This window comes from Enterobacter sp. R-25 (genome assembly GCF_049913205.1).
GTDB classification, from domain to species: Bacteria; Pseudomonadota; Gammaproteobacteria; order Enterobacterales; family Enterobacteriaceae; genus Enterobacter; species Enterobacter ludwigii.
In genome coordinates this window covers 458036-573378 of sequence record NZ_CP183982.1, presented here as the reverse complement: position 1 = coordinate 573378, position 115343 = coordinate 458036, and the positions used below count along the sequence as shown (strand labels likewise).

The 115343-nt window shown below is 54.4% G+C and carries 105 protein-coding genes, 1 tRNA gene and 3 pseudogenes (2 of these 109 running past the window's edge); 45 read left to right on the top strand and 64 right to left on the bottom strand.

The annotated features are described in order from the left end of the window. Positions 1–139, top strand: the end of a protein-coding gene (locus ACN9MQ_RS02720) for a YfaZ family outer membrane protein (protein ID WP_014168475.1). The gene continues 407 nt to the left of window position 1, outside the view; the window shows 139 of its 546 coding nt (coding positions 408–546); the start codon falls outside the window, past its left edge; the stop codon is at positions 137–139. Then, a complete protein-coding gene (locus tag ACN9MQ_RS02715) occupies positions 139–459 on the top strand; it encodes a hypothetical protein (RefSeq protein ID WP_020885318.1) in 321 nt (106 codons plus the stop codon). The genes ACN9MQ_RS02720 and ACN9MQ_RS02715 overlap by 1 nt, the downstream gene beginning before the upstream one ends. A 44-nt stretch (positions 460–503) precedes the next feature. Here the strand turns inward: ACN9MQ_RS02715 and ACN9MQ_RS02710 are convergent, their stop codons facing one another. After that, entirely contained in the window at positions 504–1874 is a 1371-nt protein-coding gene (locus tag ACN9MQ_RS02710) for an NAD-dependent succinate-semialdehyde dehydrogenase (RefSeq protein WP_252070083.1), read from the bottom strand. Positions 1875–2028: 154 nt separating this feature from the next. On the opposite strand from ACN9MQ_RS02710, the gene ACN9MQ_RS02705 reads away from it, so the two are divergent. Genes ACN9MQ_RS02705 through ACN9MQ_RS02695 form a run of 3 tightly spaced genes read left to right on the top strand, consistent with a single transcriptional unit; the run spans position 2029 to position 4749 of the window. Then, positions 2029–2781 carry an AraC family transcriptional regulator gene (locus ACN9MQ_RS02705; protein WP_044857852.1) on the top strand — a complete coding sequence of 251 codons (753 nt, stop codon included), beginning with the start codon at positions 2029–2031 and terminating at the stop codon, positions 2779–2781. Positions 2782–2820: 39 nt separating this feature from the next. Further along, the gene (locus ACN9MQ_RS02700) at positions 2821–3474 is read left to right on the top strand and encodes a LysE family translocator (RefSeq protein WP_086533214.1); all 654 of its coding nucleotides are present in this window, start codon (positions 2821–2823) and stop codon (positions 3472–3474) included. Between the two features lie 3 nt (positions 3475–3477). Then, positions 3478–4749 (top strand): DUF445 domain-containing protein, encoded by a 1272-nt coding sequence (locus ACN9MQ_RS02695; protein WP_113656616.1) that lies wholly within the window; start codon positions 3478–3480, stop codon positions 4747–4749. Here the strand turns inward: ACN9MQ_RS02695 and ACN9MQ_RS02690 are convergent. From ACN9MQ_RS02690 to ACN9MQ_RS02660, 7 genes are all read right to left on the bottom strand, one after another. After that, positions 4746–5822 carry a DUF2955 domain-containing protein gene (locus ACN9MQ_RS02690; RefSeq protein WP_138613221.1) on the bottom strand — a complete coding sequence of 359 codons (1077 nt, stop codon included), beginning with the start codon at positions 5820–5822 and terminating at the stop codon, positions 4746–4748. The genes ACN9MQ_RS02695 and ACN9MQ_RS02690 overlap by 4 nt on opposite strands. Next, positions 5812–6879 (bottom strand): HlyD family secretion protein, encoded by a 1068-nt coding sequence (locus tag ACN9MQ_RS02685; protein WP_426021263.1) that lies wholly within the window; start codon positions 6877–6879, stop codon positions 5812–5814. Before ACN9MQ_RS02685 ends, ACN9MQ_RS02690 begins: the two co-directional genes overlap by 11 nt. Beyond that, the gene (locus ACN9MQ_RS02680; protein ID WP_025205651.1) at positions 6876–7346 is read right to left on the bottom strand and encodes a MarR family winged helix-turn-helix transcriptional regulator; all 471 of its coding nucleotides are present in this window, start codon (positions 7344–7346) and stop codon (positions 6876–6878) included. The genes ACN9MQ_RS02685 and ACN9MQ_RS02680 overlap by 4 nt, the downstream gene beginning before the upstream one ends. A gap of 135 nt (positions 7347–7481) precedes the next feature. Beyond that, entirely contained in the window at positions 7482–8177 is a 696-nt protein-coding gene (locus tag ACN9MQ_RS02675) for an ArsR/SmtB family transcription factor (RefSeq protein ID WP_138613217.1), read from the bottom strand. Next, a complete protein-coding gene (locus ACN9MQ_RS02670) occupies positions 8170–8547 on the bottom strand; it encodes an amino acid-binding protein (RefSeq protein ID WP_410395221.1) in 378 nt (125 codons plus the stop codon). Before ACN9MQ_RS02670 ends, ACN9MQ_RS02675 begins: the two co-directional genes overlap by 8 nt. Next, entirely contained in the window at positions 8540–8863 is a 324-nt protein-coding gene (locus tag ACN9MQ_RS02665) for an antibiotic biosynthesis monooxygenase family protein (protein ID WP_014168463.1), read from the bottom strand. The genes ACN9MQ_RS02670 and ACN9MQ_RS02665 overlap by 8 nt, the downstream gene beginning before the upstream one ends. Before the next feature lie 108 nt (positions 8864–8971). Then, complete coding sequence (locus ACN9MQ_RS02660; RefSeq protein WP_214580766.1) at positions 8972–10387, bottom strand: aldehyde dehydrogenase family protein; 1416 nt, start codon at positions 10385–10387, stop codon at positions 8972–8974. Between the two features lie 100 nt (positions 10388–10487). On the opposite strand from ACN9MQ_RS02660, the gene ACN9MQ_RS02655 reads away from it, so the two are divergent. After that, positions 10488–11390, top strand: a complete 903-nt coding sequence (locus ACN9MQ_RS02655) for a LysR family transcriptional regulator (RefSeq protein WP_068795246.1) — start codon at positions 10488–10490, stop codon at positions 11388–11390. On the opposite strand, the gene ACN9MQ_RS02650 is transcribed toward ACN9MQ_RS02655, so the two are convergent. Then, a complete protein-coding gene (locus ACN9MQ_RS02650) occupies positions 11377–11856 on the bottom strand; it encodes a carboxymuconolactone decarboxylase family protein (protein ID WP_020885328.1) in 480 nt (159 codons plus the stop codon). The two genes, ACN9MQ_RS02655 and ACN9MQ_RS02650, sit on opposite strands and share 14 nt — an antisense overlap. A gap of 102 nt (positions 11857–11958) precedes the next feature. On the opposite strand from ACN9MQ_RS02650, the gene ACN9MQ_RS02645 reads away from it, so the two are divergent. Continuing rightward, complete coding sequence (locus ACN9MQ_RS02645) at positions 11959–13347, top strand: PLP-dependent aminotransferase family protein (protein WP_014168459.1); 1389 nt, start codon at positions 11959–11961, stop codon at positions 13345–13347. Positions 13348–13428: 81 nt separating this feature from the next. Beyond that, positions 13429–13683 (top strand): DUF4282 domain-containing protein, encoded by a 255-nt coding sequence (locus ACN9MQ_RS02640; RefSeq protein ID WP_020885330.1) that lies wholly within the window; start codon positions 13429–13431, stop codon positions 13681–13683. Between the two features lie 59 nt (positions 13684–13742). Here the strand turns inward: ACN9MQ_RS02640 and ACN9MQ_RS02635 are convergent, their stop codons facing one another. Beyond that, positions 13743–13904 carry a DUF1127 domain-containing protein gene (locus tag ACN9MQ_RS02635; protein ID WP_014168457.1) on the bottom strand — a complete coding sequence of 54 codons (162 nt, stop codon included), beginning with the start codon at positions 13902–13904 and terminating at the stop codon, positions 13743–13745. A 176-nt stretch (positions 13905–14080) separates the two neighbouring features. Here ACN9MQ_RS02635 and ACN9MQ_RS02630 point away from each other — a divergent pair, with 176 nt between their 5' ends. Further along, a complete protein-coding gene (locus ACN9MQ_RS02630) occupies positions 14081–15496 on the top strand; it encodes a PLP-dependent aminotransferase family protein (RefSeq protein ID WP_250369361.1) in 1416 nt (471 codons plus the stop codon). Between the two features lie 66 nt (positions 15497–15562). Here ACN9MQ_RS02630 and foxA read toward each other — a convergent pair whose 3' ends face one another. The 3 genes from foxA to ACN9MQ_RS02615 form a co-directional block, all read right to left on the bottom strand. Continuing rightward, positions 15563–17671 carry a ferrioxamine B receptor FoxA gene (foxA, locus tag ACN9MQ_RS02625; RefSeq protein ID WP_426021264.1) on the bottom strand — a complete coding sequence of 703 codons (2109 nt, stop codon included), beginning with the start codon at positions 17669–17671 and terminating at the stop codon, positions 15563–15565. A 121-nt stretch (positions 17672–17792) separates the two neighbouring features. After that, entirely contained in the window at positions 17793–18746 is a 954-nt protein-coding gene (locus ACN9MQ_RS02620; RefSeq protein ID WP_324285191.1) for an AraC family transcriptional regulator, read from the bottom strand. 138 nt (positions 18747–18884) lie between these two features. Continuing rightward, complete coding sequence (locus tag ACN9MQ_RS02615; protein ID WP_020885334.1) at positions 18885–19118, bottom strand: DUF2171 domain-containing protein; 234 nt, start codon at positions 19116–19118, stop codon at positions 18885–18887. A gap of 229 nt (positions 19119–19347) precedes the next feature. On the opposite strand from ACN9MQ_RS02615, the gene ACN9MQ_RS02610 reads away from it, so the two are divergent. Next, the gene (locus tag ACN9MQ_RS02610) at positions 19348–19542 is read left to right on the top strand and encodes a DUF2767 family protein (RefSeq protein WP_020885335.1); all 195 of its coding nucleotides are present in this window, start codon (positions 19348–19350) and stop codon (positions 19540–19542) included. Between the two features lie 38 nt (positions 19543–19580). On the opposite strand, the gene ACN9MQ_RS02605 is transcribed toward ACN9MQ_RS02610, so the two are convergent. From ACN9MQ_RS02605 to ACN9MQ_RS02595, 3 genes are all read right to left on the bottom strand, one after another. After that, positions 19581–20702, bottom strand: coding sequence for a cupin domain-containing protein (locus ACN9MQ_RS02605; RefSeq protein ID WP_040018535.1), 1122 nt, complete (start codon positions 20700–20702; stop codon positions 19581–19583). Between the two features lie 115 nt (positions 20703–20817). Continuing rightward, positions 20818–21420, bottom strand: coding sequence for an ATP-dependent Clp protease proteolytic subunit (locus ACN9MQ_RS02600; RefSeq protein WP_014168451.1), 603 nt, complete (start codon positions 21418–21420; stop codon positions 20818–20820). Positions 21421–21483: 63 nt separating this feature from the next. After that, positions 21484–22254 carry a DeoR/GlpR family DNA-binding transcription regulator gene (locus ACN9MQ_RS02595; protein WP_333062427.1) on the bottom strand — a complete coding sequence of 257 codons (771 nt, stop codon included), beginning with the start codon at positions 22252–22254 and terminating at the stop codon, positions 21484–21486. A 93-nt stretch (positions 22255–22347) separates the two neighbouring features. Between ACN9MQ_RS02595 and ACN9MQ_RS02590 the strand changes: the two genes are divergently transcribed. Further along, on the top strand, positions 22348–22734 hold the full coding sequence (locus ACN9MQ_RS02590) for a VOC family protein (RefSeq protein WP_426021239.1): 387 nt from the start codon (positions 22348–22350) through the stop codon (positions 22732–22734). A 33-nt stretch (positions 22735–22767) separates the two neighbouring features. On the opposite strand, the gene ACN9MQ_RS02585 is transcribed toward ACN9MQ_RS02590, so the two are convergent. Next, positions 22768–24162 (bottom strand): MFS transporter, encoded by a 1395-nt coding sequence (locus ACN9MQ_RS02585; protein WP_020885339.1) that lies wholly within the window; start codon positions 24160–24162, stop codon positions 22768–22770. A gap of 45 nt (positions 24163–24207) precedes the next feature. Continuing rightward, positions 24208–25296 carry a cellulase family glycosylhydrolase gene (locus ACN9MQ_RS02580; RefSeq protein ID WP_279256629.1) on the bottom strand — a complete coding sequence of 363 codons (1089 nt, stop codon included), beginning with the start codon at positions 25294–25296 and terminating at the stop codon, positions 24208–24210. Positions 25297–25481: 185 nt separating this feature from the next. On the opposite strand from ACN9MQ_RS02580, the gene ACN9MQ_RS02575 reads away from it, so the two are divergent. Next, positions 25482–26489, top strand: coding sequence for a LacI family DNA-binding transcriptional regulator (locus ACN9MQ_RS02575; protein WP_050737545.1), 1008 nt, complete (start codon positions 25482–25484; stop codon positions 26487–26489). Here the strand turns inward: ACN9MQ_RS02575 and ACN9MQ_RS02570 are convergent. Next, a complete protein-coding gene (locus ACN9MQ_RS02570) occupies positions 26475–26900 on the bottom strand; it encodes a fosfomycin resistance glutathione transferase FosA2 (RefSeq protein WP_025205684.1) in 426 nt (141 codons plus the stop codon). The two genes, ACN9MQ_RS02575 and ACN9MQ_RS02570, sit on opposite strands and share 15 nt — an antisense overlap. 199 nt (positions 26901–27099) lie before the next feature. Between ACN9MQ_RS02570 and trpS the strand changes: the two genes are divergently transcribed. Continuing rightward, positions 27100–28101 carry a tryptophan--tRNA ligase gene (gene trpS / locus ACN9MQ_RS02565; protein WP_086463000.1) on the top strand — a complete coding sequence of 334 codons (1002 nt, stop codon included), beginning with the start codon at positions 27100–27102 and terminating at the stop codon, positions 28099–28101. 210 nt (positions 28102–28311) lie between these two features. Here trpS and ACN9MQ_RS02560 read toward each other — a convergent pair whose 3' ends face one another. From ACN9MQ_RS02560 to ACN9MQ_RS02535, 6 genes are all read right to left on the bottom strand, one after another. Continuing rightward, entirely contained in the window at positions 28312–29262 is a 951-nt protein-coding gene (locus ACN9MQ_RS02560; RefSeq protein WP_113656626.1) for an aminoimidazole riboside kinase, read from the bottom strand. Between the two features lie 108 nt (positions 29263–29370). Then, positions 29371–30384: an OmpG porin family protein gene (locus ACN9MQ_RS02555; RefSeq protein WP_020885345.1), complete on the bottom strand. Its 1014-nt coding sequence runs from the start codon at positions 30382–30384 to the stop codon at positions 29371–29373. A gap of 12 nt (positions 30385–30396) precedes the next feature. Then, positions 30397–31890 (bottom strand): glycoside hydrolase family 32 protein, encoded by a 1494-nt coding sequence (locus tag ACN9MQ_RS02550; protein ID WP_047366562.1) that lies wholly within the window; start codon positions 31888–31890, stop codon positions 30397–30399. Between the two features lie 14 nt (positions 31891–31904). Further along, the gene (locus ACN9MQ_RS02545) at positions 31905–33170 is read right to left on the bottom strand and encodes an OmpG porin family protein (protein WP_032679549.1); all 1266 of its coding nucleotides are present in this window, start codon (positions 33168–33170) and stop codon (positions 31905–31907) included. A 92-nt stretch (positions 33171–33262) separates the two neighbouring features. Further along, on the bottom strand, positions 33263–34696 hold the full coding sequence (locus ACN9MQ_RS02540) for a glycoside hydrolase family 32 protein (protein ID WP_426021240.1): 1434 nt from the start codon (positions 34694–34696) through the stop codon (positions 33263–33265). Positions 34697–34715: 19 nt separating this feature from the next. Beyond that, the gene (locus ACN9MQ_RS02535; protein WP_426021241.1) at positions 34716–35954 is read right to left on the bottom strand and encodes an MFS transporter; all 1239 of its coding nucleotides are present in this window, start codon (positions 35952–35954) and stop codon (positions 34716–34718) included. A gap of 241 nt (positions 35955–36195) precedes the next feature. Here ACN9MQ_RS02535 and ACN9MQ_RS02530 point away from each other — a divergent pair, with 241 nt between their 5' ends. The 4 genes from ACN9MQ_RS02530 (at position 36196) to ACN9MQ_RS02515 (ending at position 39117) form a co-directional block, all read left to right on the top strand. Continuing rightward, positions 36196–37191, top strand: a complete 996-nt coding sequence (locus ACN9MQ_RS02530; RefSeq protein WP_044859407.1) for a LacI family DNA-binding transcriptional regulator — start codon at positions 36196–36198, stop codon at positions 37189–37191. Positions 37192–37241: 50 nt separating this feature from the next. Beyond that, positions 37242–37814 carry a DUF1349 domain-containing protein gene (locus tag ACN9MQ_RS02525; RefSeq protein ID WP_020885350.1) on the top strand — a complete coding sequence of 191 codons (573 nt, stop codon included), beginning with the start codon at positions 37242–37244 and terminating at the stop codon, positions 37812–37814. A 288-nt stretch (positions 37815–38102) separates the two neighbouring features. Beyond that, positions 38103–38360, top strand: a complete 258-nt coding sequence (locus tag ACN9MQ_RS02520) for a YjhX family toxin (protein ID WP_014168433.1) — start codon at positions 38103–38105, stop codon at positions 38358–38360. 10 nt (positions 38361–38370) lie between these two features. Further along, positions 38371–39117 carry an SAM-dependent methyltransferase gene (locus tag ACN9MQ_RS02515; RefSeq protein ID WP_020885351.1) on the top strand — a complete coding sequence of 249 codons (747 nt, stop codon included), beginning with the start codon at positions 38371–38373 and terminating at the stop codon, positions 39115–39117. 95 nt (positions 39118–39212) lie between these two features. Here the strand turns inward: ACN9MQ_RS02515 and ACN9MQ_RS02510 are convergent, their stop codons facing one another. Together ACN9MQ_RS02510 and ACN9MQ_RS02505 are read right to left on the bottom strand one after the other, a co-directional pair. After that, complete coding sequence (locus ACN9MQ_RS02510) at positions 39213–39665, bottom strand: SymE family type I addiction module toxin (protein WP_020885352.1); 453 nt, start codon at positions 39663–39665, stop codon at positions 39213–39215. A 523-nt stretch (positions 39666–40188) separates the two neighbouring features. Further along, positions 40189–41001 carry a hypothetical protein gene (locus ACN9MQ_RS02505; protein ID WP_426021243.1) on the bottom strand — a complete coding sequence of 271 codons (813 nt, stop codon included), beginning with the start codon at positions 40999–41001 and terminating at the stop codon, positions 40189–40191. 253 nt (positions 41002–41254) lie between these two features. On the opposite strand from ACN9MQ_RS02505, the gene ACN9MQ_RS02500 reads away from it, so the two are divergent. After that, the gene (locus tag ACN9MQ_RS02500) at positions 41255–42160 is read left to right on the top strand and encodes a phosphorothioated DNA-binding restriction endonuclease (RefSeq protein ID WP_320189630.1); all 906 of its coding nucleotides are present in this window, start codon (positions 41255–41257) and stop codon (positions 42158–42160) included. A 101-nt stretch (positions 42161–42261) separates the two neighbouring features. On the opposite strand, the pseudogene ACN9MQ_RS02495 reads toward ACN9MQ_RS02500, so the two are convergent. The 8 genes and pseudogenes from ACN9MQ_RS02495 to ACN9MQ_RS02460 all read right to left on the bottom strand — a co-directional run. Then, positions 42262–42375 (bottom strand): annotated as a pseudogene (locus ACN9MQ_RS02495) (FosA family fosfomycin resistance glutathione transferase); the annotation flags it as partial. Between the two features lie 173 nt (positions 42376–42548). Further along, positions 42549–43310 carry a DISARM system phospholipase D-like protein DrmC gene (drmC, locus tag ACN9MQ_RS02490; RefSeq protein WP_012737314.1) on the bottom strand — a complete coding sequence of 254 codons (762 nt, stop codon included), beginning with the start codon at positions 43308–43310 and terminating at the stop codon, positions 42549–42551. Beyond that, positions 43303–45174, bottom strand: coding sequence for a DrmB family protein (drmB, locus tag ACN9MQ_RS02485; RefSeq protein WP_426262676.1), 1872 nt, complete (start codon positions 45172–45174; stop codon positions 43303–43305). Before drmB ends, drmC begins: the two co-directional genes overlap by 8 nt. A gap of 2 nt (positions 45175–45176) precedes the next feature. Then, complete coding sequence (gene drmA, locus ACN9MQ_RS02480; protein ID WP_320189628.1) at positions 45177–49175, bottom strand: DISARM system helicase DrmA; 3999 nt, start codon at positions 49173–49175, stop codon at positions 45177–45179. A 50-nt stretch (positions 49176–49225) separates the two neighbouring features. Further along, complete coding sequence (locus tag ACN9MQ_RS02475) at positions 49226–53257, bottom strand: Eco57I restriction-modification methylase domain-containing protein (RefSeq protein WP_117095460.1); 4032 nt, start codon at positions 53255–53257, stop codon at positions 49226–49228. Continuing rightward, complete coding sequence (drmD, locus tag ACN9MQ_RS02470) at positions 53254–56394, bottom strand: DISARM system SNF2-like helicase DrmD (RefSeq protein WP_117095459.1); 3141 nt, start codon at positions 56392–56394, stop codon at positions 53254–53256. Before drmD ends, ACN9MQ_RS02475 begins: the two co-directional genes overlap by 4 nt. 47 nt (positions 56395–56441) lie before the next feature. Further along, positions 56442–57494 carry a DNA cytosine methyltransferase gene (locus tag ACN9MQ_RS02465; protein WP_117095458.1) on the bottom strand — a complete coding sequence of 351 codons (1053 nt, stop codon included), beginning with the start codon at positions 57492–57494 and terminating at the stop codon, positions 56442–56444. A 459-nt stretch (positions 57495–57953) separates the two neighbouring features. Beyond that, positions 57954–58733 carry an HNH endonuclease gene (locus ACN9MQ_RS02460; RefSeq protein ID WP_320189627.1) on the bottom strand — a complete coding sequence of 260 codons (780 nt, stop codon included), beginning with the start codon at positions 58731–58733 and terminating at the stop codon, positions 57954–57956. 160 nt (positions 58734–58893) lie between these two features. On the opposite strand from ACN9MQ_RS02460, the gene ACN9MQ_RS02455 reads away from it, so the two are divergent. From ACN9MQ_RS02455 to ACN9MQ_RS02445, 3 genes and pseudogenes are all read left to right on the top strand, one after another. Then, positions 58894–59784, top strand: coding sequence for a hypothetical protein (locus tag ACN9MQ_RS02455; protein WP_320189626.1), 891 nt, complete (start codon positions 58894–58896; stop codon positions 59782–59784). Between the two features lie 138 nt (positions 59785–59922). Then, complete coding sequence (locus ACN9MQ_RS02450) at positions 59923–60117, top strand: helix-turn-helix transcriptional regulator (RefSeq protein WP_001561320.1); 195 nt, start codon at positions 59923–59925, stop codon at positions 60115–60117. Beyond that, positions 60074–60910: pseudogene (locus ACN9MQ_RS02445) on the top strand (ParB family protein); the annotation flags it as partial. The gene ACN9MQ_RS02450 and the pseudogene ACN9MQ_RS02445, both read left to right, overlap by 44 nt. A gap of 87 nt (positions 60911–60997) precedes the next feature. Here ACN9MQ_RS02445 and ACN9MQ_RS02440 read toward each other — a convergent pair. From ACN9MQ_RS02440 to rraB, 5 genes are all read right to left on the bottom strand, one after another. Continuing rightward, positions 60998–61492 carry a tyrosine-type recombinase/integrase gene (locus tag ACN9MQ_RS02440; protein ID WP_407027316.1) on the bottom strand — a complete coding sequence of 165 codons (495 nt, stop codon included), beginning with the start codon at positions 61490–61492 and terminating at the stop codon, positions 60998–61000. Between the two features lie 223 nt (positions 61493–61715). Further along, a tRNA-Leu gene (locus ACN9MQ_RS02435) sits at positions 61716–61800 on the bottom strand. A 104-nt stretch (positions 61801–61904) separates the two neighbouring features. Then, positions 61905–62633, bottom strand: coding sequence for a hypothetical protein (locus ACN9MQ_RS02430; RefSeq protein WP_020885380.1), 729 nt, complete (start codon positions 62631–62633; stop codon positions 61905–61907). A 30-nt stretch (positions 62634–62663) separates the two neighbouring features. Beyond that, positions 62664–63422 carry a tRNA isopentenyl-2-thiomethyl-A-37 hydroxylase MiaE gene (gene miaE, locus ACN9MQ_RS02425; protein WP_032681832.1) on the bottom strand — a complete coding sequence of 253 codons (759 nt, stop codon included), beginning with the start codon at positions 63420–63422 and terminating at the stop codon, positions 62664–62666. A gap of 46 nt (positions 63423–63468) precedes the next feature. Beyond that, positions 63469–63894: a ribonuclease E inhibitor RraB gene (gene rraB, locus ACN9MQ_RS02420; RefSeq protein ID WP_014168417.1), complete on the bottom strand. Its 426-nt coding sequence runs from the start codon at positions 63892–63894 to the stop codon at positions 63469–63471. Between the two features lie 120 nt (positions 63895–64014). Between rraB and argL the strand changes: the two genes are divergently transcribed. From argL to xynR, 3 genes are all read left to right on the top strand, one after another. Beyond that, positions 64015–64089, top strand: a complete 75-nt coding sequence (gene argL / locus ACN9MQ_RS02415; RefSeq protein WP_223399268.1) for a putative translational regulatory protein ArgL — start codon at positions 64015–64017, stop codon at positions 64087–64089. After that, positions 64059–65063, top strand: coding sequence for an ornithine carbamoyltransferase (gene argF, locus ACN9MQ_RS02410; protein WP_251884410.1), 1005 nt, complete (start codon positions 64059–64061; stop codon positions 65061–65063). Before argL ends, argF (ACN9MQ_RS02410) begins: the two co-directional genes overlap by 31 nt. Positions 65064–65198: 135 nt before the next feature. Beyond that, positions 65199–65957, top strand: a complete 759-nt coding sequence (gene xynR / locus ACN9MQ_RS02405; protein WP_426021244.1) for a DNA-binding transcriptional repressor XynR — start codon at positions 65199–65201, stop codon at positions 65955–65957. Positions 65958–65961: 4 nt separating this feature from the next. Here xynR and ACN9MQ_RS02400 read toward each other — a convergent pair whose 3' ends face one another. From ACN9MQ_RS02400 to ACN9MQ_RS02380, 5 genes are all read right to left on the bottom strand, one after another. After that, on the bottom strand, positions 65962–67581 hold the full coding sequence (locus tag ACN9MQ_RS02400; protein ID WP_138613179.1) for a glycoside hydrolase family 43 protein: 1620 nt from the start codon (positions 67579–67581) through the stop codon (positions 65962–65964). An 11-nt stretch (positions 67582–67592) separates the two neighbouring features. Then, entirely contained in the window at positions 67593–68975 is a 1383-nt protein-coding gene (locus ACN9MQ_RS02395) for an MFS transporter (protein ID WP_251884412.1), read from the bottom strand. A 335-nt stretch (positions 68976–69310) separates the two neighbouring features. Further along, a complete protein-coding gene (gene yagF / locus ACN9MQ_RS02390) occupies positions 69311–71278 on the bottom strand; it encodes a xylonate dehydratase YagF (RefSeq protein ID WP_251884413.1) in 1968 nt (655 codons plus the stop codon). 14 nt (positions 71279–71292) lie between these two features. Beyond that, positions 71293–72201, bottom strand: coding sequence for a 2-keto-3-deoxygluconate aldolase (yagE, locus tag ACN9MQ_RS02385; protein ID WP_047743230.1), 909 nt, complete (start codon positions 72199–72201; stop codon positions 71293–71295). 218 nt (positions 72202–72419) lie between these two features. Next, positions 72420–72872: a YhcH/YjgK/YiaL family protein gene (locus ACN9MQ_RS02380; RefSeq protein ID WP_251884414.1), complete on the bottom strand. Its 453-nt coding sequence runs from the start codon at positions 72870–72872 to the stop codon at positions 72420–72422. A 675-nt stretch (positions 72873–73547) separates the two neighbouring features. Here ACN9MQ_RS02380 and arcA point away from each other — a divergent pair. The 5 genes from arcA (at position 73548) to ACN9MQ_RS02355 (ending at position 78795) form a co-directional block, all read left to right on the top strand. Next, complete coding sequence (gene arcA, locus ACN9MQ_RS02375) at positions 73548–74768, top strand: arginine deiminase (protein WP_020885388.1); 1221 nt, start codon at positions 73548–73550, stop codon at positions 74766–74768. A gap of 10 nt (positions 74769–74778) precedes the next feature. Next, positions 74779–75690 (top strand): carbamate kinase, encoded by a 912-nt coding sequence (arcC, locus tag ACN9MQ_RS02370; protein ID WP_040018496.1) that lies wholly within the window; start codon positions 74779–74781, stop codon positions 75688–75690. Between the two features lie 90 nt (positions 75691–75780). Beyond that, positions 75781–76785 carry an ornithine carbamoyltransferase gene (argF, locus tag ACN9MQ_RS02365; protein ID WP_047356909.1) on the top strand — a complete coding sequence of 335 codons (1005 nt, stop codon included), beginning with the start codon at positions 75781–75783 and terminating at the stop codon, positions 76783–76785. Between the two features lie 46 nt (positions 76786–76831). Beyond that, positions 76832–78235: a YfcC family protein gene (locus ACN9MQ_RS02360; RefSeq protein WP_426021245.1), complete on the top strand. Its 1404-nt coding sequence runs from the start codon at positions 76832–76834 to the stop codon at positions 78233–78235. A gap of 80 nt (positions 78236–78315) precedes the next feature. Then, positions 78316–78795: an arginine repressor gene (locus tag ACN9MQ_RS02355; protein ID WP_025205741.1), complete on the top strand. Its 480-nt coding sequence runs from the start codon at positions 78316–78318 to the stop codon at positions 78793–78795. 3 nt (positions 78796–78798) lie between these two features. On the opposite strand, the pseudogene ACN9MQ_RS02350 reads toward ACN9MQ_RS02355, so the two are convergent. Beyond that, a pseudogene (locus ACN9MQ_RS02350) lies at positions 78799–78916 on the bottom strand (hypothetical protein). On the opposite strand from ACN9MQ_RS02350, the gene ACN9MQ_RS02345 reads away from it, so the two are divergent. The 4 genes from ACN9MQ_RS02345 (at position 78896) to ridA (ending at position 80902) form a co-directional block, all read left to right on the top strand. After that, positions 78896–79000, top strand: a complete 105-nt coding sequence (locus tag ACN9MQ_RS02345; RefSeq protein ID WP_168769597.1) for a pyrBI operon leader peptide — start codon at positions 78896–78898, stop codon at positions 78998–79000. The pseudogene ACN9MQ_RS02350 and the gene ACN9MQ_RS02345 overlap by 21 nt on opposite strands. 34 nt (positions 79001–79034) lie before the next feature. Then, on the top strand, positions 79035–79967 hold the full coding sequence (gene pyrB / locus ACN9MQ_RS02340; protein ID WP_014168402.1) for an aspartate carbamoyltransferase: 933 nt from the start codon (positions 79035–79037) through the stop codon (positions 79965–79967). 12 nt (positions 79968–79979) lie between these two features. Next, on the top strand, positions 79980–80441 hold the full coding sequence (gene pyrI / locus ACN9MQ_RS02335; protein ID WP_025205744.1) for an aspartate carbamoyltransferase regulatory subunit: 462 nt from the start codon (positions 79980–79982) through the stop codon (positions 80439–80441). A 74-nt stretch (positions 80442–80515) separates the two neighbouring features. Beyond that, positions 80516–80902: a 2-iminobutanoate/2-iminopropanoate deaminase gene (ridA, locus tag ACN9MQ_RS02330; protein ID WP_014168399.1), complete on the top strand. Its 387-nt coding sequence runs from the start codon at positions 80516–80518 to the stop codon at positions 80900–80902. 66 nt (positions 80903–80968) lie between these two features. Here ridA and ACN9MQ_RS02325 read toward each other — a convergent pair whose 3' ends face one another. Together ACN9MQ_RS02325 and mgtA are read right to left on the bottom strand one after the other, a co-directional pair. Then, the gene (locus ACN9MQ_RS02325; protein ID WP_426021246.1) at positions 80969–83353 is read right to left on the bottom strand and encodes a beta-N-acetylhexosaminidase; all 2385 of its coding nucleotides are present in this window, start codon (positions 83351–83353) and stop codon (positions 80969–80971) included. Positions 83354–83503: 150 nt separating this feature from the next. Continuing rightward, complete coding sequence (gene mgtA, locus ACN9MQ_RS02320) at positions 83504–86212, bottom strand: magnesium-translocating P-type ATPase (protein ID WP_214580781.1); 2709 nt, start codon at positions 86210–86212, stop codon at positions 83504–83506. A gap of 393 nt (positions 86213–86605) precedes the next feature. On the opposite strand from mgtA, the gene treR reads away from it, so the two are divergent. From treR to ACN9MQ_RS02300, 4 genes are all read left to right on the top strand, one after another. After that, positions 86606–87553 carry a trehalose operon repressor TreR gene (gene treR / locus ACN9MQ_RS02315; protein WP_014168396.1) on the top strand — a complete coding sequence of 316 codons (948 nt, stop codon included), beginning with the start codon at positions 86606–86608 and terminating at the stop codon, positions 87551–87553. A 128-nt stretch (positions 87554–87681) separates the two neighbouring features. After that, a complete protein-coding gene (gene treB / locus ACN9MQ_RS02310; RefSeq protein WP_025205752.1) occupies positions 87682–89100 on the top strand; it encodes a PTS trehalose transporter subunit IIBC in 1419 nt (472 codons plus the stop codon). A gap of 51 nt (positions 89101–89151) precedes the next feature. Then, positions 89152–90807, top strand: coding sequence for an alpha,alpha-phosphotrehalase (gene treC, locus ACN9MQ_RS02305; protein WP_426021247.1), 1656 nt, complete (start codon positions 89152–89154; stop codon positions 90805–90807). A gap of 134 nt (positions 90808–90941) precedes the next feature. Beyond that, entirely contained in the window at positions 90942–91688 is a 747-nt protein-coding gene (locus ACN9MQ_RS02300) for an oligogalacturonate-specific porin KdgM family protein (protein WP_025205757.1), read from the top strand. A gap of 8 nt (positions 91689–91696) precedes the next feature. Here ACN9MQ_RS02300 and ACN9MQ_RS02295 read toward each other — a convergent pair whose 3' ends face one another. After that, on the bottom strand, positions 91697–92356 hold the full coding sequence (locus tag ACN9MQ_RS02295; RefSeq protein ID WP_219372634.1) for a MurR/RpiR family transcriptional regulator: 660 nt from the start codon (positions 92354–92356) through the stop codon (positions 91697–91699). 179 nt (positions 92357–92535) lie between these two features. On the opposite strand from ACN9MQ_RS02295, the gene ACN9MQ_RS02290 reads away from it, so the two are divergent. The 5 genes from ACN9MQ_RS02290 to nrdG all read left to right on the top strand — a co-directional run bounded on the left by ACN9MQ_RS02290 (position 92536) and on the right by nrdG (position 100224). Beyond that, positions 92536–93933 carry a fructose-specific PTS transporter subunit EIIC gene (locus ACN9MQ_RS02290; RefSeq protein ID WP_324285161.1) on the top strand — a complete coding sequence of 466 codons (1398 nt, stop codon included), beginning with the start codon at positions 92536–92538 and terminating at the stop codon, positions 93931–93933. A 10-nt stretch (positions 93934–93943) separates the two neighbouring features. Beyond that, positions 93944–96541 (top strand): alpha-mannosidase, encoded by a 2598-nt coding sequence (locus ACN9MQ_RS02285; RefSeq protein WP_426021248.1) that lies wholly within the window; start codon positions 93944–93946, stop codon positions 96539–96541. 1 nt (position 96542) lies between these two features. After that, positions 96543–97115 (top strand): PTS sugar transporter subunit IIA, encoded by a 573-nt coding sequence (locus ACN9MQ_RS02280; RefSeq protein ID WP_025205763.1) that lies wholly within the window; start codon positions 96543–96545, stop codon positions 97113–97115. Positions 97116–97482: 367 nt separating this feature from the next. Continuing rightward, complete coding sequence (nrdD, locus tag ACN9MQ_RS02275; protein ID WP_020885401.1) at positions 97483–99621, top strand: anaerobic ribonucleoside-triphosphate reductase; 2139 nt, start codon at positions 97483–97485, stop codon at positions 99619–99621. Between the two features lie 138 nt (positions 99622–99759). Then, complete coding sequence (gene nrdG, locus ACN9MQ_RS02270) at positions 99760–100224, top strand: anaerobic ribonucleoside-triphosphate reductase-activating protein (protein WP_040018491.1); 465 nt, start codon at positions 99760–99762, stop codon at positions 100222–100224. A 3-nt stretch (positions 100225–100227) separates the two neighbouring features. Here nrdG and ACN9MQ_RS02265 read toward each other — a convergent pair whose 3' ends face one another. The 14 genes from ACN9MQ_RS02265 to pmbA form a co-directional block, all read right to left on the bottom strand. Continuing rightward, on the bottom strand, positions 100228–100512 hold the full coding sequence (locus ACN9MQ_RS02265) for a type II toxin-antitoxin system RelE family toxin (protein ID WP_426021249.1): 285 nt from the start codon (positions 100510–100512) through the stop codon (positions 100228–100230). After that, positions 100502–100744 (bottom strand): type II toxin-antitoxin system RelB/DinJ family antitoxin, encoded by a 243-nt coding sequence (locus ACN9MQ_RS02260; protein WP_020885404.1) that lies wholly within the window; start codon positions 100742–100744, stop codon positions 100502–100504. The genes ACN9MQ_RS02265 and ACN9MQ_RS02260 overlap by 11 nt, the downstream gene beginning before the upstream one ends. Positions 100745–100821: 77 nt before the next feature. Next, positions 100822–102732: a BglG family transcription antiterminator gene (locus tag ACN9MQ_RS02255; protein ID WP_014168384.1), complete on the bottom strand. Its 1911-nt coding sequence runs from the start codon at positions 102730–102732 to the stop codon at positions 100822–100824. Between the two features lie 19 nt (positions 102733–102751). Further along, the gene (locus tag ACN9MQ_RS02250) at positions 102752–103888 is read right to left on the bottom strand and encodes a lactonase family protein (RefSeq protein WP_047366506.1); all 1137 of its coding nucleotides are present in this window, start codon (positions 103886–103888) and stop codon (positions 102752–102754) included. Positions 103889–103975: 87 nt separating this feature from the next. Further along, a complete protein-coding gene (gene dagF / locus ACN9MQ_RS02245; protein WP_059306432.1) occupies positions 103976–104716 on the bottom strand; it encodes a 2-dehydro-3-deoxy-phosphogluconate aldolase in 741 nt (246 codons plus the stop codon). Beyond that, positions 104713–105831 carry a DgaE family pyridoxal phosphate-dependent ammonia lyase gene (locus ACN9MQ_RS02240; protein ID WP_049023696.1) on the bottom strand — a complete coding sequence of 373 codons (1119 nt, stop codon included), beginning with the start codon at positions 105829–105831 and terminating at the stop codon, positions 104713–104715. The genes dagF and ACN9MQ_RS02240 overlap by 4 nt, the downstream gene beginning before the upstream one ends. Further along, the gene (locus ACN9MQ_RS02235) at positions 105815–106948 is read right to left on the bottom strand and encodes an amidohydrolase/deacetylase family metallohydrolase (protein ID WP_086533172.1); all 1134 of its coding nucleotides are present in this window, start codon (positions 106946–106948) and stop codon (positions 105815–105817) included. Before ACN9MQ_RS02235 ends, ACN9MQ_RS02240 begins: the two co-directional genes overlap by 17 nt. A gap of 42 nt (positions 106949–106990) precedes the next feature. After that, positions 106991–107632 carry a DUF4310 family protein gene (locus tag ACN9MQ_RS02230; RefSeq protein WP_014882285.1) on the bottom strand — a complete coding sequence of 214 codons (642 nt, stop codon included), beginning with the start codon at positions 107630–107632 and terminating at the stop codon, positions 106991–106993. Positions 107633–107645: 13 nt separating this feature from the next. Then, complete coding sequence (locus tag ACN9MQ_RS02225; protein ID WP_014168378.1) at positions 107646–108422, bottom strand: DUF4311 domain-containing protein; 777 nt, start codon at positions 108420–108422, stop codon at positions 107646–107648. Positions 108423–108444: 22 nt separating this feature from the next. Then, positions 108445–108744, bottom strand: a complete 300-nt coding sequence (locus tag ACN9MQ_RS02220) for a DUF4312 family protein (RefSeq protein WP_006810338.1) — start codon at positions 108742–108744, stop codon at positions 108445–108447. 2 nt (positions 108745–108746) lie between these two features. Further along, a complete protein-coding gene (locus tag ACN9MQ_RS02215) occupies positions 108747–109109 on the bottom strand; it encodes an SFCGS family glycine-rich protein (RefSeq protein WP_003830384.1) in 363 nt (120 codons plus the stop codon). A gap of 10 nt (positions 109110–109119) precedes the next feature. Next, positions 109120–109458 carry a glycine dehydrogenase gene (locus tag ACN9MQ_RS02210; protein ID WP_014168376.1) on the bottom strand — a complete coding sequence of 113 codons (339 nt, stop codon included), beginning with the start codon at positions 109456–109458 and terminating at the stop codon, positions 109120–109122. A gap of 318 nt (positions 109459–109776) precedes the next feature. Then, a complete protein-coding gene (gene cybC / locus ACN9MQ_RS02205; RefSeq protein ID WP_014168375.1) occupies positions 109777–110163 on the bottom strand; it encodes a cytochrome b562 in 387 nt (128 codons plus the stop codon). A gap of 41 nt (positions 110164–110204) precedes the next feature. Next, positions 110205–111557 (bottom strand): metalloprotease PmbA, encoded by a 1353-nt coding sequence (gene pmbA / locus ACN9MQ_RS02200; protein WP_020882904.1) that lies wholly within the window; start codon positions 111555–111557, stop codon positions 110205–110207. A 95-nt stretch (positions 111558–111652) separates the two neighbouring features. On the opposite strand from pmbA, the gene yjgA reads away from it, so the two are divergent. Next, the gene (gene yjgA, locus ACN9MQ_RS02195) at positions 111653–112204 is read left to right on the top strand and encodes a ribosome biogenesis factor YjgA (protein ID WP_014168373.1); all 552 of its coding nucleotides are present in this window, start codon (positions 111653–111655) and stop codon (positions 112202–112204) included. A 92-nt stretch (positions 112205–112296) separates the two neighbouring features. On the opposite strand, the gene mpl is transcribed toward yjgA, so the two are convergent. Further along, on the bottom strand, positions 112297–113673 hold the full coding sequence (mpl, locus tag ACN9MQ_RS02190; protein WP_025205787.1) for a UDP-N-acetylmuramate:L-alanyl-gamma-D-glutamyl-meso-diaminopimelate ligase: 1377 nt from the start codon (positions 113671–113673) through the stop codon (positions 112297–112299). 197 nt (positions 113674–113870) lie between these two features. Here mpl and fbp point away from each other — a divergent pair, with 197 nt between their 5' ends. Both fbp and ACN9MQ_RS02180 read left to right on the top strand, forming a co-directional pair. Then, entirely contained in the window at positions 113871–114869 is a 999-nt protein-coding gene (gene fbp, locus ACN9MQ_RS02185) for a class 1 fructose-bisphosphatase (RefSeq protein ID WP_020882906.1), read from the top strand. 148 nt (positions 114870–115017) lie between these two features. Next, positions 115018–115343: the 5' portion of a helix-turn-helix domain-containing protein gene (locus tag ACN9MQ_RS02180; RefSeq protein WP_025205788.1), read on the top strand. Its footprint extends 31 nt past the window's final position; the window shows 326 of its 357 coding nt (coding positions 1–326); the start codon lies at positions 115018–115020; its stop codon lies beyond the right edge, outside the window.

Sequence of the window (115343 nt, the reverse complement as noted above, 5' to 3'; positions counted from 1 at the left end):
CGGCGGTGTGAGCTGGACGCCAATCACGCCTGTGACGCTGAAAGTGGGTTATCGTCACGTAAGCGTTGACGGCAAAGACGGTCGTCCTGGCCACACGCTGATCGACGGCGCATATGTAGGCGGTGGAGTCACCTTCTGATGAAACACCGCATTACCGCGCTTTGCGTTCTGAGCATCACGCTTCTGCTCACCGGTTGCGTCCAGTATAAATGGGTGAAACCGGGAGTCAGTGACGCTGAGATGAATAAAAAGCTCACGGAATGCGAAGCACAGGCCCTGATTGATCTGCCCCCGGACAATGTTGTGACCGGTTCGAGCTCGGAAAAAATGGACAAATCGAAAAAGAAAAAGGATATTTCCACGAGCTACACGGTTGAAGACGCGAATGAATATCGCCGGGATACCTTAGTCGACAGCTGCATGTTCAAAAGCGGCTGGGACAAGATTGAAGTGCAATAACCCCAAAAAAAACCTGCCGAATGGCAGGTTTTTTATTCGCGGAGTTACTTACGCACCACCACCAGCTTCTGGTTCACAAACTCTTTGATCCCCAGGTCCGACAGTTCGCGTCCGTAACCGGATCGCTTCACGCCGCCAAACGGCAGCTCTGGCGCGGTATCGGTGAGCCAGTTGATATACACCATCCCGGTCTCAATACGCGACGCCATTTTCTTCGCCCGCTCGATATCCTTGCTGAACACCGCGCCGCCCAGACCATAGTGGGAATCGTTCGCCAGTGCGACCGCTTCGTCATCATTTTTCACCACATAGATCTGCGCCACCGGGCCGAAGAACTCCTCAAAGTAGGCCGGGTTGTCGCGCGAGATATGCGTCAGGATCGTCGGCTCAAAGAAGCACCCGTCACGCTGCACCGGTTTGCCACCGTAATGCAGTGTCGCGCCGTTTTTCACCGCCTCGTTGACCTGTCTGGTCAACGTGTCCAGCGCATCCTGAGAGGATAGCGGCCCCAGGGTGGTGCTCTCGTCCAGCGGATCGCCAATCTTCACCTGCTTAAATGCCTCGGTGAATTTCGCGAGGAAGGCATCCGCAATCTTCTCATGCACGATGAAACGCTTCGCCGCCGTACAGACCTGGCCGGCGTTATTGAGTCGGGCATTCACGCCCGTCTTCACGGCCTTCTCCAGATCGGCATCATCCAGCACCACAAAGACGTCATTACCGCCCAGCTCCAGGGTCGATTTTTTGATGTGCTTCGCCGCCTGCGCCGCGACCACGCTACCCGCTTTTTCGGAACCGGTCAGCGCGGCACCCTGTACACGATCGTCGGCGATGATGTTCGCCACCTGATCCGACGAAATAAACAGGTTGGTCCATGCCCCTTCCGGTGCACCGGCCTCACGCACCAGATGTGCAAACGTCTCTGCACAGTGCGGCACGATGCTGGCGTGTTTGGCGATCACCGGGTTACCGGCCGCCAGGTTCGGGGCGAGGACACGCATCAGCTGGTAATAAGGGAAGTTCCACGGCTCAACGGCCATCAGCACGCCAATAGGGTGGTGCTCGACCCACGCTTCCCCGAGTTCGGAGTCGTACTTCACCGGGGCGAGGAACCGTTGGGCATTATCCGCGTAGTAGCGGGCGATTTGCGCGCACAGTTTCACTTCACCGCGACTCTGCTCAATGAGCTTACCCATCTCCTTGCTGGCAATTTTGGCCAGATCCTCCGTACGTTCGTCGATGAGGTCCGCAAGTTTACGCAGTACCGGCAGGCGCTGGTTAATGTCGCCTTTTGCCCAGTCCGAATGGTAAAGCGCATCGGCCGCCTTCAGCGCCGCTTCAACATCCGCGTCGGTATGGGAGGGATATTCTTTGATGAGCTGGTTTGTGGCAGGATTTACTGTCTGGTAAGCCATGTCGAATCTCCTTGTTTTACCGCTTAGGGTATTAAGGGTAGACAATATGACTGGCGATGGACGTAAAGTTGGGTATATCCGGAAGGTTCTTAGCGTGGTACTGCAACATGTCGCGCGGGCATGGTATAAAAAACGTTCCTGACAGGAGTTCCCCATGACCGAGACCCGACACATCCGCCAGACCTTTCATCGCGCCTGCGGCCACGAGCTGCGCAGCACGTGGCAGAGCACCCAGGCGTATAAACGTCATTGTCACCCACAGCTCTCTATTGGCGCGATCCTGGAAGGCCAGACGTGCTGCACAGTCCATGACAGGGAGTATATCCTGACCCCTGGCGACATCATCGTCATCCCGGCGCATGCTCCCCACAGCTGCAACCCGGTGGCGGGACAGCCACGCAGCTACCACATGCTGTATATCGACACTGACCTTTCGCTGGCACTGCAGATCATTCGCGACCAAGCGCTGTTTAATCATTATCTTGACGTGGTTGAGAACATGACCGCGGCCTCCCTGAACGCACTGCTTTGCGCCCTTCCTCCCTCTACAGGCCGTACAGATAAGCCCCATTCACTGAGTCAGCAGGTGCAAGAGGCGTTTCTGTCGAACCTCACCGCTCCGCCTTCCCTTGACGACCTTGCCCGGCGATTTTCACTGCGCAAAGAGACGTTAATCCGCACCTTTAAACAGGACACCGGCCTGACGCCAGGACGCTTTCTCAGCATCTCTCGCGTGGAATACGCCAAAGCGCGACTGCGTGCGGGGGATGATCTCGCCGATGTCGGTTACCAGAGCGGGTTTGCCGACCAGAGCCATTTCCATAAAACCTTCGTCAGCTACACGGCCGCCACGCCTCGCCAGTACGCGACGGGCCGATCAATATCAGACAATAATCAGGATACGTAACGCCGTAAGGTGATCTCCGTTTTTGCTCTGGAGGTCACGATGGAACTGTTCTTCCCTTCCGCTTTTCTCGCCCTGGCGCTGGCGCATTTTGTAGCCCTGTTAAGCCCCGGTCCGGATTTCTTTTTGCTGGTCGGTTACGCCGCACGCTACCGGCTGCGCGGCAGTGCCGGGTTGTGCCTCGGTATCGCCGCGGGTAACGCGCTCTATATTGTGCTGGTGATTATCGGCTGGAGCGCCCTGCGCACGTTTTCGTGGCTGTTCACCCTTATCGAATTATCCGGCGCGCTCTACCTGCTCTGGATTGGATCGCGGCTGGCGCGCAGCCGCCCACAGACGCTTGCGCTCAATGAGACTCATCAGCGGTGCCCCTCATTGCGTAAGCAAATCCTGCTGGGGCTCGGTTCGGCACTGTTAAACCCGAAGAATGCGCTTTTTTATCTGGCGCTCATGACGGCGCTGTTAGGGCCGGATGTCACGCTGCTTCAGCAGTCAACCTGCGGTGTCTGGATGGTAATGGTGGTGCTGGTCTGGGATTTAGCACTGGTGTCGCTGATGGGCTTGCCCGTGGTTCAGCGGACGCTCAGCCGTGCACTCTGGCTGATTGAGCGAACCGCTGGCGTGGTGCTGATGGCGTTTGGTGGGTGGGTCGTGTGGCGTTTTTTGCATTTTCTTCCCGCCTCCCTCTATTCTTAAGCCATGGAAAAAATAGCTGAACTTAAACGCGCCAAGCTGCTGGCGCTGTCGCTGCTGCTGATTGCCGCCGCGGCGTTTATCACCACCCTGTTCCTGCCGCAAACCTTCTGGGTGCGCGGCGTAAAGGCCATTGCCGAGGCGGCAATGGTCGGCGCACTGGCGGACTGGTTTGCCGTCGTCGCGCTGTTTCGCCGGGTGCCTATCCCGTTTATCTCACGCCATACGGCGATCATTCCGCGCAACAAAGACCGCATTGGCGACAATCTGGGTCAGTTCGTGCAGGAAAAGTTTCTCGATACCCAGTCGCTGGTGGCATTGATCCGCCGCTATGAACCGGCACAGATGATTGGCACCTGGTTCAGCCAGCCCGACAACGCCCGGCGCGTCGGGCTGCATCTGATTCAGGTAATGAGCGGTTTTCTTGAACTGACCGACGACGGACGCATTCAGCGGCTGCTCAAACGGGCGGTGCACAAGGCCATCGACAAGGTCGACTTCACCGAAACCAGCGCGGTGATGCTGGAGAGCATGACCCGTAACAATCGCCATCAGGTGCTGCTGGACGCCATCATCAACCGCCTGATCTCGCTTATCCAGCGTGACAGCACGCGGGACTTTATCGCCGACCAGATTGTGCACTGGCTGAAGACCGAGCATCCGCGCAAGGCCATGGTGCTGCCTACCGAGTGGCTCGGCGATCAGAGTGCGGAGATGGTGTCGAATGCGGTGAATACGCTGCTGGATGATATCAGCCACGACCGCACGCACCAGATCCGCCAGGCGTTTGACCGCGCCACGCTGAAGTTTATCGACAACCTGAAAAACGATCCGGAAATGGCCGCCAAAGCCGATAACATCAAGCACTATCTGAAGAACGACGAGGCGTTTAACCGTTATCTGGGCGAGATGTGGGCCGACCTGCGTCAGTGGCTGAAAGCGGATATGCAAAGCGAGGACTCGCGCGTCAGGCAGCGCATCGCCAACGCCGGACTGTGGTTTGGTGAAACGCTGTCGAACGATGCCAGCCTGCAGGCATCGCTGAACGAGCATCTGGAGCAGGCGGCGCACCGCGTAGCACCGGATTTTGCCGCGTTCCTCACGCGGCATATCAGCGACACGGTCAAGAGCTGGGATGCCAAAGATATGTCGCGCCAGATTGAGCTTAACATCGGCAAAGACCTGCAGTTCATCCGTGTGAACGGCACGCTGGTGGGCGGGACCATTGGCCTGATCCTGTTTTTACTCTCGCAATTGCCTGCCGTGCTCGCGCATTAATTCGCCTCAGGCGGCGCGATCACATAGCGCGTAGGGGCAAAGCGATTGAGGATCAAATGCACCAGGAAGACCATTGTCAGGGTCGCCACCAGCGCAAAGGTCACCGAGGTAATGCGATAGAGATCGCTGAACACCAGGTCGCTGTCCGGGTGCATGTTCTGCCCGAACATAATGCCGATGGTGGTGATGCTGGAAAACCCGACCCCGGCGCCGACCTTCTCCATCACGTGCAGCCGCGCGCCAAATGCCAGCCCAAGGCCGATAAGCGGCATCATCAGCAGCATATGGCTGCTGTGATCGTAAAGGATAAGCTGGACGACCAGAATGTAGAGGCAGCCCAGCACCACGCCGACCACGCGCCAGAGGGAACTCATCACCGCGCCGCGATAGTGCATGGGAAACAGAATCAATACCCCGGCCATCAGCGCGGACAGTGAGTCGCTCAGGTCGCTTATCTGGAAGATGACGAAAATCAGGGTGGCAACGGTCCCGGAAAGCAGCGACTCGTGGCGCACACGGGCGTCATCTTTTTCAATCAGCGGCGGCGGCTTGCGCGGCTCCACGTCCGGCAGCAGGTAATTCATCAGCGCGCTCAGGCACACCGCCATAACGCTCGCTTCGATATTGGAGAACAGCAACGTATGCCAGTCGGTGGTGGGATAGCTCATAAAGTTGAGCATCACGCTCTGGCAGACCACGCCCATCGAACCAAACAGAAACAGCGGTCCCTTACTCATAAAGCGAAAACGCATGACGTACAGGGCGAACACGACTACCGTCATGATGACCGGCCATTGTGACAGATAGCCGATGATAATGACCATTTCAACGCAGTTAAGCGAGGCGCTAAAGATAAATTGCTTCGCCACGTGGCGGTTAAAGACCGGTACCAGCGACAGCAGCATGATGGGGTAGACCACGAAAAACACGCCGTAGTGAGTGTTGTAAAAACTCGAAATGCTCAGCGCAATCATGCCGGCAAAGACGATGCGCAGGGTCTGGCGAAAGTCGTTTGCCGTATAGACGATGTTGCCGTGCGGGGTAAACACCCGCGCCAGAGTGTTAATAGACATAGTGCAGCAGGCTCACCAGGTGGATCTGCATCCCGGAGAAGAAGCGCGCAAACGGCCCTTCACTGTTATAGAGCTGCACGGTGGCACGCGCACCGGTCGGAAGTTGCTTCGGCAGCGCCTCGTCCAGCGCCACGTGGATTCGCATACGCTGGGCATCACGAACCCACCGGTTGGAGGTTTCTGGCTCGGACAGCTCACCGTTCACCGCTTCCTGTCCGGCGAGGATCCCCGCATCGCTGCTGGTCACATGCGCACGGAAGACGCGTCCCGGGAAGGCGTCAAACACCACGGCGGCATCGGTTCCCTGATGGGTATGGCGCAGGCTCTTCTCGCGGAAGTCGGCCACGATATCGGCCTGATTATTCACCAGCGCCAGCGCGGCCGAGCCGGAGGAGGCGTAATAGCCGGGGCTGAGCTGGAGGTTACTGACCGTGCCGTCCGCCTGAGCGTAAACCTTCGTCCAGCCAAGATTCAGTTCCGCTTCATCCAGCGCGTTGCGGTATTTTTGCAGGGTGACGTTGCGGTGTTCTTCCCGCTCACCGCGCTGAATGCGCAGGTTACGGATGTTCGCCTGCAGCGAACTGACGGACTGCTCGCTGCTCTGCCAGGTGGTCCGGACTTTATCCAGATCCGCCTGCGACACGTTCTGCAGCGTGCTGAGTTTCTGATAACGATCGTAGGTCACCTTGTCGTTACGCGCGGTCAGCACGGCGGTTTTCAGGCTGGCCTGTGCGGCCGCGATCTGCGCATCCAGCTGTTCGTTAGAGAGACGCGCCTGCTCCAGCGCGATTTGCGCTGCTTCCACTTTATTGCGAAACGGCGTGTCATCCAGCTCAAACAGCAGGTCGCCTCGCTTCACCTGGCTATTGTTGTGTACATGGACAGCCGCCACGTAGCCGGAGACGTGCGGAGAAACCGGTGTCACCACGCGCATGACGGTGGAGTCCGGCGTCAGCGGGATCCAGATGTCCGCGACGACAAAGTAGACAAACATCAGCAGGAAAGAGGCAATACTTACCCTTACCCAGCGGGCAAACTTTTGTTCAGGAGTCATTATTTTTCGGTCTTGTTATCTTCTTCGCGGATTTTCCGCAAATTGCAGGCGATTTGATTCAATGTGGCGCTGAAAATATCGAGATGTTCCGGCGCGATGTTTTGCGATACGCGCGCCTGAAATGTCTCGATCACCCGGGAGAGCGTCCTGAGTACGGCGTTCCCCTCCGGCGTCAGCGTAAGTAGCCGGATACGCTTGTCATAAGGCGATACGGTGCGTAACAGGTAACCCTGTTTTTCCAGCTGTGTCAGCGTGCGCATCAGCGGCGGCAGTTCAATACCCTGCACCTCCGCCAGTTCACTCACCGAGACGTTATCCCCAAGCTGTTGAAGCTGCATCATCACCGTCCAGCTCGACTGAGTTAACCCGGTCTCGAGAATGGCGTCGTCAATCACGGCGCGCCACTGACGCACGATCATGGCCATCCGCATCCCCATCGGTCTGCGGCTAAACAGTTCTTCTTCACGCATGGGATATCCTCTCGTAACACGCGGTCAAGATAATAGTTACCAGGATAAGTATCAAGAAACGAGAGACAAAAGAGCAGGAATTGCGAAAGACGAATGCCCTCTCCCGGTGGGAAAGGGCATCAGACCGCCGAGACTTTAGCGGCTAAAACGTTTTTTAATCGCAACGTTTCCCGACGCGGTGACCACCACGTCCCGATATCCCGCCACCCGCTGGATCCAGCCGTTGCTGTCCAGGTACGCGAGGAGCGCCGCGCCCGCCTCGCCCCCAAGATGAAACCGCCGCTCGCTCCAGTCAAGACAGGCACAGCAGGCCTTACGGCGCGGATTGGCGCTTAATGAAATACCGAGCGTCAGGAACTGTTCGCGTCCATACACGGTCAGGGCCGACCCGTCCGTCTCCAGCCAGCCCTGCGCCTGCATAAAATCATAGATTTGAACGGCCACCGTCCCTGCCAGATGGTCGTAACAGGTGCGGGCTTCACGCAGGGCTTTCGGGGCGGTGGTTTCCGGCGGGGTGATGCGGCTCCACGACAGCCCCATCATCTGCTCGACCAGTTCCGCCACGTCGTGTCCTGCCAGGCGGTAATAGCGATGCCGCCCCTGTGACAGACAGGTAATCAGCTTTCCGTCCAGCAGACGGGTCAGGTGCCCGCTGGCAGTGGAGGGGGCGATATCCGCCGCCGCGCTCAGCTCGGTGGCGGTCCACGCCCGGCCATCCATCAGCGCACAGAGCATTTTCACACGCGACGGATCCGCCATGGCGGCGGCCACTGCCGCCATAGCCTGTTCCAGCAGCGCGCTGTTGTCAGGGGGTAAACGGGTCTTAAGCATTGACTGCCCATGGTCTGGTGATCTCTGCCGCCAGCTTATCATTATCCGTCAGCAGAATGAGGTGATTCGCATGGTCGCTGTACTGGATCAGTACAGACACACCGTGAGCCGCTAACGCCGCGGCAATCTCGCCCAGCTCACCGGGGCGCGCCTGCTGCAGTTTTCTGATCAGCGGTTTACGGACTGACCGGACGTTAAACCCGCCCTCAAGCAGCACGCGACGGGCTTTTTCGCCCTCTTCCACCAGGAAATGGGCTTCGGTACCAAACACGCCGCCGCCCTCCAGCCCCACACCATTACACCCCAACAGCTGGCCAAATCGCGCCAGTTCCCCTGGCGTAGCGTCGAAAATCACATGGACGTCATACATCCGCATGCCCTCCGGTTTCTGAGGCGTATTCCCGCACCACCTGCGCCACCCGAATGCGGTAGTAGGTAAAGATGGCCTCCCGCCCCTCCCTCTGCGCCGCCTGATGAAAGACGTTCTGCTTCCAGCGGCGGACCGCTTCTTCGTCCCGCCACCAGGAGAGGGAGAGAATTTTGCCGTCGGTGGTCAGGCTCTGGAAACGCTCGATATCAATAAACCCGTCGATATCCGCCAGCAAGGGTTTGAGTTCGGCTGCGAGCTGCAGGTAACGCGCCTGGTGGGCAGGCGCGGCCTGGGCTTCGAAAAGGACTGCAATCATGGTTGTCTCTCCGTTGTGAGGGTGCGGAGAGCATGCAGGAAAGAAAATGCGGATGCTTCGGTGAAGGGCGAAGTATTGTCGCCCTCTTCCCGGGAGGGCGACAAACGGTTATCCCAGAATCGACTTCGGCTCCATAAACGCGCGGATCCCCCACTCGCCCATCTCACGCCCCACGCCGGAGTGCCTGAACCCGCCAAACGGCGCTTTAGGCTCATGGGCCAGCGTGTTCACCAGCACGCGGCCCGCGACAATCTGCTGCGCCACGCGACGCGCACGTTCGACATCCCTGCCCAGCACCATCGCACTCAGGCCATACTCGGTGTCGTTGGCAATGGCGACGGCTTCGGCCTCGTCCTGATAAGGGATCACACACAGTACCGGGCCGAAGATCTCTTCCCGGGCAATCGCCATCTGATTTGTGACGTCAGCAAACAGCGTCGGGCGTACAAACCAGCCGTCCTGCGTGCCTTCCGGACGCCCTTCGCCCCCCACCAGCAGGTTTGCCCCCTCGTCGAGACCTTTACGGATATAGCCCTGCACCCGCAGCCACTGTTTTTCACTGACCATCGGGCCAATTTCTGTCGCGTTATCCCGCGGATCGCCGGATTTCACGGCCGCGACGGCCTGCGCCAGCGCAGTTTCGATTTCCGCCTTACGCGACTGCGGAACCAGAATGCGTGTTCCGGCCACGCACGCCTGCCCGCTGTTCATAAACCCGGCCTGCACCACCAGCGGGATAGCCTGCGCCAAATCGACATCATCAAGCAGGATCGTCGGCGATTTACCGCCTAACTCCAGCGTCACCCGCTTAACACTCTGCGCCGCGTTGCGCAGTATCGCTTTGCCGGTAACGGTCGAACCGGTAAACGAAATTTTCGCCACGTCCGGATGGCGGCTGATGGTCTCACCGACCGTATCACCCCGTCCGGTGACAATGTTAAACACGCCCGGCGGTAACCCGGCATCGCGCAGCGCCTCGGTGACAATGCGGGTTTGCAGCGCGCTCATCTCGCTCGGTTTAATCACCGCCGTGCAGCCCGCCGCGAGCGCAGCCGCCAGTTTGCCGCAGATAAACCCCGCGTCGCTGTTCCACGGGGTAATAAGCCCGGCGACACCAAGCGGCGTCATCTGCACCGTTGCCGCCCCCGCCGTGGTCACAAACTCAAAGGCTTCCAGCGCCTCGATGGCCTGGGCAATGACATCTGCCGGGTAGCGGGCCATCCACGCCGAGCGCGAGGCTGGCGCGCCGTACTCTTCAATCACCGCGTCCAGCAGCGCGTCATGACGGGCGGCAACGGCGGCATGCATGCGTTTCAGCGCGGCAATGCGTTCCTGTCGGGGGGTTTGCGACCATGCCGGAAATGCCGCTTTCGCGGCCGCGATGGCATGCTCAGCGTCTACCTCATCGGCCAGGCGAACCTGGCCAATCACCCGCGCCGTCGCCGGATTGTATAAATCAAAACGTTCAGTGCCGTGCGGGGTAACAAATTCGCCGTTGATAAAGATCTGTTCGATGTTGTGCATATAAACCTCCTCAGGCTGTATGGACACAGTCTGGCACGGCTTCTCCGTTGCGATAATCCACGCTATGCTGCAAGGGTTGTTTCGATTTTCAGGATAATCTATGCATCGTTCGGGTCTGACAGAGCTGGAAGTGGTCATGGCGGTGGTGCGGCGCGGCAGTTTTCGCGGTGCGGCACAGGAGCTGGGCATGTCCGCCACGGCGGTAAGTAACGCTATCGCCGGGCTGGAGAGCCGCCTGGAGACGCGCCTGTTTAACCGCACGACCCGCAGCGTGGCGCTTACCGACGCCGGGCAGCGCTATGTGGCGCGTATCGGCCCGGCCCTGCAGGCGATACGCCAGGCCAGCGAAGAGATCCACAGTGATACCGGCGAACCTGCCGGCACCCTGCGCTTAAACGTACCGAACCATATCGGTGCGCTCTTTTTGGATCAATTGCTGATCGACTTTATGATCCGCTACCCGAAAATGCGCGTCGAGACGCTAAGCGAAGCACGAATGATCGACATCGTCGCAGAAGGTTACGACGCTGGGATCCGTCTTGAAGAATCCGTGCCGCAGGACATGATCGCCGTGCCGCTGACCGGTGAGATCCGCCAGCTTGTCACCGCCACGCCGGATTACTTTGCCCGCCACGGCACGCCGCACACGCCGGAGGATCTGCTCTTACATCAGGGGATCGGTATGCGCATGGCGCACGGTGGGATCTACCGCTGGGAGCTGGCGCGTCGCGGGGAACAGTACGCCCTGGCGGTACCGCCGCGCTTTGCCACGTCCGATCTTTTCGCCTCGATCCGGGCCGTGAAGGCGGGATTAGGGATAGGGTTTTTACCGGAACTGTATATCCGGGAAGAGCTTGAAAGCGGGGAACTGGTGAGCGTGTTAAACGACTGGACGCAGCCGTTTGCCGGGCTGCGCTTGTACTATCCGGGGCATCGCCACGTCCCGCCAGGGTTACGGGCGCTGGTGGCGATGATCCGTGAGCGCGGGGTTATTCGAGGTTAGCTTTATTCAGCCCGTAAGCCGCGTCCAGCGAGCCCGGCTCCATGCGGGACGTGATCCCCAGACGGTTCCAGGCGTTGATCGCCACAATGGCAAAGTTCAGCTCTGAAATCTCCACGTCCGAGAAGTGCTCCGCCACGCTGCGGTAGAGCGCATCGCTCACGCCATGCACGCTAATTTGCGTCAGCGCTTCGGCGAAGGCCAGCGCCGCTTTCTCACGGGCGCTGAACAGCGGGGACTCGCGCCATGCCGCCAGATGGTACAGGCGCAGCTCGCGTTCTCCGGCGATTTTGGCCTCTTTCGAGTGCATATCCAGGCAGAAGGTACAGCCGTTCAGCTGTGAGACACGAATGTCGATCAGGTGCTTCAGCGCCGGGTCGAGAGAGGTTTTCGCCACTTCCATGCTCAGGTTGGACAGCGCGTTGGCGAGGGCAGGTGTGATCTTATGGTGGTTTACGCGGGTGCTCATTGTCTTTCCTCTTTTTTGTGCGGCATATGTCATGCGATGAGGACAATCTACGCGGATAATGACATAGTAAAAAGATACAAAAACCGTCAAATGAGGTAGGACATGAAACCGGGCTATCACGCTATTTATACCCGCTATCGCGACAACATCACGCGTGGCGTGCTAAAGCCTGGCGACAAAGTCCCCGCCATTCGCGTGCTGGCGGAAGAGCTGAAGGTGGCGCGCAAAACCGTTGAAACCGCTTACGCCATCCTGACGGGCGAAGGATATCTGGTAAGCCAGGGGGCACGCGGCACGCGGGTCAATCCGGACCTGTTACTGCCCGCGCAGCACGCCCCTGCGGAGCAGACCACCGGCACGCTTCCAGCCTCGCTGATCGGCCAGCGCGAACGGGCAGGTTTTCTGCGCCCCGGCATTCCCTCCCTCGACAGCTTTCCCTATAAAAAATGGCTGCTGCTTTCAGGCCAGGCGACGCGCGCCATGCGCCAGGAAGAGATGCTGAATCCGCCCGTGCTGGGCTGGTATCCGCTGCGCCAGGCGATTGCCAGCTACCTTAATATTTCACGCGGGCTCGCCTGCACCGCCGAGCAGGTGCTGATCACCAGCGGCTACAGCGGTAGCCTGCGCCTGATCCTCGATACGCTGGCCAGCCGCAGCGACAAGGTGGTGTTTGAAGATCCGGGCTACTTTATGGGCCAGCAGTTGCTCAAGCGGATCGTGCCGCGCCTGCACACCGTGCCGGTCGATCGCGCCGGGATCGATACGGAATACCTGCTGCGCCACCATCGCGATGCCCGCTTCGCCATTGTCACCCCGTCGCACCAGAGCCCGCTGGCGGTCACCCTCTCTCTGCCGCGTAAACAACAGCTTCTCGACTGGGCGAGTCAGAACGAGGCCTGGATTATTGAGGATGACTACGACGGGGAATTTCACTACACCCGCAAGGTGCTGCCGTCGCTAAAAAGCCTCGACCGGCACGACCGGGTCATTTTTATGGGCACCTTCAGCAAAACCATTATGCCGTCGCTGCGCATGGGCTACGTGGTGATGCCCGCCAGTACCCTCGGGGCCTTTACCGACTGCGCGGACATCGTCACCAGCGGCCAGCCGGTGCTGACGCAAAAGATCCTCACCGCCTTTCTCAACGAAGGCCATTTTTTCCGACATCTTAAGAAGATGCGGGCCCTGTATCAGACCCGGCGGGAGTGGATGATTAAGGCTTTACAGGAGGTGTATGGCGACCTGTTTTTCACCGAGCAAAACGACGGTGGGATGCACATCGTGGCATTCCTTTCGAAAGGGAGTTGTGACCGGGAAATCGCGCACTGCTGGCAAGCGCAGCAGCTGCAGGTTAACGCGCTCTCGGAGTGGTATCGCGGCTCCGGCAAGCGTTACGGACTGGTGATGGGCTATAACAACGTGCGCACGTATCAGGAGGCGGTGGCACTACTTGAAAGGCCAAAACAAGAAACGCTGGAATTACTACTCTGAAATCAGATAGCTATCCACGCCATAAAAGAACGTGATAAAGATACAATCTTGAGCCTTTTTTATATTTCTAAGGAAAAGAAAATGAAAGCCATTCTGGGATTTGACTACTTATTAACGCCACGCGTGCTGGTCTTCTTCTACTGGATCGTCATGCTGGTGATTTTGATTGCCGGCGTGTATTCCATGTTTACCGATCATCTGATCACCGGATTTATCGGGATGATTTTCAGCCTGATCGGCTGTCGCGTGACGTTCGAACTGATCATGGTTGCGTTTAAGAATAACGAATATCTGCGCCGCATCGCTGAAAACACCGCGGTGAAATCAGTCGAATAATCTCTCCGTTGCGCCGGGTAGGGGTTTCTCCTTACCCGGCCAGCGCCGACCCTGCCCGCTTACACATCATAGCGCGACAACCCGACATCCTTGAGCTGCTCGTCACTCATCTTGCTCAGGATGCGACGAGTGCGGTGAATACGGTACCAGTTGCGTAGCGTTTTGCCGATCCAGACAAAAACAATAAACGGACGTTTTGAACGGTTCTCGTAAAATTCCATGATGCTCTCCTCACTGTGCCAGTAGCGTTATCATCGTGGAATTCAGGGCGTACAATACAGATTCAAAAACATCTTTTGTTTAACATACAGATCCGCTAAAACTGTATCTGCATGCCGTTTTTTGCGGCAATCTGTACTGGTTTTACAATCTGTATGGTGAAAACAAAGGATACAGCATGACGCGCTACCAACATCTCGCCAACCTTCTGGCGGAACGCATTCAACAAGGGCTGTATCGCAGCGGTGAACGTCTGCCGTCGGTGCGCGCGCTGAGCCAGGAGCATGGCGTTAGCATCAGCACCATACAGCAGGCCTACCAGATCCTCGAAAATCTGCAGCTGATCACGCCTCAGCCACGCTCCGGCTATTTTGTCTCGCAACGTAAGGCCATGCCGCCCGTACCGGCAATGACGCGTCCGGTGCAGCGTCCGGTAGACGTCACCCAGTGGGATGAAGTGATGATGCTGCTGGATGCCCGTGCCGACAAAGAGATGATCTCCTTTGGCGGCGGCTCGCCGGACGTCAATCAACCGAGCCTGAAACCGCTGTGGCGCGAAATGAGCCGCATCGCGCAGCACAACCCGGGCGAGATGCTGAGCTATGACGTGCTCGACGGTCGGCTCGAGCTGCGCGAGCAGATCGCACGGCTGATGCTGGACGGCGGCTCTACCGTGGCCGCGAATGAGATTGTCATCACCAATGGCTGCCACGGCGCGCTGTCGATTGCCCTGCTCTCGATATGCAAACCGGGCGATATTGTGGCCGTGGAATCCCCGTCGTTTCACGGCACCATGCAGATGCTGCGCGGGTTCAACATCAAAGCCATCGAAATTCCCACCGATCCCGAAACCGGCATCAGCATTGAAGCGTTAGAGCTGGCGCTGGAGCAGTGGCCCATTAAAGCGGTGATCCTGGTGCCCAACTGCAATAACCCGCTGGGTTTTATCATGCCGGAAGCGCGGAAGAAGCAGGTGCTGGCTCTTGCCCAGCGGCACGATATCGTGATCGTGGAGGATGATATTTACGGCGAGCTGGCGGCGGAATACCCGCGCCCGCGCACCATTCACTCCATGGACATTGATGGCCGCGTGCTCCTGTGCAGCTCGTTTACCAAGACCGTGGCCCCGGGCCTGCGCGTCGGCTGGATTGTGCCGGGACGCTATTACGACCGGGTGATGCACATGAAATACGCCGCAGGCGGCTTTAACGTGCCGGGAACGCAGATGGCGGTGGCGGCGTTTATTCGCGACGGCCATTATCATCGTCACGTTCGCCGCATGCGCCAGATTTATCAGCAGAATATGGAAACCTATACCTGCTGGGTGCGGCAGTATTTCCCGGCGGAGATCTGCGTGACGCGCCCGCAGGGCAGTTTTTTGCTGTGGGTGGAGTTACCGGAAAACGTCGACATGGTGTGCGTCAGCAAGCAGCTGTGCCGACTGAAGATCCAGGCGGCAGCCGGGTCGCTGTTCTCTGCGTCCGGCAAGTACCGCAACTGCCTGCGGATCAACGTTGCGTTACCGCCAACGGAGAAGCATCGCGAGGCGCTGAAGAAGATGGGTGAGGCAATTATGATTGCGATGGAGGAGTAGTGCGGCCTGATGCCCTCCTCCACCAGGCCGGGCAAGGCGTCACCGCCGCCCGGCACTGTCACTGACTTAAAACGTCCATGAAACGCTGCCAACGATACTGCGTTCCGCGCCGAAATAGCAGTAGGAGAGCGAGTTACACGCCGCCACATAGCGTTTATCGGTCAGATTATTGACGTTCAGCTGCGCGCTCATGCCCGTGAGCCCCACCTTCGACAGGTCATACCCCACCACCATATCCACCAGCGTATACGACGGCAGCGTATGGGTGTTCTGGCGATCGCTGGTAATGCCGTTAACGTAACGAACGCCGGAGCCGACGGTCAGGCCGTCCAGCGGGCCCGTTTTCACGTCGTAGCTGAGCCAGGCACTGGCCATATTCCGCGGCGCATAGACGGCGCGCTTGCCCTCCTCTTCCGGGCTACTCTTCTTGTAGCGAATGTCGGTATAGGTGTACGCCGCCTGCATGCGCAGGCTGTCGGTCAGTTGACCCACCGCTTCCAGCTCAACGCCCTCGGACTCGATTTCACCGATGGAACGGTACGGATCGGTCGGCTCCTCTTTGGTGGCGATATTCTTCTGGTTGATGCGGAACACCGAGGCGCTGAACTGGCTGTTCATCCCCTCGGGTTCATACTTCACGCCCGCTTCCCACTGCTTGCCTTTCATCGGGTCCAGAATGTTGCCCTGCTCATCGGCGAAACTGGTCGGCGTAAAGGCCGTGGAGTAGCTGACGTACGGCGCGACACCGTTATCAAACAGATACAGCAACGCCGCGCGGCTGCTGACGTTGTTCTTATCCAGGTCGCTGCGGGTATGGTTAACGTTATCAACGTTCGACACGCTTACCTGGTCATAGCGCCCGCCCAGCGTCAGGCGCCAGCGGTCAATGGACATCTGATCCTGCAGATAGTACCCGGTCTGGCGCAGCTTATGTTTTTCCTTGCTGTACTGGGTGATGTAATCCGGTTTCGCACCGTAAACCGGGTGGAACGCGTCAATGGGCGGGAAACCGCCGTAGTAGCCGGTCACGTTATTGGTTCGGTCCTGATAATCCAGGCCGATGAGCACGCGGTGGTTAACTGCCCCGGTATCGAAACTGCCGTCGACCTGGTTATCCAGCGTGATGGCATTCATCTTCTCGTCAGAACCGGAATAGCCGCGGTTGAGCTCGGTATCGTTCAGCCAGCCCGCGGCATATACCTGATTCAGCTCCACTTTGGTGTGCAGATAGCGCAGCTTCTGGCGCACCGTCCAGCCGCTGTCGAACATGTGCTCAATGTTGTAGCCCACCATGTTTTCCCGACGATCGTACTTGTCGTAATCATCCTCACCTTCAAAGAAGGTGTTGGTGATTTTCTTACCGTTATGCGGCACCACGGTGCCGTCATAAGGCAGGCCGGAGTGGCTCCCTCCTTCCGGATCGCGGTGCAGATAGGCCATCAGATCCAGACGCGTGTTATCAGTGATGCGCCAGGTCAGGCTCGGCATCAGCGCGTAGCGCGCTTCCTTCAGCGGATCAAACTGGGAATCGGCATAGCGGGTCATCCCGCTGAGGCGCACCGCCACGCGGTCGTTATTATCGACCGGACCGGTAACGTCGAACATCGCCCCGCGCTGGTTATTGTTCCCGGCAAATAGCTTAATCTCCCCGCCCGGATCGAACGACGGCTTGCGGGAGGTCAGCGCCACGATACCGCCCGGCGATGAACGGCCGTACAGCACGGAGGCCGGGCCACGCACCACCTCGATATTGTCGAGGAACCAGGGATCCACCACCAGCGAGCTGTGAGAGTTGGTGTCTCCCATCATCTTCAGGCCGTCGAGGTAGACGTTATCCAGACTGCCGTCGGAGAAACCGCGCAGCACCATGTAGTCGAAGCGGTTTGACGCGCCAATCTGGTTGCTGTAAACCCCCGGCGTGTAACTCACCGCCTGGCGCACGCTGGTCGCGCCCTGCTCTTCAAACTGCTCGCGGGTAACGATTGAGACCGACTGCGGAGTCTCTATATCCGGCGTTTCAAGCTTGGTGGCAGCAGATTGCATCTGCGATGTGACCACAACGGTGTCCGTTTGTTGGGCATCCTGCGCCAGTAAAGGAAAAGCGACGCTACCGGTAACCCATCCCACCAGCAGTGCCAGACGTGACTTAGCAAACATAACCCTCTCCAAAGGTATTTCTTATTGTTAATAAGAATTATTACCTTTTTGAGAGGGCAAACAGCTATGCGCGCCGCCAGGATACGTATGCGCGGTGCTAAACCGCACGGGTTGCGTTCGCGCGAAGAGAGAAAGTAGGTTAGCGGCGTTTGCGCACGTCGCCCGGTGCAATACCGTAATGGCGACGAAACGCGGTAGCGAAATTGGTGGCGTGCTGATAGCCACACATCCACGCCGCCTGCTGCACGCTATAGCCTTCAAGCAGATAGCGACGCGCCAGCGCGAGCCGACATTCGCGCAGGTAATCGAAAAGGGTGCAGCCGTAGCGTTGACGAAACTTGCTGCGCAGGCTGCTCGGGCTCATGGCGGCGAGGGCGGCCAGCTGCGCAAGAGTATGATCCTGCTCCGGAGACTGTTCCAGCCTGCTGCGCACGCGTTCAAGACGCGCATGCTCAGGCCGGCACGGGAAGGATTGCTGGCGCTGCGCCAAACCCTGGCCCAGAAGCTGATACATTAGCCCTTCCAGCAACAGCTGACGGGATAACGCGCTTAGACCCTGCTGCTGAGCATGCTGGATCCCCGCAAGGACAAACTCAGGAACGTGCCAGACCAGAGTGGGCGCATTCAGGCTTTGCCATTCCTGGAGCAGCGACTCAAGCAGGGTCTCGCGCCTGGCATCGTGTGGGAACAGACCAAACGAGAGCGTTTTCAGCATGCTGTCGGCATCGTGACGCGCGCACATTATCTGCTCTTCACTCAGGCGGGAGCTGAAGGCCATGCCGGATCGTACGACATATTCAACGCCATTGAGCGCGATCGTGACGCCCCCTTCCAGCACCACCAGCATATAGAGTGGGCTGCTATGGCGAGAGGTGGTTTCGTAAGGTTGTAAAACGCGAACGTTGGAGTGGGTCAGTGAAATGCCGGATGAAAGCGTCATCTCTTCCACATTCCCCTGCAGCACGGCGCGGTTGTTGACCTGCGCATCTTTTAACTGCGGGAACCGGTAGTCGATGCCGTAGCGCTCACCGAATATCTGAAAATCCTCAACAAAAAACAGGCGTTTCGCTGATCTATTTTCACGCTGGAGCATATGACGGTGCCTGCATCGGGGAAAGGACAAACGAAACAGTACCATTCATTGGTGGTGGCAGCAATCACTGGGCATAAAACGTATTACGCTCCGGTCTGAGCCGGAGCGAAGAAATATATTTCAGTTAAAGAGATATATTTATGCTTGCTGCCACTCAGCAAAAACCTCTTTATGGTTTTTGGTCAGGACAACTTTATTATCATCCACTTTGTCCACCCAACCGAGCGGTATAAAGTGGTGCTTCCCACCGGATTCCGGATCGCTTTTCGCAAGCTTTATACGCTCGCCATCCAGATGGTCCACAACACCGACGTGTGTTCCGCAGCTGGCGACAACCTGAGCGTGATCCATAATTGCGTTTTTATCTACCATAATAATTCTCCCGTTTTGGTTATTTGGCCGTTGCACGGAATTAACTGTAGCGCATAAATTTGGCTTACGGGCGCTTATTAGCATTTTGAAACATCATTGACACAACAGGATATTATGACTACCACGAGGCATAGCGAAGCATAATGAAAAAATAAGAATAAGATGAATTATTCTCGACGTTTATTTTTTATTTCATAATTACATTATCGCAACCAACGAGGAGGCATTAATGACGATTCGTAATATTCGTAATAATCGTACAGAAATTTCACTGGCTCTTGGTGAAGCGGTTTTAGACATTGTGCAAAAAGGCCACGAGCTGTCGCGTGAAAATCTGGCGCAGGCGATGAAAACAAAAGCAGAGAAGGAGCGCGACGATGAGCGGCTCCTGAATTACTGGAAAGCCTGTAATATGCTGGTCTGAATGAGGCGGCGTTTAGCCTGGCTAAACGCCGCCAGCCGTTACTCGTCGAAGAACCAGTAGCCCTGGTTAATCAGTCCGGTCAGTTCGTCAATAAACGCCGGATTATTCAGCGCCTCGCCCAGCTCAGCCTGGCCGAGTTCCGTGTAGCGACACAGCACGTCCGCAGCCTTCGCATCTACCGTTTCCAGCAGTTCGCTGTTGATGAAGACGCTGCCGTTGATATTCAACACGCGCAGACCGCTCAGGCGAGACAGCGTTTCGCCACCCTGCAATGCATCACGTACTTCTTCTGCCGTGTACGGCGGTTCCGCGGTGGCAATATCCAGCTCATGGCGCGGCGTCGAGACAAAGCTACCGAACCATTTCGTGAAATCATCAGGCTTGCTGATCATGTCGATCATCATCTGGCGAATACGATCCAGCTCGTACTGTTCCACGCGTCCAGGGTGTTCACGGCAGGTCAGATCCGGATCGCTGTAGTGCTCGCCGCCCAGATCGTTTTCCAGCGCGTAGTCGGCAAAGCTGCTGATCAGATCGCGGCCGTTCGGCCCGCGGAAACCGACGGAGTAGTTGAGCGCCGTTTCGTGGGTAAAGCCGTCGTGCGGGAAGCCTGGTGGAATGTAGAGGATATCGCCCGGGGCCAGATCTTCGTCGATGATCGGCTCAAACGGATCAACGTGCAGCAGTGCCGGATGCGGGCAGAACTGGCGCATTGGCAGTTTGTCACCCACGCGCCAGCGGCGGCTTCCCATCCCCTGAATGATAAACACATCATACTGATCAATATGCGGGCCCACGCCGCCGCCAGGGACAGAGAAGGAGATCATCAGGTCATCCAGACGCCAGTCTGGCAAGACGCGGAACGGGCGCACCAGCTCCGCGGCAGGCATGTGCCAGTGGTTTACCGCCTGCGCCAGCAGCGACCAGCCGGTTTCGCCCAGGCCATCGAAGTGCTCAAACGGCCCATTGCTGGCCTGCCATTTACCGTTGGAATGGCTGACCAGACGGCTATCGACTTCAGGCTCCATCGCCAGCCCTGCCAGTTCGTCCGGGGTAATCGGGTCGACAAAATCAGGGAAGGCATTTTTCAGCACTACGGGTTGTTTCTGCCAGTATTTTTCAAGAAATTCCGGCCAGTTCAGGTTCAGTTGATACGCCATGGGTAGCACCAGTGAGAGGGTAAACAGGCGCGATTATAGGGGAGACGGTCCAGGGGGAACTTGTCATGGGTCAAACGAGAGGAGAAGGCCGGCGCAAACGTCCGGCCCTGAGGGATCAATCCAGCTTCAGATCGTCATAATGCGTAATCAGTTTACCCACAATGCCGTAGTCCAGCGCTTCTGCCGGAGACATCCAGAAGTTGCGGTCGGTGTCTTTTTTCACTTTTTCCAGCGGCTGGCCGGTGGCGTCAGCAATCAGCTTGTTCACGCGATCCAGCATGCGGATGATCTCGCGTGCTTCAATCTCAATATCCGTCGCCTGACCACGCACGCCACCCAGCGGCTGGTGGATCATAAAGCGGGTGTTTGGCAGAGAGTAACGATGCTCTTTTTTCGCCGCCAGGAAGATGGTGATCCCGGCGCTCGCCACCCAGCCGGTACCGATGATGTGTACGTCCGGACGGATGAACTTGATGAAGTCATGGATGGTATCACCCGCTTCCACGTGGCCACCCTGGCTGTTGATGTACAGCTTGATCGGATCGTTGCTCACGCTTTGCAGCAGGATCAGCTGGGTAATGACTTTTTGCGCCAGTTCCTGGTTGATCTCACCGGAGATAACAATCGAGCGGGACTCGAGCAGTTTTTGCTGCAGCGCGCCCGCGCCGTTTGACCCTTCCGCTTTATCCTTATCGCCTTCTTTCAGTGTGTAGTGCATTGTTATGTCCTCAGCATTTAGCGCTCAAAACCAGAGTGTAGCCTGTTTTACCGGTCAAAGTCCTCAGGCGCACACAATGCGAACATCCTGCGCCGCAAACGCGTCGATAACGTCCTGTTTAATATTCGCGTCCACCACCAGCACATCAATGTCCCGGCTCTTTGCCACGACAAAGCGCGCCACGCCGGGAAGCTTGTCAGCAGTCAACGCCACGATGGTCTGGTTGCTCTGGGCGATCACCGCTTTTTTGAACGCACAGTCGGCAAAATCAAAGCCGGTCAGCCCCATCTCAGGATCCATCGCACAGCCACCGATAAAGGCCTGATCAAAGATAATCCCCTCAAGCTGGCTTGCAGCCGTGGCACCCACCGTCGCGCCGGACGCCCGCTGGAGCTGCCCGCCAGTGATGATCACCTCACACAGCGGATGTTGCAGCAGCGCGGTCGCGATGGCCGGGGAGTTGGTCACCACCGTCACGCTGAGTTCGGCAGGAAGGGCTTTCGCCAGCGCCAGGTTGGTGGTGCCCGTATCCATAAAGATACAGCCACCTGCTTTGATCAGCGTTGCCGCTTTCTGCGCGATTGTGGCTTTTTGTGCACTGTTTTCCTGCTCGCGGCGGCTAAATATCCCCGCATCCGGCAGCTGAAGTACCGCGCCACCGTAGACCTTTTTACAGAAGCCCTCTTTGCTAAGCTCATGTAAATCACGGCGAATGGAGTGCTCGGAGACCTTCATTTGTGTCGCCAGTTCGGTGCACACCACCCTTCCGCTCTCCTGAAGGATCTGACGGATCAGCGCTTGTCGTTGCTCCGGAAAAGCAGCATAATCGAGCATTATAAGTCCTTTAAAATAACAAAACCGAGCATCAAAGCGCATAATGTTGCACTGCGCGTGCTCTGTCAATCAGCACTCACCGCGAGGATAACAATGAACATTGCCCATGTTGCACTCTGGACCCGACACCTTGATGCACAGGTACAGTTCTGGGAAACGGTTTTTGGCGGACGCCGTAATGAACGCTACCTCAGCAAAAATCGCCCGGGCTTTGCGTCACATTTTATTACCCTGGATGGCGGGCCAACCCTTGAACTGATGACGGTTCCGGACCTGCCCGACGCCCCGGCTCATCCGGAGTTTATTGGCTGGGCGCATATCGCCATTCACGTCGGCAGCCAGGTTGAAGTGGACCGTATGGCGGCGCAGGCGCAGTCAAACGGCACCCTGCTCAGCGCCCCCCGCATGACCGGGGATGGGTTTTATGAAGCGGTGATTGCGGACCCGGATGGCAACCGGATTGAGCTCACAGGAGAGTAAAAGACATAACGCCTGCTATGCAGGCGTTAATGTTTAATTCACCGTGGCCGGGCGTGCCAGATTTTCCTCGCCCTCACGTTGCTGCGCTTTCTCGTGCTGACGCTCCGCCAGCAACCGGCAAATCTCCGCATGCTTCTCCTCGGTAAAGGTAAAGCGCGACATAAACCCAAGCCGGATCAGCGAGCCGATGGCCGGCAGCAGACAGATACCAAAGAACAACCCCGACAGCACGCCGTCACTCTGGGTTTGCGCCTGCGGGACATAGCCGATCATCGTCAGAAACACGCCGATTAACCCGCCACCGACCGCCACCGACATCTTGCCGGTAAAGGTCTGTCCGGAGAAGGTGATCGCCGCACAGCGCTTGTGGGTGTGGTACTCCGCATACTCGATGGTGTCGGCAATCATCGACGAGGTGAGAATGTTGGACATCATCACGAACAGCGTACTCAGGCCAAGCAGGATAAACAGCATCGCCGTCTGCTGATAGCCCACAAACCACATCACCACGCGTACCGCGACATCCAGTCCGCAGAGGATCATAAACAGCTTCCGCTTCTGCATTCTGCGCGTCAGCATCGGGGCGACGAGACACACCACCGCCGCCATAATCCCCATCACACCGATCGCCATCTGCAGGCTGCCGTCACCCATATTGTTGATAAAGAAGTAGATGTAGAGGCCGCCGGCCACGTTATGGAACACGCAGAAGAAGAACGACAGCAGAACGATAAACAGCGGCTTGTTCTGGCGCAGGTTATGAAAAGTGTCACGTATCGTCACCTTTTCCGGACTCGGCGGCACACGCTCCTTAATCTGCATAAAGCCGTTGAGCATCAGCGGCAGGCCGACCAGCATCATCACCAGCGCCGCCATAAAATAGCCTTTATCGTTGCTGTACTGGGCGAAGAACGCCGCCAGTTTCGGAAAGAAAATGTTGGCGCAGGCGATCCCGGCGTTAACCCCCAGCATGGCCGCCGTCACCGCGCGGGTGCGCTGCCCGGAGTCGTTAGTCATCACCGACGACATCGACCAGAACGGGATATCAGAGATGGCGTACAGCGTTCCCCACAGAATGTACGTCACCCCGGCGTAGAGAATTTTGGTGGTCATGTCCGCTTCGATTTTATAGAACGACAGCAGCGTGACGCCGGTAATGAGTAACGGGGCGATCAGCAAAAAGTGGCGAAACTTGCCGAACCGGGTGTTAATGGTGTCCATTATGCTGGCAAATAGCGGGTCGTGAACCGCATCCCACGCGCGGGCAATCAGGAAGATGGTACTCGCCGCCAGCGCCGAAATCCCCAGCACGTCGGTGTAAAAATAGTTAATAAACGAACCCACTAAACCAAAGCTAAAACACTGACCTAATCCATAACCAAAATAAGACCACAACTCGCGAGACGGTATTTTCATTGTCATTGCCATAGTGCGTACCTGGTTGCCCGGCGGCAGACCGCCGGGTCGATATTATTAGCCCTGCGCTTTCGGGGCGATCTTACGGAGCTTCTTCATTAAGGCCATTTCACTGCGCGAGAACGGGATACCGTTCTCCTCAAAAACGTCGTGGAACCAGAGGCGGCAGTAGTCCGTAGACTCCTTCATCACCACCGGCCACGGCAGCCACGTCTGGGTTTTACCGCGCACCAGCCCCCACTGATACGGCGCGACCTTCGCCGTGTACATCAACGGGAGCTGCTCCTCGAGGGTGCTGCCCACGTGGCGGGCCAGCCATTCGGTGCAGAAGATTGGCCGCCCAAGCGCCTGCAGCTGCTGGATAATCGCGGTCATGCGTCCGGTGTTGGTGTAAGCGTGGAAGCTCACCACGTCGGATAGCGCCAGCGCGGTTTGATCCAGCGGATGCTGATAAAACGTCTCGCCCTCCTCTTCCGCCGGCAGACGCCACGCGCAGACGGTGAGCGGCTGAGTGGGATCCTCTTCACGCACCCACCGGAACGCCAGCTTCATCAGCTCATGCGCGCAGGTCTCCAGCTTCGCGTCGTATTGCACCTCCTGCGTACCGGTCGCAAAAATGCCGCGGTTGCCCGGCTCGTTATACAGATCCCACAGCAGTACGCGCTCATCGTGGCGGAACTGGCGGATAACGTCGCGGATATAGCGCTCAATCTGCGGCCAGCAGTCGGGATCGCAGACTTTATCGCGCCCCGGGCTCGCTGCCGCCTGGCTGTTGTGCTTGCCCGGTACCGGCGGCTTTTGCGGCCCCAGATACGGTTCATCGCCGGAGAAACCGCAATCGTCCATCAGGGTCAGCATGGTGCTGAACCCGTGGCTGTCGGCCATCGCCAGAAACGCGTCGATGCGCGCCATCAGGCCGTCGCGGTCGTGTTCCCAGACAATAAACGGCAGGTTGATGCGCAGGGTGTTGTAGCCCGCCTCCGCCGCCCAGCCCAGTTCGCGGTCAATGGTATCGGCATCGAAGGTCTCTTCCTGCCAGATATCGGTCCAGTTCACCGCCGTCGACGGTAAATAGTTAAACCCACACAGCCAGCCTTTTTGTTCATACCACGCCTGTGCCTGCTCCCTGCTCCACTGCTCTTTCATTACGCGTCCTCTTACTGATAATATTTAGCTAATAAATATTAGTTGCGGGATAAATGCGCAATTCATGACGCTCCGAAAAGCGACAGCCTTCACAAAGTTCATGCAGGCGCGAATAAGAAACGTGATCGACGGCGCGTAAGCGAACAGTTAGGGTATGATGCGGTGTCGCGAGAGGGAGAGGACGGATGAAGCGAAAAACAAAAGTCACGATGAACGATATTGCGCGGGCGGCGGGGGTGTCGCAGGCGACGGTATCGCTGGTGCTCAACCAGTCCCGTAACATCAAGCTCAGCGACGAGACCCGCCAGCGGGTGATCGGCGTGGCGACCGAGCTCGGCTATGACCGCCTGCCTGCCATTCACGCCCCGCGTAACCAGGAGGAAATCGCCCTGCTGGTCAGTTCCCTGCAAAGCTTTGATCCCTTTATCGATGCCATCAGCCAGGCGCGGGAAGCCGCATGGCGCAACGAAGCGCTGCTGACGGTGTACGACTACGGTGATGACGTAGAGCTGGCGCTGAACATTATCCGCCAGCTGGAGAAGCGCAACTGCGTGGGGATTATCCTCGCCTCCCCCGTTACCACGCTTGTCGACATGACCGCTTTTCAGGACTGCACCCGCATTCCACTGGTGCTGCTCAATCAGCGCGATCCCGGCTCGCCGCTGCTGCCGTCGTTTATTCCGGACGACTACGCCAACGCCTTCCAGGTGACCAAACACCTGATCGCCTGCGGTGCAACGCGTATCGCCCACATCACCGGCGAGAGCTGGATGGAGGCCTCCCGCCAGCGGCTGGCCGGCTATCAGGCCGCCTTACAGCAGGCCGGTTTAGCCTGTGACGAGAGTCTGGTGCGCCAGACCAACTGGCAGTTCAGCGAATCCTTTACCGCCACCACCTCTCTGCTGGCGCTGGACAAACGCCCGGACGCCATCTTCTGCGCCAGCGACTGGCTGGCGATCGGCTGCTATCAGGCGCTGGCGGTAAACGGCGTGCGCATCCCGCAGGATATGCTGCTGGCGGGCTACGACGACCAGAAGATCTCCGAGCAACTCACCCCACCGCTGACCAGTATCCAGCTCCCCTACAGCGAACTGGGACGGCTGGCGGTGGAATACCTGTGCAATCAGGAAGATGCCGCCACCCACGTGACGCTGGCGGGCAGGCTGAAGGTACGGACATCAAGCCTCGTCTGAGGTGAAGACCATTCCGGCATAGGGTTTCTCCCGGCACGCCGCCAGCCGCGCGGCGAGGCTGCCCACGTGCAGCTCCAGCTTGTGCCCGTCCGGGTCGAGAAAATAGAACGATGCCCCCTCACTTTTGTTCTGCTTCCAGACGGTAACGCCTGCCTGCTCCAGCTTGTGCGAGAACGGCTCAAAATCTTCCGCCGCAACGGTAAACGCGTAATGGGTATAGTCGCTCTCCTGCGGCGGCACGTAACCGCGCGCCTCGTCATAGGACAGGCAGACCCACAGATCGCCGCAGGTAAGATAGGCCCCGGTATTCCAGCGGGCGTGCAGCGTCAGCCCCAGCAACTCGTGCCAGAAGGTAACGCTTTTTTGCAGGTCGCTGACCGCGAGGGTCAGATGGTTGAGTGATTGCAGCATGACGTGCCCTTTTGTTTTTTGCGCCAGACGTGGTACGGTAACTTCATGAACATAAACCACGCCGTGCTCACCGTAAACCGCTGGTGGCTGCCTTCTTAAAGGCGGCACGGAGTAGTTTTCCCCATTTTCAGATAGCCGCCGAAAGGCGGCTTTCACATTTCTAAGACCCCTTTCGGCAATTGCACATTAAGGAGTCTTTATGAACGTTCAAACCATCCTCACCGGCGACCGCCCAACCGGCCCGCTGCACCTGGGTCATTTCGTCGGTTCGCTGCGCCAGCGCGTGGCGCTACAGCAGACGCATAACCAGTATGTCTTGATTGCCGACCTGCAGGGGCTGACCGACAACGGCAGCAACCCACAAAAAATTCGCGACAACATCCCTGAAGTGCTCGCCGACTACCTCGCCGCCGGCATCGACCCGAACCTGACGACACTCTGCCTGCAGTCCGCCCTGCCCGCTCTCGCCGAGCTGACAATGTTGTATATGAATATCGTCACCGTCGCCCGCGTCGAGCGTAACCCGACGGTGAAAAACGAGATTGCGCAGAAAGGCTTTGCCCGCTCGCTGCCGGTCGGTTTTATGGCCTACCCCATCAGCCAGGCGGCGGACATCACTGCGTTCAAAGCCGAGTGCGTCCCCGTCGGCGACGACCAACTGCCGATGATTGAGCAGACCAATGAGATTGTGCACAAGATGAACAGCCTCTTGCCTGCCCCGGTGCTGCGCCACTGCAAAGCGATGCTCAGCGACACCGGCCGCCTGCCCGGCATCGACGGCAGCGCCAAGATGTCAAAATCACTGGGCAACACCCTGCACCTTTCCGCCAGTGAAGAGACGATTCACCGTGCGGTCAGCGCCATGTACACCGACCCGAACCACCTGAAGGTGAGCGACCCGGGGCAGATTGAGGGAAACGTGGTGTTTACCTACCTCGACGCGTTTCATCCGGACAAAGCGAAAGTGGCAGCGATGAAGGCGCATTATCAGGCGGGCGGACTGGGTGACCGGGCATGCAAGAACGAGCTGGAGGCGTGCCTGCAGGAGCTGATTGCACCGATGCGGGAACGGAGGGCGATGTACATGCAGGATAAAGGGGAGCTGATGGCGATGCTGAAGCGCGGCACGGAACGGGCGCAGGCGGTGACGCAGGGAACGCTGAGGGAAGTGAAGGTTGGGCTGGGGGTGCCGGTGTTTTGAACTCGCGATTACAGTCGTCTTCTCCTCAGTCGACGCCTGCATCTGTGGCCTTCACAACCAGAACCACCGCACTCTCGCAGCAGTGGCGGCGGTAGTGAGTCTGGAGGGATGGCGTCAGGGGATATCTCTACCGATGCGGCTAGCCGCCCTGCTCAATGGTCTGGACGGCGCTGATATCCAGGATGTGAACAAAACATGTTCTCACCCTGTTTAGCCCTTTTTCACCTCGTAATCCGGTAGCGAGAATCGAGTGATAAAGTTATTAAGTGCGTTGGTATCAGGTAACGCGGTCAGCGCCCCTTTGCGCGTTGTCGCGAGGGCACCGCAGGCGCTGGCCTGAGCAATGGACTGGTGGAGTTGTTCAACATTCTGCGGCATCCCGCGATGTGCAATCCAGGCCAGCAACCCTGCGACAAACGCGTCGCCAGCCCCGGTTGTATCAATACTGTTGACGGTATAACCGTCGAAATGAATAACGCTGTCGCGCCACAGCACCATGGCACCTTGCTCACCGTAGGTCACGACTTTAAGTTGCGCGGGCAGAGCATTGAGAGCATTAAGCGCATGGGAAAAATCGTGAGAGCCTGTCATCCAGTGCCATTCTTCTTCCGAGAGTTTAAGAATGTCGGCCTGGGCGGCGAAATGACGCACCGTCTCGAGCATTTCATGCTTATCGGGCCACATTTGCTCCCGTAAATTCACGTCGAAACTCAGTAATCCCCCACGCTGTTTTACATGGCTGATGGCGGTGACGAGCGTATGACGACACGTTTCGGCGACCAGGGCCAGAGAGCAGAAGTGCAGAATATCGTCGCTAAAGTCGGGCAGCGCATCGGGTGTTAAAAATTGATCCGCGGAAGGGTTGGTTAAAAAGGTAAATCCACGCTCGCCAGCGCGGCCCAGAGAGACCAATACCGTGCTGGTTCTGTGCTGATTATCCAACTGCAGACTTTCGGTTGAAACGCCTGCGTCAGACAGCGTTTTCTTCAGAAAATAACCAAAGTCATCCTCACCGACCCGGCCAATAAAACCACTCTGGCAGCCCAGACGCGCAGCGCCAATTGCCACATTGAACGGGGCACCTCCTGCGCAGGCCTGATATTGCATGTCTGAAAGCGGTAGAAGATCCACCACTGCATCGCCAAGAGTCCAGATATTCATGACATTTCCTCAATAATAATTAACTTTTTAAATGCGACCTGCGGGAAGGTCAGTTTTTTAATAGCGCTTAAGCATGAACAGGTACCATGGATTATCCAGGCATACGGGTTAAAAGTTATAATCCAGCATCAGCTTATATTCGGTGGTAACAGCCTCACCGTGGGTCACCCAGCTTCCGTCCTGTTTTATCAACGAGCCAGTAACTTCTCCTGACACGGTAAAACGAGAGGTTAACGGATAATTTGCCGATACCTTCAGGAAGCGGTTGCGGGTATTCTGGAAGACTTCGCCATCTTCAGGCTGCGCATTGTATTTCTTATAATGGCCATATCCGCCGCTGAGCGTTGTGGATAATTTCCCCCAGTTGCGCCAGACGCCGACAGACGTGGTCCAGCTTTTTTCGTCAATATCGCCCCACTGCGCCCTGTCTAAAATGGCAGAGGCAAATTGCTGGCGGAACCAGACGCCGGTGGTGTTATTAATAATATATTGCACGCCAGGCTCAATCTGAAATGAACGCACGTCGCGGTCATTTTGCGACCCACCGCTGCGGCGGTGATCGATCTGCTGATACAAATAATTAAAGAATGAGAAATTGTCCGTAACCCGAAGATCGGTAAAGAACTTAACGCGGCCTTGCCAGCGGTCCTCGATTGAGGCGCTTCCACCCATGACATCCCAGCCATAGCGCAGACGTTTGTAAAAATATTCATGGCCGATGATCAACTGAGTCCACTGGTTTTGGCTGAGGTAAGACTGATCCTCCCACGTCCCGTTATAGTGGGTGGTTCTGCCCTCAGAAAAAGCCAGATACCAACCGGGTAACGCATCGTGTCGCATCACGCCTTGTACAAACGTCAGTGAATCATTCCCGTTGTGGAAATGGCTGTTACGCCAGTTATTGTCCTCAATGGCATATTTCATCTTCAGTTGGCCATGAACGCGGCCACCGGCAGGATTGGAGGAGCGGGCTGAGGTCCACATAACCTCTTCATCCAGATAGGACCACGGGTCCACGGCAACAACCTTTCCCGAGGGGTCCTTCATGATGCTCATGCTCGCATTCGCCAGCGCGGGAAACAGAAGAGCAAAAATAACAGACAGGGCATGATAGTTTTTCATAATAATATCCCGTTAAATCATTTCTTTTATTTTCAACGTCGCGTGAAAATGGTCGTTTTGAGGCAGGCTAATACTCCACGGCTTCTCCTGCATGGAATACATCCGGGTACTGAATGCCGTTTTATTGTTTATATAAAAGACAGCAATTGAGTTTTGAATGAGAACGCGTAACTCAATTTTTTCCCCGATCGGAACATCTACCCAGGATTCCGCGTTAGCCTGATGAATCGACGCGAGCGGCGCGTTGAAAAAATAGACTTTTCCTTTGCTCTTATTGAATACAACGTTCAGCATCGCATCACTGACTCTGTCGTCGGTCAGACCAAAGCTCATCACCATTCCGGCAGAAGGAACATCGATGGTTGCGCTCAACTCACCGCGTTCAGGCAAGGCCGGGTACAGCGCCGACTGTAAGGGGCCGAACGACGTGGCCGTTTTAAGCGTTTTAGTGCTCGTTAAGGTGGTCACCGGACCAGGATTCTCACTGATGACCTTCTGAAGCTCCTGGGGCAGGATGCTGTTGAGTTGGCCCTGATCATCTGCGGTGAGCTCATGAGCTACCAGATTCCCTGCCCAGTCAATGTTGCCGCTGTCACGGTTACCGGCTTTCGTCGGGATCCAGCCGAAAACAAACAGCCGATCGTTTTTGAGTACCAGTTTACCCGCGTAAAAACCCGAGCCGTCGACCACATAATTGCCCAGTTTCCGCCACGGCCCCTCAGGATTATCCGCAACCCGGTATTGTGTCAGGCGTAACGGCCATTGGTCGCTAAAGCTGAGATACCAGCGTCCGTTGAAGTAAACCAGTGTCGGGCATTCGAGGTTGGCATTGCTGGTGATGGTGTCGTTATCAAAAAATACGCCGCGATCTTCCCAGTGCGTTAAATCCGTTGAACTGTACCGGGCAATAACCCCACGACCGTTACTGCGCGTAGTAATTAACATCCAGTATTCTTTCTTTTCCTCAATCCAAACGACGTGAGGGTCCCGGAAATCATTACCCCGATAGTTACCGCCGGGTAAAATGGTGTCCTGCGGGTGTTTCACCCAGTGAAGGCGGTCCTTGCTGGTCGCGTGCATAATAGACTCAACCGGGAACACATTTTCATTGTGCGCGGTGTACCAGGCATGCCAGGTATCGCCGACTTTAATAATCGAACCGGTTCCCAATAACAGTTCAGGATCGTCAACGTCGTTAACGTAGGGGATCACTTCGGAATGGTTCTGATAATCATACAAGTTGGCACTCGACAAGAGATGAAAAGCATGTACCCCCAGATCGCTGCCGCCGCGGACATCATTAAGATAATAAATATCAAATTTGCCATCGTTAAACACGGGCATAGGGTCGCCCACAAATGAACCGTCAACCCGCGGGAAAAAGCCATTAATATGGGTGATACTTTTATTCTGTAATGTTTCTTTCGAAGGCTGCGCCCAGGCAGGATTATTGCCGAGTGAAAGCGCAAGCAGCGCGACAGATGCCGCAACTATTAATTTTTTCATGCTACACCTGAATGTCAGAAGTTATAATTCACGCCAACCACGGTAAACGGGTTCCATGAGTGACCGGTCGATGTCCAAAGCCCGGTTTCTTTCGTAAATTGTGCTTTGAATTCACCGTATAATCGCACTTCACCAAATACCGGATAACTCAGCGTGCCACCGATAAACTTATACCGACCGTCATAGAAAACTTCGCTGGCATTGCTGGCGTTATCTATTTTGTCCTGGCCAAATCCAACATACAGGGAGGTTAATAATGGATACCAGTTTCGCCAGAGTCCGGCCGTGACTTTCCATTCTTCTTCGACAATATCGCCCCAGCTCTGACGCTCCTGGCGGTTATGATAATAATAGGGTCGCAAATAGAGTCCGAGATCCGGATTCACGCGGTATTGAATGGCTGGCTCAATTTCGAAAATGTACTGCTCCAGATCGCCATTCCCCGGTTCGTTCCCCTGAGGCTGATATTCGCCATACGCGTATCCGGCCAGGCTCCATTTGTTGGACAGTCGCAGGTCCTGCCAGATCTTAAACCGGTTTTTCCAGCGTTTCGTTGCCGTTTCGGACCCGACCATAACTTCCGTACCGATATTCCCTCGCCAGGTTTCGAAAATATGGCCCACAAAAAATTCATTGATGGTATTGGTGCCTTGATAGTCCTGATTACTGAACTGTCCTTTATAACTGTCTTCTCTGGCATTCCAGAAACCGAAATACCAGTTAGGCAATTCATCGTGCCTTAAAAAGGCCTGAATGGTGGCGAGTTTAAACTTGCCGCTGTTTTTCTTATTATTGCTCCAGCGAACATCGTCAATTTCTATCTGAGACCCGATGTTTCCGTGCAGGCCACCCACTTCCATGTTACGACCGATACTGTTCCAGTGAACCGGCGGATCTTCCTGCCTTAAACGCAACAGACTGACGTCTTCGGGGTTATCCCCTTTAGGACGCTTTTTCACTTCCGCTTTTTTATTCTCCGTTTGCGCCGATAACGTCACGGGCTTTGACGAGGTCGTGAGTTCAGGTTTTTGACCTGCAGCAACCGGAGAAGACGAAGCACGAAGGGACGATTGTTCATTGCCGTTATTGGCTGATGATACACTCGTACCGTTGGTGTCTGATTCATCCTGAAAATAGCTTTGATAGTTTCCTGTAACGTCTTCAGCAATGGCAGGAAATGCCGCTAATGTCACCATTAATGCCAGCGTCTGTTTTCCTGGAACAAATATGTTTTTATCTTTCGAGACAATGCAATTTTGAGGTATTACGCTTTCATCCATTTTGCTCTCTCATTATTCCAGACAATAACATGCCAGCCAGAGACTGGCAGAAATAAAAACTCACCCTGCAAGAAACAGGTCGGAACGGAGAATTATTTATCTAAAGACCAGTATCCCGCATCGTATAATGAGGCCTTCCCCTGATTTGCAAACAATGAAATATCGCGCTTGCCCGGCTGCGGATAAATACGACTGCTTAAGCAAGCGTCACCATCGTTAACAAAAACTTCCACCGATGAGCGGTCAATAAAAATTCGCAGTGACAGAACGCTGTCTGCTGGTAGCGGAATACTGCGCGTGCCTTCCAGCGAATATTCCGGATAGCGGCGCTCCACCACCAGACGCCCGGCCTGATCATCGACGTAAATTCTCAGCCCGTCGCCCAACGCGATACCAAACTGTTCAGCCGTCGATGCGCTCAAATCCCATGCCAGCTGAACTTCGACCGCGTCGGCATCTGCCGCGACAAGGACGTTCTGATTGTTCAGGCAGCGGACGGGCGTGGGATAATAGCTGCCACGCAGCGCGGTCACTTCGGCAGCCGGTTTCATTCTCACCCGGCCATCGACAAGGCTTAATTCGCGTGGAAGCGAGAGCATTCCGGCCCAGCCATCCTGCTGTTCGGGCATCGGTGATTCCCACATATCCAGCCACCCGATGACAATGCGTCGGCCATCCGGGGTCACGAAACTCTGCGGGGCATAAAAGTCGTGACCGTGGTCCAGCTCAGTAAATTGTCCGCTGTGGGTGAACGGTTGACCTGGCTGCCAGTCCCCAAGTAAATAGCCACTCTGGAACAGGTTGCGATAGTGATACCCTTCCGCCGCCATGCCCTGCGGCGAGAACATCAGGACACGCTTCTCTCCCAGGGTGAAGAAATCCGGGCATTCCCACATAAAGCCCTTGCCTGCATCAGCCTCGGCGAAAATACCCTCGTCATGCCATTCGCGGAGATCGGTGGAACGGTACAGGCGCACCTGGCCGGTATTTTCCACGCGGGAGCCGACAACCATGTACCAGAACTCACCTTCGCGCCACACCTTCGGATCGCGAAAGTGATGCAGTCCGGGCGGTGTATCAATCACCCTGCCGTGCCGTTCAAAATGGATGCCGTCACGACTGGTCGCCAGACACTGCACCTGGTAGAGGTTGTCGTCTGTGTCCGACGGGCCGTGAAATTTATGTCCGGTGTAGATGAGCGCCAGCGTATCGCCGTCCACCACGGCGGAGCCGGAGAAACAGCCGTCTTTGTCCGCCGGGCCTTCCGGCGCTAGCGCGACGGGCAAATGTTCCCAATGCACCAGATCTTTGCTTCGGGCGTGCCCCCAGTGCATCGGACCCCATTTCGGGGAATAGGGATGGTGTTGATAAAAGGCGTGATACCAGCCGTCAAACCATACCAGGCCATTAGGATCGTTCATCCAGCCTGCGCGAGGCGCGAGGTGATAGCGCGGATACCAGCGCGGATTAATCCCGGATTGTGCTTTTTCAAGCACCTGTTCAGCCTGTTCTAATAAGGATGTCATCGTCTTTACTCTCAGTACATTACACAGCGTTTTGCTGCAGAAAAGATGGCTCAGATGAGGATTTAGTTGAGCGCAAAAGGAAAATGGAAATAAACGTGGTGCTGAATACCATGATGCCCATGATCAGATAGGATTGGGCGAAGCCAAATTTCTCATAGCTAAAGCCTGCCAGCGGGGACAAGACGGTGCCAATGACGGAGCTGGTGCAGGCAAATCCCACCAGATAAATGGTGGAGGAGAGACGTTTGTCGAAATTCAGGCTGTTGTATTTAAATATGGCGACTAACAATATTGGCAGTTCGACCGCGTGAAGCAGTTTGGTAATGGAGATAAGCAAGGGGCCTTCCACCAGCCCGGAAGCAATCATGCGCAGCGCCATCACCATACCTGCGAATATCAGGCCATTTTTAGCGCCAATGCGATTAACCAGCCACGGCGCACAAAACATACCCGCGGCCTCGAGAAAGACCTGGAAAGAGTTTAAATAGCCAAACATCTCGTTCCCTTCTCGTAATGTCGGGAACTGTGACGAGAAATAGACCGGGAATTGCTGATCGTATACGCCGTAAATGCAGGTTCCGACCACGAAGAATATCAGCGCCCAGAAGCGCGGCAGAGTCAGCAGACGCAGGGCGTCTTCCAGAGAAACTTTTTTAGCGCCAATTTCGAGTTTCTCCATGCTTGCCGGCGCGGCCACCTTTAAGCGGGCCAGCAGACAGAAGAAGATTAACCCTGAGCATGAAGCCACCAGGAAGTTAAGGTCAGGGTTGATATTAAACAGTAACCCGGCAAAAAACGTGGCGACCGCCCAGCCCAGAGACCCCCACATGCGTGCCCGCCCAAACTCAAAGGTACTCTGGCGCGCAACGCGCTCGGTATAGGACTCCAGAACGCCGATACCGCCATTAAACGTCAGCCCGATAAATAAGCCCCCGAATACGCTGCCCAGCAGAATATTAACGCTCAGCAGGTAGCTAAAAAGCAGATAAGCCGGGCCGGAGAGGATCAACAACGCGGTGATAAACCATAACAAATGTTTGCGCAGACCGAGTCGGTCCTGGATAAAGCCATAACAGACCTGCGCGAAGAGCGCGGAGACAGATAACACGGAAAAAATAATGCCGGTTTCCGATGCCTTTAGCCCCACTTCCTGGTGAAGCCAGATTGAGAGAAGTGAACTTGATGAGGACCAGGTCACAAAGAAAAAGAACAGCAGAGCGCTGAGCAGCATGTAACTTCGAGTAGGCCGTTTTTTCATCTACGTAATCTCGCAAGAAGGATATGCTAAGATGGTAACGTTAACATTTCAGGCATACACTTGGTTTTGATGTGATACTCGATGTTAATCACAAAAGTTAACGTTAACATTAATGTGTTGAGATCGCGCTCAAACTTTTAAGCGTGACTTGCGTAACCCTGGGTGTCGGTGCCTAGAATAGGACATTCGCATTGGCTCACAACACCTTACCGGGTCGAATGCATTCAGATAATGGAAAGCTATGGCGTCTTTAAAAGATGTGGCCAAACTGGCCAATGTATCGCTCATGACGGTTTCACGGGTGCTCAATGACCCGAAACGCGTAAAGCCTGAAACCCTGTCCCGGGTGCAGGAGGCGATCCTGCAGTTAAATTACGTGCCTGACCTCTCAGCCCGGCAGGTTCGTCGTGTCGGCTCCCGGAACAAAACCATCGGCGTGCTGGCGCTGGATACCGTCACCACCCCTTTTTCGGTAGAAATCACGCTGTCTATCGAAGAAACCGCACGGGCGTATGGCTGGAACAGCTTCGTGGTGAATATGTTTACCGATGATAACCCTGACGATATTGTCGACCTGCTGCTCGCCCACCGGCCCGGGGGGATCATTTTCACCACCATGGGGCTGCGTGAAGTGAGCATCCCTCCCCGGCTACTGGAGCACCCTTGCGTTCTGGCCAACTGCGAGAACACAGGAGAACCGGTTGCCAGCTATATACCTGACGATGAGCAAGGCCAGTATACGGCCGTACAGGCCTTGCTGGCGGCGGGATACAGCCGCCCTCTCTGCCTGCATTTACCTGTCAACCATCTGGCGACGCGTCGCCGCCGTCAGGGGCTTGATCGCGCCTGCCGTGAAGCCGGTATCGATCCTGATACGCTTGAACACTGCTATATGCAATTTGGCGATGAGCACTACCGGGATATTCCGGAGATGCTGCTGGCGCATATCGTTCAGGGGAAACCGCAATTTGATTCGGTCATCTGTGGTAACGACCGTATTGCCTTCATGGTGTATCAGACGCTGTTAACGCAGGGGATCCGAATCCCACAGGATATTGCCGTTCTTGGCTACGATAATCTTGTCGGCATCGGAAATTTGTTTTTACCCCCGCTATCCACGGTCCAGCTGCCGCATTATGAGATTGGGCGCTTAAGTACCCTGCACATTATCAATGGCGACACCCACCGGGATAAGGTGCTGGTCGAGAGCCCCTGGCTCAGGCGCGAATCCTGTTGAGCAAGGGAGGCCGCATACCGACGACCTTTTGACAGTCACCTGGGGACATTATGCAAAACGAATTTTACTGGATAAACGAACCGGCCAAATGGCATAGCGAGAACAACACGTTATCGGTCGTGACCGACGACCACACCGATTTCTGGCGCCATACGTGGTACGGATTCGAGCGTTTCTCGGGCCACATCTACGCGACTGACGCGGCAGGTGATTTCACGTTTCAGACAAACATCCGCGCTGATTTCAGCACGCTCTATGACCAGGCGGGAATCATGCTGATGTCGGACGAGCAACACTGGCTCAAGGCCGGAATTGAATACAATGATGGCGCGCCGGCCATTGGCAGCGTACTGACGTTACAGGCCTCCGACTGGGCAACCGGTATCTTCCCGGGTAACCCCCGGGAGTTCTGGCTTCGCCTGACCCGCAAGGGAGACGCGTTGCGGTTACAGTACTCAGCAGACGGGCTGTCGTGGCCTTTGCTGCGTTTATGCCATTTTCCGTCGGGGCCAGTGAAAGTCGGTGTCATGTGCTGCACGCCTGAACGCAGCGGCTTAGCCGTCGAGTTTAGTGATTTCAGTCTCGCTCCGGCCATGGATAAAGCGCTGCACGATCTCAGCTGATTTACATCGCGCCATCCGGTTCTACGATCCGTTGATGGCGCTGCCTGAGCTTCCACCTGGATCACACTTTTCCCACCCGACCATTCCCTTAAAATAAACAGGTGATATTATTCACCCCGTAAATACCTCTCAACTCAAGCCGAGGCTTTGATGCTGGAGAATGTCATCATCCGATAATCAGCTCCCCGACCTTTCAGGCCGGACTGATTATCAATGCGCCGAAATCGAATGCGGACACCGCGGTGTGTTTGCACGTTTTGCACATGATGATTAAACAGGTTTTCCAGTATGAATTTATCCCGTCAGGAACAACGTACCTTACACGTTCTCGCCAAAGGTGGACGTATTGCGCACGTCCGCGATAGCTCAGGCCGCGTCACCGCCGTTGAATGCTACAGCCGCGAAGGGCTGTTGCTCGCCGACTGCACGCTCGCCGTCTTCAAAAAACTCAAAACCAAAAAGCTGATCAAGTCCGTCAACGGTCAGCCCTACCGCATTAACACGACCGGGCTGAACAGCGTTCGTGCCCAGCCAGATAATCGTTAAGGAGAGGATGATGGATATCCCACGTATTTTTACCGTCAGCGAAAGCGAACACCGCATTCATAACCCGTTCACCCCGGAAAAGTACGCCACGCTGGGCCGCGTGTTACGCATGAAGCCAGGCACGCGCATTCTCGATCTCGGCAGCGGTTCGGGTGAAATGCTCTGCACCTGGGCGCGCGATCATGGCATTACCGGCACCGGCATCGACATGAGCCGACTTTTCACCGAACAGGCAACGCGCCGTGCTGACGAACTCGGCGTCAGCGATCACGTGCGTTTTATTCATGACGACGCGGCCGGATACGTTGCAGATGAAAAATGTGATGTGGCGGCCTGCGTGGGCGCCACCTGGATTGCCGGCGGCGTCGCCGGAACAATGGCGCTGCTGGCAAAAAGCCTCCGGCCTGGCGGGATGATACTCATCGGTGAACCCTACTGGCGTCAGGTTCCTGCGAGCGATGAGATAGCCCAAGCCTGCGGCGTCTCGTCCATCGCTGACTTTCTCACCCTGCCCGACCTGGTCGCCTCGTTCGACGCACAGGGCTATGACCTGGTGGAAATGGTTCTGGCAGACCAGGAAGGCTGGGACAGATACGAAGCGGCGAAATGGATGACCCTGCGTCGCTGGCTGGCGGAAAACTCTGACGATGACTTTGCACAAGAAGTTCGCGCGGAGCTGACAATTGCGCCCAAACGCCACGTCACCTACACACGAGAGTACTTTGGCTGGGGGGTGTTTGCGTTGATTGCCCGATAGCATGAAACAGGCGGTATAGCCTTAACGACTATACCGCCTTCACGCATCAGGTATTAAGGCGGCTCAGGATAATATGAACGCGGATTCCGTCACGTTCACCCGCGTTTAATCACCGGGATATCGCCCGTATCATTTAACGCCCCCGGAAATGTTTTTAACCACTGAGCGACTTTTTGTTTATTGATATTCGCCACACTCATCCCTTCCAGGCATCCCCACAATTCTCTTGTATGCTGCGGCGTGATCACAATACAGTCTTTCATCACCCGGATTTTAACCGGCATACCGCTGATAAACCCTGCCCGGGTTAACCAGTCTCCCCCCAGCGGAAGATATTTATTATCTATCCGGGCATAGAGTTCACAGCAGGCGGAACTTGCTTCCGGCGTTTCTGCGCGGGGGTGAACAGGCGCGGCACTGGTCTGGTTGCCGTGAAGACGGCGGGTGCTGTTTTTGCGTACCAGCTCGCGGTTTTCAATCATGCCGGTGAAAGCATCTGATTCTGTTTTGCAAACCGTAAACTCTGGCATAAAATTCGGCGCAGCCATTTTCAACTCCTTTTCAGTTGCTTGTGGTTAGCGGTATGGGGGTGTTGCAGCACCTTCATATCGCGTCTCGTTGTAAATAATTCCTGTGAAACTCACTCTGCCGTTCGGCGTTATTTCTGATGCGTATTATACTAGGCTGAATATAAATACAGCGGTTTGGCGTGGGGTAAATTTGGAATTTGCGAGGGGGATTCAGGAAACATCAAAAAAACCACAAGACACATTTACGCATCAATCAGCATTGGAATCAACGCTGTCTAATTATACTTACCATATTATTCTAAAAAATTGACAACATAAAAACCACATCAATGGTTACCCTTGTAATTTACATAAACTTAACCCCCCTCTAAAAACCAATACATGCATTTGTTTAGTAAGAAAACCCACGTCTGAGTGTAATTAAGAAAATCAACATCACCGACCAATTAATAATATTAGCATAAGTGATATTGTAAACTATAAATCAAATAATTGAATTGCAGCAATTTTCTTTGCTGCAATACTTCACTATGTTATTCATCTAGAATGCGAGCGACATGCCGGAATTTTTTACAATAATCCTTTTATCGTTAATCTCCAATAAAGACGTACTACCTATCCCGGTAAAAAGAGCATCACATTTAAAGTGAGTTTGATTTTTATTTCCTGTTAGATACCTAGCCATTTCCAAGTCGCTACCTTCAAGAGTAACCGTAACATCATATTTCCGAAAACCAATATAGCTCATACTTGTATCGTTGAGAATAGGTGGCATACCAGACAGAGTAAAAAATATAAAAATTGAGAATACGACAAGAGAAATTAGATGATTTTTTTTATGGCCTCGTTTGATCCTTCGGTCTGTATAAGCATGAGGAACTAATGATATACAGATTGACATTATCATTATGGACAGGGTAACTAATAATGTGTCAATCTTTCCAGAATTAATCCCAGAAAAAATAACCAACCCGCCAGTTAAAGCAATAAAATAATGGTAAGGCATATAACTATAAATTTTCATCCTCTCTGCAATTAAATTTATGCCTTTGAATTGGCGAAGCAACCTCTTATCCTTTATTTTCCGCATCTGAAGAACGAAAATTATAAACTTCATTGCAAAATTAGAAATTACAACTGAAATGGAATACCAGCAAAGCAAGAAAAATAACAAAAACAGTGAAAAGGACATAATAACCATGAAAAAGAAAATCACATCTGAAAGTGATAAACCTGTAGGAAAAAAACCAATTCGCACACAATAATACACGAAAACAGCCACACCTGAAGAAAATAAACCATAATATATACGCTTTAGAACTTCTAACTTCAAAAAACGATTTAATAATTCCACATTATATCCCCAGTAATAATCGCACAAAAATGATATCCCTAAGATGGATAGTCAGTCTATTAATTTTAAAAGATCTACTGGGATAAATTACAGATCTTCCTCTTCAAATTTAAGGGCCATGACGGAGGTACTAAAAATGAGTGGGAAAAGCGTTCTCCGTCGACGTATTGTGGTTGATAGTGACACATTGGTGGGTTGAACAAGTGCGAATTTTCGAGCATCATCGCAATTATTTACCTTCTTCCGTAACGCGATGGCTTCCAGCAAAACACTCGAACAGGCAATTGCCAACATCACCATCTGGCGCAAGGGCGAACAACGTGCGCCACATAAGCCTTTATTGCTTCTGTACGTGCTGGCGAACTATCAGCAGGGGCATGCACGTCTGTTTGACTACGGTACCGAGGTACATGCTCAACTGCTAAGCCTGTTAGAACGCTTTGGTCCAGACAGGAAAGAACATTACCCGAACATGCCCTTCTGGCGGCTCAAAGGGGATGGATTCTGGGATCTTGAGAACAGTGAACTCTGTTCCACCACTGGCAGCAAACAGCCACCGGTAAAAGAGCTGGTTGAACATAAGGTCGCTGGCGGTTTTGATGAAGAACACTATGCGCTACTGAGAAAGAACAAGAAGCTGATCGGCTCGCTGGCACAGAAGATCCTTGAGGCGCATTTCCCGGAAAGCATCCAGGAAGAGATCGCAGATGAGATGGGTTTTGATATTCAACAGATCCGTAAGGTTCGCGATCCGTTGTTTCGCCAGCAGGTGCTTCGCGCCTATAACTATGAATGTGCAATCTGCGGATTCAACATGCGACATGATAACACCTCCGTTGCGCTTGAAGCCGCGCATATCAAATGGAAACAGTTTGGCGGGCCGTGTGAAATCCCGAACGGGCTGGCGCTGTGTGCAATTCATCATAAAGCGTTTGATAAGGGATCGATTGGGCTGGATGACAGTTTGCGGGTTCTGGTCTCTGAGGCGGTAAATGGCAACGGGAATGGGATTGTAGGAAGACTGTTCTGGGATTTCGCCGGGAAGCAGATAGCACTGCCGATGGTGAAAGGGAATTATCCAGGGGAGGGGTTTGTGGAATGGCATCGGAGGGAGGTGTATAGGGGGGAGTGCGAAGGCCGGACTCGCCTTTTAGTTTAATTTATTGAAAACTAATGGGTTATGAGATTTTATTTTGAGGATTTGCCCCCAAAATGGGACTTAAAATTGAATACTGCGTGGAAGATCACAAAGTTGCGTGATTATTTTCCAGATCCGAAACGCATTCCAGAGTAAGGCTTCTCACGGCATTGCGCCAGTCGAGATGATAAATCTCCTACATGTAGCTCCAGCTTGTGACCATACGGGTAAAGAAAGCCCTGTTAGCTACTGAAGCGTCAAACTATAAGCGGTAATAATTTAGGGCTCAATCTATGATGGCTAAGAAGGTTCACTCTCAGCCCTCCCATCTCTGGAAAGTCATCATTTGAAAACGACTATGTGAACCTCATTCTCTTAATAAGTTACCGAAGCCATTGAGGTAGCATTATCAAACCAAGCAGATAATTTTAGTTTTAATAAGGGAAAAAAGATGCTCATTAAGTTGCCTTGGAATACTTCCGCCAGAAATAAGCACCCCAGCTTCAATATTTTTTTCCATAGCATACCCAGTAAGGTTTGCACTAGTGATGAAGCACTCCCGAGCATCAGCAACAGCAACTTTTGCATGAACACATCCGCCATAATATTCATTATCTTTATTATTCCATACATAAAGTTTGGCTGAAGGGACCTGTATTCTCATCTTCTCAATGGTATCAAAATTTAAACTACCACCTTTCTCTTGTGATAATTCAAGTAAAATTGAGATCATAACTCCGCGTTCATTTGCAGCATTTAATGCTTTCACTATCGTTGAAACATCATAAGCGACGAAGCTGGTTATAAACAGAGTGCGCTCAGCGGTACTAATAACTTGAAGCAAAGCCTGTTCAGTACGACGTGCTGAAACAAATGGTGTTGTGGGGCCCGTCCACACTAACTCGGTAGATTGCTCTGAAGTGGCTTTTGAATAGACATGGCTGGCAGTAAGGAGCATTGCAGCCAACTCACTAGAACTGACAGACGTTTTTTGCCAGGCCATAGTGAGTTGTTTGACTATTGTTACAGCTATTGGAGTATTGACCACATTGTATAATGTGGCCATAGATTTATTATCATCAATATGGCTAATATTTTCAGCGATAGCTCTTATTTTTTCAGATGATATTAGAGAGCTCAGCGCTGTAATAGCGTCCAGAAGATCATCCATTTAATAAATCCTTGAAGAAAGCTGCTTCAGTATGCTCCAGTGTTGGTACAAGCAGGGCTCTATCTAAATAGCGATTCCCTTTCTCGCAAGAGGTTTCTGCAACTAAGCTACAGGCATGGCAAGCAGCTCCATGCAGCGAACGATCCTTCTCTGGATCATGCTCTGAACATAATGGGTCTGATGAGCAGATCCTTGAGCGATTTAATGCTTGTTCAAGTAAACGTCCAAGATTTTCTGGTTTGCCAAGATCAACCAGTCCCCCTAAAGTACCGTCTGAATCAGCGGCAGCGGTATAAATAAGGATACCCGCCTGAGGAGTACCATTGGTTGTATTTGCATAGATACGCTCACGAATACTCGCGGCATTATATCCACATTCCAGAGCCAATTCTCGAATCAGTAAATGGGAAAGTGTATGCAACATAGCATAGCGAATGCCGGGATAACCTTCTTCTGGATCCAAGTGACGAGCATTTCTCCAACCTGTATGCCCACCGCGAAGCATTTTGTCCGATTGTTTTACAGCGTCCAGAGATTCCCATGCCACAAGCGCTTGTTCATTGAACTGCAGGAATATCCCTTCACCATGGACCTGATTGGCGGGTACCCAATCAGGTTTGCTCCGTGACAGGCTGGCCATTTGCGGTCTTTCGTTGAGATCTTCAGATTCTTCAGGAGCCTCGACCCGGGTAAAACCAAGTAAAGCATTAACCTCACGTAATCGTTCTAAGAGTAAAACTCGCTCAATATATGGCGCAAACCGCGTAGGAGTACGGGTTTTTTTACTCATAAAATGAGGATAATCAGTGGGGGGAGTAGGTTCTATTAGTACATTCCATTCAGGATCTTTAATATCAGCCTCACCGACAAAATCCTCGCCATCTTGTGAGCGATGAGTTTCAATTGCAGACCATATTTCCTCTGCAGCATGCTTTTCAATACCTTGAGCTTCACCACGTTTGTTGAGGATTTTTAGTATCCCTTTAAGTTCAGAAAGATCTTCTACATCAGAAAAATCATCCCAGTAATCAATGATTATCTGATGTAATGGAGTAACATTTGATAATGGGATCGCTAGTGCTGATAGCGTTACAGGAAACCAGCTATTCGTAGCCCCAAGCAGTACTGCACGAGGTTCTTCGTCACATTCAGCATCAAAGTAGTCCAGATGAGGATGACGTCCTCTACATGCGGGAAGATTTTCTTTACCGGCCTTACCAAATGCATGCGCCATACTTCTTGATAATTCACAGGAATCGCATTTTACCCAAAGATTTTCTGTCTGCAATGAAGCGCCACTTTCAAAAAATCGCAGCGTTCCTTTGCATGGATTGTTACCACCATGAACAAAATAGTGCCACGGAAAATCATCAAGATGGCCATCACGGCAAGCCAAGAGAAAACGGGCTGGAACTGCATCAGCATCCCTTGCAGGTTGATCGCCCTTAGAACCCCGGCAGTCTTTATGAACAAAGCGAGTTCGTGCAGGCCTAAATCGATTTTCTTTTATTTCGAAAAGCCCGGCATCGTAAGGTGAAAGTAACCCACATTTAACGCATCGCAACCATCTAGGGAAAGGACGTACAGGTACCCCTATATTTGCTTCAGCAGACCACATATCTGTGACTTCGCTTTTTTGAAATGGTGGCATTCGCAAGCTTTCAACCTGATCACCTAATACCTTTCTAACGGCAGCTAGTAACCGGGTTTCCTGAATTGGCTGACAACGGTTCTTTTCCCACCTGTCGATCCCAAGTGTTACAACTGACAAGTTGGGCAAATCAATGAGGGCTCCAGGACCATATGTCCAAAGCAATTGGCTCGGGCGAACTTCACCAACGGGTGTTTTCTCATTAATGTTCATAATCAGTCCTCATCCTTAGTTGCGGGACGAGGCTTCCAATCGTGATCGTCCGCTATATGGTTGGTGTTCATTATAAGTCTCACACCTGGTTCAACTTCTCGCATTGACATAGGCACTGTCCAGTTGTCCCAAGGCTTCAGGCCTGGAGAGTCTAATAAGCTGACAGTCTTATCTTTTTCAGGCCCGCGCTTTTCATATGCAAGAATCCGTCCGCCCATTGACGCTTTTTTTGCCCATTCGTCGGCACGTTCTTTCAGTTCATTCTCTGCCAATTTTTTGCGAGAATTATCTTCTGCAACATTGCCAGCGCGATTCGCCAGTGCTTTAATCGCATTACTGATCTCGGCTTGATTAGACATATTCAACTTACCAGCCCCATCGTTAGGACTGAATTCGTCGTTTTCCAGACGAACAAGACTTAATAACGCACCTGTTAAACCACGGTCCATCGCTCGAGGAGAAAAAGGAGTAACAGATTGGGCCTCTACATGCTTGTAGAAGGTGGCATGGTAATGTTCGAATGTTTCGTAATGAGAAAGGTCTCTTGGACGAGCCCAAGTTAGTACGGTACAAACTAAACCAGGAAATGAACGCCCTACACGACTGGTAGCCTGGATATATTCGGCCGTTCCTTTAGGCTGACCATTTACTGCCATAAGACCAAGTCGGTTAACATCGACGCCGACAGACAACATATTAGTAGCAAGGACGATATCTATAGCCCGAGTATCCCCCTCCTGCCATTTAGTCACATACTTACCAGTAGTAGTATCAAATTCAGATTTAAACTTAACCTCTAAATTATCAAGATATTTAGGGATATCCTGACTGGATACTCGGGAAGTTAATTCACGAATATTACTTATACTACGTTGTGCCAATGCCGGTCTTTCCACCATGCTCATTCGCACCCGGTAAGAACGTGTTTGTACGTCATCCTCTGCAAGTCGCTTCATCCCGCCTAATTCGCGTAGCGAGTTGAAATAGCCAACCATTGTCATATAAGGGTCAGCAGGCTCACCAAAGTGGTTGAATAATTCCTGTGCTGCGGTCAGGAATGCAGTGTAAACACGGATCAGCATTGCTGGCCTTGAACTGCCAGGCGAGCATACCCCAAGATAACGACGTCCATACTTTTCTTTTATAGGTCGTTGTACTGAGAAAAAGTTATCCTCAACGTCTATCCCATGTGGTGGAAATACTGCCACTTGGCGCATAAAAACATTATTTACCTGTTCCTTAGCTTTACGGACTGTTGCAGTTGAAGCAATGATCTTTGGTCTGACCGACTTCCCGTCAAGATTCCAACTACATAATTCATCAACAGCAGTCTCATACAATCCAACCATAGTGCCCAAAGGTCCACTAATTAAGTGGAATTCATCCTGAATGATAAGGTCCGGTGGTCGTATTGGATTGATAACCTTAACTTTAGTTGAAGGTTGTCCTTTGGCTGCGGGATGATTTCCTGTGCAGCTAGCCCCCTGCCAGAGCAAACCATGTCGTTCACATTCCAATCCTACACGGCCGAAAAGCGTTCTCACCTGGCCACGCCATGCCATCATGGCAAACTTATCTACAGTAGCAATCATCATTGTGGGAGGGCGATGATAGATCTCTTCATCCACTACTAATACAGGCAATCCTGGATGGGCTTGTTTACTTGATTTTCCTTTGGAAAAGTCACAACGCCCCTTTTTATCACCGCAAAAAACAAACGTCCTTCCCCCCAATTTATCCTTTTTAACTTCAACATCCTGTCCGGGGATAATTGATGAACCACACCATGGACAACTAGTTAATTGTGCAGGAGAGGCCGTTCCCGCATGGTTTTTTCCCGGATTACGGGCATCTTCAATAGCTCGATGACTCTCTTCAGTCGAACCAGGCGTTACTTTGTTGCCAACCCAAAGACCAATAGTAAATGGTTCTAATCCGAGAGACACGTCGCCATTATTGAGTGCTTCTCGCCGCAAAACTTCCATAGCACAAATTAAGGCTGTCGCACGCTGGAATTGTTGTAATGTTAGCAGGCGCAATGTATATCGCATTATTACCGCCAAACCGCGCGAACTATCATACCCCCCCAAATTACCCTGCATGCGGCGTATGGCCATTGTAAAAGCCGCAACGCCTAAATAAGCTTCAGTTTTACCACCACCCGTGGGGAACCATAAAAGATCAGCATATGCATTTACAGGCTGCACACGATCGGAATGGTTTGGGTCTGCCAACGAAGGTATAGAGAGCAACAAGAATGCCAACTGAAAAGGACGCCAGCTACGATTCTTTTCAATATCAAATGATTCGATAGTCGTATCTTCACCACGGCGTTTAGCCAACGCGTATAAACTTCGTACTCGCTGCGTTGCCATTGCTTTGTTGGCGAAACGAAATGCTGCCAGCGCTTTTTCATTAAGCTTAAGTGTATCAATACCCTTTTGCAGGCGAGAATGGATCTCCTTACAACGATCCATTGCGATCTGAGATTGGGTTTCAAAACCTGTAATTTTAATACCTACACTGGCACGTTGTTCACTAATCCAATCCAGATAGTCCTTGGTTAGTACATTCAATGCATCGATCAGTGGTTCCACCTCCAAAGTGGCCAGTTTCTGCATGTCAAGTAAACCACTTTTGACCATTCCTTGCATCGCCGGACGATCTGATGGATCAAGGCCGGGGGTCTCTGTTCTCTGAACTTCATACTGTGGCATGACAGTTGTACGAATTTCAGTCGCAAGTTCAGTGTTATCTGCAGGTTCAGCATGTACTGCAACACCATGCCCGACTGCAAATTCAACATGGTTACGGTAAATCATTTCCAGCGCTTCGCGTTCAGGATCCATACCGTCACAATCCAAAACTGGCTTGCGCCTAAAAATAGATCTTTCGACTGCGTCCTTCACTGGGCGAGCAATGATTTCTGGTTGGAATACCCATGCTGCATCTCGGTTGGTTTCTGGCTCTTTCTGAGTATTTACAAGAAATATAGTGACCAGACGATCACCATTTTCATTCTTGGGGCGAATGGTGCCCTGTATTAGTACTTCAGGAGATGAACTATCTAAAGATTGAGGGGAAATAGCCCCCTCTACTAGTGATAATGTTATCTTCCCGCCACTAGGAAAACGCTGCCAAGCTTTGACTTTGGTCTGTTCTTCGACCCCAGTCTCCTTGTTCTTGCGGATTCGATAGATCTCATGGTCATTGCTACGCTCATAACGTCCCCAACGAACTTCTAGTTCTATTTGATCAATATCGCCATCGACACAAAAAGTCATTCCCAGACTACTTGGTACCAATGATTGGTTGCTGGCGGCATCAATTTCTTCCGGGACATCGGGTTCTCCTCGGCCAGACACTTTTGGAGAATGCACTTTTGTTGTCTGAGACTTAACTATTTGGTCACCAACATCATCATCAGCATTCTCTGGATCCACTGGAAACTCAGAGCTGCACTCGGCTGCTTCACGTGGAGCAAGCTTACCCACAAGATAGCGATCCCTTACGCCCATATCGACGATAAGCTCATTAGGGCCAGCTGCCGGCCCGAGTAAATCATCCATAACTGCTAATTGCAGTAATTCGCGAATGTAAGTTTGATCTTCGATCGTTGGTATTTCAGCAATGCTTGTATTTAGTGTATTTGGAAGCATTTCAATGAATTCTTTCCACTGAATTCTGCCAAAGCTTCCTTTTGCAGGCAGAGTAAGTGAAGTCATGCCAACGGGAATGAGTGGTTCAACCTGCAAAATTCGGTCGAAACATAAGGTGGTAGTTTCGAGATCAGAGCGAATGCGCAGAATACGTCCGATTCGCGTGATATGACCTGTAGTGTCAAAGACGACGACCCAATCGCTATCAGCAATACCGTGCTTGAGAGCTTGTTCACTTTTTAGCTGTACTGTATGAAGGGCCAAAGTAGGATTTTTAGATTGGCCACGATCAATAGCGAACCATGCATTAGGTGATACAGCTAGCTTATTGTTCTCTGTCATATAGACTCCTTACCCAAAACTACCTTGATGCAATTTTGATTATTAATAGGCTAGAGATCGTTAATCCCACCTTTCTGCCCTTCTTCATAACGAATTTTATTCAATGAGGCCAACCGATAGAGTAATTTTTCCCGTGCAGACTCACAAATCGTGTAACGAATATTCTTTCCTTCAGGAAGGTATGCAACCTCATGAAAATCATGATTTAAATCTATATCATCAAAACCATACGCACGCAGCACAGCATGGTTTATACTCACCTGCAATTCACGTAATTTGCTGAGTGATGGTGAATTTATCGCCGGATTATGGAATTCGTTGTAAAACTTGGTCATACCAACATTTTTATTCACCATATATTCCGCCCTTTCTTCGAAAAACTCTGCCCCAAGATTTGATAATATTTCATGATTTTTCTCACCTGGCAAAGGGAATGTTTCAAAGATATCTCCATGGGTATATCTAAGACGTTCATGCAACCGTGAACCATGCTCGAACGCCCATATTCCATGGATATCTGATGATAAACACGAAAATAATGAATAGCTGTCACTGGCAATTACACATAGAGAATGTGCATAAATATAAGTGTTTGGGACTAACGTGAAGCAGGGGTATTTTGTCGCGCCAGTTGCAAAAACAATTACACGGTCAAGTGCTTTTTTGTCCTTATCCCATCCTTTCGGATGTTTTTCAAAAGAACCTCCTCGTCCAAGAAGATGAAAAAGTTCAGGCCGCGGCCGAAGAAATCGCCACCAAGCCTCCCTTGCTCCTTTATCTTTATCATTTTCTCTATTTTCTTTAACATGATCTATTACATAGTTAAAAGCACTTGTGAATTTAGAGCTAGTATCCATACTCCAGTCAAAAAAATTGATCACTTTCCGTGCGGGCAGGTGCCTTGGTGACTGATTGACTTCTTTACCAATCAAATAATCGAATACTACTTTGCAGGATTCATCATTTTCGTCCACCCATTTTTCATAGGTATCGTTATCTATCAAAAATCCATCACCAAGCGTAATAACCCCTTGAAATACAAGACCACAACTGTCTTTTAACTTAACGGGTTGCCAGTTTTCCCGTTGTGTTAGCGCGGAACTAATTACAGGAACTTGTTGACCTGAGATATAAAAAGGAGCATTCCAATTTGATTTAGAAACAAAAACACTACTTGTGACTACATTTGCTTTTCCAGGCCATACTAGGTTTGGGTTTGCCCTATATATCACCGAACCACAACGAAGTATCGAATCAAGTCCAATTTCTCTAGTGTTCCCTTCTGATATCGTATTAACCGCTATCAATCCAAAGAAACCACTAGAGCAAAGTAAAGCATTGGCTTTAATAAAAAAGTACGCAACTAAGTCAGCAGAACCTCGCTTACCACATGCGATTGTATTTACCAAATATTCGCGATAACAATCGCCCATGGCACCTGTAATTTTTTGCCCGCCCAGGAATGGTGGATTTCCGACAATACAATCAAAACCACCATCAAGACTAAATACCTCCGGAAATTCTAACGGCCAATGGAAAGGTCTCCGAGAAGCTTTTCCTACGGATAGTTCAAAAGACAAAGCTGTGAGTGCTCTTTGTTTTATCAACTCAAGTTGTTCTGTATTGCCTTGTATGACATCTCTAACTTGAATGGAAAGATGAGCTAAAGCCTTTTCGAGAGCCGTACCATTGCCTTGCGCCATAAGGACTTCTCCGATATACGCATCTGCAATACATCTAGTTATTTTCAGCCTAACTTCTGCAAGCGAGTTCAATTCTCCCATTGATTCCACATCATGTATGTCGCGAATTGTCATTTTGCGCAACTGCTGACGTAGCACAACTGCTTCATCTACCGCACATTCAATTTCGTCGCTAAAAAGATGCTTTTGTCCTTGGGCTGTAGGATTCATCGAAAACTGGGTAAGCTGATCTATTCGTTCAATACCAAGTAAGCTGTCACCACACCGTAAATTGTGCTCAAGAAAACCAAATGGTCGATCTTTAGCGAGTGTTACCAACCAAATGGAAAGTTTAGCTAGCTCAACAGCCAATGGATTTAAGTCAACACCGTAAAGACAGCGTTCGGCAATTAACCGACGAGCAATAACTATTCGAGCGTCTGTATCATGTGGTAGATATTCTTGAGTACTCGAAGTACCTAGAATGTAGCCATCAACACTGATTTTTTTTCCTGACTCTTCAGCTAAAGTCCAAGATTCAACAAGTCGATCGGCCAGCCAGCGGCAAGTTTGAACTAAAAAGGCTCCCGAACCCATTGCAGGATCACAAATCTTGAGAGTGAGTAGTTCAGAAGAGGATTTTAGTTGCCACTTTTCACGTGGAATACCCTCTGTTGGGCCAATATAAGTCAGTGGTGTTAGTGTTTCAGCAACAATCGCCTCGGTAAGTGACTTAGGTGTGTAATGAGTACCTGTTTCACGACGATTGGAACCACTAGTTACAATAAAAGATCCTGCTGGATAAACCAGCGGATAGCCCCAAGGATCTGTACGAAGCAAATGTACATAAGGTTTAATTCGATCACGTAATTTGGTATCCCCCTGACAGGTAATCAAGAGGCGTTCAATCAGACTATCATCAATTAGTTTGGATAGATCATTACGTATCTTACTGATCGAACTACCAGAACGTTCATGCAGTAGCTCAATCAGCTGCTCAGTACCGTCCATACTTACTGAATCTAGTTCAGCTAACGTAACCCAAGGCGATTGAGCTTTTTTGGTAGCATTCAGTTCTAACGTCACTTCAGCGGCACGTTTGACAGTACGTTCCAGTAAACCTTCATAGACATAGCCGATCTGCTCAACGTCTAATGCGCGGTAAGAAAGAGTACGCCCCTGAAATAGTTGGATAGATTCCAGTAATAGGAGAACCGTTCGATTATTTATTGGTAAGGGTACAGCTGTATCGATTTTCCAGTTTGAGCCTTTAGTTCTTCCTTCAAGAAAAGGAAAATGGTCAGGATCAAACAATGAACTCCCTAACGCCGGTAGGCGCAGCTCTTCATGCTCCACCCCGCCATAAACCGCACGGAAGGTAGAAAGCAATCGTGTCCAGGCATCCCAACGTCGCTCAAGGAGCTCTGAAGGTTCTTGCCGTAGTTGCATACGCAAAGTGGAAATTGCGTAATTAGACTCATAGCATTCGTCACCTAAGAGCAGTAGGCCCTGTTCCTCAGCTGAGAGCAGGAATACCAATCGCATCATCACTGCCAACGCAGCTTCATAGAGCTCTGTTTCATTGACATCGTGCAATAATTCACGATTTCGATCCTGATCGGCTTTGTCCAGCGACTGAATTAACACTTCTACAGCACGGCAAACTTGTTCACCTAAAGCGTCAGTCACTTCATCCTGGTACTTCAGCGAAGCATCAAACAATGCAGGTAGCTGCTCAGACTCATCAACGAAGAAACGGCGGATTCCTAGTAAATGCACGAATGCTTGCAGTGTGATTGGCTCTTGACTCCAAAGACGTGCGTACCAGCTTGAGAAAGACGTTACAGCACCCACTGGTGCATCTACTAACATCCAGCATTCGCCGTTGGTTAGCAATCCGAGACGGCAACCAAGTGAGCGACATAACTGAACCATACGATCTGCCGGGGTGGTTATCCATCCCTCATATTTTACTGTTGATTCTAGTTCTACATTTGGTTTATAGGTATGTATGAGTAACAATGGCTTGTTATCTTGCTGTTCATCAACAACTGCCAAATCGGGATATTCAACCACTCCCTGATCTGGCAATACTGATTTCAAGTGGCTTCTACACCACTCTTCACGTTTCAGCACATCACCTTTACCATCATCATCAAATTCCAACACTCGTGACAGCACTTCGTCTATCCATGCAGAGTGCAAATCTTCTAGCTGAGGATCTTCCAGTTCTAATGCCTCCCGCCATTCGTCATAGGCTTGACGCAGCCGTCTACGCTTGAAGCTACTAAGCTCCTCTAGTCCCTGAGGAAATGTATGCGTTAGTACCGGGATAGCGAGAAAAGGTCCCGAAATATCTACCAGAGAAAGCCATTCGGCGTGAGTGTTAGTTAAACTCATGCTGCGCCTCCTTGAATAGTAGATTCTGGGACGAGAAAAATGACGGCGACAGGGAATGTGCGATCATCAATGTTGGTATAGCGAAGTTCGATTGTTTGTACTTCCTGTTCACGCTCAGCGGGAATGCGAGCGAGACGGGCTTCCAGCGCTGCATTATCACGCTTGACTTGAGCGCGTTCATCTTCTGAAAACAATGAAAACTGCATAGGTTGTTGATCTTTAGCTAACTCAGTTTTGATAGTTATTTCAAGTTCATTGAGTATGTTATTGATATCAGACAATTCACGCTCTTTACGGGTCTGAAGGGTATTAGTCAGATATTGCAGGCGATCTTTTGATCTAGCTTCAACGGACTGGAGAATACTGTTTTGTGCACGTTCAAAACGCATGCGAAAGGCATCCAAAAGCGAAAATTCAGTAGTCACAGGTTTCGCCTGCTCAAACCATTGCTGTAGTTTATTAACACCATCCTCGCGCCTAAAGTTTTTGTCGCCAAGATAGCCACCAGCTATTGTCAATTCTTCATGAAGTCGATGGTGATTACCTCCAGTAATCACCAATCGTGAAACAACAGCGACCGCAGGGCTTTCAAGTAACATGTCTGGTACTGAGCGCACCGTAATTCGATGTAATTTTTTTATATCATCGCGCGCCCATATTTCTGCTCGTAATAGACGTAGACACATCTGCACTAACAGGTGATTTAAATGGACGAGTACGACATCATCACGTCCTTTCGCCACGCTGTGATCAAAAGTGACAGGACGAATCTCCTGTGTATGGGGATGACGAAGTCCTTCAAGACAACGTGCCCATGTACCTGAGAGAGCAGGTATCCTGAATACAGAACCTGAAGGCGCATCGTGTAATTCAAAAGGTTCAAGAGTTGTACGACCGGCTAACATGAGAGCTGTATTGACGGCTATTTGTATATGCTCAGGTGTGAGATGAAGCTCCTGTCTGGCTGAAAGAAGTCGATCATGTAGTTTCGCAATTCTCTCTTTTAGTTCGCGCTCAACACTGATAAAACGTTTCGTCTTTGCAATTCTGGCTTCAGCCAGACGTGTATCAAAATCTTTGATAGAGCCTTCAATCAGTCCTGACATTTGAGGTGCGATGACTGGATTGACACTACCCATGTCAGCCCGCATTGATTCAAGTTTGCGTAATGCTCGTAGGATATCGTCACCGTGCCCACCGATACGAGCATTCACCTTATCCACACCATCAACTGGGTGCCAAATTACAACTTCTTTTTGGCGTTGTCCGTGGCGGTCTATACGACCATTACGTTGTTCCATTACATTGGGGTTATATGGAATTTCTAAATGGATAAGGTAGTTACAATAGTTTTGCAAGTCGATACCTTCTGAGGCGGCATCAGTTGCGAGGAGTATGCGAACAGCAGAAGCCTTTGGTGATGTCTGGAAAGCGGCTTTAACTTTTTCTCGTTCTTCATGCGGCATGCTGCCATGTAAAACAGCTAAGCGCTCACCAGCAAGTCCGTGGCTGGCCAGAATCTCATGCATCCATTGATGTGTCGTTCGATATTCAGTAAACAGAATTACCCGGTAATCATTCCACTGATTATTTGTTTTAAGATTCGTATTAATCCAATCAAGTATTGCCCTGGCTTTAGAGTCTACCTGATTCTTAGCTACTTGCGCCCATTGACGCAATACATCAAGTATTTGTTTCTGTTCATTCGTCAGCGGTTGGGTGTAATGTGTTGCTTCTTCCACCGCTTCAGATTGGGCATTCTCTATCTCTTGATCGTCGGCGTAATCTTCTTCTAAACGAAGGATTGCTTTATGAAGGATACGATCAGCCATGGCATTTTTATCATTAGGCCGTTTGCCATGCGTCAAAGTTGATATGTGCCTTTCAAGAGTAGATGCAAAGGCTGCTGGTGAAGAAAAAAGTCTTTTTTTAAGCAGCTGGTTGACAAAGGTCGTCCCAAAAGTATTGCTGGCTTTCTCTGCTCCTTGCTCCCGGCTATGGCAATATTCATCCAGTTTTTTGTGGATAGAACGCTCTTGAGCCGAATATTCGACGGATAAGGCTTTAAGCTTACGTTGAGCGTAAAGTGGATTGCCCGCTGAATCGACCAGATCACTTTTGAGGCGACGTATCATCACCTGATTCAACAACTTCTCATCTGGAAGTACATTTCTGGCAAAACGTTGATCATCCAGCAACTCAAGCAACGAAGTGAAAGACTCGGTATAGCCATTATGCGGAGTTGCTGTCAAAAACAAACGGTGTTGGAAATGTGGGCTTATCGAACGAATAAACCTAGTACGCTGGCTTTCCATTGCATAGTTAGCTCTCCCCACTGGAGCTATATTGTGCGCCTCATCAATGACGAGCATGTCAAACTTTCGTGGATAACTAGGCTTTAAGGGAAGGACGTCACGCATAGAACGCAACCCTTCCCCACTTTTGGCCCAATCCATTGAAGTGATTAACCGTGGATGCGATGTCCACGGATTGGCGTGAATGCCACGTTCTCGTCTTAATCGCTTAATATAAGCGGTGTCGACGATTTGAAATTCAAGACCGAATTTTTCTAACATCTCAACACGCCACTTCTCTTGCAGCGACGCAGGGCAAACAATCAAAACTGTGCGAGCTCGATGCCGAAGTAACATTTCCTGGATGATTAGCCCAGCTTCAATGGTCTTACCAAGTCCAACATCATCGGCGATAAGCAGGTTGACACGGGCCATATCAATTGCACGCACCAACGGATCAAGCTGGAAGTCTTCAATGCTAACGCCACTACGAAAAGGTGCTTGTAAGAAGTTACGATGGTCAGCTTTAGTGACAGCCCCCCAACGCACTGCATCAAGAAAAGCCTCAAGAGTGTCAGAGTCATCCAGGCCAGTAATCGAAGGTAAACCAGCTCGTTCAATTACTTGAGCGCCAGGTTCAATTTCCCAGATAACTTCAAGTAATTCTCCTAAACCATCTTCATCAATAGATGAAAGAGTTATGAGATGCTGCTGAGACGAAGGCGGTGGTAACTGGGAAGATGAAACCTCAACAACGATCCATTGGCGTCGACGAACTTCAACAAGTTGCCCTGGCTCTGGAATAATTTGTTGAGGATGATTTGTTTGATTCGAAATATCCATAAAATGTTCAGATTCCGGTTCAGTACGCCCAGAGGCTGGTTAAAGTTTCACTTTGTTGCGACCAAGTTCAAATCGTCAAGGTGTGAATTTATACTGCGAGCGATTGCCTGACCCAGCTTTACCGGAACTGCATTTCCAATCATTCGGCCCAGAACTCTAAGATTGACATTGCTATCATCGGGGATAAATACGTAGTCCTGCGGAAAACTCTGAAGAATAGCAGCTTCTCTCAATGAGATTGCACGATCTTGCTCTGGGTGACCAAAGCGGCCATTCCCGAAACCATAACACTGAGTAGTCATAGTCGGAGCAGGTTTATCCCATTCCATTCGACCATAGACACTAGAGTACGTTTTTCCTCTATCTGTACGATGGCAATCAGCAACTAAATGTTCAGGCCAGTCACGCCACGTTCCACCGGGTTTTGAAGCTTTAATACGTTGCAGATTTTTTTCCGACAACGTTGAAGTCACATGTAGCTTATCCCCAGAACTAGTTTCGCCTGCTTTTAAAGCTGGCAAATCGCTTATGGCTTGTCTCACTGTAATTGGCTGAGTACACGTCGACTCGGCGAGTTTTATCTCGCCGTGTAAAGAAGCAAGCAGTACCATGCGCTTACGCATCTGGGGAACGTTATAGTGAGTGCAATCAACGACATTAAACCAAACGTGATAGCCAATACGTTTTAAGGTATCGACAAAGTCGCTGAAAACCTCATGTCTTGCAACGGAAGGTACATTCTCCATAGTGATCAGATCAGGGCGAGTTTCCTCAGCCAAGCGAGAAAATTCGTACAACAGTCCCCATTTACCATCCTTACCACCATGCTCATAACGCCTTGCATAGCTTGAGAACGGTTGGCAAGGTGCGCAGCCAGCAAGAATCCTTACATCTGAATCAGCGTAGAGCTCATTCAAGTCTGAAGATGTAAAATCGCTTACGCTTTTCTCAATAAATTTTGCTTTATTATTAGTCTCATAGGGGAACTTGCAGGCAGGATCAATATCAATACCTGCGACAACAGGTACTCCTTCAAGCACAAGACCATGTGTTAACCCACCTGCACCACAAAATAAATCAACACAAGATACTTTTTTCATCTGACAATCATCTCGTTCTTCAGGGGGCTCAATGAACAAACACCAACAAAAACCATAAAAAATACAACTAGTTAAACAAAACAGACGCTAACTGCTTCTCTTTTGTCGGTAAAGATTAGCTCAAAAAGCTTAACAATAATCCAACAAATTCTAGCAAAGAGCCCCATGGTTTCACTGTTGTAGGTATGATCTCATGAACCGTAAGTTAGGTAAACGCTTGTGCATTCATAAAAACAGCCTATAAGGAGAGTCGCAGCTCCTCTTGAGAAGGTTAGAGTCGACAGATTAAACCGCCGATTCTTTAACAAGTACCTCAGAGTCGAACCACGCAAACTAGCTCATCAAATTGAGCGATGGCATAAATTCCTCCCATAGGATCGCTAAAGGAACATTACTCAATTTCACAGACTCTCAAAATATATTTTAAATTAAGTAGTAATTTATTTTTCCAATTCACTTTCATCGAAGTAAATTCTCCCGATGCCACTCCAGATAACAATACGATTCAACAGGAAACGCCTTTATTTTCTCCTGCAACAGACACTGCTTTTTAACACTAATATCCAGCTCCTTACTAATTAATAAACGCCCATCGTTCTCAAACGAAATCCACCCCTGATCGAATAAAATATCAATATGTGCGGCCAGTATAATTCCATTATAAGGATCAAGACGTTCATTCCCATTCTCGCAGGCAGCCCACGGTTTTATATGGCTGGCGCGGAGCAACGGCGCAAACGTCGTTCCCGTAACAGGGCATGCCGGATACAGCATGAGACAATTTTTCCGAAAGGTACCCTGCCCCAGCCGTGCCGCAATCAGCTGCTCGCGTGCGGTATCTTCAATACTTTTATCCTGCTGAATAATAAGATAGTCACGTTGCGCTTGTTCATCGCTATCAGAAGATATTAACGAAAGAACGCGCTGCTCAATCACACTCTCTGAAAGCACACTCAATCTCTGATGCACACGCTGCGCTGAATGAGAAAGCGCAGCAGGAGCGCCCTGCTCGTCACGCCAGCCAACACGCACATCACTAAGCCAGGAATCAAAACGGTCACGACTATTTTTCAGACTATTGTGAAACTCGCTGGCGGTTTTACCCGCTCCAAAGCGAGGATAAAACAAGGCAAAAACCTCTTTCCATTTCTGAACACCCAGTCCCACAGGTGGTTGAGATTTACCGTACTTCGACAAATACCACGCAGCTTCAAGCAAATCATCTTCCGAGCTATTCAATGTTACATCCTGTTTTTCCAGCGTAAATAATCACCGGATTATGTCTGAAAAGATCGTTAACTAAACTGATCAGGTTAGTTGTTTTAGCAAAAACATCGCACACCGGTTTTCACCATCAACAAGCACTACACGCAACCAACAACACAAAAAGGAAAACCCCATGCCCCCGCACAAAATCCGCCAGGAGTGGCTGACACTGGATGAGGCCGCAGAAGTCATCCGGCAGCACAACATCACGTTGCTGCCCGCCGACCTGATCCGCCATGCCCTGCACGGCGATCTGCCACTCTCTGTCTACTTCCCCTCCCCCGTACTTCTGAGACCACTCAATCCTCCTTGCCGCTTTGCCTGCCGATTCAGCAAGCCACCCTTTCCACCTTCGCAGTGCAACAAACCCGGCAACCGGAAAGTGATGGCGAACTCTCCACCATGCAGACGCGACCCGACTCTGCAACTGACCACCAGCCATCTGTGGAATTTGCCGTTAATTGGCCTTGAGCGCCTGCTGCTCCACCAGCAACTGGCGAAAACGTTGAATCGTCCTTGCCCCAAAGATACCCACTGCTGCAACCAGATTGGCATCGTGGTCTGCGATGAAAACGACAGCTACTACCAGCTCTGTTGCCGCAAATCGTTGCGGGAGCTTTTACTGGAACTGCTCGCCACGCAAAACAACCTCCAGGAAGAGCTACATCTGCTGATTGGCCAGCTGTATGGCAATGGCCGCAGTGACCTGAAATCCCGACTCAGTCTGTCCGTCTGCTACCTGCAGGACACGCTGCCTCCTGACGCACTGTTCGTTATCCGCCGCACTCATCTCGAGGCCTTCCTGACCCGCCATCAGCCGGAATCAAAGGAGCGGATCACTTCCGCGCTTTCCCGTTTGCTGTGGCTGGCCTGCAAGCACAACCCACAACTGGACGATGAAATGCTGGAGCATCCCTACAAACTGCTGAACATTTTCGAATGCTGGGCGCGTGAGGAAGGTATGCATCTGCCGCTGAGCCCCGAGACGTTGAAAACCGCACTCCAGCGCGGCGCACCGCCGTAACGCGATCAACTAACCCTTTCAACTAACAACTCTCACTAACCCAGATAAGGATTTTTACTGCCTGGCAGGGACGCTGCTGCTTTGATAACCAAGCCCAACGTGCTGATGTGAACGACTCTGGACACAGGAGGAATGGTTATGAATAGCGACAGATTTTTACGCTTACGCCAGGTGGAAGACAAAATCGGCTTCGGTAAATCGTGGATTTACCGGCAAATACAGCTGCAACAGTTTCCGCCGTCCATCCGACTCAACAGCCGCCACGTCGCCTGGCTGGAAAGCGAGGTGGATGCCTGGATCCACCAGCGCATCCGGCTTACCCGCGATGTCTGAATGCCGGAGGAAGATTATGTGCGCTTCACACCTGCTCAACCGCTGGCTTCACGGTGCCAGCACTACTGGAGAACAGGAAATGGTCCAGGTCAGTCTGGAGCAAATCCAGCCGTTCTCTCTCAATCCCCGTGTCACCCGCAACCCAGGCTATGACGTACTGAAAGCGTCAATTCTTGCCCGCGGGTTGGATAACCCGCCGGTACTGACCCGTCGCCCCGGTGATGAAAAATATATGCTCGCCAGCGGCGGGAATACGCGCCTCGCCATCCTCAATGAACTGTGGCAGGAGACGCAGGATGAGCGTTACCACCGCGTCTGCTGGCCGTTCAGACCGTGGCCGGAAACGCTGTCACCGCAGCAGGGCGAAGTCCAGTGCTTGATCGGCCATCTGGCGGAAAGCGACCTGCATAACGGATTGATGTTTATCGAACGGGCGGAAGGCATTCTGCATCTGCGCGATCTTTACCACGAGGCAGGCATTGAATGCCTGACGCAACTGGCGCTGGCGGAGCAACTGACCCGCGATGGCTATCCCGTCAGCCAGTCGCAAATCAGCCGGATGCTACAGACCGTGGACTGGCTGCTGCCCTGCATCCCAAATGCGCTATACAGCGGCTTGACCCGTAAGGTTATCGATCGCCTGCTGGCCCTACGCAGCGCGGCGGAACAGGTGTGGGCAAAGCTGATGCCGATGGAACGCCAGCCGGAATTTGCCGACCTGTTCAGCACCGCCCTCGCCACTTTTGACGGCGATACTGAAGCCGTGGTGCCGCCTCTGGTGCAGGATGAGTTGCTCGGCGAGATGAGTAGCCGCAGCGGCATAAGCTGGAACACGTTACTGGCAGAACTGACCGACGGCCAGAGCAAGCGGCAGGCGCTGCTAAAGCCGGGAAGCAACATCCAATTTGCCCGCTTTCTCCACCTCTTTGATGGGCACCAGAAGGTCTTCCACCTTCATTTTGGTGATGTCGCAACTGCCATTCGTGGGAAAGACGTAAAGCTCGTAATAACGCAACACCCGCTTCTTATGTTCCGCCGACCAGTTCACGTTACTGGTTACCCATTCGCGTGCCACAGACTCGAACATATGTTCCGGCGTTATCGCAAGGCGTTCTGCTTTTCGGTGTGCACTCGGATCGATGCCGGAAATCAGCAGTAATTGGGCCTTTTCACGCATGCGTCTTGCCTGTGCAAGCGTCAAAAGCGGATAAGGGCCTAAAGCGAGCTTTTTCTCTTTGTTTACAAAGCGGTACTTGATGTACAAGCGTTTTGAACCGTTAGGGTTAACCAGCAGGTAAAGTCCGTGCGAGTCACTGAGCTTATACGGCTTTCCACAAGGCTTGGCGTGGACTATAGCGCGATCTGTTAGTGCCATTTGGGGGCCTCACTATTATCGAACTACGTCTAAGCCCCCAATTTGGCCCCCAAATCGCGTGGATGTCAATGGATGAAAAATGACCAACACGGAAAAGCCGCAAAATAAATATGGTTATTACCAAAAAAATAAATTATCTTTAAATTACAGATGGATATGAACGAATTTGGACGGGAATGGACACAAAAAAAGCCACCCTTAGGTAGCTAATTATTGCATCACTTGGTGCCGAAGGCCGGACTCGAACCGGCACGTATTTCTACGGTTGATTTTGAATCAACTGCGTCTACCGATTTCGCCACTTCGGCACTGAAGGGGATGCGGAAACGTTGTGGATTATACCTGTCGCGCGCCGCCATGCAAGCGGCGACGCGCTAAACCTACGCTAAGTGCCCAAAAAACCAGCGCCCTGTCATTCTACCTCGGAAACCGCCAGTCGAATCACGCCTGCCGCCTTCTGCTCTGGCAGCGCCAGCACCTTCGCCCACATCTCCTGCACCATGTCGCAGGAGAGCTTCTCTTTGCCCACCGCCTTCTCCGGCATCTGCAGCAGCTGGATGTCCTCGCCGTACTTGTCGGCCAGCGTTTTCATAATCGGGCGGACATCAGTCACCGCGGCTTCGCGTTCTTCCGGGGTTACGGTGTGGCGGTTTTTGCCGTAGGCCGCGCGCATCATGTCGGCGTCGGCCTGCATGCGCCGCGTCATCAGGTCTTTATCCAGCATGCGCATTGGGTTGACCCCCCCTTTTACCGCCGGGTAGAGGAAACGGAAACAGGCGTCGTCGCTCACCTTCTGGATGGCGGCGGTCTGCTCCATGTTGATCGTCATATAGTTCACCACGTTAGCGTCCGGCGCGTTTTGCAGGCGCGACATCTGCAGATGTAGGATCTGCGGCTGGATGGTGTCGATAATCTTCTGTTCCGGCTCGCCGGCTTTTTGCAGGGCCGCCATCTGGTCAAGAATGCGCTGATGAAGCACAGGCTCCTGCTCTTTAATCACCTGCCAGGCGGGCATTGCGTTGAGGGTGGTATCAAGCTGCTGTTCGGGGGTGTGCTGGCGTTGTTTGTCGAAGTAGACCCAGAACGCCACGACGGCGGCCAGGAGAGTCACCACGACTATACGGATCCACGTTTTATTCATCTCGCATCCTTTTCTTTTCGCTATGCCGGTTTACACCGGCACGCCGCTGTGAAAGCGAAACTCGTTGTCCGGTGTCGAGATAAGTGTGGCTTCAATTTCGCCAAAAAGCTGTATGCGCGGTGAGATATCGTCGTCGCTCACCTGTTGGGCAAGCGTCAGGTAGTCCTGATAGTGGCGCGCTTCCGAGCGCAGCAGCGAGAGATAGAACTTCTGCAGGTCGTCGTCGAGGAACGGGGCCAGCGCGGCGAAACGCTCGCAGGAGCGGGCTTCGATGTAGGCACCGCAGATGAGCTTGTCGATAAGCGTCAGCGGTTCATGCGTGCGCACCGCTTTCAGCATCCCTTTGGCGTAGCGGCTGGCGGTGATTTTGACGTACGGAATGTCGCGCGCCAGCATCGCCTCGCGCACCTGCCAGAAGTGGTGCAGCTCTTCTTTAATCAGCAGCACCATGCTGTCGATAAGCGCCTGGCCCCACGGGTCGTCGGTTTTGGGCATGACGCTTTTGCCAATCTGCTTGTGCAGGGCCACAAAATCCGGTTCCGGGCCTTCGCGGAAGGTAAACGCTTCGTAGGGTTTGAGCCAGTCGAGCAGCGCATCGGCACCGCTTTCGTCGGCGACGTATTTACGCACCAGCAGCAGCGCGGTCTGGGCAGCCTTGAGCTCGCACACCATGTGGTCGGTGAGCAGCAGCGGCAGGTTTGCCGGGTCGCGGGCGTGATCAATCCATGCTTGTGGGGTCGGGCACTGGAGGAAGTTAAGAACGGGGGCGAGTATCTGCGGGTAATCCATGGTTCTGCCTTGAAAAAGCGGTGGCGCGCGCCACCGCCTGAAACGCTTAGTGACGCACGCCGTCGTCGTCTTCGTCGATGAAATCTTCGTCGTCGCCTTCTTCGCCGTCTTCACCGTTCGGATCTTCGAAGTAGGTTCCCCAGCCGTCGTATTCCACTTCAAACTTCTCGGCCAGGTTCATCAGCTGTTCGACCTGAGCGTCGATCAGTTCTGCTTTCAGCGCGCCTTCGCTCAGAATATCGCAGCAGATGACGGTGTCGCCCTCTTCCACTTCCAGCTCTTCCGGCTCGGTCACTTCGTAACCCAGTTTGAAAGCTTCTACCGCCAGTTTTTCCAGCGCGTCGAAATCGTCAGCAGAGAAATGGTGCTCGATGGTGTACAGCGCGTCCGGATCGCTACCGTCTTCCAGCAGTTCTTCGATAATCAGGCGCGTCTCTTCGCGTTGCTCTTCCAGGTGTTCCGGGTTTGCCATGGCTCATTCCTCTTTAAAGTGCGGCAGATACTTCTATTTTCACACACGGACGGGTTTGCCTCCACCTTTGTTGGAAAGATTTGTGAAACGGGGTTGCAAATGAATAATTAGACATATAAAGTGAATTTTAATTCAATAAGTGGCGTTTGCCATGTGAGGATAAAATGTCTGATCTGTACAAGAAACACTTTCTGAAATTGCTCGATTTTACCCCTGCACAGCTCAATTCCCTGCTGACCCTTGCCGCTCAGCTTAAAGCCGATAAAAAAAAGGGTAATGAAGTACAAAAGCTTACTGGCAAAAACATCGCGCTCATCTTCGAAAAAGACTCAACCCGTACACGATGCTCTTTCGAAGTTGCCGCATTTGACCAGGGCGCGCGCGTCACGTATTTAGGGCCGAGCGGCAGCCAGATTGGGCATAAAGAATCAATTAAGGACACCGCGCGGGTACTCGGGCGGATGTACGATGGCATTCAGTATCGCGGTCACGGCCAGGACGTGGTCGAAACGCTGGCGCAGTATGCAGGCGTGCCGGTGTGGAACGGGCTGACCAACGAGTTCCACCCGACGCAGCTGCTGGCGGACCTGCTGACCATGCAGGAGCACCTGCCGGGCAAAGCGTTTAACGAGATGACACTGGTTTATGCGGGCGATGCGCGTAACAACATGGGTAACTCGATGCTGGAAGCGGCAGCGTTAACCGGGCTGGATCTGCGTCTGGTAGCCCCGAAAGCCTGCTGGCCGGAAGAGCGCCTGGTGGCGGAGTGCAGCGCGCTGGCGGAGAAGAATGGCGGGAAGATCACCCTGACGGAAGAGGTAGCGGCCGGCGTGAAAGGGGCGGACTTCATCTATACCGATGTGTGGGTATCGATGGGCGAGGCCAAAGAGAAGTGGGCCGAGCGGATTGCCCTGCTGCGCGGGTATCAGGTGAACGCGCAGATGATGGCGCTGACCGGTAACCCGGACGTGAAGTTCCTGCACTGTCTGCCGGCATTCCATGACGACCAGACCACGCTGGGTAAGCAGATGGCGAAAGAGTTCGATCTGCACGGCGGAATGGAAGTGACGGACGAGGTGTTTGAATCGGCGGCGAGCATTGTGTTTGACCAGGCGGAAAACCGGATGCATACCATTAAGGCGGTGATGGTGGCGACGCTTGGGGAGTGATCCTCTGCGGTCTTGTGCCCTCACCCCGGCCCTCTTCCACCGGGAGAGGGCGTAAACCGGCGCCACACTTCATTGATTTTTCCGCCTGAAAAAGGTACGTTTTCGCCTTAATTCCTGCGTGGACATACCAGCATTATGCCGATTATTCAGTCTGTTGAACGTGCGTTGCAGATCCTCGACCTGTTTAACGAGCAGGCCACCGAGCTTAAGATCACCGACATCAGCAAACTGATGGGGCTGAGCAAAAGTACCCTCCACTCGCTGCTGAAAACCCTGCAGCTTCACGGCTATATCGATCAGAACCCGGAAAACGGTAAATATCGCCTCGGCATGAAGCTGGTTGAGCGCGGTCATTTTGTGGTGGGCTCAATCGATATTCGCCAGAAGGCGAAAGGCTGGCTGACAGAGCTGTCGCAGCGTACCGGACAGACCACCCATCTGGGGATCCTGGACGGTCGTGAAGGCGTTTATATCGAGAAGATTGAAGGCAAACTGGCGGCTATCGCCTATTCACGCATTGGTCGTCGGCTGCCGGTTCACGCCACCGCCATCGGCAAGGTGTTGATTGCCTGGCTTGGCGAGGCCGAGCTGAACGCCCTGCTTGAGGGCTATCAGTACACCACTTATACCCCTTCCACCCTTGCCTCCCGCGACGCGTTGCTGGAGGCCCTCGCACAGACTCGCGTGCAGGGTTACGCCTTCGACCGCGAAGAGAACGAGCAGGGCGTGCGCTGCGTGGCGGTACCGGTGTGGAACCATGAATCCCGCGTGATTGCCGCCCTGAGTCTGTCGACGCTGACGTCGCGGGTGGATGACGGCGAACTGGCCAGCTTCCGCGAGCAACTTCAGCAGGCCGGGCTCCAGCTCTCACGCGCGCTGGGTTACCCGGCCTGAGCCGCTATTTCGTGAGCGGTTCGTAGGTAAAGTAATCAAAGTCTGCGTGGCAGCCGTCACCGCTGATGTCTTCGCAGTGCAGGCCGACAAACGCGCCGGTAAAGAAGCCGCGCCCGCCGATGTAGTCATCCGACAGTTTCCACGCTTCATACGTCACCGGCACGGTGTGCCACGTCTCACCGTCAAACGAGTAGCTGTAGCGGTAAACCAGGGTGTCGACGTCAACCCGTAACCAGATGCTCTCTGCGCTGTCCGGTACCGGGATCGGCTGTTCATGCAGCGGCCACGACGGCACGTTGTGGTCAAGCTGGATCACTTTGATCGTTCTGCCCTGCCCCTCCTCGTAGTCCACAAAGCAGTAGCTCCAGTTTTTACTGTTGTAGTAGCAGGTCAGCCCGGCGCTCTGCTGGAAGTGAACCGGCGAGAACTGCATGCGCGTCTCTGCCCGGAAGGCGAAGTGCTGCCAGCGGCGTGCCACGGTCGACTGGGTAAAGGTCGAGTTAAGCGAGTCGTTGCCGTAAAGCCGCAAATACCCCGGGCGCACGCTGAGCGAGCCGAGGGTGTCGTCGAACGGAATGCGCAGGGTCTGCAGCTCCGGGTCAAGCGTGCTGCCGTCGAAATCCTCACGCCAGCTGTCCCGGGAGGCGGCGGGCTGCTCCGCTATCTGCGGGCCGGGGACGGTCAGCTGCGCGTGTTTGCCGCCGTCAACGTACGGCCAGCCGTCGCGCCATTCGATGCGCGCAATGCCGGTCTCGCGTCCCAGCGGGCAGTAGCCGCGCCCGCCCGAGGCCAGCAGCGGTATACCCGGCAGGCGCAGCGGCCGGCTGGTGAGGTAGGCCATATACCACTCCCCGGTGTGGGTCTGCAGCAGCGAGCCGTGGCCGCTCTTCTGCAGCGGGTTCTCCGGCAGATGCCAGCTGGTCATCATCGTCACGTCCGGATGCAGCTCGTACGGCCCGTCGAGCGTTTTTGAGCGCAGCACCACCACCGCGTGTTCATAGCTGGTGCCGCCTTCGGCGACCATCAGGTAGTACCAGCCCTCTTTACGATAAAGGTGCGCCCCTTCGGTGTAGCAGAGCGGCGTGCCGGTAAACAGGGTTTTGCGCTCGGGCGAAAGGGTGCCGGTCTGCGGGTCAAACTCCTGCATCACGATGGTGTTATGCGGGTTGCTGTGATGGCGCGGCCCCCACGGGCGGTAGAGGTAGTATTTACGGCCATCATCGTCGTGGAACAGCGACGGGTCAAACCCTCCGTTGCCCATCGGGATCGGTTCGCTCCACGGCCCCTCGATGGAGGGCGCAGTGACGAGAAAGTTACGGCCATTTTTCCACGGCGAATCGACAATTTTCACGTCGGTGTACAGCAGCCAGAATTGGCCATCGGCGTAGCTCAGGCACGGCGCCCAGATGCCGCCGGAGTCCGGATTGCCCTTCATGTCCAGCATCGACACTCTGTCCAGCGGCGTGCTGACCAGCGACCAGTTCTTCATGTCGCGGGAGTGGTAGATGCGCACGCCCGGAAACCATTCAAACGTCGAGGTGGCGATGTAGTAATCCTCCCCCTGACGGCACAGGGACGGGTCCGGGTTGAAGCCGGTGAGGATCGGGTTTGTTATCGTTGTCATGTTGCCTCCTGTTAATGGGATGCGGCTGTCGCAGCGTCGGGCACGGCGTCACCCTGCGTTGCACGGTGCTTAATCAGCTGCTGGCTGATGGCCGCCACGCGGGCGTCGGTGAGTTTGTAGAACGACAGCATGATGAACATGCCCACGTAGAGCACCACCGGTACCACGCAGAACAGAATTTTAATGGTGGTCAGCACTTCGACCGGCTGCACGCTGCTGCTGGCGGAGTAGTTCACATACGCCAGGATCCAGCCCACCACCGCGCCACCAATCGCCAGACCGATCTTCAGGCTGAACAGGTAGGTGGAGAACACCAGCCCGTCGAGACGGCGACCGCTGCGGCTCTCCTCGTAATCCACCACGTCAGAAGCCATCAGCCACTGCAGGGGCGTGGTGGTGTTAAAGACGAACAGGAACAGAATGTTAAGGGCGAAAATCAGGGCGATATGTTCGGCCGGGATGAAGAAAATCAGCAGGCTGATCAGGGAGTAGGCCACGATAATCCACTTGAAGGCGGTCACCCGGTCAAAGCGCCCCAGCAGGCGGGATGAGCAGAGCGAACCAAACATGGTGGCGAGGCTGCCGTAAAGCAGAAACTGCGTCGCCATCTCCGGGTGATCCATGACGTATTTCACGAAGTAGAGCGTCGCCCCGCCGCGGACCACATTGGAGCAGGTCGCCATCATCTTGAACGCACACATAATGCGCCACTGGGTATTGCCGAACAGAAGCTTGAGGTCTTTCGACACCGACGAGCCCGGCTGCACCTCAAAGGTGTAGCGCTCTTTGGTGGTGAAGAAGCAGACGTAGAGCAGCACCACACCACTCAGCCCCAGCACGCACATGGCGCCGAAATAGCCGACCTGCTCATCGCCTTGACCAATGATGCTCACCAGCGGCAGCGCAATGCCACTGATGGCCAGCGATCCCGCCGCCGCGAGGAAAAAGCGCCAGGACTGCAGCGCGTGGCGCTCTTTCGGGTCAGCGGTGATGACGCCCGGCATGGCGCAGTAAGGGACGTTAACGAAGGTGTAAACCAGGGTCAGCAGAATGTAGGTTATGCAGGCGTAGATGATTTTACCCTGCGCGGAGAAGTCCGGCGTGTAGAAGGTCAGCACGCAGACAATCCCAAACGGGATCGCGCCCCACAGCAGGAACGGACGGAACTGGCCGTGACGCGTGCGGGTGCGGTCAACCAGCAGCCCCATCAGCGGATCGGTGACGGCATCCAGCACGCGGGAAACTAAAAACAGCGTCCCCATAATGCCCGCCGACAGGCCAAACACGTCGGTATAGAAATAGGCCAGCAGGAACATGGTGGCCTGCCAGACAAAGCCGCAGGCGGTGTCACCCAGCCCGTAGCCAATTTTATCTTTCATGGTTAATTGCATCATTACCCCCAACGGCAGTACGTGGAACAGTGCAAACGCCAGGGTCCTGATTCAGGCAAATAAATGCCCGGTGCATCATCAGGAATACACCCTTATTTCGTGTGCTGAATTCACAACATCGTGTTAATAGAGTGTAATTAAGTGTTCAATTAACCGACAATGGTCATATCTTATTTCTGAATTATGATATTTTGCTTTTGTGACGCCACTCGACATCCTGATATCATTTAAAGACTTTGTTTTTCATGTAATTATATTATTTACGCAATAATAAAAAACAGACATGCAAAAGCCGTCCACGGAATATTTTCCGTAGACGACAAGAGCCAGAAATATAATTAAAGACCGAGCGCTTTTTTACCGGCGTTAATTACCTTGATGATTTTATCGGTGTCATAAATACATCCTTTCCAGGTGCCGCCGCTCACCGACTGCAGAGCCGCCCACAGGCGGGTATCGTCCGGTAAAAATGCGTGGGCGTGCAGGTCAGGATGCACCGGACGCGACGCCAGCACGCGCGCCCCCTCTTCCGGCGTCAGCGGCTGTTCCGCCGTGCCGATAAAGTTAACGCTGCCCGTTAAGGACAGGCGGTCGACGCTGATCTCAATGATATCGTTGTCGCGCAGCTTGCCGATGGGGCCACCTGCCAGCGCTTCCGGCGACACATGGCCGAAGCACGCCCCGGTTGATACCCCCGAGAAGCGCGCATCGGTGATCAGCGATACCGTCTTGCCCCACGAGATATGTTTCAGCGCAGAGGTTAGCTGGTAGGTCTCTTCCATGCCGGTGCCGGACGGGCCTCCGCCAATCACCACCATAATATCGCCCTGCTGGATCGCTTCCTGCTTGATGGCCTTGATGGCCTGCGCTTCAGAGACAAACACCCGCACCCGGCCGGTATGGCGGTAAACGCCATCGTCATCCACAACAGACGGATCGATGGCCGTGGCTTTGATCACCGACCCTTCGGGCGCGATATTGCCGGTCGGGAAGCAGACCGTCGAGGTCAGGCCTTTCGCGTGGGCGCGCTCAGGCGGCAGGATCACGTCATCCGGATCGACGCCATCCTGCTCGCGCAGGCACTGACGAAAACGCGCCCGACGCGTTGAGTTTTCCCACCAGTCGAGGTTCTCCCCGACCGTCTGGCCGGTAACGGTCATGGCATCTTCATGCAGCAGCCCCAGCTTGCGCAGATGGAGCATCACCTCCGGCACGCCGCCCGCCAGGAAAGCACGCACCGTCGGGTGGTAGTCCGGGCCGTTTGGCAGCACGCTCACCAGACGCGGAACCTTACGGTTGATGCGCGTCCAGTGCGCCACATCCGGAATGGTGCAGCCCGCCGCATGGGCAATCGCCGGGATGTGCAGCAGCAGGTTGGTGGAGCCGCCAAACGCCGCGTGAAGCACCATGGCGTTTTCAATGGCTTTGTCGGTCAGGATATCGCGGGTCGTGATCCCACGGTTATCCAGCTCGCTCACCGCCCGTGCAGACTGACGGGCAATCTCCAGCCACACGGCCTGCCCGGACGGGGCGAGCGCGGAGTGCGGCAGCGCCAGACCCAGCGCTTCGGCCACCACCTGTGACGTTCCCGCGGTGCCGAGAAACTGACAGCCGCCGCCGGGTGATGCGCAGGCGCGGCACCCCAGCTCGGCGGCCTCCTGCAGCGACAGCTCATGGTTAGCGAAACGCGCACCAATGGTCTGCACTTTTCCGGCATCTTCCCCCACGGTCGGCGGCAGCGTCGCCCCACCCGGCACCAGAATGGTCGGCAGATCATGCATGGAGGCCAGCGCAATCATGGTCGCGGGCAGCCCTTTATCGCAGGTTGCCACGCCGATCACCGCGCGCCGCGTCGGCAGGGAGCGGATCAGACGACGAAACACGATCGCCGCGTCATTACGGTACGGCAAGGAGTCGAACATGCCGTGGGTGCCCTGAGAGCGTCCGTCGCACGGATCGCTGACGAAGGCCGCAAACGGGATCCCACCATTACGGGTGATCTCCTTCGCCGCCGCCTGCATCTGCATGCCAATCTCCCAGTGCCCGGTGTGGTAGCCCAGCGCCACAGGTCGCCCGTCCCCGGCGCGAATGCCGCCCTGCGTACCGATAATCAGCACCTCTTTGCCGGTCAGCTTGTTGGCGTCCCAGCCCATACCGGCGTTTTGCGTCATGCCAAACAGGTTACCGCTGGGGGATTCCATCAGCATTTGCGGGGTCAGCGGCAGTGCCCCCTGCGGCCCGGCCGCATGGGTGATGACGGCATAAAACGCATCGTCCTGTGGGGTGAAAATTTTCTCAATGGTCATCGTCGTCTTCCGGCTCAGCAGAGCTTGAGCTGTTGCAACAGGGTTTTCAGCTGCGCCTTACGCGGCTCATCCAGTGGCGACGCGGGCGGCAGCACGTATGTGGAGATCGGGCGGCCGCACAGCACAATCGCCTCTTTAATGACGTTCACAAACGGCGTATCAAGCTGATACATCTGCGGTATTTGCAGCAGGATCTGGTGGTATTCGGCCGCCTTCGCCACCTCCTGGTCACGCCAGGCCTTCAGCAGATTCACCGACACCTGCGGAGCAAAGTTACCGCTGGCCGAGATCGCGCCATCGCCCCCCAGCAGCAACGTATTAAACAGATGATCGTCATAGCCGCACAGCACCGTGAAGTGCGGATGGGCAGATTTGACGGTGTGGATCATGCTGCGCAGATGGGCGACGGAATCGATCGTGTCTTTGATGCCGACAATATTGCTCCGCGAGTCGGCCAGGGTTTTGACCAGCGCCGGAGTCAGATCCTGCCCGGTCAGCGCCGGGAAGTTATACAGCATTACCGGCAGCGTGACGCTGTCTGCCACCTGTTCGAAATAGTGGATCAGATTCGCTTCGGACACTTTCCAGTAGTACGGGTTGATCACCACGATCCCGTCGGCGCCGGCCTGCTGCGCATGCTGGCTCAGTTCAAGGGTTTCCCGGGCGTTGGTGCCACCGGTGCCAATCAGCACCGGCACCCGGCGATCGACATGATCGATAGCAAACCGGGCAATGGTTTTACGCTCTTCGGCGTTTAGCTGGGAGAACTCGCCGCCGCTGCCCAAAAAGAACAGGCCATCGACGCCTGCGGCGATCAGGTCGTCGATCAACGCGGCGGTGCCGTGTTTATCAAGCTGTCCATCGGCGGTAAAGATGGTGGAGACAGGGGGAATGATTCCCGTGAACAACGCGGTCTGCGGCATGAGATCTCCTTGCTGAATTATTTTGTTCTACATTATAGAACAGCGTTCATTAATTTAACGATCATACTATGACGCAGAAAAAGCGCAGGTAAATGGGAGGCGATGAGGGAGTGCGGAAAATATAAGCTGGATCACATAATGACGGGCTGCGGCCTGATGCTTTCACCCTCTCCCACCGGGAGAGGGAACGTTTTACCCTTCTCTTACGCTAACAGGGCTTACCCCACCAGCATTTTCACCACCACTTTACGCACCTTTGCAGGCGCGCCCACCGCGCAAAGCGGCTTGTGCACTTCACCCGGATAGAACACCACAAAATCACCTTCACTTAACACCACTGTTTTCTCCTGCCCGCCCTCGGGCAAAAACGCGATGTCTTTATCCGCCAGCCAGTCGGTGTCCGGCGTACCGTGCGGCAGGGTACTGAAGGTCATCCCCTCCTGGCCTTTCATGATTATCTGAATATCCAGATAGCGGACGTGATACTCAGCGCGGCGCTCGGCAAACGGCTGGGTCATATCTTCAGACACCAGATAAAACAGGCTGTTGCCGTCGATGTCGTGTTTGCCGCAGGGGGTAGCATCGGTAACGTGCGCCTTGACGTACTCGATAGCCTGACGCAGTTCTTCAGGTAGCCAGGACTGCAGATGATGGATGTTGCCAGCGATCATAGATAAATCCTCAATATAAAACAGCGTTTCATTTTAATCTTTTATACGAGAATTCAGACTGTCCTACCACCGCTTTTTCGATGAGTTTTGCGCGAGCGCATGTTTATCGGGAAATGTGTTACTCCACTGTTAATCGCTCACAGGCATTTATGCAGTCTTTATGCATAACCTCAGCCCTCCGCTTTCAGGCCGTGATGCTAACTTACTGATCGTATACGCTTCATAGCAAAACTCTCTGTGACTTCACAATTTATCATTTTGGTAATTTGCTATTAAATCCCATAATTATTTATTGATTTTTCTTAAGTCAAAAATAGTTAATGGATAATAGTGCATAGTCATTCTGCGCGCCGTTTAATTACCATTAAAATCAATAGCATAACTAAATATGTCAAAACATTAAATTCTACAAAATAATAACAACTCCAAATAATGCCAACGGATCCTGCTTAGCTATTCACCCGCAAATATAATCAAATTAATCATTATCTGATACGAATCATGCAAATGAAAACAAACTCCTTAATAGCCATTTTCACGTGAGCGACGTCACAATATTCATTATTTAAGCGCCTACTATAAATCTCGAAATCAATTGAGCTTAGCCGCCATGTAAATAAAGACATCACATGGCGCATGCCCTTTTTATTCTGAAAAACAGTTAAAGGAATAATTATGGAAAAGCATTACGTCGGTTCTGAAATTGGTCAATTGCGTAGCGTTATGCTGCACCGCCCAAATTTAAGTCTGAAACGTTTAACGCCATCGAACTGCCAGGAGCTGCTATTCGATGATGTGCTCTCGGTTGAGCGGGCGGGTGAAGAGCATGACATCTTCGCTAACACCCTGCGCGAACAGGGTGTGGAAGTCCTGCTGTTGACCGACCTTCTCACGCAAACGCTTGATATTGCGGAGGCCAAAACCTGGCTGCTGGAGACGCAAATCTCTGACTATCGCCTCGGGCCAACCTTTGCCGGCGACGTGCGCGGCTGGCTGGCAGATATGCCACACCGTGAACTGGCACGCAGATTAAGCGGCGGATTAACCTACGGTGAAATTCCGGCGGCCTTTAAAAATATGGTGGTGGATACCCACACGGCAAATGATTTTATTATGAAGCCACTGCCTAACCATTTATTTACCCGCGATACCTCGTGCTGGATTTATAACGGCGTGTCAATTAACCCGATGGCCAAAGCGGCCCGCCAGCGTGAAACCAATAATCTCCGGGCCATATATCGCTGGCACCCTGCATTTGCCGATGGCGATTTTATTAAGTATTTCGGCGATGAAAACATTAATTATGACCACGCCACGTTAGAGGGCGGCGACGTATTAGTCATTGGCCGCGGCGCAGTGTTAATCGGCATGTCTGAACGTACCACGCCGCAGGGCGTTGAGTTCCTCGCCAATAGCCTGTTCAAACACCGCCAGGCCGAGCGCGTCATCGCTGTGGAACTGCCAAAACACCGCTCCTGCATGCACCTCGATACCGTCATGACCCACATCGACGTGGACACCTTCTCCGTCTACCCGGAAGTGGTGCGCAAAGACGCTCAGTGCTGGACGCTCACTCCGGACGGCCGCGGTGGCCTGCTGCGCACCCAGGAAACGGATCTGCTGCACGCCATTGAAAAAGCACTCGGCATTAATCAGGTACGCCTGATCACCACCGGCGGCGACGCCTTTGAAGCCGAACGCGAACAGTGGAATGACGCGAATAACGTGCTGACCATCCGCCCGGGCGTGGTGATTGGCTACGAGCGTAACGTCTGGACCAACGAGAAATATGACAAAGCGGGTATCACCGTGCTGCCTATCCCGGGTGACGAACTGGGACGCGGCCGCGGCGGCGCGCGCTGCATGAGCTGCCCACTGGAACGCGACGGAATTTAAAGGAGCCATCATGGAACGAAAACCCACTCTGGTTGTGGCGCTCGGCGGTAACGCATTGCTGAAACGCGGCGAGCCGCTGGAAGCGGAGATCCAGCGCCAGAACATCGAGCTAGCGGCCCGCACCATCGCCGGGCTGACGGAACAGTGGCGCGTGGTACTGGTTCACGGCAACGGGCCGCAGGTTGGGCTGCTGGCGCTGCAAAACAGCGCGTACGACAAAGTCACGCCCTACCCGCTGGACATCCTCGGCGCCGAAAGTCAGGGAATGATTGGCTACATGCTCCAGCAGGCGCTGAAAAACAATCTGCCCCAGCGTGAGGTGAGCGTCCTGCTCACCCAGGTGGAAGTGGACGCCGCCGATCCGGCATTTACTAACCCGACCAAATACATCGGCCCGGTCTACAGCGAAGCCCAGGCAAACACGCTGCAGGCGGAGAAAGGCTGGGTGTTCAAGGCCGACGGCAGCTATTTCCGCCGGGTGGTTCCCTCTCCACAGCCGAAACGCATCGTTGAGAGCGACGCCATCACGGCACTGATACAGCGCGATCACCTGGTGATCTGCAACGGCGGCGGCGGCGTGCCGGTGGTGGAAAACGCCAATGGGTATCACGGCATTGAAGCGGTGATCGACAAAGACCTCTCTGCCGCCCTGCTGGCGCGCCAGATTGAAGCCGATGCCCTGCTGATCCTGACCGATGCCGACGCGGTGTACCTCGACTGGGGCAAACCAACCCAGCGTCCGCTGGCACAGGTCACGCCGGAACTGCTCAGGGGCATGCAGTTTGACGCCGGTTCGATGGGGCCGAAAGTGGCCGCCTGCCGCGAGTTTGTCGAGGCCTGCAACGGCATCGCCGGGATCGGTGCGCTGGCCGACGGGGCAGACATTCTGGCGGGCGAGAAAGGCACGTTGATTCGCCACTGAACCGTATTTTCCCCTCACCTTCCCTCTCTCCCTGTGGGCGAGGGTCGGGGTGAGGGCACCAGACAACACCATTTTAAAAGGGACGACCCAATGACCATCAATCTGAAAAACCGTAATTTTCTCAAACTGCTGGACTACACCCCGGCAGAAATCCAGTACCTGATCGACCTGGCCATCGAACTCAAAGCCGCCAAAAAAGCCGGACGTGAAAAACAAACCCTGGTCGGGAAAAACATCGCCCTGATTTTTGAAAAAACGTCCACGCGCACCCGCTGCGCCTTTGAAGTCGGTGCCTTTGACCAGGGCGCACAGGTGACCTACCTCGGCCCAAGCGGCTCGCAGATTGGCCACAAGGAGTCGATGAAAGACACCGCCCGCGTGCTGGGGCGGATGTACGACGGCATCGAGTATCGCGGCTACGGCCAGGCCATCGTGGAAGAGCTGGGCCAGTACGCGGGCGTGCCGGTGTGGAACGGCCTGACCGACGAGTTTCACCCCACGCAGATCCTCGCCGACCTGATGACCATGCTGGAGCATGCTCCGGGCAAAACCCTGCCGGACCTGAGCTTTGCCTACCTTGGCGACGCGCGGAACAACATGGGCAACTCCCTCATGGTCGGTGCCGCCAAAATGGGGATGGATATCCGCCTCGTCGCACCGAAATCGTTCTGGCCGGAAGCCGGGCTGGTTGAGCAGTGCCGCGCCATCGCCAAAGAGACCGGCGCACGCATCACGCTCACCGACGACGTGGAGGAAGGCGTACACGGTGCCGATTTCCTCTACACCGACGTGTGGGTCTCGATGGGCGAGCCGAAAGAGGCCTGGGCCGAGCGCGTCAGCCTGATGAAGCCTTACCAGATTAACGCCCAGGTGATGAAAGCCACCGGCAACCCGAACGTCAAGTTCATGCACTGCCTGCCGGCGTTCCACAACGAACACACCAAAGTCGGCCGTGAAATCGAGATGGCCTACGGTCTGAAAGGGCTGGAGGTGACGGAAGAGGTCTTCGAATCACCGAACTCAATCGTCTTTGACGAAGCAGAGAACCGCATGCACACCATTAAAGCGGTCATGGTGGCGACACTCGGCGACTAATCACCGCCCGGCGCGCCACGTGGTGCGCCGGGTACAGGAGAACATCATGGGCAAGTTCAAGTTTCCCTCCGCTTACACCATTCTCTTTTTTCTGATTGCCGTTGTGGCGGCACTGAGCTGGGTCGTGCCTGCCGGTCAGTATCAGATGGCAATGAATGAAACCCTCGGTAAAGAAGTGCCGATTGCCGGAACGTACGCGCACGTGGCGGCGCATCCGCAGGGGCTGGTTTCCGTACTGATGGCCCCCATTGCCGGGCTGTACGATCCCGTTTCCGGCCAGGCCGGGGCGATCGACGTCGCGCTGTTTATCCTGATCATCGGGGGATTTCTCGGGATCGTCACCAAAACCGGGGCGATCGACGCCGGGATCGAACGCGTAACCACCCGCCTTCGCGGACGTGAAGAGTGGATGATCCCGATCCTGATGGCGCTGTTCGCGGCTGGCGGCACCATTTACGGCATGGCCGAAGAGTCCCTGCCCTTTTATACCCTGCTGGTCCCGGTGATGCTGGCCGCCCGTTTCGATCCGGTTGTCGCCGCATCCACCGTGCTGCTCGGGGCGGGGATCGGCACGCTCGGCTCCACCATCAACCCGTTTGCCACGGTGATCGCCGCTAACGCCGCCGGGATCCCGTTCACCAACGGTATCGCCCTGCGCGTGGCGCTGCTGGTGATCGGCTGGATCATTTGCGTGGCATGGGTGATGCGCTATGCCCGTAAAGTGCGGCTGAATCCGTCATGCTCCATCGTCGCAGACAAGCAGGAAGAGAACCTCGCCCACTTCCTCGGCAATAAAGGCGAGCAGTCGCTGGAATTTACCCCGGTGCGCAAAATCATTCTGCTGATCTTCGCCCTCGCCTTCGCGGTGATGATCTACGGCGTAGCGGTGCTGGGCTGGTGGATGGCGGAGATCTCGGCGGTATTTTTGGCCAGCGCCATTATCGTCGGGCTGATTGCCCGCATGAGCGAAGAGGAGCTGACCTCGACGTTTATCAACGGCGCGCGAGATTTGCTGGGCGTCGCGCTGATTATCGGCATTGCGCGCGGTATCGTAGTCATTATGGATAAGGGCATGATTACCCACACCATTTTGCACAGCGCGGAAGGGCTGGTCAGCGGGTTGTCCACGGTGGCGTTTATCAACGTGATGTACTGGCTTGAGGTCGTGCTGTCGTTTCTTGTGCCTTCTTCGTCCGGCCTGGCCGTTCTGACGATGCCGATCATGGCACCCCTTGCTGATTTCGCTAACGTCAACCGCGACCTGGTGGTTACGGCTTACCAGTCGGCCTCCGGCATCGTTAACCTGGTCACGCCGACCTCAGCGGTTGTGATGGGCGGTCTGGCGATTGCCCGTGTGCCTTACGTGCGTTACCTGAAATGGGTTGCGCCGCTGCTGGCGATCCTGACGGTGGTGATTATGGTGGCGTTAAGCCTGGGTGCCTTGTTGTAATTTGCCGGCTGGCACTGCGCCTGTCCGGCCTACGGACCGGTGCGGTGCCATCGGTTATGTCGGGAACTGATATGGGAAATATGATGGATTACGAAGACTGCTCTCCCAGAGAACAACTGCAGCTAACGGTGTGCCAGCAGCTGATCGCCGAAAAGAGTTATCTCTCCCAGGAAGAAATCCGCCGCGATTTGCAGGAGAGAGGGTTTGACAGCATCAGCCAGTCGACCGTTTCGCGTCTGCTGAAATTGCTCGGTGTCATAAAAATTCGAAATGCCAAAGGGCTAAAGATTTATTCGTTGAATCCTCAGTTGCGCCCTGCCCCCGATGCCGCGCGTACCGTTTCCGAAATGGTGGTGAGCGTGGAGCATAATAGCGAATTTATCCTTGTTCATACCGTGGCCGGATATGGCCGTGCGGTGGCGCGAATTCTGGATTATCACCAGTTACCGGAAATTTTAGGTGTGGTTGCCGGAAGCAGTATCGTCTGGGTCGCTCCCCGAGTGGTGAAGCGTACTGCGCTGGTGCATAAACAAATTAATTATTTACTCAGAACGAATTAATATTCATAAAGAACCGTTTGCATTGAGTAAAGTGTGCATTAAACCCCTTGATCCGAAAATCGAGCTGCGTATAATGCCCGACAATTTGCCGGGAGGAAGCATGGTCAAGCGTGTACGACATAACGTCTTACCGCGTCTGAAATCAGACGCTGGCCTGCCGTTTTTCTTCCCGTTGCACAATCTATTCCCAGAGCCCCTCATTTGAGGGGCTTTTTTTTGCCCGGCGTCAGGAGATAAACATGAATCCGCTTTATCAAAAACACATCATTTCCATAAACGACCTCAGCCGCGAAGAGCTGGAACTGGTTCTGGAAACCGCGGCAAAACTGAAGGCAAATCCGCAACCGGAACTGCTGAAGCACAAGGTGATTGCGAGCTGCTTCTTCGAAGCGTCGACCCGCACCCGCCTCTCCTTCGAAACCTCCATGCACCGTCTCGGCGCGAGCGTGGTAGGGTTTTCAGACAGCAGCAACACCTCGCTGGGTAAAAAAGGCGAAACGCTGGCGGATACCATTTCAGTTATCAGTACTTACGTTGACGCGATTGTGATGCGCCACCCGCAGGAAGGCGCGGCGCGTCTGGCGACCGAATTTTCTGGCGGTATTCCGGTGCTGAACGCCGGAGACGGGGCCAACCAGCATCCGACACAGACCCTGCTGGATCTGTTCACCATTCAGGAAACGCAGGGCCGTCTGGAAAACCTGAACATCGCCATGGTGGGTGACCTGAAATATGGCCGCACCGTTCACTCGCTGACCCAGGCGCTGGCGAAATTTAATGGCAACCACTTCTTCTTCATCGCGCCGGACGCGCTGGCGATGCCGCAGTACATCCTCGACATGCTGGACGAAAAAGGGATCCCGTGGAGTCTGCATGCCAGCATCGAAGAGGTGATGGGCAACGTCGATATTCTGTATATGACCCGCGTGCAAAAAGAGCGTCTGGATCCGTCTGAATACGCCAACGTGAAAGCACAGTTTGTGCTGCGCGCCAGCGACCTCGACGGCGCACGCGAGAATATGAAGGTGCTGCACCCGCTGCCACGTATCGATGAGATCACCACCGATGTGGATAAAACGCCGCACGCCTGGTACTTCCAGCAGGCCGGAAACGGCATCTTCGCCCGCCAGGCGTTACTGGCACTGGTTCTGAATCGCGAATTGGCTCTGTAAGGGGAAACGACAATGACACACGATAACAAACTCCAGGTTGAAGCCATCAAACGTGGCACCGTGATTGACCACATCCCTGCCCAGATCGGCTTTAAGCTGCTGACGCTGTTCAAGCTGACCGAAACCGACCAGCGCATCACCATCGGCCTGAACCTGCCGTCGGGTGAAATGGGCCGCAAAGACCTGATCAAGATTGAAAACACCTTCCTGACCGACGAGCAGGTTAACCAGCTCTCTCTGTACGCGCCGGATGCCACCGTGAACCGCATCGACGAGTACGAAGTGGTCGGTAAATCCCGTCCTAATCTGCCGGATCGCATTGAAAATGTGCTGGTCTGCCCGAACAGCAACTGCATCAGTCATGCTGAGCCGGTTTCGTCCAGTTTTGCAGTGAAAAAACGTGCCGATGACATCGCACTCAAATGCAAATACTGCGAAAAAGAGTTTTCTCATTATGTGGTGCTGGCCAACTAATTGAGGTTGGTAAAGGATCCCGGCCTCCCTATAATGGCCGGGAACATTTAATCAGCTGTTATTCTGGAGAAATCATGACCAAAGTACTCGCGACGGAAAATGCACCAGCGGCTATCGGCCCATACGTTCAGGGCGTTGATCTGGGTAGCATGATTATTACCTCTGGCCAGATCCCGGTGAACCCAAAAACGGGTGAAGTGCCAGAAGACGTGGCGGCGCAGGCGCGCCAGTCGCTGGAAAACGTACAGGCTATCGTGGAGTCTGCGGGTCTGAAAGTGGGCGACATCGTGAAAACCACTGTGTTCGTGAAAGATCTGAACGATTTCGCGACCGTTAACGCCACGTACGAAGCGTTCTTCACTGAGCACAACGCCACTTTCCCTGCACGCTCCTGTGTGGAAGTTGCGCGTCTGCCTAAAGACGTGAAAATTGAAATCGAAGCGATCGCCGTACGTCGCTAAGTTTCAGTCAGGGGGCAGCCGAGGCTGCCTTTGCGCCCGGCAGGCAACGCGCTACCGGGCGTTTTGCTACTGATTCCGCGTCGCCCGTAGCAGCGTTTCCAGCGGATACACCGCCGCAATCACCACTTCATCCTGTATTTTCGCCGCGTTATCCAGCTCGCCCTGAATAGAGGCAATCTCGTTGTCATCCAGCGTCCCCTGACGCGCCACCAGATCCGTCAGCCGCAGGCCAATCGAGGCCAGCTTATCCACCTCCTGAATAACCGGTTTAATCGCCTTCAGTGCGTAGCTGTTTTCACTTAATGCCAGCGCATCGCTGGTGTTGCTTTGCCAGCGGTTGAAGACGTGGCGCAGCGCGTCGGCGCTTTCCGTATCTTCCGCGTCGCTGACCAGGCGGTCAGCCCATTTGTTCATCTGGCGCACCGTGGCACTTTCGGCGTTGAGCGCATCAGCAAACCGGTTAAGCGGTTCGAACTGATGGTAATTTCCGGCCTGGAACTTAAGATGCTGACGGGTGTAATACTGCGCCGGCTCGATTGCCTGCGCGAGGATTTGCAGCGGAAGGGTATCGGCGTTATTCGCCAGACGCGTGAACTGCACCTGCTGCTGAGTATGCTGCTGCAGCCCGACCGAGACCGTCGACCAGCTGTCCATCGCCTGCAGGCGGGCGTACATATTGTCGACATCGTTAACGTCCTGCGCGGACCATAACCGCTCCGCCACCGCAAAGGTGCGCGGCCACAGGCGGATATCCAGCACCGGTGCGACCACGTTTTCCGCCCACAGCGCGGCTTCCCCGCCGAGCAGGTTCACCTGATGAGCGGCGTCCGGTACCACCGGCGGGATGCCTTTGGGGATATCGTCCAGGCGCTTGCCGCTAATGGGATAGCGGGCATTGCCCACCAGGAAATAGCCGCTCAGCTTATCGTTGTCCACCGACACCACCGGGCGCGTTTCGCCCATCCAGGTATCGACGGTAAACGTCACCTGATTGTCGTCGCGCCACGCAATATCCTGTACCGCACGACGGGATTTCCCGGCGAAATCAATAAATCCACGCCAGCCGGAATCCCCTTTCACCAGGGTGAAGCTCCCCTCCACCGGCTTGCCTTTCAGACGCGGCATGGTGAATGTCCAGCTTTGAGCGCTGTCGGTGTCGCCAATCACATCCTCGCCGTTTAACCCCTGCGGCACAATTTCATTGCGGTAGTGATAGGCGGTGGACTGGGGCTGATCGAGGTAAAAGCCGGTCGAGAGAATGCCTTTATAGCCATTTTGCGCCACCTGCCCCAGCGCGTCCTGGCCCTGCCAGGACTGGATCACGATGCTTTTTGGCAGATCAGGATGAGCAATTTCATCCCAGCCCACCATCTGCCGGTGGTGTTTTTCGAGGATATTTTCCAGCTTGCGATTGAAATAGGCCTGCAGGGCGTGGCTGTCCGCCAGTGTGTTGTCGCGCATAAACTGCTGAATGGCGGCGTTCGCTTTCCACTGGGTGTCATCCACTTCATCGCCGCCAATGTGCAGATACGGATCGGGGAAGATCGCCGCCAGTTCATTGACCATCGCCTCCGCAAACTGATAGGTCGCCGCTTTTGTCGGATCCAGGACCGGTTTCAGCACGCCCCAGTGGCGTTCCATCACATACGGTCCCGGCGCGCTCATCAGTTCCGGGTAGGCCACGGCAATCGCCGAGGCGTGGCCCGGCATGTCGATCTCCGGCACCACGCGGATGCCGCGCTCGGTAGCATAGCGCACAACGTCGCGCATCTGTTCCGGCGTGTAAAACAGCCCGTCGCTGGCGAGCTGCGTGAGCTTTGGATAGCGTGTCGAGCTGAAGCGCCAGCCCTGATCGTCGGTCAAGTGCCAGTGCAGCACGTTGAGTTTTGCCGCCGCCATACCGTCAATCTGCCGTTTGATATCCGGCAGCGGGATAAAGTGTCGAGCCGAGTCAAGCAGCAGCCCACGCCACGGGAAGCGGGGGGAATCCTCAATAGTGACCCACGGCAGAGAGGTGTTTTCCGCCCCATTTTGTATCAGCTGCAGCAGGGTTTCCATGGCGCGCAGCGCGCCAAAACGGGTGTTGGCGGTGATATCCACGCCACTGGCATCGACCGTGAGCGTATAGCGCTCATCGCTGTCCGGCAGCGGCTGCGGCTTCACTTTTTTGGTAATGGCAATGCGGATAGTGGGCTTGTCCGGTTTAACGACCTGCGGCTGTAGCGTCCAGCCGGTTTGCAGGGCGATGCGCTGGCGCAGACGGTTGACCGCGTCGCCGAGGTCATCTCCGGTAACGCTGACGGAAAGGGTGTTGCTGAGTACCAGTGCGCCCTGCGTCGCGGGACGTTCAACCTTCGCAGGCCAGGGCATCAGGGGAAGGTCGCCTGCCGGAGCGGCAAACGCTGACGCGCCGAGCATCAGCCCGGCGGTTAAGAGACTGTACCGTAACATGAATGTTCCTTATCTGACGGGCCAAATAAAGGCAAAACATTCAGTTAACATGCGCTCATTTTGTCGTCAAGCGAATGCGCTGACGGAGATCACAGGTTGTTGAATTTGGGAGGAAACGTACCCCTCTCCCGTGCCGGGAGAGGGGAGAAATCACTGCCACCCATACCGACGGCTATAGAAGCCTTTGACCATCTGCGTCAGCACCATGTAGCCCGCGAGGATCGCCACCAGCCACGGGAAGTAGCTCAGCGGCAGCGCCTGCAGCTGGAGGTAGCTGGCCAGCGGCGAGAACGGCAGTGCAATACCGAGCGCCATCACGATGCCGGTCATGACAATCAGCGGCCACGCGGCCCGGCTCTGGATGAACGGGATGCGACGCGTACGGATCATATGCACAATCAGCGTTTGCGACAGCAGCCCTACCACGAACCAGCCGGACTGGAACAGCGTCTGGTGTTCCGGCGTGTTGGCATGGAACACAAACCACATCAGGCAGAAGGTCAGAATGTCGAAGATGGAGCTGATCGGGCCAAAGAACAGCATAAAGCGCCCCAGATCGGACGGGTTCCAGCGCTGCGGCTTCTGGATCTGCTCGTCGTCCACGTTATCAAACGGGATGGCGACCTGAGAGACATCGTACATCAGGTTCTGGATCAGCAGGTGCAGCGGCAGCATCGGCAGGAACGGCAGAAACGCACTCGCCACCAGCACGCTGAAAACGTTACCGAAGTTGGAACTGGCGGTCATCTTGATGTACTTCAGCATGTTGGCGAAGGTACGACGTCCCTCGATAACGCCCTCCTCCAGCACCATCAGGCTCTTTTCCAGCAGAATGATATCCGCCGCTTCACGGGCAATGTCCACCGCACCGTCTACAGAGATACCAATATCCGCCGCACGCAGGGCGGGCGCATCGTTAATGCCGTCGCCCATAAAGCCCACCACATGCCCTTCGCGACGCAGCAGGGTGACAATGCGCTCCTTGTGCATGGGTGTCAGCCGGGCGAACAGCGTGGTGCGCTGCGCAAGCGTCGCCAGCGCATCATCGGAGAGGAGCTCAATATCACTTCCCACAACGACGTCACCCGCATCCAGCCCCACTTCATGACACACTTTGGCGGCCACCAGCTCGCTGTCGCCGGTAAGGATTTTCACGGTGATGCCGCTGGCCTTTAACGCTTTCAGCGCAGGCGCGGTGGTCTCTTTCGGCGGATCGAGGAATGCGATATAACCCTCAAGGATCAGATCGGATTCGTCGATACGCTGATAGTCCCCTTCGCGTGCAGGCAAGAATTTGCTCGCCACCGCCACCACGCGCAGCCCCTGACGGTTCAGGTTATCGGTGACGCGCTTGATACGGCGCAGCATGGTTTCATCCAGCGGCACAATGTCGCCGTTATAGCGCACCTGGGTTGAGACATTGAGGATCTCCTGCAATGCGCCTTTGCAGATCAGCTGATGCACGTCCGGATGCTCGCTCACCACCACCGACATGCGGCGGCGCTCGAAGTCGAACGGGATCTCATCCACTTTCTGCCAGCGCCCGGAGAGCGTGCGGGCAGATTCTTCATCCACGCCTTCGAGCACGGCGACGTCGAGCAGGTTTTTCAGCCCGGTCTGGTAGTGGCTGTTCAACCAGGCGCTGTGCAGCACGCGATCGCTGGTTTTACCGGCGATATCGGTGTGGTTCTCCAGCACAATTTTGTCCTGGGTCAGCGTGCCGGTTTTATCGGTGCAGAGAATGTCCATCGCGCCAAAGTTTTGAATGGCATCCAGGTGTTTGACGATCACTTTCTGTTTTGACAGTTTGACCGCCCCGCGCGCCAGCGTGGAGGTAACAATCATCGGCAGCATTTCAGGCGTTAACCCCACGGCGACGGAGAGCGCAAACAGCGCCGCTTCCCACCAGTCGCCCTTGGTATAGCCGTTGATCAGCAGCACAATCGGCGTCATCACCATCATAAAGCGGATCAGCAGCATGCTGACACGGCCAATCCCCTTCTGGAAGGCATTCGGTTCGCTCTCCTGCTCGCTCACGCGCCCGGCCAGCTGTCCAAACCAGGTGTTGCCGCCGGTAGCGATGACCATTGCCTGCGCCGTGCCGCTGACCACCGTAGTGCCCATAAAGCAGAGGGTGTCACACTCGAGCGGGTTCATCTGCTGCGGGTCGCGGGTGCGCGCCACTTTTTCCACCGGCAGAGATTCACCGGTCAGCGAGGCCTGCGCCACGAACAGATCCCGCGCCTGAAGAATACGTAAATCCGCGGGGATCATGTCGCCGGCCGCCAGCTTCACCAGATCGCCCGGCACCAGCTGGTCGATAGGCAGCTCAACCCAGGCGTTCTCCCCGAGATCGTTAATGACGCGCGAGACGGTTGCGGTGTTGCTTACCATCGCTTTCAGGGCGTCTGCCGCGCGGGTAGAGCGGGCCTCCTGAATAAAGTTCAGCAGCGTGGAGATCCCCACCATCAGGGCGATAACCCCGGCGGCAAACAGATCTTCGGTGGCATAGGAGATAATGCCAAGCACGGTCAGCAGCAGGTTGAACGGGTTACGGTAGCAGGTCCACAGATGCACCCACCACGGCGCCGGTTTTTGCGCCGGAATTTGGTTATCGCCATGCACGGCACGGATTTTTTCCACTTCCGCCGCGTTCAGCCCCTCCGGATGCCCGCCAAAGGCACGCCAGACTTCGTTTTCATCCATCGCCGCCACGTTCAGGCAGCGTTGGCTCAGGGAAGCAGGGATCGCTGCAGAGGCCATATTTTTGGCATTTGGCAGCGGGTCGCGCTGAACAAGACGATGTGGCAGGTGGCGGCTCAGCATCGCCTGCAGCTGCCGGGTGATATTTTTAAACATAGTCATTCCCCCGCGCCCGCAAACGCGGACACAGTATTTCCTGCAGGCGTGGCAAGGCCGTACCTGACAGGCACTTAATGTTTTAAGCAGGAACGTGCAGGACGTTGCTGCCTCACATACCGGTGAGACAGCACAAAGGCTGGCTTACCGGAAAGAAAGAACGCTCCCGTTCAGGAGAAGCGTGGGATCGGGATCCATGTCACCTCCGGTAAGTAAAAAAAGTAGGGTGCCGCCGCGCAGTATAAGGATTTAACCGTACCGTTTGCGGCGATTCGGGCGGTATTATACTCCCCCGCAAATAAACCGAACGTAAACCAGACTTTGCCCATAGCGAAAACACGCTATAGCATTAGGCTCTACTGACCACGTTGTCATTGTTACAGGGAATACAGCATGCAGAACCGCCTTACGATAAAAGACATCGCGCGTTTAAGCGGCGTGGGGAAATCCACCGTATCGCGCGTGCTCAACAATGAGAGCGGTGTCAGTGAACGCACCCGCGAGCGCGTCGAGGCGGTAATGAATCAGCACGGTTTTTCCCCTTCCCGCTCTGCGCGCGCCATGCGCGGACAAAGTGACAAAGTGGTTGCCATTATCGTCTCGCGTCTGGATTCCCTGTCCGAGAACCTCGCCGTTCAGACCATGCTGCCCGCCTTTTATGAGCAGGGCTACGACCCAATCATGATGGAGAGCCAGTTCTCCACGCAGCTGGTTGAAGAGCATCTGGGTATGCTCCAGCGGCGCAACATTGACGGCGTGGTGCTGTTCGGTTTTACCGGCATCAAAGAGGAGATGCTGAAGCCCTGGCAGGCGTCGATGGTGATGCTGGCGCGCGATGCCCACGGTTTTGCCTCCGTCTGTTACGACGATGAGGGGGCGATTATTACCCTGATGCAGCGTCTGTACGATAAAGGCCATCGCCATATCAGCTACCTCGGCGTACCGCATGCGGACGTTACCACCGGCAAACGGCGTCACGAGGCCTACCTGACCTTCTGTAAACAGCACAACCTTTCCGCCGTCGCGTCTCTGCCGGGTCTGGGAATGAAACAGGGCTACGAGCAGGTCGCCAGCGTGCTGACCCCGCAGACCACGGCGCTGGTGTGCGCCACGGATACCCTGGCGCTGGGCGCGAGTAAATATCTTCAGGAGCAACGCATAGAAGGACTGCAGATCGCGAGCGTAGGCAGTACGCCGCTGATGAAGTTTCTGCACCCGGAGATTATCACCGTCGATCCGGGCTACGCCGAGTCAGGCAGGCAGGCCGCTGCACAGCTGATCGAGCAAATTAACGGACGTGCTGAGCCGCGTCAGATCGTAATTCCTGCCCACCTTTCATAACCCTCGTTTATCCGTTTATTGTGATCTTCGCCTGATTTCGGGAACGTTCCCATTTTCGCCGTCACGCTGAAGGAGTAGGCTTGCGCTCAGGTCATTACCCCCCTCACCATCGGTCATGAGGTTTCATGATGAGTAAAGTCAAACAAGAAGATATCGACCAGTTGATTGTCCTGGTAGGCGGCCGTGAAAACATCGCGACCGTCAGCCATTGCATTACCCGCCTGCGCTTCGTGCTGAACGATCCGGCCAAAGCCGATCCGAAAGCCATTGAAGCGCTTTCCATGGTTAAAGGCTGCTTCACCAACGCCGGTCAGTTCCAGGTCGTCATCGGTACCGAAGTGGGCGATTACTATCAGGCTCTGCTGGCGACAACCGGGCACAGTTCAGCCGACAAAGAGCAAGCCAAGAAAGCTGCACGCCAGAATATGAAATGGCACGAGCAGTTAATTTCCCACTTCGCGGAGATTTTCTTCCCGCTGCTCCCGGCACTGATCAGCGGCGGTCTGATTCTGGGCTTCCGCAACGTTATCGGTGACGTGCCGATGAGCGACGGCAAAACCCTGGCGCAGATGTACCCGGCGCTGAAAACCGTTTACGACTTCCTGTGGCTGATTGGCGAAGCGATCTTCTTCTATCTGCCGGTCGGGATTTGCTGGTCAGCGGTGCGCAAAATGGGCGGCACGCCGATTCTGGGTATCGTGCTGGGCGTCACGCTGGTCTCTCCGCAGTTAATGAACGCTTACTTACTTGGTCAGCAGGTGCCTGAGGTGTGGAACTTCGGTCTGTTCACCATCGCGAAAGTGGGCTATCAGGCGCAGGTGATCCCAGCCTTGCTGGCCGGTCTGACGCTGGGCTTTATTGAAACGCGCCTGAAACGCATCGTACCGGATTACCTCTATCTGGTGGTGGTGCCGGTCTGCTCCCTTATTCTGGCCGTCTTCCTCGCCCATGCGTTTATCGGTCCGTTTGGCCGCATGATTGGCGACGGCGTTGCCTTCGCGGTACGTCACCTGATGACCGGCAGCTTCGCGCCGATTGGTGCCATGCTGTTTGGCTTCCTGTACGCCCCACTGGTGATCACCGGCGTGCACCAGACCACGCTGGCGATTGATATGCAGATGATTCAGAGCCTGGGCGGTACGCCTGTCTGGCCTATCATTGCGCTGTCTAACATTGCGCAGGCCTCGGCGGTCACGGGCATTATCCTGGTCAGCCGCAAGCATAACGAGCGTGAGATTTCTGTTCCGGCCGCCATCTCCGCCTACCTCGGCGTCACCGAACCGGCGATGTACGGTATCAACCTGAAATACCGCTTCCCGATGCTGTGCGCGATGATCGGCTCCGGTCTGGCAGGCCTGGTATGCGGTCTGTACGGTGTGATGGCGAACGGGATCGGTGTCGGCGGTCTGCCTGGTATTCTCTCCATCCAGCCCGCTTTCTGGCAGGTGTTTTCCCTGGCGATGGTCATCGCGATTGTCGTCCCAATGGCTCTCACCACCGTGGTTTACCAGCGTAAGTACCGTCAGGGCGCGCTGCAGATTGTTTAACTTCATCTTTCGGGGCGCAGTTGCGCCCCTTCGCATTTGCAGGAACGCATTATGAATACCCTTCCTCACTGGTGGCAGAACGGCGTTATCTACCAGATCTATCCAAAGAGTTTTCAGGACACGACGGGCAGCGGTACCGGCGATTTACGCGGCGTCACGCAGCGGCTGGACTACCTGCAAACCCTCGGCATCGACGCCATCTGGCTGACGCCGTTTTATATTTCCCCGCAGGTAGATAACGGATACGACGTGGCGAATTACACCGCCATCGACCCGGCCTACGGCACGCTGGATGATTTTGACGAGCTGGTCGCGCAGGCCCATCAACGCGGCATTCGTATCGTGCTGGATATGGTGTTCAATCACACCTCAACGCAGCACGCCTGGTTCCGGGAATCGCTGAATAAAGAGAGCCCGTATCGCCAGTTCTACATCTGGCGCGACGGTACGCCGGAACAACTGCCCAATAACTGGCGCTCCAAATTTGGCGGCAACGCCTGGCGCTGGCACGCCGAGAGCGAGCAGTACTATCTGCACCTGTTCGCCCCCGAGCAGGCGGACCTCAACTGGGAAAACCCGCAGGTGCGCGCTGAGCTGAAAAAGGTATGCGAGTTCTGGGCCGACCGTGGCGTGGACGGTTTACGCCTCGATGTGATTAACCTGATTTCCAAAGACCAGGATTTCCCGGATGACGCCGTGGGCGATGGCCGTCGCTTCTATACCGACGGACCGCGCATTCATGAGTATCTTCAGGAGATGAGCCGCGACGTCTTTACCCCGCGAAACCTGATGACGGTAGGCGAGATGTCGTCGACCTCGCTGGAAAACTGTCAGCAATACGCCTCTCTCGACGGGCGCGAGCTGTCGATGACCTTCAACTTCCACCACCTGAAAGTGGATTACCCCGGCGGCGAAAAGTGGACCCTGGCCAGGCCGGACTTCATGGCGCTGAAAACCCTCTTCCGCCACTGGCAGCAGGGCATGCACAACAAAGCCTGGAACGCGCTGTTCTGGTGTAACCACGATCAGCCGCGCATTGTGTCGCGCTTTGGCGATGAAGGGGAGTACCGTCCCCACGCCGCGAAAATGCTCGGCATGGTGCTGCACGGAATGCAGGGCACCCCGTATATTTACCAGGGCGAAGAGCTGGGTATGACCAACCCGCACTTCAGCCGTATTACCGATTACCGCGACGTTGAAAGCCTTAATATGTTCGCTGAACTGCGGGCCAACGGTCGCGCCCCAGAAGAATTGCTGGCTATTCTGGCGAGTAAATCCCGCGATAATGGCCGCACGCCAATGCAGTGGGATGCCACACACAGTGCGGGCTTTACCGAGGGTGAGCCGTGGATTGGCGTTTGCGACAACTATGAGACGGTCAATGCCCGTGCGGCGCTGGACGATACTGATTCGGTGTTTTACACCTACCAGACGCTGATTCGCCTGCGTAAAACCCTGCCGGTGCTGACGTGGGGAGATTATGAAGACCTGCTGCCTGACCACCCTTCCCTGTGGTGCTATCGCCGGCGGTCGCAGGGCCAGACGCTGATGGTGGTGGCAAACCTGAGCCGCGAGCGCCAGCAATGGGTTCCCGCGTCAGTACAGGGAGCCTGGCGGGTCGCACTGAGCAACTATGCGGATGCTCCCCCTCAGCCCGACAACCTGCTGTTGCGCCCGTTTGAAGCCATCTGGTGGATACAGGAATAACCCTCAAGAGATACAGCCTGCTGTATCTCTTTTTTTATGTTTAGCGATACGCTAAATGTACGACGATAACTTTTACTTCACGGTGTGCCAAAATAAGAATAGTCCTGCCATTTAAATAACCTCGGCAGGACATTATGAAAAAGACAATTATTAAAGCAACATGTATTAGCGCATTATTATTAAGTACCCAGGGATGGTGCGGAAATACCTCCGTCGATCTTCGCTTTGGTCATAATACGCGCTCAGACGTAAATGATTCACGTATTAAAGTGATGCATCAGGCTGATAACGGTTTTTACTTCTCCGTCGAAGCGGCGCAAAACCATAACGATACGTTCTTTGGTGATACCGACCGATATAATCCGGACGAAAAAGGGTTAACGGAGGCAGCACAGGAAATCGAAACGCGCTGGCGTTTTGATCTGGGAAATGGGTTCGCCATCGCGCCAGGGATGGTGACCGTCTTTACCGCCAGCAATACGCATTACCGCCCCTTCATCCAGGGCTGGAAAGCGTTCGATAACGGCCTGAACCTGTCTGCCCGCTACCGCTATAACACCGTTAACGATGCGCACAGCGACAAACGCCTGGACGGCAGCGGCTACACCCGCCGCGAATCACACCAGTTCGACCTGTGGTTCGCGTACAACATCGGGAAATTCGGCATGTCCTATAACCCGCGCTTCCGCTGGCAGGATAATGTCGATCAGGGAACCGGGGATGATACCTACTGGGAGCACACCGTAGCGTTCAACTACAAGCTCGACGACGGCTGGACGCCTTACGTCGAACTGGTGTCGCTGGATAAAACCTACCTCACTCAGGATGGCAATCATGAAAATGATTACGCCATTCGTCTGGGTATCGTGAAACAGCTCTGACAGCCTGCCTACTCCGTATCGTGCTGCAGAAGCCTGCAGCCGATACGATCGACGGCGCTTAACAGGTCCAGCTGCCCCTCTCGCTGGTATAACGAGACGGCATTCATATCAATCGACAACGGCCAGCACAGAGTCGAAAGCCCGGCCAGCGTCGAACCCTGACGGGTAATCGCAATAATCTTTAGCCCTTTACGCAGCGCGTTACGCGCCATTTCAATCAGCGACTGCGTCTCCCCGGATTTACTGATCAACACCAGCGTGCCCTTCGATACCCGGGTCAACTGGTGCATATCATTCAGAATCAGGTGTGGCAGGCTCGCCAGTGACAAAAAACGCGACAGGTAGTTGAGGCTGGTGAGAGATGCCCCGCGTGCATATAAATAGATATGGCTGGAATGGGTCAGTAACCGGGACACGTCCACCACGATATCGTCTGCCTGTGGCTCCATCGCAGGCTCGGCAGGGACAGACGTAAAATGGTCGCGTAAAAACCGATAGCGAAGCTCGGTATAACTTTTATAGCCCATTTTCTTACAGACACGATTAACCGAGGTGGTTGTCGTAAAAGTATCACGCGCAATCTCTTTTGCCGATATATCAGAAATATTGCGTGCGTGGTGCTGAATGTATTCAAATATCAACCGTTCACTTCCCTGAAATGAATTCATTTATTACGTCCTGTTAAAACCTAACAGGATATTAGCAGAATAGCGAAATAGTGTCTGGAAGGCGCTTCACATATTGCCACATAGCGTATGACGATACGTAATTAGTATTAGCAAACCTTAAACACTGTTTTAAGTTCTCTTTATACTTTCGCTATTTTCACACCCAGGGAATTATTACAATGATGAATCAAAAAATTATCGCTGTAACGGCTTGTCCTACAGGGATCGCGCACACGTTTATGGCGGCAAGTAAAATTATTGCATGGGCAAAAGAGCATAATATTGAGGTCAAGGTCGAAACGCAGGGCAGCGACGGCGTAAAAAACAGATTAACGAAACAGGATATTGCCTCCGCCACGGCCATTATTCTTGCAACCGACGTTCCCATTCAGGATGCAGAACGTTTTGAACACGTTCCTCACCTTCAGACCCGCACGCAGGAGCTGATTAAAAATACCGACCGCTACCTGCGTCAGGCGCTGGCCATGCAGAAAAACGTCACCACTGTGGCGGACGAAGACGCCATTCAGCGTTCGGCTTACCAGATTTTTATCGGCCATATCATGGCGGCCATCAGCTATATGTTACCGGTCGTGGTGATGGGCGGCCTGATGATGGCGACGGCCAAAATTACCGGGCAGTTTATTAACATTGAGCATTCGCCGTTCAGCGTGCTGGATAAAATGGGCTTTATGACCATCAAGTTCATGTACCCGGTCTTTGCGATGTATCTGGCCTTTTCCATTGCCGGTAAACCGGCGCTGATCCCCGGACTGATCGGCGGCATCATGTCAGATGAGGTCTACAAACGCTTCTTTGATATTGAAGGCTTTATGCCCTCCGGCTTTTTCGGCGCAATTGGCATCGGCTTTTTTGTCGGCTATCTGGTGCGCTGGCTGAATGATGCAATTCACGTCCGACAGCAGCTTACCACCCTTAAAACCATGCTGGTCGTTCCGCTGATCACCGGTATTACGCTGGTGATGGTAATGGAATATCTGATCAACCCGATTTTTGGTTCGCTTAACCAGCTGATGGTGGTCTTTTTTACCTCGGCGGGTGATACCGGACGCGGCTTCTATTCGGCCATGATCGCCGCGGGTACCGCGTTCGATCTCGGCGGCCCGGTCAACAAGGCGGCAGGATCGGTCGCGCTCGGCCTGAACGGCATGAGCGAGACATTTGATTTAACCGCCCGCGAGCTCTCCATTGTGATTCCTTCTATTGGGGTAGGCCTCGCCGCGTTCCTCAATGGGCGTTTTGGCCTGCCGGATGTGTTCAGCCGTGAAGAGAAAACCGTTGGCAGCACTTCGTTATTGCTGGGCTTTATCGGTATTTCAGAAGGCGCTATCCCGTTCATTCTGAAAAACCCACGCCTGATCCCCGTATTCATGACAGGAGCCGTCGCAGGTGCGCTGGTGGCGATTGCCCTCGACGTGAAGCAGACGTTGCCCCTGCCGGCTATCTGGGGCTGGCCGCTGGCGACCAATGTGGTCGGGTACCTGGCAAGCGTCTTTATTGGCGCACTGATTTGCGCCCTGGGCGTGCTTTATCTCAGCCCAAAGAGCGCCAGATAAGGAGAGCGCAATGAGCCAGATCCACGTCATAGCCCACACCCACTGGGATCAGGAGTGGTATTTCACCCGCCAGGACAGCATGGTGCTGGCGTCATACAACTTTGCGGAGGTCATCGAGACGCTGGAGCAGGATCCGGCCTGGCAGTGCTATCACCTTGACGGGCAGATGGCGGTGGTGGATGACTTTCTCGCCATCAATCCCGATTACCGGCCCCGGCTGGAAAAACTGGTCAGGGAGAAAAGCGTGTTTGTCGGGCCGTGGTTCACCCAGACGGATACCTACAACGTTCACGGCGAATCGATTATCCGCAATCTCAAATACGGCATTTTCGCCGCTCGGGCGCTGGGGCATGCCATGCAGGTCGGTTATCTGCCGGATACCTTTGGGCATAACGCGCAGATGCCCACGATTTTGCAGGGCTGCAATATCGATAATATCGTTTTCTGGCGCGGTATCGACCACGACACTCAGGCCAAAAACAGCCAGTTTCTCTGGCGCGCGCCCTCAGGTGCAACCATCATCGCCTGTGCAATGGCGCTGGGGTATGGTGCGGCCAAGAACATGCGCGCGGAGGCCAGCCATCTGCACGGCAAGATCTACCCGATGGTGGATCTGCTGCGTTCACGGTCGCAGATTGACGACCTGCTCCTGCCCTGCGGCGGCGATCAGGTCAGCATCGACCCGGCGCTGCCGCATATCCTGCAGGCTGCCAGCGCGCACTCTCCCACGCAGGACCGTTACGTCCTCAGCTCGCTGGAGCAGTACGTCGCTCTGCTGCGCACAAAACGGGAACAACTGGCGTTATGGGAAGGTGAGCTGAAATCGCCGCGCTACACCCGCATTCACAAAACGATCGGGTCTGTGCGTTACGATATCAAAAAGAAAAATGCCGACATTGAGCAGTTCATCCTGCGACAGCTGGAGCCCACCATCGCCATGGCGCGTCATCAGGGCATTCCGGTCACGCTCCCGATTGTGGACACCCTCTGGAAGAAGCTTCTGCGAAGCCATGCCCACGACTCCATGGGCGGCTGCAACAGCGATGCCACTAACCGCGACATTCTTCATCGGCTCGAGCAGACAGAGCAGCTTTGTCACAGCCTGTGGAATCTGGTGGTGAAGTCACTGGCCGCCGCATGCTGTCAGGAGGGTGACCTGCTCATTTTCAACCCGCTGGCCACCCCGACCCGCTGCGTGATCCACACCACCCTGTACAGTCGGGCCGACAATATCACCCTGACGTATCAGGGCCAGCCGCTGCCCTTCGACGTTCTGGAACGCGAGACGTTACCTGGAGGAACGGCCATCTCCCTCACCTGTGAGGGTGAACGCGAAACACACCTTCCGCCTTATTTCCGCTGGCATGTTGTTCTGCAGACGCCTCTCCTGCCGCCGGTGGGCTATATCACCGTCAACGTAAAAGACACGCCGGCTCCGTTTGCCAGGATCTGCGCCGCGAAAGGAGAGGCGATAGAGAATACGGTTTATCGACTGACGCTGGAGGCCAGTACGCTGGTGCTTGAAGACAAGCGCAACGCCAGGCGCATCACGTCGTTATTCAGTCTTGAAGACTGCGCGGATGCCGGAGACAGCTATGATTTCTCGCCGCTCGCGGGCGATGAACCGACGCGCTGCGCGCATTTCACGCTGATCGACTGCAGCAAAACCCCTCTTTGCCAAACGATGGTGCTTGAGGCGGTCATGTCGCTGCCGCCGGATCTCGCTGGACGCCGGGAAAATACCCGCACCCCGTTATCAATGCGCATAGTGTGCGAATTACGTCACGACGATCCGAACCTGCATGTTGATAGCTCGCTGGTAAACAGCCACTGCGATCACCGGCTGCGTTTACTGATCAACAGCGATATTTGCACCCGTCACTCCCTCGCCTCGCAGCCGTTCTCAATAATCGCGCGTAAAACGGGGTACGACGATACTCACTGGCAGGAGCGCTATCGCGAGAAGCCCGTGGATATTGAAACCAGCGAGGGCATTATCGCTATCGCGCAAGCGGGCAAAGCGCTGGTCGTGAATAGCCGCGGCATGAAAGAGTTTCAGGTTATTGGACGCGATCCGGCAGTCATTGCCCTGACCTTATTCAAATCAACCGGCGTACTGGGGCGCAGCGATCTTGACTGGCGACCCGGCCGGGCGTCTGGCATTAACAATACGGTGGTCGACACGCCCGATGCGCAGCTGCTCAAACCGCTGCACTTTTCCTTCACCGTGGCGCTGGCCGATAACGCAGACCATCTGACGCTGCGCCAGCTGGAGAATCAGGCGACGGGTCACCCCTTCACCTATCAACGGCAAACGCTGCATACCCTCGATAACCGGCTTGAGCGTTTTTCGCTGCGCCTGCCCGAACGCACGCTGCCGGCAGAATTTTCGTTATTCGCCTTACCGGAACCGCTCGTTCTTTCAGCCCTGCCTCATGCGCAACGATCGCCTGGCACGATCGCCCGCGTGTTCAACGCCGGGACGCAGCCTGTCCCTGTTCCGGCTGGCCTGGCAGAGCGTCCCCAGCTCAATTATCTGGAAGAACACGTGCCATCGGTGACGACGATCCCTCCTTCTGCGACCTGTGATTTTTTGATTGAGGCTTAACATGAACTTGCTTGAACTCACGCACCCCGAACTGGTGTTTATTAACCCACCCTGCCGCACGCCTGAAGCGCTGATCCGCTGGCTCTCCGAACCGCTTGTCGGGCGAAACGTCATCACCGATAAAGACGCCTTTATCCAGAGCGTCTTACACCGCGAAAGTGAAGGTCCCACCGCGCTGGGCGAAGCGCTGGCCGTTCCGCACGGTAAATCAGACGCGGTGCAGCAGGCGGCGTTTTGCCTGGCGCTTTTTGATGAGCCGGTTATCTGGCCGGGGCTGGAAGGCGATGAAGCGGTCAGGATGGTTTTTCTGCTCGCCATCCCGCACGCCGAGGCCGGCAGTACGCATATGCAGCTGCTGACGACGCTGACCAGTTCGCTGGCGGAAGAGCGCGTGCGTAACGCGCTTCTGGCGGCGCGCACTGGCGAAGAAGCGCTGTCCGCGTTGCGCAGAGAAACGCCACAAAACACGGACGCCGAACCCGGGCGCTCACTTGTTATCCCGCTGATACTCGGGAGTATTGCGGCGGCAGCCTTTCTCCAGGCCGGACTGAACTGGGCATGCGGGGTGAGTTAACCGACTGGCGCTCGGCACATGCTGCTGAGCGCTTGTTTTTGTTGAATAATTAATCAGAATTTTCCCTCTCGTCTTTACAAACGCTGGAGTGCCCGTCGTTTGTACTCTCGTCTTTTTACTTTGTTCTGAATCAAATAAATCGCAAACATGTTTGATGCAAATCACTATATGTAGCACTTAAAATGCACGCCAACCCAACATATTGTATTTATCGTCTACTATTCCAACAACAAGACGGCGACTCAGCTCTCCGGAATTGTGGATAACACGCGTTGGGAACGTGGGAAGTCTCTGGCCTGGCTGACAATACGCCCGGTGAACACTTCTCCACCTTTGTGGATAACCTGTTTTTAAAAATGGAGTGATCATGACACCGCATGTGATGAAACGTGATGGCTGTAAAGTGCCGTTTAAATCAGAGCGCATCCAGGAAGCCATTCTGCGTGCAGCTAAAGCAGCGGGTGTCGATGACGCAGATTACTGCGCCACCGTCGCAGAAGTCGTTAGCAGCCAGATGAACGAACGCAGCCAGGTCGATATCAATGAGATCCAGACCGCGGTTGAAAACCAGCTGATGGCGGGCCCCTACAAGCAGTTAGCCCGCGCCTATATCGAATACCGCCACGATCGGGACGTTCAGCGTGAGAAACGCGGTCGTCTTAATCAGGAGATTCGTGGCCTGGTTGAGCAGACCAACTCCGCCCTGCTGAATGAAAATGCCAACAAAGACAGCAAAGTGATCCCCACCCAGCGCGACCTGCTGGCCGGTATTGTTGCCAAACACTATGCCCGTCAGCACCTGCTGCCGCGCGACGTGGTCTCGGCGCATGAGCGCGGTGAGATCCACTACCACGATCTCGATTACTCGCCCTTCTTCCCGATGTTCAACTGCATGCTCATCGACCTGAAAGGCATGCTGACCCACGGTTTTAAAATGGGTAATGCCGAGATTGAGCCGCCAAAATCCATCTCCACGGCCACTGCGGTCACGGCGCAGATTATCGCTCAGGTCGCCAGCCATATTTACGGCGGCACCACCATTAACCGCATTGATGAAGTACTGGCACCGTTCGTCACGGCAAGCTTCAATAAACACCGTCAAACCGCTGAAGAGTGGCAAATCCCGGACGCCGAGGGCTACGCGCACTCCCGTACCGAAAAAGAGTGCTACGACGCGTTCCAGTCGCTGGAATACGAGGTGAACACCCTGCATACCGCCAACGGTCAGACGCCGTTTGTGACCTTCGGTTTTGGTCTGGGTACCAGCTGGGAATCACGCCTGATTCAGCAATCTATCCTGCGCAACCGTATCTCCGGGCTTGGTAAAAACCGTAAGACAGCGGTGTTCCCGAAACTGGTGTTCGCTATCCGCGACGGCCTGAACCACAAGTTTGGCGATCCTAACTACGACATCAAACAGCTGGCGCTGGAGTGTGCGAGCAAGCGCATGTACCCGGACATCCTGAACTACGACCAGGTGGTCAAAGTGACCGGCTCGTTTAAAACACCGATGGGCTGCCGCAGCTTCCTCGGCGTGTATGAAGACGAAAACGGCGAACAGGTTCACGACGGCCGTAACAACCTCGGCGTGATCAGCCTCAACCTGCCGCGTATCGCCCTCGAAGCCAAAGGCGACGAAGCGGCCTTCTGGGCACTGCTGGACGAACGTCTGCAGCTCGCACGTAAGGCCCTCATGACCCGTATTGCGCGTCTGGAAGGGGTGAAAGCCCGCGTTGCGCCCATCCTGTATATGGAAGGAGCCTGCGGCGTGCGCCTGAAGGCGGACGATGACGTGTCGGAGATCTTCAAAAATGGTCGCGCGTCAATTTCTCTGGGCTACATCGGTATTCACGAAACGATCAACGCGCTGTTCGGCAACCAGCACATGTATGACAGCGACGCCCTGCGTGAAAAAGGTGTCGCCATTGTTCAGCGCCTGCGCGATGCGGTTGACCAGTGGAAAGACGAAACCGGCTACGGCTTCAGCCTGTACAGCACCCCGAGTGAAAACCTGTGTGACCGTTTCTGCCGCCTGGATACCGCTGAATTTGGCATTGTCGAAGGGGTAACCGACAAAGGGTACTACACCAACAGCTTCCACCTCGACGTGGAGAAGAAGGTGAACCCTTACGACAAGATCGACTTTGAAGCCGCGTATCCGCCCGTCGCGAACGGTGGCTTCATCTGCTACGGCGAGTATCCGAACATTCAGCACAACCTGAAGGCGCTGGAAGATGTCTGGGATTACAGCTATCAGCACGTACCGTATTACGGGACCAACACCCCGATTGACGAGTGCTACGAGTGTGGCTTTACCGGTGAGTTTGAGTGCACCAGCAAAGGCTTCACCTGCCCGAAATGCGGTAACCACGATGCGGCTCGCGTCTCGGTGACCCGCCGCGTATGTGGCTATCTCGGGAGTCCCGATGCGCGTCCGTTTAACGCCGGTAAGCAGGAAGAGGTTAAGCGACGCGTGAAACATTTGGGGAATGGGCAGATCGGTTAAGGCGTCGGGGGTTTCCCCTCACCCTACCCCTCTCCCTCAGGGAGAGGGAACCGAACGCGCACCTACGTTTCCCCCCTCTCCCGGTGGGAGAGGGCTGGGGTGAGGGCACCCGCGCACACACACTCTGGACATCTTCTTATGCGATATCATCAATACTACCCCGTCGACATCGTCAACGGCCCCGGCACCCGCTGCACTCTGTTTGTCTCAGGCTGCGTCCATGAATGCCCCGGCTGTTACAACAAAAGCACCTGGCGCGTAAATTCAGGCCTGCCGTTCACCGCGGAAATGGAACAGCGGATCATCCACGATCTCAACGACACGCGCATTCATCGCCAGGGGATTTCACTCTCCGGTGGCGACCCGCTTCACCCGCAAAACGTGCCGGACATTCTGAAGCTGATAAAACGCATTCGCCGCGAATGTGCAGGAAAGGATATCTGGGTCTGGACGGGTTATAAGCTCGAAGAACTGAATGCTGAGCAGAGGGAAGTGGTGGATTTGATTAACGTGCTGGTTGACGGCAAGTTTGTGCAGGATTTAAAAGACCCTGCGCTGATCTGGCGCGGCAGCAGCAACCAGGTTGTGCATCATTTGCGTTGATCGCTAAAGCCGTTTGTTTACGTCATGATAAGCGGCTGATTTCTCTCTCTTACCGATAGCAATAACACATACCGTCACATCGTTGTCATGAACCTGATAGACCAAACGATAACCCTGGGATCTGAGTTTTATCTTGTCGCAATCAGGCAGGCCATGCAGGCGAGCCGATTCAACCCAGGGGTTCACCAACACGTTCGCAAGCTTCTTCTTAAACTGATTTTTTACGGTATCACCCAGCCTGGTCCACTCCTTGAACGCCCTCGGATCAAATACGAGTTCATAAGTCATCCAGCCTAACCTTAATTCCTTTTTGCGGATTAGCCAGCCGCTCCCGGACTGTCTGTATGAGTTCATCTTCACTGTCGCTAACAGTGACCGTTTTCACCGGCATACGCCCCGTCTCCGCAACGTACTGAAACAGTAACCGAACGGCTTCCGTTGGCGTGATATTGAGTTTTTCAAGCACGGCATAAGCCTCGTTTTTGAGTTTGTCATCCAGACGGACGTTCAGCGTGGCCATTATGCCTCCAGTGAAATCGAATGTGTAATGCATTTTAGCATTACATTTGCATTACATCGAATTCTGGATAACGTCTCTCAAAACCGGCTCACACTCTCCATCGCCACCGCTTTAAACCCGGCGAAATCATTGCAACTGCACAGCCGTGACATGGCGCGCTCACGCAGGAAAGTCACGAAAATATCGTAAATCGCCATCGCCTCTTCGTACTCGCGCTTGCTGATGGCGAGCAGGAAAATCACGTGGGCGGTTTCATCCCCCCAGGCAATACCCTGCGGTGCCAGCACGGTGTAAACCACCGTTTTTTGTGCCAGTAGCCCAAGTGAGTGCGGCAGCGCAATGCCGTCGCCCAGCATGGTGCTGACGATGGCCTCTCGCTCCACGACCGAATCCAGAAACTCCGCGCCAACAAACCCCTCTTCTTCGAGCTGCTCGCACAGCTCCCGGAACAGCGTTTGCTGGTCAATCGGCCTGTCGATAATGCGGAAATGGGCGGCATCGAAGTATTTATCCAGCATCCACGGGCGGGTTCGGTCCACCAGCACCAGCTTACCTATCTGCTCAAGCTGGTAGTCCGTCGGGAACGGGGCGATCATCACCACCGGTTTAGACTTTTCGCTCACGCGGGCGGTCGAGATAACAAAGTCTTCGCCGATCGGTTCCGCCAGCTCATACTCGCGCAGCGTGAGCGTGCGGGTCACCTCAATTTGCGGATATTTGCGCTGCAGCACCGCTTCAATCATCCGGACCATCGCATTCCCGGCATCGCAAACTAACAGCACGCGCGGCTGACGCTGGTAGCCGATGTTGTAGTGGCGCTCCAGCCCGACACCGATATGCAGCACCAGGAAACCGATCTCGTTTTCGCTGATCACATACGGCGTGTATTTCCCCCAGCTCGACACTGCCGCGAGGGTCATATCCCACGCCATCGGGTAGTGCTGCTTGATGTTATCCAGAAGCGGATTAGGGATCATGATTTGATAGCGCACGCGGGTGATCATGGTTTTGATGTGGGTGAGCAGATCCGCATGCAGTTGCTCGTCGCTGAGCAGGTTGTAGTTATAGTGGGTATTGATGTAGCGCAGGATGTAATTGACCAGCGCTTCGTCGTCATCGGCATTGATGGCACTGGGGGCAATCTCCTGGATCTGACGTGCCGCGATGTGAACGCAGAGCCAGCTCTCTTCTGAAGGCGAAAGCGCTTTATCCGCCAGCTGTTGAATGGTCACAGCGATGTCTTTCGCCGCCTCACGGACATTCTCGGCCACATCTTCTGCGTGAAATTCCGGCAGCGGATAGCCCTCGCTGATGCGACGCACCGACACCGCACAGTACAGGCGCAGGAACAGCTCGCCCTCGTCAGTCAGACGAATGTGATGCCGCGTCAGCGCATCGTGCAGCACGGGAACCATCTGCTCCGCCACCCCCGCATTGAGCGCAACGTCGGTCACCAGCGGGTTCAGGCTATCCTGCTGCGCCAGCTCCCAGAGCAGATCGGTGAGACAGGCGCGGGTCGCCATCTCGCTGCCAAACAGCTTCATGCCGTGGCGCGGTCGGGTTTCCAGCGTCAGGTTGTAACGGTGGAACCACTCGCGCACTTCCACCATGTCACTTTGCAGCGTCGCACGGCTGACAAACCACTCATCCGCCAGATCCTCCAGCTTGAGCGAAAACGCGGAGGTAAGAAAACGGACCACCAGATAGTGCACGCGCTCCGGCCCGGTGCGGGGAATGCGCAGCGCGCGCGGGTGGGAGGACTGAAGCTGCTGATAGCGTTCTGCATCGTCAATTTTGAGCTGATAGCCATTGCCGCGGCTGAGAATAAACTGCGCACCGTGGCTCGCCAGCAGCGCGTTCAGGGCGGTGATATCAGCGCGGACGGTTCGCGTGGAGACCGACAGCCGCTGCGCCAGTTCGTCCTGCGGCAGCGTCTCGTTTTGCAACAGATCGAAAAGTTGCGCTAAACGTTGGTTCGGAAATCGCACGGGGTTGTCCTCTTACGGCTTAGGGTGAAATGACCATCTGGGATGGGCTGCCGACCGGGGTATAGTCCGGCTCGGCGCTGAGTTTGCCGTCCTGCGCCACGCGAAAACGGGTAATGTTGTCGCTGCGCTGATTCATGACGTACAGCCAGCGCCCCTGTTTGTCGAGCGTCAGGGTGCGCGGGTAATCACCACGCGTCCACACATCATCCTGATGCGTCAGCGTGCCATCCGCTGTTACGGTAAAGTGCCCGATGCTGTTATGCAAACGGTTAGCCACATACAGCTGTTTGCCATCGGCACTGAGTGCCAGCCCGGCGGCAAAGCTGGTGCCTTTGTAGCCGTGTGGCAGGGCGGAGAGGGTTTTCCCCTCCTGCAGCCTGCCCCGGGCATCCAGCGTATAGTGCGTGAGCGTGGATGCCTCTTCGTTAATCAGCCATAACGCATCGCCTTTCGGCGTAAAGACGAAATGCCGCGGACCGGCCCCTTTCGAGGAGGCACTGATAAACGGCGGATCGTTCGGCGTCAGCTTGCCTGTTTGATCGTCAAAACGGTACTGGTAGATACGATCCAGACCCAGATCGGTAGAAAAAACGTATTTCCCGCGCGGATCGGCGGCGATCATGTGCGCATGGGGGCCATTGTGATCGCTAATGGCAAAACTGCCTTCCACCGCCGCCGCCGGTTTCGCCGCGCCCGGCTCTCCCCGATCCTGATGCGTGTCCGTGGCCTCCCCCAGACTGCCGTCTGCATTAACGGGCAGAACAGCAATCGAGCCGCTGACGTAGTTCGCCACCAGCAGGTGGTGACCCTTTGGCGTCAGGGAGAGATAGACCGGCCCCGCCCCGCCGGACGCCACCTGATTAAGCTCGCTCAGTTCACCGTTATCGCTCACGCGCAGCGCCTGCACCACGCCCTGCTCCACTTCGCTCGCCAGATAGAGCGTCTTACCATCCTGCGAGACGGTGAGCTGCGCGGCGTTTGGCAGCGTGCTGACCAGCGTTTTATTCGACAGCGCGCCAGTGTGAGGATCGACCGTAAAGCGGTACAGCCCCTCGCCGTTGGGGTTGTACGTCCCGACCCAGGCGTAATGGGTCTGGGCGATGGCAGTGGTAGCGAGTAACGAGAGTGAAGCGACGAGCAGATTGCGGGTGTGCATGGTGGCTCCTTTGGTTTTGTGCGGTTTGTGCCCCTCACCCCTAACCCTCTCCCCAAAGGGGAGAGGGTTAGGGGTGAGGGGTAAAGACTACTTAGCCAGCTTCTTCGTCATCTCCAGCAGCGTACGCACATCTTCCGGACGCGTGTCGCCGCTGGCTTTGTCGATAATCGAGCTGTAGATATGCGGAATGATTTTACTCACGCCCGCATCAAGGGCGATCTGCAGGATCGCTTCATAGTTCTCCAGATCGATCCCACCGGTCGGCTCCAGCCAGAAATCGTGACGGGCGCAGGCTTCCGCCACTGCCTGGTATTCGTCCCGACACGCCAGGCCTCCCATCGGGAAGTATTTGATGGAGCTGCCGCCAAAATCTTTCAGCAGGGCAATCGCAGTTTCAACCGGCACAATGCCGTCCGGCGCCGTGCTGCTCAGCGGACCGGTGGAGATTTTCACCTTGCCAACGGTGCCGGTCGGAGAGACCAGGCCGTTGACCACGGATTCACTCTGCCCCAGCAGCGCACGGCTGGTTGCCACGCCGGTGAACACCTGGTTAACGTGCTGCGGCTGCACCTGACGGGCGATCTCACTGACCATCCCGGACTGGTTCGGATCGCCTGCGCCGAGGCCCACAGAGAGCGCATTATCGATAAGCTGAGCGTAGTCGCGCATATCGGCAACCGCACTGGCGACATCCGGGTAATTTTTGGAGAGCACGCCCACCAGCACGTGGCCTTCCGCCGCCTCGTAAATGGCGCTGGCGTTGGCTTTCGATCCTGCCAGCACGTTCAGGCAGACGCGGTCACGGTAAAAGTTGGGGGTCAGTTTCATGCCTTTTTCTCCTGTCCTAACACTTCACTCATGCGGCGATAAACAATGTTCAGCTGATCGGCATTCACGCTGCGCACGTCCGCTTCGATAATCCCTTCGTTGGCCTTGTAGCCACGGAAGTAAATGGCGTACTCGCCTTGCTTCAGCGCGGTCACCAGGTCGCCGGTGCCAACACCGGTGGTGGCTTCATCAAACTTAATTTCGGTACGGGCGATATCGCGACCGGCGCTATCCCAGACCACGCGTGCCGTCACGCCGTTAAGGGTATTAAGCGCGTCAATAAAGGGCGTCATCTTCGCCACCATCTCTTCGCCGCTCTCTTTGGTCGCCGTCAGGTAGTGTTCGATGGCACAGGTGAGGCCGAGGATCCCCTCTTTACCCACTTTCATTGCGCGGCCAATCCCCGCCGTCTGGCGTTTCACCCACTCAACATACTGCGTTTTGCCGATCACCAGCCCGCTGGTTGGCCCTTCAATCGCTTTCGCACCGCTGTAGATAACCAGATCGGCACCGGCGCGGTAGTAAACGTGAAGATCTTCTTCCGCGGCCGCATCCACGATCAGCGGCAGATCGTGCTTACGCGCCACCACCGCCGCCTGCTCTACGCTGAGCATGCTTTTCTGCACGCAGTGGTGAGACTTGATGTAAAGAATGGCCGCGGTACGCGGCGTGATGGCCGCCGCCAGTTGATCGGCGGAGCATTCGTTCGCGTAGCCCGCTTCCACCAGCTTGCCGCCGCCCAGCGCCACCATGGTGCCTACCGGTGCGCCAAAGTTAACGTTATGGCCTTTCGGCAGCACGATTTCGTTGTTCTCAATCGGGGTGACGTGCAGGTTCTCCAGCAGCCAGTCGCTGTCTTTGACCAGCACCGCCGCCACGGACTGGGCGATGCCCGCGGACGCGCAGGAGACCACCGTCGCCCCTTCCACATCCAGCAGCTTCGCGATGTATTCGCCGGTTTTGTTGACCAGATCCTTCATCTCGAAATAGTGATTCATGCCATCCATCGCCGCCTGCACCACGTCCGGGCGCGGCGTGGAGACACCCAGCGCCGTCATACGGCCTGAGGTGTTGATGACTTGCTTTAAGTGATACTTCTCATAAATCGAAGGCATGTTCCGTGCTCCCTTGTTCGGTCATGTAGCCCTTGCCTGCGCGGATGGCGGCAAGCGGCACCAGAATGTGTTCAGCCTGCAGGCTGTCATTTTCAGCATCCACCAGCAGCGTTGGCTGGCGTTTTATCGTGAACAGCGTCAGGTCGGCATCAAGACCTGGCTGAATACGGCCTTTGTGCGTCAGACGCAGCCCGTCGGCGGCGTTCGCGGTGACGCACTCAATCACCTGCGGCAGCGACATGCCGATGGCGAGAAACTTCGACATCACGCTTGCCAGCGACCCTACCGGGCCGTTAATGCGGTTGCGGCAGTAAATATCCGAGCTGATGGTGTGTGGCAAAATGCCCATCGCAATGGCGCGTCTCGCCACCTCAAAGCTAAAGCTCGCCGTACCGTGTCCGACGTCCAGGCGCACACCGCGTTTCAGGGCGGAGGTGATGGACGCACGCAGTTCACCGGATGGCGTCAGAATGCGGTTCGGCTTGCCGTTGTAGCAGTGGGTGATGATGTCGCCTGAGCTGAGCAGGTCGGCAATTTCATCGAGGTTGGGCGGGTTGTTGCCGATGTGCACCATCAGCGGCAGGTCGCCGTTCTCTGCCTGGATGGCTTTCGCGCGCTCAAGCGGCGTTATGCCGTTTTCGCCGACCACGCTGCTGCTCATGCGCGCTTTCAGGCCAACGATAAAATCCGGGTAGCGCGTAACGGCCTGCTTCACGGCCTTCGCATCAATGTTGGCCATATTGGCCAGTTCGTTCTGGGCAATCAGCCCCACGCGGGAGATGTTCAGTAAGGCATAAACGTCGGTTGAGGCTTTACGGGTGATTTCATAAAAATCGTCCACGTCATCCGCGCCGGTACTGCCGGCATCCACCACCGAGGTCACGCCGGTGGCGATGCCCACGCTGTCCGGTTCGTCGTGATAAATAGGGGAGTTCGGGTAGCAGTGAACGTGGGAGTCAATCCAGCCTGCGCTGACGAACACTTCACCGTTCAACTCAACCGTTTTGCGGGCGGCCGCGGTAATGTCGCCCAGCGCCGCGATTTTTCCGTCCTGAATGGCGATATCGGTCAGGGTATCGTCGGTGAGGCGCGCACGGCGCAGGAGTAAATCAAACATGAGGATCTCCTGATAAGGCGGGCGCCGGGGCGCCCGCGGGCATTAAAGGGCGACCGGGAACAGCCAGCCCAGAATCATTGCACCGAGAATGGCGCCACCGGTAATCGGCTTCTGCCAGATATAGAACAGCAGCGCACCCACCAGAGAGCCGACACCAATAGGAATGGAGGCGGTCATGGCGCTGAGGATAATCAACGGCCCGAGGAAACGACCGGAGGCGTTACCGGCCCCCATCATCACGTCCGCCCCGTAGGTGGAGTTGCTCTGATTGATGGTGAACTTACGCGCCAGGATGATGACGTAGCCAATTGCCAGGCCAATCACCAGGCCGGTGATCAGCGCGGCAATAAAGTTGGTCACCGGGAACATGATGCCCGCGCCCAGCAGCAGCGCCGGAACCCCGAGGCCCACCCCGGTCTGGATCGCCCCGCCGATATCAAGGATACCGACCAGCGACCCTTCGATAATACGGGCGAACAAGAAGCTGGCACCGAACGCCGCCACCGCGCCGTAAACGCCGGTATCCATCCCCGCTTTCAGCATCGCCACGAAGGCCACTTCGTTGAACGCGCCGATGCCGTAGAGGTAGTACATATGCGTCCCGGCGAAAACACCGGAAGAGAGCAGGCCAACGAAGATCGGGAACGACCAGTCGGCATACCAAAACCCTTTATTCTGTTCCATGTCGAGGCTCCTGTTATTTACCGCTGAGCGCGTTGTGGATCATGTCGAGCCAGTTCGGCACGGTCAGATGGAAGGATTCGATCATCTTCATGTCGAAGCCACGGAAGAAACCGCTCAGCACGAACAGCGCCACGATGGCCGCCATCATCACTTTGGTGACGTGGTTCCATCCGCTCTCTTCAACGCCCTTACCAATCAGGATACCCAGCACCAGACCCGGTACGGCGTTACCCATGATCAGCTGCGCCGCGCCGCCAAAAATGGTGGCCCAGAAGCCCGATTTTTTACCCGCATCGATGGCGGCCAGCCAGAAGATCACCGGCATCACGGTGTTGACCAGCAGGTTTGCCGCAGGCACCAGCACCTTCACGGCGGTCACCTGAAGCGCAGCCGGAACAGAAGAGGCGGTGAGGTTAAGGAAGGTGACGACAATCATGCCGATCACGCCGCAGGCAATCGCCATTTTGCGCGGATCGTGCAGCGTTTCGCCGACGTTACGGTTTTTAATCATCAGTGCTGCAGCACCCCAGTTCGGGATGATGCGGTGGTCAACGTCCTGTGTGAATGCACCTGCAGCCACGGAAGAGGCCCAGGCGTTAAAGAAGAAGCCTAACCCGAAGGAGAAGTGAGAAGCCGGATCCCCTTCACAGGAGTTCAGTTCCCCCAACGTACGAAACGCGCCCATACCCTGAGTGGTAGGCGCATGAAACATGCGTGCAGCCCCGGCCCCCACACCGACGCCAACCAGGCCGCCAATGATGAGCGATTTTATTAATATAATTAAGAACATCAGTCTGCCCTTTTATGAATAATCAGCGTTGCGTGACGAAATCCACCTGGTCGAGATTGATGGCAGTCACGTTGACGGTCACATCCAGCTCCACGCTGTAGGTGCGTCTTTCCCGGCGCAAAAAGAAGAACAGAAAAGCTTCTTTACGCACCGCTTCTTGCGCCTGAACGACCTGCACATCCTGTGGCTCAATACGCAGTAAGATATGCGGTGAGGCTTTCATCACCGCGGCCTGAACGTGGTTGAGCGCATCAGCAAAGGCGCGCGCTTTAGCGTCGCCTTTGCCCTTCACTCTCACCGTGGTTGTGAACTGTTCTTTCATGCTTATGCGCCGTGTTTCTTCTGCCACGCCTGAACCAGACGCTCGCCCAGCTCTTCTTTATCCATAAAGCCAAAGCCCAGCACATTGCAGCCTTCATTGATGGCGGTGACGCCTTCATCCACTGAACGCATGCCGTATTTGGCTTTGTAGCCATATTTGGTTTGTGCGGTGATGGCACCCGCGCCGCCGCTGCCGCAGAAGGAGATGCCGAAGGTGGCATTTTCCGCTTTCATCACGTCACCGAGCTTCATGTCTGCCGCCACACCCGGCACGACAACCGCACGTCCACCGGCTTTTTCAACGCCTGCCGCCACTTTCTGACCTTTACCCAGGCGATCGCCAATCACGACTGTAATCTGTTCCATGTGTTGCTCCTTAAAGGTTGTCTTTCGCGACTTCGAAGTGAACGGAGAGCAGCCAGGCCTCTTCATCAGGAAGGTTGCCAAACTGCGCGACCACTTCACGGGCAAGCCGCATTGAATCGGGAGAAATTTCGTCGAACAGCTCGGCTTCAACCTCCGGCAGCGGCTCGCCGGTCACGGACCGGTGCGCCATCGCGCGAACGTGGGAGGTGAGCATCTGTTCCTGTACTGCGTTGGGGATGATGTTGTGCCGGGCCAGCAGGGCATACACCTGCGCCAGCATGGTGTTAGCGAGCTGCTCTGTTTGCACCGCCTGATCTCCAACGTCGTTCATTACCGCTCCGTTAATCACTCGTCTTACCCCGTTAATGGCTCTGGAATAAAACTAACGTTGGGGGGGAATTGTTTGTAGCGAGTTGTTTTCCACTTCGAAGTGGAAAGGCGAGCACCGGCAGTGATCTGTGCCACATAAATATGCTGAATATAGATAAATCACTGTATTTACGTGATGAATATCACGCTATCTGACGGCAATTAAGGGGGCGTGGGAGCGAAAAAGATTATGGGCAGACGTGCAAATATGTGAGGTGGATAAGGTTTTCTTATGCCCGGAAAGCAAACATGCGGGGGCGATTAACCGCCCCCGCACGGGGAAAGCGCGTACCGAGAATTAACGATACTTTTTGTGATAGGTATTACGCGTAGTCACAAACTGGTCAGCTGCCGCCTGGGCTTCCTTCACTTTGCCTTCGTTGGCAAGCTTCAGTGCACCGTCAATCTGACCGACCAGCACGTCAAAGCCGTGGCGGTAGTCTTTCATCTCAGCGCTGTCTGCCGCTTTATTTTCCAGCTTTGGCGGCGTGGATTTCTGCGCGTCCAGTGCCGCTTCACGCATTTTGGTCAATGCGCCTTTCATTTCCGCCGCATTGTCCGTTTTCTGCACCACCTTCAGGTTTTCACTGAGGATGCCCATGTCGTCTTCAAGATCGGCAGCAAACGCAGAAGAACCAAGAACCAGCGTTGACGCTGCGACGATCGCTAACAGGTGTTTACGCATTGCTCACTTCCTTTTTTATTATTAAAACGCCTTTACGGGTATTACTGCCCGGCGATTTTCATCTCCGGTAAGAGGACTGAACCACACTGTATATTGCTACGTGTTTCAATATCGTTACCGACAGTAACAATATTGCGCCACATGTCTTTCAGGTTGCCGGCGATGGTAATTTCGCTTACCGGATACTGAATTTCACCGTTCTCAACCCAGAAGCCCGCCGCGCCGCGCGAGTAATCGCCGGTAATGCCGCTTACGCCCTGGCCCATTAACTCGGTGACGACCAGACCGGTGCCCATCTCTTTAAGCATCTGCTCAAAGCTCAGGCCCTGACCCGCGATTCGCCAGTTGTGAATGCCGCCCGCGTGACCGGTGCTTTTCAGCCCCAGCTTGCGCGCAGAGTAGTTGGTCAGCAGCCACTGCGTCAGAATGCCGTCTTTGATGATATCGCGGCGTTCGGTGCGCACACCTTCGCTGTCGAACGGCGTCGAGGCCAGCCCTTTCAGCAGGTGCGGATGCTCTTCAATGGTCAACCATTCCGGCAGGATCTGCTTGCCCAGCGAGTCGAGCAGGAACGTCGATTTACGGTAAACGGAGCCCCCGGCAATTGCCCCCACCAGGTGGCCAAACAGGCCGGTCGCCACTTCATTGGCAAAAATGACCGGGGCTTTCATGGTGGAGAGTTTACGTGGCGACAGACGGGACAGCGTGCGCTGCGCGCATTCTGCACCAACCCACTCAGGAGACTGCAAATCGCCCAGCGCGCGACCGATGGTGTAGGCGTAATCACGCTCCATATCCCCATTCTCTTCAGCGATAACGCAGCTGGAGAGCGAATGGCGCGTTGAGCAGTAGCCCTGCAGCATCCCGTGGCTGTTACCAAACACTTTGATACCGTAGTGGCTGTTAAAACTTCCGCCTTCGGTATTGGTGATGCGTTTATCGGCCTTCAGAGACGCCTGCTCGGCACGGGCAGCCAGTTCGATCGCTTCGTCCGGCGTCACTTCCGCCGGGTGGAAAAGATCGAGATCCGGGGCATCGAATGCCAGCAGCTCTTTGTCGGCAACGCCGGCGTAAGGATCGGGCGAGGTGTAACGCGCAATATCCAGCGCAGCCTGCACCGTACGGGCAATGGCATCCGGGCTGAGATCGGTCGATGACGCGCTGCCTTTGCGATTCTGGTGATAAACCGTGATCCCCAGGGCGCCATCGCTGTTGAATTCTACATTTTCCACTTCGCCGTAGCGGGTGCTGACGCTGATGCCGGTGGTTTTGCTTACCGCCACTTCGGCGCCATCTGATTTACCTGAAGCGAGCGTCAGCGCGGTGGAGACGGCTTCTTCCAGAATCTTACGCTGCGCTTCAACTTGTGAGGTTACTTTCATCGCAAATGCCATACTGTAAGAGAGAGTTAATTGAAGTCTAACAGAGAACCGTTTTTCAGTGCGCGTCTTAACTGGTAACATTAGCCTCTTTTTTTAAGGAGCCTGACATGACTAAGCAGCCCGAAGACTGGCTCGACGACGTTCCCGGTGATGACATCGAAGACGAAGATGATGAGATCATCTGGGTCAGTAAAAGTGAAATTAAACGTGACGCCGAAGAGTTAAAACAGCTTGGCGCGGAAATGGTAGAACTGGGTAAAAACGCGCTGGATAAACTCCCGCTCGACCAGGATCTGCGCGATGCCATTGAACTGGCACAGAAAATCAAGAAAGAAGGCCGTCGCCGTCAGCTTCAGCTTATCGGTAAAATGCTGCGTCAGCGTGACGTTGAACCGATCCGCCAGGCGCTGGACAAACTGAAAAACCGCCACAACCAGCAGGTTGCGCTGTTCCATAAGCTTGAGCAGATCCGCGATCGTCTGATTGAACAAGGTGATGATGCGGTACCGGAAGTACTGAACCTGTGGCCGGATGCCGATCGCCAGCAGCTGCGTTCGTTGATCCGCAATGCCCAGAAAGAGAAAGAGGCGAACAAGCCGCCGAAGTCTGCACGCCTGATTTTCCAGTATCTGCGTGAGCTGTCTGAAAACGAAGAGTAAGCACAGCATCGTTGAGTGCCCTTAACCTCGCCCCTTTCCCTGTGGGCGAGGGAGAAAAAGCCCGATAAGCGTGAGCGCTACCGGGCTTTTTTTTACTCGGCGACCGCCTGCGCTTTCTTCGCCAGACCGTCCAGCAGCTTCTGATGGATCCCACCAAAACCGCCGTTGCTCATCACCAGAATGTGATCGCCTGGCTGTGCGGCTTTCACCACCATATCCGCCAGCGCATCCACATCCGCACTCCAGTGCGCAGGCTGAATGCAGGCATCGGCCACTTCGGCCACCTGCCACGGAATATGCTGCGGCTGCAGCAGGAAGACTTCATCGGCACGCCCTAAGGATGGCGCAAGATCGTCTTTGCAGATGCCCATTTTCATGGTGTTCGAACGCGGTTCCAGCACGGCCAGAATGCGGGCGGTCCCGCCGACTTTGCCGCGTAAGGCCGCAAGCGTCGCCAGAATGGCGGTCGGGTGATGCGCAAAATCGTCATACACCGTGACGCCGTGGGCTTCACCGCGCAGCTCCAGACGACGGCGGGCGTTAATGAACGAGCCTAACGCATCCGCCGCATCCGCAGGCTGAACGCCCACATGACGTGCCGCGGCAATCGCCATCAGGCCGTTGTGCATGTTGTGCTCGCCCACCAGGCCCCACTTCACCTCACCCACTTTCTCACCGTCGAGCAGCACTTCCCACTCGGAGGCATCCGCGTTGAGTTTTTTCGCCTGCCAGTGTCCCTGCTCGCCCACCAGCTCCTGCTCGCTCCAGCATCCCATCGCCAGGGTTTGCTTCAGGTTGATGTCGTTTTCCGGCAGGATGATGCGGCCCTGACCCGGAACGATGCGCACCAGATGGTGGAACTGTTTCTGAATCGCTTTCAGATCGTCAAAAATATCCGCGTGATCGAACTCAAGGTTGTTGAGGATCAGCGTCCGCGGGCAGTAGTGCACGAACTTGGAGCGCTTGTCGAAGAACGCGCAGTCATACTCGTCGGCTTCGATCACGAAGAACGGGCTGTCACCCAGACGCGCAGAAACATCGAAATTACCCGGTACACCCCCGATTACAAAACCTGGCTTATAACCACAGGCTTCGAGGATCCAGGTCGCCATTCCGGCGGTCGTGGTTTTGCCATGCGTTCCGGCTACGGCAACGACCCAACGGTCGCGCAGCACGAAATCATGCAGCCACTGCGGGCCAGACATGAACGGAATGTTGCGTTCCAGAACCGCCTCAACGCACGGATTACCGCGGGTCATGGCGTTGCCAATGATCACCAGATCCGGCTCAGGATCCAGCTGGCTGGCATCGTATCCCTGAATCAGAGAGATGCCCTGTTTCTCCAGAAGCGTGCTCATCGGCGGATACACATTGGCGTCCGAACCTGTCACTTCATGGCCCAGAGAGCGCGCCAGCATTGCCAGTCCGCCCATGAAAGTGCCACAAATCCCCAATATATGAATGCGCATACGTCACTATCCTTCTTCAATGTGGCGCACATTTTACTCACATGTCAGCGACAGCGAAACGCATTTCAGGTAAATCCGTATATTGCTGGCGCGATTCACCTCTGCGCTAATATTTGAATGTTTGTTAAGATTGTTGGGCTTTAGTCGTTTTAGTGAACATACAATCGCTCTACTCACAAAGATGCAGGGAAAGTGTTATGAAAACGTTAGGTGAATTTATTGTCGAAAAGCAGCACGAGTTTTCTCATGCTACGGGTGAACTCACTGCTTTGCTGTCGGCAATAAAGCTGGGCGCTAAGATCATCCACCGTGATATCAACAAGGCCGGTCTGGTCGATATCCTGGGTGCCAGCGGTGCCGAGAACGTTCAGGGCGAGGTTCAACAGAAACTCGATCTGTTCGCAAATGAAAAACTGAAAGCTGCACTGCGCGCGCGCGACATCGTGGCGGGTATCGCCTCCGAAGAAGAAGATGAAATTGTCGTTTTCGAAGGGTGTGAACACGCTAAATACGTTGTGCTGATGGATCCGCTGGACGGTTCCTCTAACATCGACGTTAACGTTTCTGTCGGTACCATTTTCTCCATCTACCGCCGCGTCACGCCTGTTGGCACGCCGGTGACAGAGGAAGATTTCCTGCAGCCGGGCAGTAACCAGGTGGCGGCCGGTTACGTCGTTTATGGCTCCTCCACCATGCTGGTGTACACCACGGGCTGCGGCGTTCACGCCTTTACTTACGATCCCTCGCTGGGCGTTTTCTGCCTGAGCCAGGAACGTATGCGCTTCCCGGAGAAGGGCAATACCTACTCCATCAACGAAGGCAACTACATCCGATTCCCGAACGGCGTGAAGAAATACATCAAGTTCTGCCAGGAAGAAGATAAAGCCACTCAGCGCCCGTACACGTCCCGCTATATCGGCTCGCTGGTTGCTGACTTCCACCGCAACCTGCTGAAAGGCGGTATCTACCTCTACCCAAGCACGGCAAGCCACCCTGACGGCAAGCTGCGTCTGCTGTATGAATGCAACCCAATGGCGTTCCTGGCCGAACAGGCTGGCGGCAAGGCGAGCGACGGTAAAGAGCGTATTCTGGACATCGTGCCGGAAAGCCTGCACCAGCGTCGTTCGTTCTTTGTCGGCAACACCCATATGGTTGATGACGTTGAACGTTTTATCCGTGAGTATCCGGACGCATAACCCATAACACGGGGAGCCCTTCAGGCTCCCCGCTTCATTTATATATTTTACCGTATAAGTATTTATAAAAAACACGCTTTAATATTCGGTTTTGCTCCTGCATTATTTCCATAACAGTTTGACAAATATTTCCTGGAGCCTAATCGTCATGAAAAATTATTCCCGTGCTAATACCGGCATTGATTTAAATCTTATCCCTGTTTTTATTGAAGTGGTCCGCTGCGGCAGTATGGCAAAAGCCTCTGTACGTCTGGAGATGTCGCGCCCCGCGGTGAGTCTGGCATTAAAACGCTTTAATCAGCTGTTTGACGAGCCGCTATTTTTCCGCAAAGGGTTATATCTTGAGCCGACTGAAAATGCATTAGCATTAACCCAGTCTCTGGAAATATTAATGGGCGATATTCACGATAATATTGGCGCATTAAATTCAGCGACACATAAAACCCCGACACAGAATGCGCCGGGGCGGGAAAA

What these genes read in the sequence shown, in the direction of transcription:
- ACN9MQ_RS02715 (WP_020885318.1), top strand. Translation starts at nt 139, where the DNA reads ATGAAACACCGCATTACCGCGCTTTGCGTTCTGAGCATCACGCTTCTG.
- ACN9MQ_RS02710 (WP_252070083.1), bottom strand. Translation starts at nt 1,874, where the DNA reads ATGGCTTACCAGACAGTAAATCCTGCCACAAACCAGCTCATCAAAGAA.
- ACN9MQ_RS02705 (WP_044857852.1), top strand. Translation starts at nt 2,029, where the DNA reads ATGACCGAGACCCGACACATCCGCCAGACCTTTCATCGCGCCTGCGGC.
- ACN9MQ_RS02700 (WP_086533214.1), top strand. Translation starts at nt 2,821, where the DNA reads ATGGAACTGTTCTTCCCTTCCGCTTTTCTCGCCCTGGCGCTGGCGCAT.
- ACN9MQ_RS02695 (WP_113656616.1), top strand. Translation starts at nt 3,478, where the DNA reads ATGGAAAAAATAGCTGAACTTAAACGCGCCAAGCTGCTGGCGCTGTCG.
- ACN9MQ_RS02690 (WP_138613221.1), bottom strand. Translation starts at nt 5,822, where the DNA reads ATGTCTATTAACACTCTGGCGCGGGTGTTTACCCCGCACGGCAACATC.
- ACN9MQ_RS02680 (WP_025205651.1), bottom strand. Translation starts at nt 7,346, where the DNA reads ATGCGTGAAGAAGAACTGTTTAGCCGCAGACCGATGGGGATGCGGATG.
- ACN9MQ_RS02675 (WP_138613217.1), bottom strand. Translation starts at nt 8,177, where the DNA reads ATGCTTAAGACCCGTTTACCCCCTGACAACAGCGCGCTGCTGGAACAG.
- ACN9MQ_RS02670 (WP_410395221.1), bottom strand. Translation starts at nt 8,547, where the DNA reads ATGTATGACGTCCATGTGATTTTCGACGCTACGCCAGGGGAACTGGCG.
- ACN9MQ_RS02665 (WP_014168463.1), bottom strand. Translation starts at nt 8,863, where the DNA reads ATGATTGCAGTCCTTTTCGAAGCCCAGGCCGCGCCTGCCCACCAGGCG.
- ACN9MQ_RS02660 (WP_214580766.1), bottom strand. Translation starts at nt 10,387, where the DNA reads ATGCACAACATCGAACAGATCTTTATCAACGGCGAATTTGTTACCCCG.
- ACN9MQ_RS02655 (WP_068795246.1), top strand. Translation starts at nt 10,488, where the DNA reads ATGCATCGTTCGGGTCTGACAGAGCTGGAAGTGGTCATGGCGGTGGTG.
- ACN9MQ_RS02650 (WP_020885328.1), bottom strand. Translation starts at nt 11,856, where the DNA reads ATGAGCACCCGCGTAAACCACCATAAGATCACACCTGCCCTCGCCAAC.
- ACN9MQ_RS02645 (WP_014168459.1), top strand. Translation starts at nt 11,959, where the DNA reads ATGAAACCGGGCTATCACGCTATTTATACCCGCTATCGCGACAACATC.
- ACN9MQ_RS02640 (WP_020885330.1), top strand. Translation starts at nt 13,429, where the DNA reads ATGAAAGCCATTCTGGGATTTGACTACTTATTAACGCCACGCGTGCTG.
- ACN9MQ_RS02635 (WP_014168457.1), bottom strand. Translation starts at nt 13,904, where the DNA reads ATGGAATTTTACGAGAACCGTTCAAAACGTCCGTTTATTGTTTTTGTC.
- ACN9MQ_RS02630 (WP_250369361.1), top strand. Translation starts at nt 14,081, where the DNA reads ATGACGCGCTACCAACATCTCGCCAACCTTCTGGCGGAACGCATTCAA.
- ACN9MQ_RS02620 (WP_324285191.1), bottom strand. Translation starts at nt 18,746, where the DNA reads ATGCTCCAGCGTGAAAATAGATCAGCGAAACGCCTGTTTTTTGTTGAG.
- ACN9MQ_RS02615 (WP_020885334.1), bottom strand. Translation starts at nt 19,118, where the DNA reads ATGGTAGATAAAAACGCAATTATGGATCACGCTCAGGTTGTCGCCAGC.
- ACN9MQ_RS02610 (WP_020885335.1), top strand. Translation starts at nt 19,348, where the DNA reads ATGACGATTCGTAATATTCGTAATAATCGTACAGAAATTTCACTGGCT.
- ACN9MQ_RS02605 (WP_040018535.1), bottom strand. Translation starts at nt 20,702, where the DNA reads ATGGCGTATCAACTGAACCTGAACTGGCCGGAATTTCTTGAAAAATAC.
- ACN9MQ_RS02600 (WP_014168451.1), bottom strand. Translation starts at nt 21,420, where the DNA reads ATGCACTACACACTGAAAGAAGGCGATAAGGATAAAGCGGAAGGGTCA.
- ACN9MQ_RS02595 (WP_333062427.1), bottom strand. Translation starts at nt 22,254, where the DNA reads ATGCTCGATTATGCTGCTTTTCCGGAGCAACGACAAGCGCTGATCCGT.
- ACN9MQ_RS02590 (WP_426021239.1), top strand. Translation starts at nt 22,348, where the DNA reads ATGAACATTGCCCATGTTGCACTCTGGACCCGACACCTTGATGCACAG.
- ACN9MQ_RS02585 (WP_020885339.1), bottom strand. Translation starts at nt 24,162, where the DNA reads ATGGCAATGACAATGAAAATACCGTCTCGCGAGTTGTGGTCTTATTTT.
- ACN9MQ_RS02580 (WP_279256629.1), bottom strand. Translation starts at nt 25,296, where the DNA reads ATGAAAGAGCAGTGGAGCAGGGAGCAGGCACAGGCGTGGTATGAACAA.
- ACN9MQ_RS02575 (WP_050737545.1), top strand. Translation starts at nt 25,482, where the DNA reads ATGAAGCGAAAAACAAAAGTCACGATGAACGATATTGCGCGGGCGGCG.
- ACN9MQ_RS02570 (WP_025205684.1), bottom strand. Translation starts at nt 26,900, where the DNA reads ATGCTGCAATCACTCAACCATCTGACCCTCGCGGTCAGCGACCTGCAA.
- trpS (WP_086463000.1), top strand. Translation starts at nt 27,100, where the DNA reads ATGAACGTTCAAACCATCCTCACCGGCGACCGCCCAACCGGCCCGCTG.
- ACN9MQ_RS02560 (WP_113656626.1), bottom strand. Translation starts at nt 29,262, where the DNA reads ATGAATATCTGGACTCTTGGCGATGCAGTGGTGGATCTTCTACCGCTT.
- ACN9MQ_RS02555 (WP_020885345.1), bottom strand. Translation starts at nt 30,384, where the DNA reads ATGAAAAACTATCATGCCCTGTCTGTTATTTTTGCTCTTCTGTTTCCC.
- ACN9MQ_RS02550 (WP_047366562.1), bottom strand. Translation starts at nt 31,890, where the DNA reads ATGAAAAAATTAATAGTTGCGGCATCTGTCGCGCTGCTTGCGCTTTCA.
- ACN9MQ_RS02545 (WP_032679549.1), bottom strand. Translation starts at nt 33,170, where the DNA reads ATGGATGAAAGCGTAATACCTCAAAATTGCATTGTCTCGAAAGATAAA.
- ACN9MQ_RS02540 (WP_426021240.1), bottom strand. Translation starts at nt 34,696, where the DNA reads ATGACATCCTTATTAGAACAGGCTGAACAGGTGCTTGAAAAAGCACAA.
- ACN9MQ_RS02535 (WP_426021241.1), bottom strand. Translation starts at nt 35,954, where the DNA reads ATGAAAAAACGGCCTACTCGAAGTTACATGCTGCTCAGCGCTCTGCTG.
- ACN9MQ_RS02530 (WP_044859407.1), top strand. Translation starts at nt 36,196, where the DNA reads ATGGCGTCTTTAAAAGATGTGGCCAAACTGGCCAATGTATCGCTCATG.
- ACN9MQ_RS02525 (WP_020885350.1), top strand. Translation starts at nt 37,242, where the DNA reads ATGCAAAACGAATTTTACTGGATAAACGAACCGGCCAAATGGCATAGC.
- ACN9MQ_RS02520 (WP_014168433.1), top strand. Translation starts at nt 38,103, where the DNA reads ATGAATTTATCCCGTCAGGAACAACGTACCTTACACGTTCTCGCCAAA.
- ACN9MQ_RS02515 (WP_020885351.1), top strand. Translation starts at nt 38,371, where the DNA reads ATGGATATCCCACGTATTTTTACCGTCAGCGAAAGCGAACACCGCATT.
- ACN9MQ_RS02510 (WP_020885352.1), bottom strand. Translation starts at nt 39,665, where the DNA reads ATGGCTGCGCCGAATTTTATGCCAGAGTTTACGGTTTGCAAAACAGAA.
- ACN9MQ_RS02500 (WP_320189630.1), top strand. Translation starts at nt 41,255, where the DNA reads ATGGCTTCCAGCAAAACACTCGAACAGGCAATTGCCAACATCACCATC.
- drmC (WP_012737314.1), bottom strand. Translation starts at nt 43,310, where the DNA reads ATGGATGATCTTCTGGACGCTATTACAGCGCTGAGCTCTCTAATATCA.
- drmB (WP_426262676.1), bottom strand. Translation starts at nt 45,174, where the DNA reads ATGAACATTAATGAGAAAACACCCGTTGGTGAAGTTCGCCCGAGCCAA.
- drmA (WP_320189628.1), bottom strand. Translation starts at nt 49,175, where the DNA reads ATGACAGAGAACAATAAGCTAGCTGTATCACCTAATGCATGGTTCGCT.
- ACN9MQ_RS02475 (WP_117095460.1), bottom strand. Translation starts at nt 53,257, where the DNA reads ATGAGTTTAACTAACACTCACGCCGAATGGCTTTCTCTGGTAGATATT.
- drmD (WP_117095459.1), bottom strand. Translation starts at nt 56,394, where the DNA reads ATGGATATTTCGAATCAAACAAATCATCCTCAACAAATTATTCCAGAG.
- ACN9MQ_RS02465 (WP_117095458.1), bottom strand. Translation starts at nt 57,494, where the DNA reads ATGAAAAAAGTATCTTGTGTTGATTTATTTTGTGGTGCAGGTGGGTTA.
- ACN9MQ_RS02455 (WP_320189626.1), top strand. Translation starts at nt 58,894, where the DNA reads ATGCCCCCGCACAAAATCCGCCAGGAGTGGCTGACACTGGATGAGGCC.
- ACN9MQ_RS02450 (WP_001561320.1), top strand. Translation starts at nt 59,923, where the DNA reads ATGAATAGCGACAGATTTTTACGCTTACGCCAGGTGGAAGACAAAATC.
- ACN9MQ_RS02440 (WP_407027316.1), bottom strand. Translation starts at nt 61,492, where the DNA reads ATGGCACTAACAGATCGCGCTATAGTCCACGCCAAGCCTTGTGGAAAG.
- ACN9MQ_RS02430 (WP_020885380.1), bottom strand. Translation starts at nt 62,633, where the DNA reads ATGAATAAAACGTGGATCCGTATAGTCGTGGTGACTCTCCTGGCCGCC.
- miaE (WP_032681832.1), bottom strand. Translation starts at nt 63,422, where the DNA reads ATGGATTACCCGCAGATACTCGCCCCCGTTCTTAACTTCCTCCAGTGC.
- rraB (WP_014168417.1), bottom strand. Translation starts at nt 63,894, where the DNA reads ATGGCAAACCCGGAACACCTGGAAGAGCAACGCGAAGAGACGCGCCTG.
- argF (WP_251884410.1), top strand. Translation starts at nt 64,059, where the DNA reads ATGTCTGATCTGTACAAGAAACACTTTCTGAAATTGCTCGATTTTACC.
- xynR (WP_426021244.1), top strand. Translation starts at nt 65,199, where the DNA reads ATGCCGATTATTCAGTCTGTTGAACGTGCGTTGCAGATCCTCGACCTG.
- ACN9MQ_RS02400 (WP_138613179.1), bottom strand. Translation starts at nt 67,581, where the DNA reads ATGACAACGATAACAAACCCGATCCTCACCGGCTTCAACCCGGACCCG.
- ACN9MQ_RS02395 (WP_251884412.1), bottom strand. Translation starts at nt 68,975, where the DNA reads ATGATGCAATTAACCATGAAAGATAAAATTGGCTACGGGCTGGGTGAC.
- yagF (WP_251884413.1), bottom strand. Translation starts at nt 71,278, where the DNA reads ATGACCATTGAGAAAATTTTCACCCCACAGGACGATGCGTTTTATGCC.
- yagE (WP_047743230.1), bottom strand. Translation starts at nt 72,201, where the DNA reads ATGCCGCAGACCGCGTTGTTCACGGGAATCATTCCCCCTGTCTCCACC.
- ACN9MQ_RS02380 (WP_251884414.1), bottom strand. Translation starts at nt 72,872, where the DNA reads ATGATCGCTGGCAACATCCATCATCTGCAGTCCTGGCTACCTGAAGAA.
- arcA (WP_020885388.1), top strand. Translation starts at nt 73,548, where the DNA reads ATGGAAAAGCATTACGTCGGTTCTGAAATTGGTCAATTGCGTAGCGTT.
- arcC (WP_040018496.1), top strand. Translation starts at nt 74,779, where the DNA reads ATGGAACGAAAACCCACTCTGGTTGTGGCGCTCGGCGGTAACGCATTG.
- argF (WP_047356909.1), top strand. Translation starts at nt 75,781, where the DNA reads ATGACCATCAATCTGAAAAACCGTAATTTTCTCAAACTGCTGGACTAC.
- ACN9MQ_RS02360 (WP_426021245.1), top strand. Translation starts at nt 76,832, where the DNA reads ATGGGCAAGTTCAAGTTTCCCTCCGCTTACACCATTCTCTTTTTTCTG.
- ACN9MQ_RS02355 (WP_025205741.1), top strand. Translation starts at nt 78,316, where the DNA reads ATGATGGATTACGAAGACTGCTCTCCCAGAGAACAACTGCAGCTAACG.
- ACN9MQ_RS02345 (WP_168769597.1), top strand. Translation starts at nt 78,896, where the DNA reads ATGGTCAAGCGTGTACGACATAACGTCTTACCGCGTCTGAAATCAGAC.
- pyrB (WP_014168402.1), top strand. Translation starts at nt 79,035, where the DNA reads ATGAATCCGCTTTATCAAAAACACATCATTTCCATAAACGACCTCAGC.
- pyrI (WP_025205744.1), top strand. Translation starts at nt 79,980, where the DNA reads ATGACACACGATAACAAACTCCAGGTTGAAGCCATCAAACGTGGCACC.
- ridA (WP_014168399.1), top strand. Translation starts at nt 80,516, where the DNA reads ATGACCAAAGTACTCGCGACGGAAAATGCACCAGCGGCTATCGGCCCA.
- ACN9MQ_RS02325 (WP_426021246.1), bottom strand. Translation starts at nt 83,353, where the DNA reads ATGTTACGGTACAGTCTCTTAACCGCCGGGCTGATGCTCGGCGCGTCA.
- mgtA (WP_214580781.1), bottom strand. Translation starts at nt 86,212, where the DNA reads ATGTTTAAAAATATCACCCGGCAGCTGCAGGCGATGCTGAGCCGCCAC.
- treR (WP_014168396.1), top strand. Translation starts at nt 86,606, where the DNA reads ATGCAGAACCGCCTTACGATAAAAGACATCGCGCGTTTAAGCGGCGTG.
- treB (WP_025205752.1), top strand. Translation starts at nt 87,682, where the DNA reads ATGAGTAAAGTCAAACAAGAAGATATCGACCAGTTGATTGTCCTGGTA.
- treC (WP_426021247.1), top strand. Translation starts at nt 89,152, where the DNA reads ATGAATACCCTTCCTCACTGGTGGCAGAACGGCGTTATCTACCAGATC.
- ACN9MQ_RS02300 (WP_025205757.1), top strand. Translation starts at nt 90,942, where the DNA reads ATGAAAAAGACAATTATTAAAGCAACATGTATTAGCGCATTATTATTA.
- ACN9MQ_RS02295 (WP_219372634.1), bottom strand. Translation starts at nt 92,356, where the DNA reads ATGAATTCATTTCAGGGAAGTGAACGGTTGATATTTGAATACATTCAG.
- ACN9MQ_RS02290 (WP_324285161.1), top strand. Translation starts at nt 92,536, where the DNA reads ATGATGAATCAAAAAATTATCGCTGTAACGGCTTGTCCTACAGGGATC.
- ACN9MQ_RS02285 (WP_426021248.1), top strand. Translation starts at nt 93,944, where the DNA reads ATGAGCCAGATCCACGTCATAGCCCACACCCACTGGGATCAGGAGTGG.
- ACN9MQ_RS02280 (WP_025205763.1), top strand. Translation starts at nt 96,543, where the DNA reads ATGAACTTGCTTGAACTCACGCACCCCGAACTGGTGTTTATTAACCCA.
- nrdD (WP_020885401.1), top strand. Translation starts at nt 97,483, where the DNA reads ATGACACCGCATGTGATGAAACGTGATGGCTGTAAAGTGCCGTTTAAA.
- nrdG (WP_040018491.1), top strand. Translation starts at nt 99,760, where the DNA reads ATGCGATATCATCAATACTACCCCGTCGACATCGTCAACGGCCCCGGC.
- ACN9MQ_RS02265 (WP_426021249.1), bottom strand. Translation starts at nt 100,512, where the DNA reads ATGACTTATGAACTCGTATTTGATCCGAGGGCGTTCAAGGAGTGGACC.
- ACN9MQ_RS02260 (WP_020885404.1), bottom strand. Translation starts at nt 100,744, where the DNA reads ATGGCCACGCTGAACGTCCGTCTGGATGACAAACTCAAAAACGAGGCT.
- ACN9MQ_RS02250 (WP_047366506.1), bottom strand. Translation starts at nt 103,888, where the DNA reads ATGCACACCCGCAATCTGCTCGTCGCTTCACTCTCGTTACTCGCTACC.
- dagF (WP_059306432.1), bottom strand. Translation starts at nt 104,716, where the DNA reads ATGAAACTGACCCCCAACTTTTACCGTGACCGCGTCTGCCTGAACGTG.
- ACN9MQ_RS02240 (WP_049023696.1), bottom strand. Translation starts at nt 105,831, where the DNA reads ATGCCTTCGATTTATGAGAAGTATCACTTAAAGCAAGTCATCAACACC.
- ACN9MQ_RS02235 (WP_086533172.1), bottom strand. Translation starts at nt 106,948, where the DNA reads ATGTTTGATTTACTCCTGCGCCGTGCGCGCCTCACCGACGATACCCTG.
- ACN9MQ_RS02230 (WP_014882285.1), bottom strand. Translation starts at nt 107,632, where the DNA reads ATGGAACAGAATAAAGGGTTTTGGTATGCCGACTGGTCGTTCCCGATC.
- ACN9MQ_RS02225 (WP_014168378.1), bottom strand. Translation starts at nt 108,422, where the DNA reads ATGTTCTTAATTATATTAATAAAATCGCTCATCATTGGCGGCCTGGTT.
- ACN9MQ_RS02220 (WP_006810338.1), bottom strand. Translation starts at nt 108,744, where the DNA reads ATGAAAGAACAGTTCACAACCACGGTGAGAGTGAAGGGCAAAGGCGAC.
- ACN9MQ_RS02215 (WP_003830384.1), bottom strand. Translation starts at nt 109,109, where the DNA reads ATGGAACAGATTACAGTCGTGATTGGCGATCGCCTGGGTAAAGGTCAG.
- cybC (WP_014168375.1), bottom strand. Translation starts at nt 110,163, where the DNA reads ATGCGTAAACACCTGTTAGCGATCGTCGCAGCGTCAACGCTGGTTCTT.
- pmbA (WP_020882904.1), bottom strand. Translation starts at nt 111,557, where the DNA reads ATGGCATTTGCGATGAAAGTAACCTCACAAGTTGAAGCGCAGCGTAAG.
- yjgA (WP_014168373.1), top strand. Translation starts at nt 111,653, where the DNA reads ATGACTAAGCAGCCCGAAGACTGGCTCGACGACGTTCCCGGTGATGAC.
- mpl (WP_025205787.1), bottom strand. Translation starts at nt 113,673, where the DNA reads ATGCGCATTCATATATTGGGGATTTGTGGCACTTTCATGGGCGGACTG.
- fbp (WP_020882906.1), top strand. Translation starts at nt 113,871, where the DNA reads ATGAAAACGTTAGGTGAATTTATTGTCGAAAAGCAGCACGAGTTTTCT.